At 46.0% G+C, this 115,343-nt stretch carries 97 protein-coding genes, 8 tRNA genes and 1 pseudogene (1 of these 106 running past the window's edge); 25 read left to right on the top strand and 81 right to left on the bottom strand.

Annotation, left to right across the window (positions count from 1 at the left end; all coding sequences use genetic code 11):
- Positions 1-121: the final stretch of a fructosamine kinase family protein gene (locus tag HF864_RS02125; RefSeq protein WP_169461475.1), read on the top strand. Its footprint begins 731 nt before the window's first position; 121 of the gene's 852 nt are visible here — the last part of the coding sequence; its start codon lies off the left edge, out of view; its stop codon occupies positions 119-121.
- A gap of 110 nt (positions 122-231) precedes the next feature.
- On the opposite strand, the gene dtd is transcribed toward HF864_RS02125, so the two are convergent.
- From dtd to HF864_RS02095, 6 genes are all read right to left on the bottom strand, one after another.
- The gene (dtd, locus tag HF864_RS02120; RefSeq protein ID WP_169461474.1) at positions 232-669 is read right to left on the bottom strand and encodes a D-aminoacyl-tRNA deacylase; all 438 of its coding nucleotides are present in this window, start codon (positions 667-669) and stop codon (positions 232-234) included.
- An 11-nt stretch (positions 670-680) separates the two neighbouring features.
- On the bottom strand, positions 681-2,915 hold the full coding sequence (locus HF864_RS02115; protein ID WP_169461473.1) for a bifunctional (p)ppGpp synthetase/guanosine-3',5'-bis(diphosphate) 3'-pyrophosphohydrolase: 2,235 nt from the start codon (positions 2,913-2,915) through the stop codon (positions 681-683).
- Entirely contained in the window at positions 2,899-3,288 is a 390-nt protein-coding gene (locus HF864_RS02110) for a hypothetical protein (RefSeq protein WP_169461472.1), read from the bottom strand. The genes HF864_RS02115 and HF864_RS02110 overlap by 17 nt, the downstream gene beginning before the upstream one ends.
- 220 nt (positions 3,289-3,508) lie before the next feature.
- Positions 3,509-4,255, bottom strand: coding sequence for a 16S rRNA (uracil(1498)-N(3))-methyltransferase (locus HF864_RS02105; protein ID WP_169461471.1), 747 nt, complete (start codon positions 4,253-4,255; stop codon positions 3,509-3,511).
- 9 nt (positions 4,256-4,264) lie between these two features.
- Complete coding sequence (prmA, locus tag HF864_RS02100) at positions 4,265-5,224, bottom strand: 50S ribosomal protein L11 methyltransferase (RefSeq protein ID WP_169461470.1); 960 nt, start codon at positions 5,222-5,224, stop codon at positions 4,265-4,267.
- Positions 5,225-5,286: 62 nt separating this feature from the next.
- The gene (locus HF864_RS02095) at positions 5,287-5,589 is read right to left on the bottom strand and encodes a hypothetical protein (protein WP_169461469.1); all 303 of its coding nucleotides are present in this window, start codon (positions 5,587-5,589) and stop codon (positions 5,287-5,289) included.
- A 241-nt stretch (positions 5,590-5,830) separates the two neighbouring features.
- Here HF864_RS02095 and HF864_RS02090 point away from each other — a divergent pair, with 241 nt between their 5' ends.
- Together HF864_RS02090 and HF864_RS02085 are read left to right on the top strand one after the other, a co-directional pair.
- Entirely contained in the window at positions 5,831-6,010 is a 180-nt protein-coding gene (locus tag HF864_RS02090) for a hypothetical protein (protein WP_169461468.1), read from the top strand.
- Between the two features lie 155 nt (positions 6,011-6,165).
- The gene (locus HF864_RS02085) at positions 6,166-7,125 is read left to right on the top strand and encodes an L-lactate dehydrogenase (protein WP_169461467.1); all 960 of its coding nucleotides are present in this window, start codon (positions 6,166-6,168) and stop codon (positions 7,123-7,125) included.
- Positions 7,126-7,238: 113 nt separating this feature from the next.
- On the opposite strand, the gene spxB is transcribed toward HF864_RS02085, so the two are convergent.
- From spxB to hrcA, 6 genes are all read right to left on the bottom strand, one after another.
- A complete protein-coding gene (gene spxB / locus HF864_RS02080; protein ID WP_169461466.1) occupies positions 7,239-9,137 on the bottom strand; it encodes a pyruvate oxidase in 1,899 nt (632 codons plus the stop codon).
- A gap of 609 nt (positions 9,138-9,746) precedes the next feature.
- Entirely contained in the window at positions 9,747-11,588 is a 1,842-nt protein-coding gene (gene lepA / locus HF864_RS02075; RefSeq protein WP_169461465.1) for a translation elongation factor 4, read from the bottom strand.
- Between the two features lie 145 nt (positions 11,589-11,733).
- Complete coding sequence (gene dnaJ, locus HF864_RS02070; RefSeq protein ID WP_169461464.1) at positions 11,734-12,888, bottom strand: molecular chaperone DnaJ; 1,155 nt, start codon at positions 12,886-12,888, stop codon at positions 11,734-11,736.
- Between the two features lie 128 nt (positions 12,889-13,016).
- The gene (gene dnaK / locus HF864_RS02065) at positions 13,017-14,879 is read right to left on the bottom strand and encodes a molecular chaperone DnaK (RefSeq protein WP_169461463.1); all 1,863 of its coding nucleotides are present in this window, start codon (positions 14,877-14,879) and stop codon (positions 13,017-13,019) included.
- A 36-nt stretch (positions 14,880-14,915) separates the two neighbouring features.
- The gene (gene grpE, locus HF864_RS02060; protein WP_048345174.1) at positions 14,916-15,515 is read right to left on the bottom strand and encodes a nucleotide exchange factor GrpE; all 600 of its coding nucleotides are present in this window, start codon (positions 15,513-15,515) and stop codon (positions 14,916-14,918) included.
- A gap of 10 nt (positions 15,516-15,525) precedes the next feature.
- Positions 15,526-16,575 (bottom strand): heat-inducible transcriptional repressor HrcA, encoded by a 1,050-nt coding sequence (hrcA, locus tag HF864_RS02055; RefSeq protein WP_169461462.1) that lies wholly within the window; start codon positions 16,573-16,575, stop codon positions 15,526-15,528.
- 160 nt (positions 16,576-16,735) lie between these two features.
- On the opposite strand from hrcA, the gene HF864_RS02050 reads away from it, so the two are divergent.
- Positions 16,736-17,104, top strand: a complete 369-nt coding sequence (locus HF864_RS02050; protein WP_169461461.1) for a hypothetical protein — start codon at positions 16,736-16,738, stop codon at positions 17,102-17,104.
- Between the two features lie 143 nt (positions 17,105-17,247).
- Here the strand turns inward: HF864_RS02050 and HF864_RS02045 are convergent, their stop codons facing one another.
- The 3 genes from HF864_RS02045 to HF864_RS02040 form a co-directional block, all read right to left on the bottom strand.
- The gene (locus HF864_RS02045) at positions 17,248-17,907 is read right to left on the bottom strand and encodes a sugar O-acetyltransferase (protein WP_169461460.1); all 660 of its coding nucleotides are present in this window, start codon (positions 17,905-17,907) and stop codon (positions 17,248-17,250) included.
- An 81-nt stretch (positions 17,908-17,988) separates the two neighbouring features.
- Positions 17,989-18,147 carry a DNA/RNA helicase domain-containing protein gene (locus HF864_RS09590; RefSeq protein ID WP_346774602.1) on the bottom strand — a complete coding sequence of 53 codons (159 nt, stop codon included), beginning with the start codon at positions 18,145-18,147 and terminating at the stop codon, positions 17,989-17,991.
- The gene (locus tag HF864_RS02040) at positions 18,144-19,769 is read right to left on the bottom strand and encodes a DUF2075 domain-containing protein (RefSeq protein ID WP_346774601.1); all 1,626 of its coding nucleotides are present in this window, start codon (positions 19,767-19,769) and stop codon (positions 18,144-18,146) included. The genes HF864_RS09590 and HF864_RS02040 overlap by 4 nt, the downstream gene beginning before the upstream one ends.
- Before the next feature lie 330 nt (positions 19,770-20,099).
- On the opposite strand from HF864_RS02040, the gene HF864_RS02035 reads away from it, so the two are divergent.
- Positions 20,100-20,657, top strand: a complete 558-nt coding sequence (locus tag HF864_RS02035; protein WP_169461459.1) for a phosphoribosyltransferase family protein — start codon at positions 20,100-20,102, stop codon at positions 20,655-20,657.
- A 349-nt stretch (positions 20,658-21,006) separates the two neighbouring features.
- On the opposite strand, the gene HF864_RS02030 is transcribed toward HF864_RS02035, so the two are convergent.
- Positions 21,007-21,948 (bottom strand): NAD(P)H-binding protein, encoded by a 942-nt coding sequence (locus tag HF864_RS02030; RefSeq protein WP_169461458.1) that lies wholly within the window; start codon positions 21,946-21,948, stop codon positions 21,007-21,009.
- Positions 21,949-22,155: 207 nt separating this feature from the next.
- Here HF864_RS02030 and HF864_RS02025 point away from each other — a divergent pair, with 207 nt between their 5' ends.
- From HF864_RS02025 to pglZ, 8 genes are all read left to right on the top strand, one after another.
- Positions 22,156-23,742: a hypothetical protein gene (locus tag HF864_RS02025; RefSeq protein WP_169461457.1), complete on the top strand. Its 1,587-nt coding sequence runs from the start codon at positions 22,156-22,158 to the stop codon at positions 23,740-23,742.
- A complete protein-coding gene (locus HF864_RS02020) occupies positions 23,742-25,745 on the top strand; it encodes a hypothetical protein (protein WP_169461456.1) in 2,004 nt (667 codons plus the stop codon). Before HF864_RS02025 ends, HF864_RS02020 begins: the two co-directional genes overlap by 1 nt.
- Positions 25,745-27,424, top strand: coding sequence for a hypothetical protein (locus HF864_RS02015; protein WP_169461455.1), 1,680 nt, complete (start codon positions 25,745-25,747; stop codon positions 27,422-27,424). Before HF864_RS02020 ends, HF864_RS02015 begins: the two co-directional genes overlap by 1 nt.
- Before the next feature lie 113 nt (positions 27,425-27,537).
- Positions 27,538-28,134 (top strand): BrxA family protein, encoded by a 597-nt coding sequence (locus HF864_RS02010; protein ID WP_169461454.1) that lies wholly within the window; start codon positions 27,538-27,540, stop codon positions 28,132-28,134.
- Positions 28,134-28,754: a DUF1788 domain-containing protein gene (locus tag HF864_RS02005; protein WP_048345182.1), complete on the top strand. Its 621-nt coding sequence runs from the start codon at positions 28,134-28,136 to the stop codon at positions 28,752-28,754. The genes HF864_RS02010 and HF864_RS02005 overlap by 1 nt, the downstream gene beginning before the upstream one ends.
- A gap of 12 nt (positions 28,755-28,766) precedes the next feature.
- On the top strand, positions 28,767-32,498 hold the full coding sequence (brxC, locus tag HF864_RS02000; protein WP_169461453.1) for a BREX system P-loop protein BrxC: 3,732 nt from the start codon (positions 28,767-28,769) through the stop codon (positions 32,496-32,498).
- A gap of 12 nt (positions 32,499-32,510) precedes the next feature.
- Positions 32,511-36,140, top strand: coding sequence for a BREX-1 system adenine-specific DNA-methyltransferase PglX (gene pglX / locus HF864_RS01995; RefSeq protein ID WP_169461452.1), 3,630 nt, complete (start codon positions 32,511-32,513; stop codon positions 36,138-36,140).
- Between the two features lie 131 nt (positions 36,141-36,271).
- On the top strand, positions 36,272-38,740 hold the full coding sequence (pglZ, locus tag HF864_RS01990) for a BREX-1 system phosphatase PglZ type A (protein WP_169461451.1): 2,469 nt from the start codon (positions 36,272-36,274) through the stop codon (positions 38,738-38,740).
- Positions 38,741-38,984: 244 nt separating this feature from the next.
- On the opposite strand, the gene HF864_RS01985 is transcribed toward pglZ, so the two are convergent.
- The 31 genes and pseudogenes from HF864_RS01985 to HF864_RS01830 all read right to left on the bottom strand — a co-directional run bounded on the left by HF864_RS01985 (position 38,985) and on the right by HF864_RS01830 (position 73,664).
- Positions 38,985-40,160 (bottom strand): AEC family transporter, encoded by a 1,176-nt coding sequence (locus HF864_RS01985; protein WP_169461450.1) that lies wholly within the window; start codon positions 40,158-40,160, stop codon positions 38,985-38,987.
- A gap of 108 nt (positions 40,161-40,268) precedes the next feature.
- Positions 40,269-41,609 carry a formyl-CoA transferase gene (gene frc, locus HF864_RS01980; RefSeq protein ID WP_169461449.1) on the bottom strand — a complete coding sequence of 447 codons (1,341 nt, stop codon included), beginning with the start codon at positions 41,607-41,609 and terminating at the stop codon, positions 40,269-40,271.
- Between the two features lie 18 nt (positions 41,610-41,627).
- On the bottom strand, positions 41,628-43,325 hold the full coding sequence (gene oxc, locus HF864_RS01975; RefSeq protein WP_169461448.1) for an oxalyl-CoA decarboxylase: 1,698 nt from the start codon (positions 43,323-43,325) through the stop codon (positions 41,628-41,630).
- Between the two features lie 118 nt (positions 43,326-43,443).
- Positions 43,444-44,109, bottom strand: a complete 666-nt coding sequence (locus HF864_RS01970) for an LPXTG cell wall anchor domain-containing protein (RefSeq protein ID WP_169461447.1) — start codon at positions 44,107-44,109, stop codon at positions 43,444-43,446.
- A gap of 79 nt (positions 44,110-44,188) precedes the next feature.
- Positions 44,189-46,033, bottom strand: a pseudogene (locus tag HF864_RS01960) (MucBP domain-containing protein).
- Positions 46,034-46,575: 542 nt separating this feature from the next.
- Positions 46,576-46,938 (bottom strand): GNAT family N-acetyltransferase, encoded by a 363-nt coding sequence (locus HF864_RS01955; RefSeq protein ID WP_169461444.1) that lies wholly within the window; start codon positions 46,936-46,938, stop codon positions 46,576-46,578.
- Positions 46,928-47,122 (bottom strand): hypothetical protein, encoded by a 195-nt coding sequence (locus HF864_RS01950; RefSeq protein WP_205882256.1) that lies wholly within the window; start codon positions 47,120-47,122, stop codon positions 46,928-46,930. The genes HF864_RS01955 and HF864_RS01950 overlap by 11 nt, the downstream gene beginning before the upstream one ends.
- A 111-nt stretch (positions 47,123-47,233) precedes the next feature.
- Positions 47,234-47,614 carry a CRISPR-associated endonuclease Cas1 gene (locus tag HF864_RS01945; protein WP_169461442.1) on the bottom strand — a complete coding sequence of 127 codons (381 nt, stop codon included), beginning with the start codon at positions 47,612-47,614 and terminating at the stop codon, positions 47,234-47,236.
- Positions 47,615-48,040: 426 nt separating this feature from the next.
- On the bottom strand, positions 48,041-49,195 hold the full coding sequence (locus HF864_RS01940; RefSeq protein ID WP_169461441.1) for a 5-methyltetrahydropteroyltriglutamate--homocysteine S-methyltransferase: 1,155 nt from the start codon (positions 49,193-49,195) through the stop codon (positions 48,041-48,043).
- A gap of 415 nt (positions 49,196-49,610) precedes the next feature.
- A complete protein-coding gene (locus HF864_RS01935) occupies positions 49,611-50,471 on the bottom strand; it encodes an NAD(P)-dependent oxidoreductase (RefSeq protein WP_169461440.1) in 861 nt (286 codons plus the stop codon).
- A 136-nt stretch (positions 50,472-50,607) separates the two neighbouring features.
- The gene (gene ribF, locus HF864_RS01930) at positions 50,608-51,582 is read right to left on the bottom strand and encodes a riboflavin biosynthesis protein RibF (protein ID WP_169461439.1); all 975 of its coding nucleotides are present in this window, start codon (positions 51,580-51,582) and stop codon (positions 50,608-50,610) included.
- A 9-nt stretch (positions 51,583-51,591) separates the two neighbouring features.
- The gene (truB, locus tag HF864_RS01925) at positions 51,592-52,485 is read right to left on the bottom strand and encodes a tRNA pseudouridine(55) synthase TruB (RefSeq protein WP_169461438.1); all 894 of its coding nucleotides are present in this window, start codon (positions 52,483-52,485) and stop codon (positions 51,592-51,594) included.
- A 66-nt stretch (positions 52,486-52,551) separates the two neighbouring features.
- Positions 52,552-52,911 carry a 30S ribosome-binding factor RbfA gene (gene rbfA / locus HF864_RS01920; protein WP_169461437.1) on the bottom strand — a complete coding sequence of 120 codons (360 nt, stop codon included), beginning with the start codon at positions 52,909-52,911 and terminating at the stop codon, positions 52,552-52,554.
- A gap of 26 nt (positions 52,912-52,937) precedes the next feature.
- A complete protein-coding gene (gene infB, locus HF864_RS01915) occupies positions 52,938-55,163 on the bottom strand; it encodes a translation initiation factor IF-2 (protein WP_169461436.1) in 2,226 nt (741 codons plus the stop codon).
- Positions 55,164-55,179: 16 nt separating this feature from the next.
- Positions 55,180-55,506 (bottom strand): YlxQ-related RNA-binding protein, encoded by a 327-nt coding sequence (locus HF864_RS01910; protein ID WP_169461435.1) that lies wholly within the window; start codon positions 55,504-55,506, stop codon positions 55,180-55,182.
- On the bottom strand, positions 55,506-55,802 hold the full coding sequence (locus HF864_RS01905) for a YlxR family RNase P modulator (RefSeq protein ID WP_169461434.1): 297 nt from the start codon (positions 55,800-55,802) through the stop codon (positions 55,506-55,508). Before HF864_RS01905 ends, HF864_RS01910 begins: the two co-directional genes overlap by 1 nt.
- A 49-nt stretch (positions 55,803-55,851) precedes the next feature.
- Positions 55,852-57,075 (bottom strand): transcription termination factor NusA, encoded by a 1,224-nt coding sequence (gene nusA, locus HF864_RS01900; protein WP_169461433.1) that lies wholly within the window; start codon positions 57,073-57,075, stop codon positions 55,852-55,854.
- Between the two features lie 15 nt (positions 57,076-57,090).
- Complete coding sequence (gene rimP / locus HF864_RS01895) at positions 57,091-57,588, bottom strand: ribosome maturation factor RimP (protein WP_169461547.1); 498 nt, start codon at positions 57,586-57,588, stop codon at positions 57,091-57,093.
- 159 nt (positions 57,589-57,747) lie between these two features.
- Positions 57,748-62,085, bottom strand: coding sequence for a PolC-type DNA polymerase III (locus tag HF864_RS01890; RefSeq protein WP_169461432.1), 4,338 nt, complete (start codon positions 62,083-62,085; stop codon positions 57,748-57,750).
- A 94-nt stretch (positions 62,086-62,179) separates the two neighbouring features.
- The gene (locus HF864_RS01885; RefSeq protein WP_169461431.1) at positions 62,180-63,922 is read right to left on the bottom strand and encodes a proline--tRNA ligase; all 1,743 of its coding nucleotides are present in this window, start codon (positions 63,920-63,922) and stop codon (positions 62,180-62,182) included.
- A 51-nt stretch (positions 63,923-63,973) separates the two neighbouring features.
- Positions 63,974-65,248, bottom strand: a complete 1,275-nt coding sequence (gene rseP / locus HF864_RS01880) for an RIP metalloprotease RseP (protein ID WP_169461430.1) — start codon at positions 65,246-65,248, stop codon at positions 63,974-63,976.
- 24 nt (positions 65,249-65,272) lie between these two features.
- Positions 65,273-66,061 (bottom strand): phosphatidate cytidylyltransferase, encoded by a 789-nt coding sequence (locus HF864_RS01875; RefSeq protein WP_169461429.1) that lies wholly within the window; start codon positions 66,059-66,061, stop codon positions 65,273-65,275.
- A gap of 16 nt (positions 66,062-66,077) precedes the next feature.
- Positions 66,078-66,842 (bottom strand): isoprenyl transferase, encoded by a 765-nt coding sequence (locus tag HF864_RS01870; protein WP_272216323.1) that lies wholly within the window; start codon positions 66,840-66,842, stop codon positions 66,078-66,080.
- A 200-nt stretch (positions 66,843-67,042) separates the two neighbouring features.
- Positions 67,043-67,606 (bottom strand): ribosome recycling factor, encoded by a 564-nt coding sequence (frr, locus tag HF864_RS01865; RefSeq protein ID WP_169461427.1) that lies wholly within the window; start codon positions 67,604-67,606, stop codon positions 67,043-67,045.
- A gap of 3 nt (positions 67,607-67,609) precedes the next feature.
- Positions 67,610-68,332: a UMP kinase gene (gene pyrH, locus HF864_RS01860; protein ID WP_169461426.1), complete on the bottom strand. Its 723-nt coding sequence runs from the start codon at positions 68,330-68,332 to the stop codon at positions 67,610-67,612.
- A gap of 84 nt (positions 68,333-68,416) precedes the next feature.
- Entirely contained in the window at positions 68,417-69,292 is an 876-nt protein-coding gene (gene tsf / locus HF864_RS01855) for a translation elongation factor Ts (RefSeq protein WP_169461425.1), read from the bottom strand.
- A gap of 105 nt (positions 69,293-69,397) precedes the next feature.
- Positions 69,398-70,189 (bottom strand): 30S ribosomal protein S2, encoded by a 792-nt coding sequence (rpsB, locus tag HF864_RS01850; RefSeq protein WP_169461424.1) that lies wholly within the window; start codon positions 70,187-70,189, stop codon positions 69,398-69,400.
- Positions 70,190-70,355: 166 nt separating this feature from the next.
- Positions 70,356-71,354 (bottom strand): D-2-hydroxyacid dehydrogenase, encoded by a 999-nt coding sequence (locus tag HF864_RS01845; RefSeq protein WP_169461423.1) that lies wholly within the window; start codon positions 71,352-71,354, stop codon positions 70,356-70,358.
- A gap of 200 nt (positions 71,355-71,554) precedes the next feature.
- Complete coding sequence (locus HF864_RS01840) at positions 71,555-72,553, bottom strand: D-2-hydroxyacid dehydrogenase (RefSeq protein WP_169461422.1); 999 nt, start codon at positions 72,551-72,553, stop codon at positions 71,555-71,557.
- 87 nt (positions 72,554-72,640) lie between these two features.
- Entirely contained in the window at positions 72,641-72,922 is a 282-nt protein-coding gene (locus tag HF864_RS01835) for a GIY-YIG nuclease family protein (protein ID WP_169461421.1), read from the bottom strand.
- Positions 72,906-73,664: a tRNA1(Val) (adenine(37)-N6)-methyltransferase gene (locus HF864_RS01830; protein ID WP_169461420.1), complete on the bottom strand. Its 759-nt coding sequence runs from the start codon at positions 73,662-73,664 to the stop codon at positions 72,906-72,908. Before HF864_RS01830 ends, HF864_RS01835 begins: the two co-directional genes overlap by 17 nt.
- Before the next feature lie 117 nt (positions 73,665-73,781).
- Between HF864_RS01830 and HF864_RS01825 the strand changes: the two genes are divergently transcribed.
- Positions 73,782-74,420 carry a 1-acyl-sn-glycerol-3-phosphate acyltransferase gene (locus tag HF864_RS01825; RefSeq protein ID WP_169461419.1) on the top strand — a complete coding sequence of 213 codons (639 nt, stop codon included), beginning with the start codon at positions 73,782-73,784 and terminating at the stop codon, positions 74,418-74,420.
- A 121-nt stretch (positions 74,421-74,541) separates the two neighbouring features.
- Here the strand turns inward: HF864_RS01825 and HF864_RS01820 are convergent, their stop codons facing one another.
- Positions 74,542-74,772, bottom strand: coding sequence for a YneF family protein (locus tag HF864_RS01820; RefSeq protein ID WP_034540131.1), 231 nt, complete (start codon positions 74,770-74,772; stop codon positions 74,542-74,544).
- 78 nt (positions 74,773-74,850) lie between these two features.
- Positions 74,851-75,102 (bottom strand): DUF896 domain-containing protein, encoded by a 252-nt coding sequence (locus tag HF864_RS01815; RefSeq protein ID WP_169461418.1) that lies wholly within the window; start codon positions 75,100-75,102, stop codon positions 74,851-74,853.
- Between the two features lie 166 nt (positions 75,103-75,268).
- Here HF864_RS01815 and lexA point away from each other — a divergent pair, with 166 nt between their 5' ends.
- Positions 75,269-75,895 carry a transcriptional repressor LexA gene (lexA, locus tag HF864_RS01810; RefSeq protein WP_006499147.1) on the top strand — a complete coding sequence of 209 codons (627 nt, stop codon included), beginning with the start codon at positions 75,269-75,271 and terminating at the stop codon, positions 75,893-75,895.
- A gap of 39 nt (positions 75,896-75,934) precedes the next feature.
- On the opposite strand, the gene HF864_RS01805 is transcribed toward lexA, so the two are convergent.
- The 5 genes from HF864_RS01805 to HF864_RS01785 form a co-directional block, all read right to left on the bottom strand.
- Positions 75,935-76,510, bottom strand: a complete 576-nt coding sequence (locus HF864_RS01805; RefSeq protein ID WP_169461417.1) for a pyridoxamine 5'-phosphate oxidase family protein — start codon at positions 76,508-76,510, stop codon at positions 75,935-75,937.
- An 83-nt stretch (positions 76,511-76,593) separates the two neighbouring features.
- A complete protein-coding gene (locus HF864_RS01800; RefSeq protein ID WP_169461416.1) occupies positions 76,594-77,763 on the bottom strand; it encodes a hydroxymethylglutaryl-CoA synthase in 1,170 nt (389 codons plus the stop codon).
- Positions 77,764-77,773: 10 nt separating this feature from the next.
- Positions 77,774-78,490, bottom strand: coding sequence for a phenylalanine--tRNA ligase beta subunit-related protein (locus HF864_RS01795; protein ID WP_169461415.1), 717 nt, complete (start codon positions 78,488-78,490; stop codon positions 77,774-77,776).
- A gap of 49 nt (positions 78,491-78,539) precedes the next feature.
- On the bottom strand, positions 78,540-78,992 hold the full coding sequence (locus tag HF864_RS01790) for a MarR family transcriptional regulator (RefSeq protein ID WP_169461414.1): 453 nt from the start codon (positions 78,990-78,992) through the stop codon (positions 78,540-78,542).
- A 321-nt stretch (positions 78,993-79,313) separates the two neighbouring features.
- Positions 79,314-80,039 carry a ribonuclease H family protein gene (locus HF864_RS01785; protein ID WP_169461413.1) on the bottom strand — a complete coding sequence of 242 codons (726 nt, stop codon included), beginning with the start codon at positions 80,037-80,039 and terminating at the stop codon, positions 79,314-79,316.
- Between the two features lie 377 nt (positions 80,040-80,416).
- On the opposite strand from HF864_RS01785, the gene HF864_RS01780 reads away from it, so the two are divergent.
- Positions 80,417-82,840, top strand: a complete 2,424-nt coding sequence (locus tag HF864_RS01780; RefSeq protein ID WP_205882254.1) for a cation-translocating P-type ATPase — start codon at positions 80,417-80,419, stop codon at positions 82,838-82,840.
- Positions 82,841-82,950: 110 nt separating this feature from the next.
- On the opposite strand, the gene HF864_RS01775 is transcribed toward HF864_RS01780, so the two are convergent.
- Positions 82,951-83,571 carry a histidine phosphatase family protein gene (locus HF864_RS01775; RefSeq protein WP_169461412.1) on the bottom strand — a complete coding sequence of 207 codons (621 nt, stop codon included), beginning with the start codon at positions 83,569-83,571 and terminating at the stop codon, positions 82,951-82,953.
- Between the two features lie 312 nt (positions 83,572-83,883).
- Here HF864_RS01775 and serC point away from each other — a divergent pair, with 312 nt between their 5' ends.
- Both serC and HF864_RS01765 read left to right on the top strand, forming a co-directional pair.
- Positions 83,884-84,966, top strand: coding sequence for a 3-phosphoserine/phosphohydroxythreonine transaminase (serC, locus tag HF864_RS01770; protein WP_169461411.1), 1,083 nt, complete (start codon positions 83,884-83,886; stop codon positions 84,964-84,966).
- Positions 84,967-84,978: 12 nt separating this feature from the next.
- Positions 84,979-86,154, top strand: coding sequence for a phosphoglycerate dehydrogenase (locus HF864_RS01765; RefSeq protein ID WP_169461410.1), 1,176 nt, complete (start codon positions 84,979-84,981; stop codon positions 86,152-86,154).
- Positions 86,155-86,278: 124 nt separating this feature from the next.
- Here the strand turns inward: HF864_RS01765 and HF864_RS01760 are convergent, their stop codons facing one another.
- From HF864_RS01760 to HF864_RS01745, 4 genes are all read right to left on the bottom strand, one after another.
- Positions 86,279-88,051, bottom strand: coding sequence for an oleate hydratase (locus HF864_RS01760; RefSeq protein WP_169461409.1), 1,773 nt, complete (start codon positions 88,049-88,051; stop codon positions 86,279-86,281).
- 273 nt (positions 88,052-88,324) lie between these two features.
- Positions 88,325-88,413: transfer RNA gene (locus HF864_RS01755), tRNA-Ser, on the bottom strand.
- 59 nt (positions 88,414-88,472) lie between these two features.
- Positions 88,473-89,108 carry a phosphatase PAP2 family protein gene (locus HF864_RS01750; protein ID WP_169461408.1) on the bottom strand — a complete coding sequence of 212 codons (636 nt, stop codon included), beginning with the start codon at positions 89,106-89,108 and terminating at the stop codon, positions 88,473-88,475.
- A 222-nt stretch (positions 89,109-89,330) separates the two neighbouring features.
- Positions 89,331-90,509 carry an acetyl-CoA C-acetyltransferase gene (locus HF864_RS01745; protein ID WP_169461407.1) on the bottom strand — a complete coding sequence of 393 codons (1,179 nt, stop codon included), beginning with the start codon at positions 90,507-90,509 and terminating at the stop codon, positions 89,331-89,333.
- A 206-nt stretch (positions 90,510-90,715) separates the two neighbouring features.
- Here HF864_RS01745 and HF864_RS01740 point away from each other — a divergent pair, with 206 nt between their 5' ends.
- Positions 90,716-90,889, top strand: a complete 174-nt coding sequence (locus HF864_RS01740) for a hypothetical protein (protein WP_169461406.1) — start codon at positions 90,716-90,718, stop codon at positions 90,887-90,889.
- A gap of 99 nt (positions 90,890-90,988) precedes the next feature.
- On the opposite strand, the gene HF864_RS01735 is transcribed toward HF864_RS01740, so the two are convergent.
- Positions 90,989-92,818, bottom strand: a complete 1,830-nt coding sequence (locus tag HF864_RS01735) for a cation:proton antiporter (protein WP_169461405.1) — start codon at positions 92,816-92,818, stop codon at positions 90,989-90,991.
- Between the two features lie 94 nt (positions 92,819-92,912).
- Here HF864_RS01735 and HF864_RS01730 point away from each other — a divergent pair, with 94 nt between their 5' ends.
- Entirely contained in the window at positions 92,913-94,325 is a 1,413-nt protein-coding gene (locus HF864_RS01730; RefSeq protein ID WP_169461404.1) for a C69 family dipeptidase, read from the top strand.
- A gap of 220 nt (positions 94,326-94,545) precedes the next feature.
- The gene (locus HF864_RS01725; RefSeq protein WP_169461403.1) at positions 94,546-95,226 is read left to right on the top strand and encodes a DUF554 domain-containing protein; all 681 of its coding nucleotides are present in this window, start codon (positions 94,546-94,548) and stop codon (positions 95,224-95,226) included.
- Between the two features lie 70 nt (positions 95,227-95,296).
- Here the strand turns inward: HF864_RS01725 and HF864_RS09405 are convergent, their stop codons facing one another.
- From HF864_RS09405 to HF864_RS01690, 7 genes are all read right to left on the bottom strand, one after another.
- Entirely contained in the window at positions 95,297-95,818 is a 522-nt protein-coding gene (locus HF864_RS09405) for a hypothetical protein (RefSeq protein ID WP_205882253.1), read from the bottom strand.
- Positions 95,819-95,833: 15 nt separating this feature from the next.
- On the bottom strand, positions 95,834-96,757 hold the full coding sequence (gene wecB / locus HF864_RS01715; protein WP_346774603.1) for a UDP-N-acetylglucosamine 2-epimerase (non-hydrolyzing): 924 nt from the start codon (positions 96,755-96,757) through the stop codon (positions 95,834-95,836).
- A gap of 79 nt (positions 96,758-96,836) precedes the next feature.
- Entirely contained in the window at positions 96,837-97,343 is a 507-nt protein-coding gene (locus tag HF864_RS01710) for a hypothetical protein (protein WP_169461402.1), read from the bottom strand.
- Positions 97,344-97,439: 96 nt separating this feature from the next.
- Positions 97,440-98,348, bottom strand: a complete 909-nt coding sequence (locus HF864_RS01705) for an alpha/beta hydrolase (protein WP_169461401.1) — start codon at positions 98,346-98,348, stop codon at positions 97,440-97,442.
- Positions 98,342-99,655: a PTS transporter subunit EIIC gene (locus HF864_RS01700; RefSeq protein WP_169461400.1), complete on the bottom strand. Its 1,314-nt coding sequence runs from the start codon at positions 99,653-99,655 to the stop codon at positions 98,342-98,344. The genes HF864_RS01705 and HF864_RS01700 overlap by 7 nt, the downstream gene beginning before the upstream one ends.
- 124 nt (positions 99,656-99,779) lie before the next feature.
- Positions 99,780-100,049 carry a 30S ribosomal protein S14 gene (gene rpsN, locus HF864_RS01695; protein ID WP_006499939.1) on the bottom strand — a complete coding sequence of 90 codons (270 nt, stop codon included), beginning with the start codon at positions 100,047-100,049 and terminating at the stop codon, positions 99,780-99,782.
- Positions 100,050-100,237: 188 nt separating this feature from the next.
- Positions 100,238-101,095, bottom strand: a complete 858-nt coding sequence (locus tag HF864_RS01690; RefSeq protein WP_169461399.1) for a metallophosphoesterase family protein — start codon at positions 101,093-101,095, stop codon at positions 100,238-100,240.
- A 188-nt stretch (positions 101,096-101,283) separates the two neighbouring features.
- Between HF864_RS01690 and HF864_RS01685 the strand changes: the two genes are divergently transcribed.
- Together HF864_RS01685 and HF864_RS01680 are read left to right on the top strand one after the other, a co-directional pair.
- Entirely contained in the window at positions 101,284-102,648 is a 1,365-nt protein-coding gene (locus HF864_RS01685) for a DHA2 family efflux MFS transporter permease subunit (protein ID WP_169461398.1), read from the top strand.
- Between the two features lie 30 nt (positions 102,649-102,678).
- The gene (locus HF864_RS01680; RefSeq protein ID WP_169461397.1) at positions 102,679-103,902 is read left to right on the top strand and encodes an MFS transporter; all 1,224 of its coding nucleotides are present in this window, start codon (positions 102,679-102,681) and stop codon (positions 103,900-103,902) included.
- 273 nt (positions 103,903-104,175) lie between these two features.
- Here HF864_RS01680 and HF864_RS01675 read toward each other — a convergent pair whose 3' ends face one another.
- The 6 genes from HF864_RS01675 to HF864_RS01650 form a co-directional block, all read right to left on the bottom strand.
- Positions 104,176-105,762 (bottom strand): PucR family transcriptional regulator ligand-binding domain-containing protein, encoded by a 1,587-nt coding sequence (locus HF864_RS01675; protein ID WP_169461396.1) that lies wholly within the window; start codon positions 105,760-105,762, stop codon positions 104,176-104,178.
- Between the two features lie 143 nt (positions 105,763-105,905).
- Positions 105,906-107,249 (bottom strand): PFL family protein, encoded by a 1,344-nt coding sequence (locus tag HF864_RS01670; RefSeq protein ID WP_169461395.1) that lies wholly within the window; start codon positions 107,247-107,249, stop codon positions 105,906-105,908.
- Between the two features lie 10 nt (positions 107,250-107,259).
- The gene (locus tag HF864_RS01665) at positions 107,260-107,529 is read right to left on the bottom strand and encodes an ACT domain-containing protein (RefSeq protein WP_169461394.1); all 270 of its coding nucleotides are present in this window, start codon (positions 107,527-107,529) and stop codon (positions 107,260-107,262) included.
- Between the two features lie 161 nt (positions 107,530-107,690).
- Positions 107,691-108,500, bottom strand: coding sequence for a hypothetical protein (locus HF864_RS01660; protein ID WP_169461393.1), 810 nt, complete (start codon positions 108,498-108,500; stop codon positions 107,691-107,693).
- 465 nt (positions 108,501-108,965) lie between these two features.
- Positions 108,966-110,246, bottom strand: a complete 1,281-nt coding sequence (locus HF864_RS01655) for a dihydroorotase (RefSeq protein WP_169461392.1) — start codon at positions 110,244-110,246, stop codon at positions 108,966-108,968.
- 1 nt (position 110,247) lies between these two features.
- The gene (locus HF864_RS01650) at positions 110,248-111,198 is read right to left on the bottom strand and encodes an aspartate carbamoyltransferase catalytic subunit (protein ID WP_056968529.1); all 951 of its coding nucleotides are present in this window, start codon (positions 111,196-111,198) and stop codon (positions 110,248-110,250) included.
- A 515-nt stretch (positions 111,199-111,713) separates the two neighbouring features.
- Between HF864_RS01650 and HF864_RS01645 the strand changes: the two genes are divergently transcribed.
- Positions 111,714-112,469: a gamma-glutamyl-gamma-aminobutyrate hydrolase family protein gene (locus HF864_RS01645; protein WP_169461391.1), complete on the top strand. Its 756-nt coding sequence runs from the start codon at positions 111,714-111,716 to the stop codon at positions 112,467-112,469.
- 57 nt (positions 112,470-112,526) lie between these two features.
- On the opposite strand, the gene HF864_RS01640 is transcribed toward HF864_RS01645, so the two are convergent.
- A complete protein-coding gene (locus HF864_RS01640; RefSeq protein WP_169461390.1) occupies positions 112,527-113,867 on the bottom strand; it encodes a glutamate--cysteine ligase in 1,341 nt (446 codons plus the stop codon).
- 204 nt (positions 113,868-114,071) lie between these two features.
- Between HF864_RS01640 and mscL the strand changes: the two genes are divergently transcribed.
- Positions 114,072-114,458 (top strand): large-conductance mechanosensitive channel protein MscL, encoded by a 387-nt coding sequence (gene mscL, locus HF864_RS01635; protein WP_169461389.1) that lies wholly within the window; start codon positions 114,072-114,074, stop codon positions 114,456-114,458.
- A gap of 300 nt (positions 114,459-114,758) precedes the next feature.
- Here the strand turns inward: mscL and HF864_RS01630 are convergent.
- From HF864_RS01630 to HF864_RS01600, 7 genes are all read right to left on the bottom strand, one after another.
- A tRNA-Phe gene (locus HF864_RS01630) sits at positions 114,759-114,831 on the bottom strand.
- Positions 114,832-114,836: 5 nt separating this feature from the next.
- Positions 114,837-114,912: transfer RNA gene (locus HF864_RS01625), tRNA-Asp, on the bottom strand.
- 4 nt (positions 114,913-114,916) lie between these two features.
- Positions 114,917-114,990: transfer RNA gene (locus tag HF864_RS01620), tRNA-Met, on the bottom strand.
- A gap of 15 nt (positions 114,991-115,005) precedes the next feature.
- A tRNA-Glu gene (locus tag HF864_RS01615) sits at positions 115,006-115,077 on the bottom strand.
- A gap of 29 nt (positions 115,078-115,106) precedes the next feature.
- A tRNA-Ile gene (locus HF864_RS01610) sits at positions 115,107-115,180 on the bottom strand.
- 5 nt (positions 115,181-115,185) lie between these two features.
- Positions 115,186-115,259: transfer RNA gene (locus tag HF864_RS01605), tRNA-Met, on the bottom strand.
- Between the two features lie 11 nt (positions 115,260-115,270).
- Positions 115,271-115,343: transfer RNA gene (locus tag HF864_RS01600), tRNA-Pro, on the bottom strand.

Genomic DNA, 115,343 nt, shown 5'->3' with positions numbered 1-115,343 from the left:
ACTAGCAGACGGGGTCAATAAACGGCTGCCTTGGTATCAGTTTTATTATCTGTGCATGCATCTGATTTTGTTTGGTGAAACGTACGGTCCAGCCGTTGACGGAATTTTGGAACGCTACTGAATCACTCGCTTAAAAACGGTGCTGCACTTGCAGGCCGTTTTTTCAATGCCCCTTAAAAATTCATCCCATTTAAAAAAGCGAGTACTGGTCTAACCAGTGCTCGCTTTTGTTTATTTTTCATAAATAATAGTGACTGGGCCGTCGTTTTCCAGTTCCACTTTCATATCAGCGCCAAAACGTCCGGTTTCAACGTGAACGCCCGCTACTCGCAGTTTTTCATTGAAACGGTCATACAACGGCTCGGCAATCTCGGGCTTGGCTGCTTTAGAAAAGCCGGGACGATTACCATGCTTAACATCAGCATACAGCGTGAATTGAGAAATCGATAAAATCTCGCCAGCTACATCGGCCAAGGCACGATTCAACTTGCCATTTTCATCTTCAAAAACCCGCAGATTGACGATCTTATGCACCATCCAGTCCAATTGATCATCATTATCGTCCGGTGCCAGTCCTACCAGCAGCAGATAGCCCTTTTTAATCTGACCAACCGTTTCGCCATCGATGCTAACGGCAGCGTGGTTGACGCGTTGCAATACGACACGCATTTAATCACTCCTTAACGAATTACCCGTTTTACCACATAGACATCCGGAATGTTTTTCAGACTGTCCAAAATCAGCTGCAGATGCTGACTGTTGCGCACGCCAATCGTAGCTGAGATCGTAGCCATCTTGTTGTGGTCCACCTTACCATTAACAGAGGTCAAGAACCGCGTGTTATTGTTGATCGAGCGCAAGACATCGTTTAACAGGCCATTGCGATTATAGCCTTCAACTTCGATATCGGCATTGTAGTTGGTCTTGTCACCTGCTGGGTTGGCCCAATAGACCGAAACCAGCCGCTCGCCGTTCTTTTCAGCGGCCTTGACGTTAGGACAGTCGGCCCGATGTACGGAAACACCACGCCCCTTGGTAATGTAGCCCACGATCTCGTCGCCAGGCACGGGACTGCAGCAATGACTCAAGCGGGTCAAAAGATTGTCGACGCCTTCTACGATCACGCCTTCCGAGCTCTTGGCAAACTTGCGTGGATTATTGGCATTCTTGTTTTCAAACGTCTGATGATCTTCCAAAACAGCCTTTTGTGCAGCCCGCTGCTTATCGTCGGCTTCTTTTTTACGAATATCGGCCGTAAAGCGATTGCGGACCCCGATTGGCGGCACATCACCAAAGCCAACCGCGGCAAACATGTCATCAGCCGTCTTGTAGTGCATCTGGTCGGCAATCTGTTCGTTCTTTTCCGTGGTCATCAGTTTATTTGGATCATAACCGGCTTCACGCAATTGACTGGCAATAATCTGGCGACCAGTCTCAACGTTTTTGTCGTGATCATGGGCCCTAAAGAACTGCCGAATCTTGTTGCGGGCCCGGCGCGTAAAGACCAGATCCAGCCAGTCGCGACTCGGCCCCGCTGAACTTGATGACGTCAAAATATCGACGATATCACCGTTTTTGATTTCATAGTTTAAAGGCACGATCCGACCGTTGACCTTGGCTCCAGTCGTATGGTTGCCGACCTCAGTATGAATCTGGTAGGCCATATCCAATGGACCAGCACCCTTTGGCATTTCAATAACGTCGCCTTTGGGAGTGAACGCATAGACCTTGTCGGCAAACACGTCGCTTTGAATCCCTTGCAAGAATTCATCAGTTCCCTGCGATTCGCTTTGCAGTTCCAAAATTTCCTTGACCACATTGAGCTTTTTGGAATCTTGATTCTGCTTGACGCCGTTGGTCTTGCCTTCCTTGTAGGCCCAGTGCGCGGCAACCCCGTATTCGGCAACTTCGTGCATGTCGTGCGTACGAATCTGAATCTCCAGCAGCCGGCCTTCTGGACCAATCACCGTGGTATGCAGCGACTGGTAGCCGTTTGCTTTTGGCATAGCAATGTAGTCTTTGAAACGCCCTGGCATTGGCTTCCAGTTGGTATGAACCGCGCCCAAGACGGCATAACAGTCCTTGATTGAATCAACGACGACCCGAATCGCCAGCAGATCATAAATTTGATCAAACTGCTTATGCTGAGTCACCATCTTACGGTAGACAGAATAGATGTGCTTTGGCCGCCCATAGATTTCGACGTTTGGCCCCAGCTCCAGGTCGCTGATTGCTTTTTTAACGTCTTCGATTGAACGATTGATATATGCAACCCGCTGATCACGCCGCGAGTTCATCAAATGTACGATGCGGTAATATTGCTGTGGATTTAAGTAGCGCAGCGAAAGATCTTCCAGTTCCCATTTGATCGTACTGATACCCAGACGATCAGCAATTGGGGCGTAGATTTCCAAGGTTTCGTTGGCAATCCGGCGCTGCTTGTCCGGACGCAGATGCTGCAGCGTGCGCATGTTGTGCAGCCGGTCGGCCAATTTGACGATCATCACGCGAATATCCTTGCTCATTGCCAATAAAAGCTTACGGTGCGTTTCGGCCATCTGTTCTTTATTGGACTTGTAGTGAATCTTGGAGATCTTGGTGTCGCCGTCAACGATCATGGCAATCGTCGGTCCAAACAGCTCGCGAATATCCTCCAGCGTTGCGCCGGTATCCTCAACGATATCGTGCATGTAGCCTGCGCATACCGTTTCTGGATCCATGTGCAGCTTGGCCAGGATGCCGGCAACCTGAATCGGGTGAATAATGTAGGCCTCACCCGACTTCCGGTGCTGATCGGCATGGGCTACCGCCGCAAAATGGTAGGCCCGCTCGACCATTTCAACATGCTCTTCATTCATATATGAGGAGACGATTTTTTTAACGTCTTCGTGCGTTAGTTCATTGTTTTTTGACATCCTGCATCAACTTGCTTTCTTTAGATTGATTTTTGGTGGCATCTTGACTCATGGCTTTAGCTAAGTATTCGATGCCTAAATAGACCAGTGCAAAATAGTAAGTATAGCGTGATACCTGAAAGACGCGCACGCCAATCAGGTAAGCGATCGGAAAGACCAGCAGCTGCCAAGGATGATCATACCGGCTGGTAATCCGCCTCCCTGCCCAGATGACGTAGCAGGAATTGATCAAAAGCAACAGCCAGATGATGATCTGAATGCGTGAGATCAAATGCTGCTTTAAAAATAGCGGGTTGATCACCAAAGAAAGCACCAGATCACTGATTAACAGTCGCCGATCGGTCGTTTTCCAAAATTGCTGCAACTTCTCCATTTTAAAAATCCCTCACTCATGCCGAATTGATTGACATTTATTGTAACACAATGCGTGCCGTTGCGCTTGGCGAGCCATTTTGGTTAGGCAAAAACTATTATGATTACCAGCTATGACAACCGATTGACCTCACAACCCGTTTAAGTCCTTTTCACATCGAGTGGATTTAGCCGTATTTTCACAAGTCTTACAGCTGCATCAAGCTGTTGTAAGACTACGTTTAACGTGCCAGCTCCAGTTGATATGAAACGGCAGCCAGCAGATAAAGCGGTGCCGTCTCCGTTCTTAAGATCCTTGGTCCCAGACCAGCCGGAATCACTCCTTGAGCTTGCATCTGTTCGATTTCTGCTTCACTCAGCCCACCTTCTGGACCAAAAATTGCCAGCAGCTTTTGGCCTGGCCGCAGCTGCCGAAGCGTTTGGGCCAGATTAGCCTCTTCGCCTTGCTTGGCAGATTCTTCCCAAGCCACGATCTTAAAGTCAGCAGCTTCATTTTTTAAGACATCGCTAAGCTTGCCGCCATAAACGACCTCAGGCTGGTGATTGCGATGTGACTGTTCAGCGGCAGCATTGGCGATTTTTTGCAGCCGTTCGATTTTTTTAGCCTGCTTTTGTGGATTCCAGCGGCTGATTGAGCGCTGAGCCGCAAAAAAGACAATGCGGTCTGCTCCCATTTCCGTAGCCTTTTGCACGATCAATTCCGGTTTTTCCTTGGTCTTGGGCAGTCCACAAGCCAAGATGACTTCAACCGGCAACTCTGCATCAGTACCCAGATCGGCTTTTAACTCGATCGTAGCCGGATTTAGCTCAACGACTTTGGCCAAATAAACTTTTTGATCATTAAGCGCAACTTCGATTTCGGTATCCACGTCAGCCCGCAAAACATCGATTAAGTGATGCGCAATATCAGCTGGCAAAGTCAATCGCCGATCCTTTGGCAGCGATTCATCGATAAAATAACGTTGCATGTACTCCCCCTATTGTTCATCCGGTGTTGGCTTATGGGCAATGATGCCATACCAGTCCTTGATGCGCATCGTTTCGTCGACTTTAAAGCCGCCATCTTCCAAAGCTTTTTTGACTTCGGCAAACTTGTCGTTGATGATGCCAGAAGTCAGGAAACGACCGCCTGGCTTGAGGTTTTCATAGGCTTGTGGAATCAATGGCAAGATAATCTCAGCTAAGATATTGGCTACGATCAGATCGACATTTTGCTCATGAATACCTTCCAACAGACTGTTGACGCCAATTTCAACGTCTTTAGCGGCGGGATTAAGTGCCAGATTCTTTTTAGCCGAACGCACGGCAACCTCATCAATATCATAGGCCTTAACGTGACCGACCCCCAATAGTTTGGCAGCAATACTAAGCACGCCCGATCCGGTACCAACGTCCAGCATGCTTTCGCCACCACGTACCGTCAGTTCCAAAGCCTGCATCATCAATTGCGTGGTCGGGTGCGTACCGGTACCAAATGCCATCCCCGGATCCAGGATCAACAGCTTTTCATCGGGCCCCGGCTGATAGCTTTCCCATTGTGGTACGACCGTTAACGTCCGCGTAACCCGTACTGGATGATAGTACTTTTCCCAAGCCGTCTTCCAATCTTGATTTTCGATGGCTTCGCTTTTGACTTCTGCCGGCATTGGATCCAGGCCAAAGTCTTTTAATTTCAAAACCCGCTGCTTGATGCCTGGCAAAAGCTCGGGTACAAACACGCTGCTGGGGTAGTACCCCGTAACCGCAGCCCCTTGTTTACGATGCGGAATCGATGCGGGGTCGATGATCTCGTCTCCATAGCGTCCTGGTTTGAGGTTGGCAAAATCAGCGGCATCCTCAATCTGAATGCCAGCTGCCCCCGTATCGGTCAAAATGTAGCTAACCGCGTCAACGGCTTCGGTACTGGTCTCAACCGTTACTGCCGTCCAATCGTTCATCTTTTTTCCTCCTTAATATGGCAAAAAAGCACCCCTGAAAGGCAAGGATGCTTCAGTTGCGCTTATTGATTTTGCGGATCGTCATGCTTGACTGCCTGCTTGGCAATCTTTTTTTGCTCTTTTTCCATGTGCTGCTGCAGATACAAGATCAGATCCGTTTCCGTCTTAAAGATCCGTGGATGATGCTGGTGATGCAGCCGAACGTCGATTTCATTGATCTTTAAGCGTCCCGTCCATGTATGGGAGTATCGAACGATCACTCGGTTATTGAGCTTGTGCCGCCCAAAACGGAAAATATAAACGTGTTCCGGTGTCATCATTGGCCGAATGTATTCACGTTTGTAATCCAGATCATTGTCGCGCATGAATTTTTTGGTTCGATTTAAGATGGCAATCCCTCCCCTACAAAAGATTGGAAACAAATTCCTTATTAGTACTAACCATTTTAGCATATCTGACTCAAAATTGAACGTATGAGCCCGACAAAGTTCAAACATTTAAAGTAAAAGTTTATCATAAGATTGAATAAATACCAAGTTATTTTAGTGCTTTTACCGCCACTAAAATGGTAAAATCAGTCATCAACTATCAAATGGAGGAAAAACGATGGGACTGCTGCTTACGCTGATCGGCTTGTGGATTCTGTGGAAGCTGTTCAAGCTTTCGCTGCATCTGCTGTTTTGGATCGCCATCATTGCCGTTGCCGCTTTCTTTGTCAAGGTGCTGATTCTGCCAGCCGTATTATTGATTAGCGGCATCATTGGCTGGGGTGTTTTGCACGCTTAATGGCAATTTCTCGCCAAAATCAGTCATAAAATGATCAAAAACCCAACTTTTTTATCATTTACTTGGCTTTATTTACGCATTATTAACAAATTTCAAATCAGAATGCTATAATAAACCTTGCAATATGCAATACTACTTTAAGGGAGACTTTACTTATGTCTAAGAATCATCAAAAAGTTGTCCTCGTCGGTGACGGCGCGGTAGGTTCAAGCTACGCATTTGCCATGGCACAACAAGGCCTGGCTGAAGAATTCGCGATCGTCGACATCATCAAGAAGCGTACGGAAGGTGACGCGCTTGACCTTGAAGACGCTACCCCATTCACGGCCCCAAAGGTTATCTACTCTGCTGACTACGACACCTGCAAGGATGCTGACCTGGTAGTTATTACTGCTGGTGCTCCACAAAAGCCAGGTGAGACTCGTCTGCAACTGGTTGACAAGAACCTGAAGATCATCAAGTCCGTTGTTGAACCAATCGTTAAGTCCGGCTTCAACGGTATCTTCCTGGTTGCTGCCAACCCAGTTGACATCCTGACCTACGCCGTTCAAAAGCTGTCTGGCTTCCCACGCAACAAGGTCGTTGGTTCCGGTACTTCTCTGGACTCCGCTCGTCTGCGGGTTGCGCTGGCTAAGAAGTTCGATGTTAGCCCAGTTGACGTTTCTGCCAACATCATGGCTGAACACGGTGACTCCGAATTTGCTGCCTACTCATCTGCTACGATCGGCGGCAAGCCATTGCTGGACCTGGCCAAGGAAAAGGGCGTTTCTGACGATGAACTGCTGAAGATTGAAGACGACGTTCGTAACAAGGCTTACGAAATCATCAACCGCAAAGGCGCTACCTACTACGGTGTTGCTACGGCCCTGACTCGGATTTCCCGCGCTATCCTGCGTGACGAAAATGCCGTTCTGCCAGTTGGTGCCCCTGTTGATGGCGAATACGGTCTGAAGGGTATCTACATTGGTACGCCAGCCGTTGTTAACGCTTCTGGTATCGCTCAAGTTCTGGAAGTTCCTCTGAACGAACGCGAATCCAAGGCCATGGCTGACTCTGCCAAGACCCTGCAAGAAGTTGCCGAAAACGGTATGGCTAAGCTGATGGGCGAAAACTAATTCGTTCTGGTATTGAATGCGAGAAAAGCTGCTGGTTATCCAGCGGCTTTTTTTTGTACTAAAAAAAGCCCGCACAGTGGCGAGCCTAAAATTGGTATCTTGATTGCAAGGCCTTAATGCTGAGAAGCCCCGCTGGTAGCATCCGTGTCCTCGGATGGTTCAGCCGCGTTCTCTGATGCGCCGGTCGTGGTGTCGGCAAGCGGCTGGTTGTCAGCTTCATCTTCCACGCTGGCTGCCGAAGCTCCTGAGAAGGCATCGATTTCTTCACCATGAGCTTCCTTAGCAGCCTTTAAGAAGTAGCTAAATGGCTTGAGTGCTTGTGCCTGATACTTTTCAACGTATTCGTCAACCAGCTTTGGATCTTGAGTCTCTTTGTCTAAGAACATGTGGTTGGTTGAAAGCGGCATTTCATGCGTGAGTTTAACGTCAATTACTACCGGTAGATCGGTTTGTTGCGCCTCAACCATGGCGGCTTTGAATTCAGCCTTGGTGCGAACCGTAAAGGCCATCGCCCCCATCCCCTTGGCAACCGTTGCCCAGTCGGTTTCCGGTAGATCAACGCCTGACAATGGCTGATGCGAGTCATCAAGCTGTTCAGCGACAATGTAGCCCAGGCATTCATTGCTAAAGACCACGTTGACGATGTGCATGTGGTACTTAACCTGGGTCAGGATTTCTTCCATCAGCATCGCAAAGCCGCCATCACCAGAAAGACTGTAGACATCACGATCGGGATAGTTGACCTTAGCTGAGATCGCAGCCGGCAGACCATAGCCCATCGTTGCGTATTGACCAGAAGTACACCACTTTTGATCGTCGTGAATCATCAGCAGACGTTCAAAGTTGATGTTGACGTTGCCGACATCAACTCCAAAGACGGCCTTACTGGAAGCCATTTGATTAATCACATCAAAGATCGGTTCTGGACGAACGGGCATCTCTTCGCTGTCATTAAAGCTGTTTTGCCAGTCCAACCAATTCTGCTTGTCGGCCAGTGCCGCATCATAAAAAGCAGATGGCGCTTTTTCATCTGCAACGTCAGCCAGCGCCGCCAAAGCCGTTTTAGCGTCACACAGCAGCGGTACGTCGATATGATGACGCTTGCCCATCTTCTCTGGATCAGTATCGATTTGAATAACCTTGGCATCCGGATTAAACAGGAAGATACTGAACGGAACGTCGGTACCAACCCAAACGATCAAATCAGTACTAAAACCAATCTCGGCACCAGGTTTCGGCGCAACCCGACCAGCCGAGCCCAGGTAGGCTGGATATTTTTCATCCAAGATACCCTTGGCCAAAACGGATGAAACCAGTGGCATCTTATACTTTTCCGAAACGCGCTTTAATTCTTCGGCTGCATCCTTAGCCCCAATCCCAAAGTAAATCATTGGTGCCTTGGCATCCTTGATCAGCTTGCCGGCCTTTGCCAACAAATCTTGATCAACGACATAATGTGGCTTAACGTGGTTGGCAACGTTAGGAACGAACGTGTCAGGAATCTTGGCCCAGCCAAAGTCTTTTGGAATCGTAACCGTAGCTGGACCATGATGCTTGTAGGCCTGCCGAATCGCTTCATCAATCATGCGGGGCAGACTTTCCGCCGTCATGGCCGTCTTGTTCCAAACCGAAACGTCTTCAAATGCCGGTTCCTCATCCATTGCTTGGAAAAAGTCCAGATTCATACGCGTTGAAGGAACCTGAGCAATGATTGCCAAAACCGGAACATGGTCATGCTTGGCATCGTACAGCCCATTGAGCAGGTGAATGGCACCCGGGCCGGCAGAGCCAAAGCAGACCCCGATCTTACCCGTTAATTTGGCATCAGCGGTTGCTGCCAAAGCTCCCGCCTCTTCATGCCGTACCTGGATGAATTCCAATTCTTTACGTTGGTTGTAGATTGCGTTCATCGTGGAGTCAAACGAACCACCAGGATAACCGTAGATGTGCTTAACGCCCCATTGCCGAATTACTTTTAAGACTGCATCGGAGCCACTGATCATTTTTGCCATCTTAATCTTCCTTCCATCCTTTAAAAATCATCCCGCCTGTACTTAACAGCCGGTCTCAATTGACGTTTTATCTCAGGCCACTCTCTACTTCAGCCCTCATAGGTTATGATAGCGCTTTTATGCATAATTACAAGTGACTTTTAATGAACATTTTTCACAATAAATTATAAATCCCTTGCTATCAGCGTTTATATCAATCAAAATTTTTGTTTTTTCTTTGATAAAAGTTAAATTTAGCGTTTGTTTTTAGCATTTTTAAAGTAATCATTATCAAATTATAAGATGATGTCATGATTTAATAATAGTAATCGTATTTTATTTTTAATTAACAATACATTTAAAATTTAATTGACTATTTATCACAAGCATCGCAATACTTGCTCACTATTTTATAAACGTTTTATGCATACTCCTCTGCATAATTTTGCTGCAAACACTAGCAAAGGAAAAGCCGGCTGCCAATCGCAACCGACTTATTACATCATTGATTCAATATCCATCTAAAGCTGAATTACACCATTGATTTATAAACGCGTGAGAAACTCGTGGGAAAAAGCTAAAAAAATCGGTCTAGTTTTAGCCACGCCTAAAACACAAATGCCGTCATAGCTATTTCTTCTTTTCGTCGATTTCCTCATCCGTCTTCAAAACGGCCATGAAGGCTTCTTGTGGAACCTCAACGCGCCCAACTGCCTTCATCCGCTTCTTACCACGTTTCTGCTTGTCCAAAAGCTTGGCCCGCCGATCAGGATCCCCAGTGTGAATCCGCGCCGTAACGTCCTTGCGGTAAGCCTTGATATTGGTCCGTGCAATGATCTTGGAACCAATGGCGGCTTGAATTGGAATTTCAAAGTTTTGCCGCGGAATAATCTTCTTGAGCTTGGTCGTGATTTCGCGTCCCCGTTCTTCGGCAAAGTCGCGGTGCGCGATGAAGCTTAAGGCATCAACCTTGTCGCCATTAAGCAGAATATCGATCTTAACCAGGTCACTGACGCGGTAGTCATCAATCTCATAATCAAGCGAGGCATAACCATGCGTGGAACTCTTCAGCTTATCAAAGAAGTCAAAGATGATTTCGGACAACGGAATATGATAGATTACATTGACCCGCGTCTCGCTCAGATATTCCATCGTGTCAAACTCGCCCCGCTTGCGTTGGCAAAGCTCCATAACCGGGCCAACATAATCGTTTGGCACCATGATTGACGCTTTAACGTAAGGCTCTTTAATATCCTTGATAGAAGACGTATCCGGCATTTCAGCTGGGTTTTCCACTTCCTTCATCGTGCCGTCATGCAGATCGACATGATAGGTTACGGAAGGCGCCGTGGTAATCAGATCCAGATTGAATTCTCGTTCCAGACGCTCTTGAACGACATCCATATGCAAAAGTCCCAAGAAGCCGCAGCGGAACCCAAAGCCCAACGCTTGTGAGGATTCTGGCTCAAACGTCAAAGCCGCGTCATTAAGCTGCAGTTTTTCCAAGGCATCCCGCAGATCGTTGAACTTGGCGTTGTCGGTTGGATAAAGCCCCGCGTAAACCATTGGCGTCATTTGACGATAGCCGGCTAATGGCTTGTCAGTTGGGTGCTTGGCATCAGTAACCGTATCACCAACCCGCGTATCCTTAATGTCTTTAATGGCCGCGGTAATATAGCCAACGTCCCCCGCCATCAGAAAGTCGCGGGCCAGTGGCTTAGGCGAGTTGATCCCGACTTCAGCGACTTCATATTCAGTACCAGAGTTCATCAGTTTAATGCGGTCGCCCTTCTTGACGGTTCCTTCAAAGACCCGCACGCTCAAGACCACGCCGCGATAGTCATCGTACTTGGAATCAAAAATCAGCGCCTTTAGCGGAGCCATCAGATCACCAGTTGGCGCCGGTACTTCGGCAACGATTTTTTCCAGCACCTTTTCAACGCCCAGACCGGTTTTGGCACTGACGTCACAGGCATCACTGCAGTCCAGACCAATTTCTTCTTCGATCTGCTTTTTCGTTCCCGCAACGTCAGCGGAAGGCAGATCGATTTTATTGATGACTGGCAGGATCTCCAAGTCGTTGTCCAATGCCAGATAAACATTGGCCAACGTCTGCGCTTCAACCCCCTGCGTCGCGTCAACAACCAGAATAGCTCCTTCACAGGCTGCCAAAGAGCGTGAAACCTCATAGGAAAAGTCGACGTGCCCTGGCGTATCGATCAAATGGAAAATATAGTCTTCTCCGTCTTTGGCATGGTAGGTCAGCGCCACGGCATTTAATTTGATGGTAATGCCGCGTTCCCGTTCCAATGGCATGTCATCAAGGATCTGGGCCTTCATTTCCCGCTTAGAGATCGAATCCGTCATTTCCAGGATCCGGTCCGCCAGCGTGGATTTCCCATGGTCAATATGGGCGACAATCGAAAAGTTCCGAATGTGCTTTTGGCGTTCTTTCATTTCTTCAAGATTCATTGATTTTTTGTGCTCACTTTCTGCGTTAAATGTCTATCTACCAGTATATCAAATCCCGTTGGCAACTCAAACTGGGGCGGTGCAAATATCGAAAAAAGAGCAATTCGCCGCGCACTGCAGCGTCTTGCTCTTTAAATCTTTAGGCTTATTTTTCTTCAAAGCGATCCTTGAGCTTATCAAAGAAACCGCCCTTGTAGCCGGCAACATGTTCGCCACTGGCTTCGGCAAAGGCCAGCATGGCTTCTTTTTGCCGCTTGTTAAGATTCTTAGGCGTCTTAACGTGGACCGTCACATGCTCATCGCCGTTGCCATTGCCATTAATGTGCGGTACCCCTTTGCCCCGCAGCCGGAATGAGGTTTCTGATTCCGTACCCGCCGGAATCTTCAAATCAACATCGCCATGCACGGTCTTGACCTTGATCTTGTCACCCAACGCGGCTTGTGCAAACGAGATATCCTGATCAACGTAGATCGTGGAGCCATCCCGCTTAAAGTCACGACTAGGCGTAACTCTAAAGACAATGTACAGATCACCGTATGGACCGCCGTTGGTACCCGCTTCACCTTGGTTTTGCAGGCGCATCTGCTGACCATCATCAATGCCAGCCGGCACCTTGACCTTAAGCTTGTGTTTTTCTTGAACGTGGCCTGAGCCATGGCACTTGTCGCATTGATCTTCCGGCTTGATTTCCTTACCGGTACCATGACAGGTTGGGCAGACGGTCTGGGACTGCATCATCCCCATCATCGTTTGCCGCCGCTGCATCACAACCCCGGAACCGCCACAGGTATGACAAGTCGAAGGTGACTTGCCCGGCTTGGCGCCAGAACCGTGACAGACATCGCATTCGGCTTCTCGATCATACTTAATCGTAGTTTCCTTACCAAAGATGGCATCCATAAAGTCCAGCGTCATATTGTACTGCAGGTCGCGTCCTTGTCTTGGTGCTGAAGGATCACGTCGCGCACGACCGCCACCAAACAGATCACTGAAGATATCGCCAAAGTCGCCAAAGCCACCCTGACTAAAACCGCCCTGACCAAAGCCGCCGAAGCCTTGACCGCCACCAAAGCCGCCTTGAGGGCCAGCGGAGCCAAACTGATCATATTGTGCCCGCTTCTGCTGATCATGCAGCACTTCATAGGCTTCATTGATTTTCTTAAATTTTTCTTCGGCTCCCGGCTCATGGTTAACGTCTGGGTGATACTTAGCCGCCAGCTTCCGATAGGCCCGATTGATTTCGGCGTCTGAAGCATCCTTTTTGACGCCTAAAATGTCGTAATAGTTTTTCTCTGCCATTTAAATCCCTCGCAACGCAATTTTTCTCTCTTACTTTATAGCATAGTCACGATAAATAAGCAAAAGCCAAAGTCCGTTATAGGGGCTTTGGCTTTTTTGCTTATCTAAATCGGCTTCGGCTGACTGGCCTACTTGTTGTCGTCGTCATTGACTTCAGTAAAGTCGCCATCAACGGTCTTGCCGTCGCCCTTGCCGTTATTGTTGTCAGCACCGCCATTGTTGCCGTCAGTACCATTTTGTTGGTTTTGTTGTTGAGCTTGTTGGTAGAGCTTGACTGCCAAGTCTTGGACGATCTTGTTCAGTTCGTCTTTCTTGGTCTTCATTGCATCGAAGTCCTTAGCGTCCTTAGCCTTTTGCAGAGCATCGCGGGCATCCTTGGCCTTCTTGATTTCGTCTTCAGAAACCTTACCGTCAAGTTCCTTGATGGTCTTGTCGGTTTGGAAGATCAGTTGGTCGGATTCGTTCATCAGATCAACTTCTTCCTTCTTCTTCTTGTCGGCTTCCGCGTGTTCTTCAGCATCCTTCTTCATCCGTTCAATTTCTTCATCGGACAGACCAGAACTGGACTTGATCGTAATGTTTTGCTTCTTGTGCGTACCTTGGTCTTCGGCAGAAACGTTAACAATCCCGTTCTTGTCGATGTCAAAAGTAACCTTGATTTGAGGAACCCCACGTGGTGCAGGTGGAATGTCCGTCAGTTGGAAGTTGCCAAGCGTCTTGTTGTCGGCTGCCATTGGACGTTCACCTTGCAGAACGTGAATGTCTACGGCTGGCTGGTTGTCAGCGGCCGTGGAGAAGATCTGACTCTTAGAGGTTGGAATCGTCGTGTTGCGGTCGATCAGCTTGGTCATAACCCCACCCATGGTTTCGATACCCAGGGAAAGTGGCGTAACGTCAAGCAAAACAACGTCCTTAACGTCACCAGTCAGCACACCACCTTGGATGGCGGCACCCAAAGCAACGGCTTCATCAGGGTTGATGGAGTGGTTTGGTTCCTTGCCAGTCAGGTCCTTAACCAGTTCTTGAACGGCTGGGATCCGCGTTGAACCACCGTTTAAGATAACTTCATCAATGTCGCTGAATTCCAGGCCAGCATCGTGCAGCGCGTTCATAACCGGCTGCTTAGTCTTTTCAACCAGGTCGTTGGTCAGTTGGTTGAACTTAGCCCGCGTCAGCGTTTGGTCCAGGTGCACTGGTTGACCATCTTTTTGAGCGATAAATGGCAGGTTGATTTCAGCAGATTGTGAGCTGGAAAGTTCCTTCTTGGCCTTTTCAGCAGCATCCTTCAGCCGTTGCAGAGCCATCTTGTCTTGGGACAGGTCAATGCCTTGGTCTGCCTTAAAGCCATCGATCAGCCAATCCATGATCTTTTGGTCAAAGTCGTCACCACCCAGATGCGTGTCACCAGAAGTGGAAAGAACTTGGAAGACGCCATCGCCCAGTTCCAGGATGGAAACGTCAAACGTCCCACCACCAAGGTCATAAACCAGGATCTTTTCGTCTTTGTCCTTCTTGTCCAGGCCATATGCCAGTGAGGAAGCAGTTGGTTCGTTGATGATCCGCTTAACTTCCAGACCAGCAATCTTACCAGCATCCTTGGTAGCTTGACGCTGAGCATCGTTGAAGTAGGCTGGCACCGTGATAACGGCTTGAGTTACCGTGTCGCCAATGTAGTCTTCTGCATACTTCTTGATGTATTGCAGAATCATGGCAGAAATTTCTTGTGGCGTGTATTTCTTGCCATCAATGTCAACCGTGTAGCCTGGTTCACCCATGTGGCTCTTGATTGACGTAATCGTGTTGGGGTTGGTGATTGCTTGGCGCTTAGCCGTTTCACCAACTTGAACCTCACCATTCTTGAATGATACGACAGAAGGAGTCGTGCGGCCACCTTCTGGGTTGGTGATAATCTTAGGTTCGTTACCTTCCATAACGGCAACGGCGGAATTAGTGGTACCAAGGTCGATACCGATAATCTTATTGCTTGCCATAAAAGTTTTCCCTCTTTTTATATTGGTTTATCTAAGTTATTGTGCAACAACGACCATTGAAGGACGCAGCACGCGATCCTTCATTTCATAGCCAGCTTGCAGAACCTGAACAATGGTGTCAGCTTTTTGATCATCCGAAGCTGGCGCGGTTTGAACCGCCTGATGCTTGGTCGGATCAAAAGGCGTGCCTGGCTCAGCTGGAATCTCAACAATCCCATGGTCCTTGAGCGCCTTTTCCAAATGGTCGTGAACCATTTGAATGCCTTTCTTGAACTCTTGGGCCTGCTTGTCATCCAGTTGAGTTGCCAAAGCCCGCTTCAAGTTGTCCAAAACCGGCAGGATGTCTTTAGCCAGCCCCTGACCATCGTATTTGATCAATTGCGCGCGCTCTTTTTTGAAGTGGTTGTTCATGTTTTGAATTTCCGCTTGCGCGCGCAGATACTGGTCGTCTTTTTCATCGAGCTGCTTTTTCAGATCAGCAATCTGTTGCTTGAGCGCGGCAGTTGGATCTTCCTTGGCAGCTGACTTGGCATCCTTGGCTTCTTCGGCATTCTTAGCCGCTTGGTCAGCCGCAGTCGATTCAGCTGCTTGAGCCGCCTTTTCTTCCTTGGCAGCTGCTGATTTCTTTTCAGCCATCGAACCCCTCCTATAAATCGTAATAATTGTGATAGTAGTCGAGCAGTCGTTTAGCCAGCTCGCGTCTGAACGCGTCAACCAGGCCAATCGTCCGCGAATAAGGCATCCGCGTCGGTCCCAGCACGGCGATAATACCCTTGCCGTATTGGTTGACGTCGTAGGTAGCGGTGATCAGACTGTAGTCGTTGAGCACCTGATTGTTGGCAATCTCACTGCCAATCTTGACATTGACTCCATCATTTGGAGAATCGGAATCAATGATGCTTGACAGATTATCGCTTTGATCGAGCAGTCCATACAATGCCCGCAGCGCCTGAGGATTCTGCCGATCAGAGTAGCCGAGAATGTTGAGCCGCCCGCCGACGAAGTATTTTTCGCGAGCCGCCCGCCCCAATACGCTGTCAAAGATCTGCAGAAAGCCGTCGGGACTGTGCAGATACTGACTAACCTTTAATGGAATGTCAGTCTGCAGATGCTTGACAACCACCGCCAGCGGCAATCCCACCAGCTGATCGTTAATCAAGCGTACCACGGCTTCCAAAGCCTGCGTATCCAGATTCTTAGGCAAAGTAAATGATTGACTCTCTACCTCGCCACTGTCCGTAACCAGAATGGCAATGACTTTTTGATTACCCAGCGGCACCAAACGGAAACCGCTTAAGTGCACGTCTTTTTGTTCTGGCTTCAGGGTAAACGCCGTGTATGACGTCAGCGCTGAAAGGATGTCGGCTGAATGTGAAACAATCTCGTCAATCTTGTGAAAATCGGCCCCCAACGAATTTTGGATTACCATCAGATCACTATCAGTAACGGCTGCTGGATCAAGCAGATGGTCAACGTAATAACGATAGCCCTGCTTGGAAGGAACGCGACCAGAGCTGGAATGCTCTTTTTTCACGAACCCTTCTCGCTCCAAGACTGCCATCTCGTTGCGGATCGTAGCTGAGCTGACCTTAATCGGGAGCTTATCAGCCAAGACCTTGCTACCGACCGGTTGACCAGTCGCCGTGTATTGACGTACAATCGCTTGCAGGATTTGCTTTTGACGCTGTGTTAGCATTGGCATCACTTCCTTTTAGCACTCTAACTGCCTAAGTGCTAAACACAATTTATAATATACCAACCACACGACTAAAAGTCAATAATAGTCAAACTATTTTTCTAGAAAAATGTCAAGATTGGTCAAATTATTTCCAAACATCCATTAAAGGAGTCCAATTATGAACGAAGAAAACCGCTACGTCCAACCTAAAAACGCCAAAGAAGCCATGGAGCTGATTCAAAAACTGTTCAACCAATACCGCAACGCGCCATTGACCGCGGAATTGCTTCAGTATCACAATAATTTGATCATGCGACTGCAGACCGACATCAAGCAGGCAGCCGAAGCAGAAGGCCAGACCGCGCTTTTAAAGGACCTGCATGAAATGACCGAACTGATGCGCCGCTGGACGACGATTCGGCTCAGTGGGCGTCCATTTGCCGGTAAGATGCGTCATTTCCGCTTTGCGCCAGCCAACGGGCAGAAATTTAAGCGCCAGGTGCACAAAATTGGCGGCAGCAGTGCACACCGCGCCAGTCGTCATTAAAAATAGTCGCAAAAGCAGCGGTCGCTTTCCTAATCGGCCGCTGTTTTTATTTTAAGTATGAATCAAGATCAGCTGCCAATAAGCCTTATTTATACGGCAGAGCAAACGCTTTTTAGCAAGCCAAAGCACAGTCAATAAACTTATCAGCCGCGTTCCTTTTCTCGTAGCGAACGCGGTATTTCACCTTGCTGATAAGTCTGCCAGACATCGAGGCGGTCTTTTTCGTCCAGCTGGCGAAGCACGCGCGCGGGCACGCCGGCTACCAAAGAATTGGCTGGTACATCTTTGGTTACCACGGCACCGGCTGCCACAATGCTGCCCGCGCCAATCGTCACCCCGCCAGTAATCGTGGCGTTAGCGCAAATCCAGCAGTTTGGCTCAATCGTGACCGGCTTGACATATTCCAGATCATGATAACCATCGGGATATTGAGCCGCCAAACGCTCCTTAGGCAAAAATGGATGACATGGCGTGGCAATCGTTACCCCACTGCCCAGCCAAACATTGTCACCAAGCGTAACTGGCGCAACGTCTAAAAAAGTACAGTGATAATTAATAAAGCATTCTTTGCCAACGTGGATATTGGTGCCGTATTCGCAATAAAACGGCAAAAACAGTCCCAGCGATTTCCCCTTGGATGAAGGAATCAGCTCTGTTTTTAACCGCTCAACCGTTTGCTGATCCAAAATCGAAGTCTGATTCAGCTGTTGGCACAAAGCCATGCGTTGCAGATGATAGGCATCAAGCTTTGGGTCAGCTGGATTGTACAGCCGCCCGCTAGCCATTTTTTCAAATTCATCCATCGAAGTAAAAATTCCTCTCAAAAATTAATGATTGCGTCTCGTCCCATAAACGGCTGTTCTTCACCAATTGCATAAGCCAGATTATTTTTGTCTCTTGCCCATGGCTGCCCGTTTTAAGGCTGCCTGCAGCTGCGGATCGACGGCGTGCAGATATAGGCCGTGCACGCCCCGCGTCAGCAAAACGTTCAATTCATTGTGCAGCAACTGCTCACCAAATCTTTGCTTAGAGTGATCTTTCATCGTCCGACGCTGAACGGCTTTTTTATTGGCACTGGCGCTCGGATCAAAGATGACCTTGCCATCAGATACTTAACGGACGGCCCGATAACCACGCCAACATGATTTAAATCAAAGCCCTGGACGGTATAAGTTGAGCCAATCTCGTGAATCGTATGCGGCTGTTCGGCCCAGGAAAGGTCGCTGTATTTGACACCATTGATTTTTTTGACGTTGCCTTTCAGCTGCAGATTCCAAGGCATCGACCAATTTCCTTCACTGACGCACCAGTAGCTGCCATCTTTGGGCTTGCTGCTAGAATATTTCCAGTCAAACGTTGCCACCATCCGACTGATGCCATGGCCATGATCCTCAGCGTTAAACCTGGCAATTGCCTGTTCCATTGCGCGTGGATCATCAAAAATCTGCAGATCATAGCTGTCGTCGACTGGAATCGGATAGATGCGGCGCTGATCCACGAAGTCGCGAATCCAGCGAATCGTTTCATCCGAGGCCGCAATCCGCATTTGATTTTTCAGTCGAATTACTTTGTCACCAGCCAGTCGCTTGAGATGCTGCCAATCTTCATTTTCCATGATCTCATCAGCCGTCAGTACCTGCTTGTGATCATAAACCGCCAAGACGACTTTGGCCCGTTTGAGAATATCGAGCAGCTGATTGTTGCCATGGCCGTGATAGCCTTGATTCTGCTGGGTCCACAACAAATGTGCCTCATCGATAAAGGCCACGTCTGCTTGATGATTTTCATCATGGCGATTGATGAAGCGAGATGGCTTGATGACCGTTTCATCGTCACCTATCCCCAGCTTTTTGACGATCTGCTGGTAAACCTTGAGCTGCTGGGGATGATTGACCATCATGACGGCATTGAGATGATCCTGCTTGGCCAACTCATAAAAGATATTGCTCATCAAAACTGTCTTCCCTGCACCAGCCTCGCCAGTCACCAAAACCAACTGGCCGGTCTGATCGGTTGCCAGGGCTTGCTCGACAGTTTTTAAAATCTTGCGTTTGGCCATAGCCTGCTCATCAGTCAGCTTATTGAATGGTGAGGCCTTAAAGATGGCAGATTTTTCCAGAATACGCCGTGGTGGAAACAAGTTATGGTACTTCTTGTTTTCACCCAGCTTATCCCAGATACGGTTAAAAATCGGAATGAACTCATCGCTGGTGTAGTACTTGCGTTGGGCATTTTCGCGGCGGTTGTTCAGCTTGGAAATGACGTCCACGCTGCTCAGATACTGCATCATGCGATTTTCAATATCTAAGGCCAGCGACTTATTGAAATGCTCGTGGCCAATCACAAACATGTGCGCGTTTTTGGCATTGCGCAATTCTTCCCAGTCCTGGCGTGTTTCCGGATCGGCATCCAAATGCTCCAGAGTCCGGCGCTGGATATCGATGGTCTCGCCTACGTAAACCGTATAGTCTTCTTTGTAATTACTCTGCTTACCTTGATTATCAATGATGTAGACCGTTGGATACTCAGTCAAAAGTTCTTGTTCGTGATACTTGCCTGGGTAGCGTTTTTCAATCTCTTCATCCAAATGAGCAGCTGTGTCCCTGCGATAGGCCGTCTCAAATATCAAGGGATCCTTGATATTATCCTTAGTTTTTTTACTCATAATCATCCCCGCTTAATCATGATTGGCCAGCAACGTTTTCATGGCCGTTTTTCTAATTATATTATAGTTGATTTATCGATAATGGCATAAATTCATTAATATGCCGCGTGAGAATGGATTTTAATCTTATCTTGACAATTTTGGTAATTTAATTTAATAATGTTCCTGTATAATAGAAATTACTAATTTAACCAGCGCGATAAAGTTCGGTTTTAAGATGGGTTACCATAAAAGGCACTGTAACTGTCCTAATTGATTCTTTCGTTAGTCTGGTGTCAGGCGAGCTTTTAAAAATCATTTTGCCACTTGGGGATGTAAGGAGGATTTCAAATGCAAAAATATCGAATTACCGTTGGCGACCAAATCCGTGACTTGCCGCTGATTCCAATTAGTGATGACACCGCAATCGCCTCATTCGTGCTGTTGGGCGACGACGCGATGTCTAGAACTGCAGCCGAATTATTGATCAAAAAGCTGCCACACAAGTTTGACTATGTGGTAACCGTTGAAAGCAAGGGTATCACACTGGCGCACGATCTCAGCCTTTTGACCAACCATCCCCGCTCATTCGTGATTCGCAAGTCGGTTAAAAGCTATATGAAAGATCCGCTGACGACTACGGTTGACTCCATTACCACCCAGGGCCAGCAGCAATTGGTTCTGGATGGCGCCGATGCCAAAGAGCTGCAAGGTAAGTCGGTGATCCTGGTTGACGACGTGGTCAGTACCGGGGGCTCATTGCAGTCGGCTGAAAAACTACTGAAACTGGCGGGCTCTCAAATTATTGCCAAGGCGACGATCCTGGCTGAGGGTGATGCTGCTGAACGCGATGATGTGGTATTCTTGGGCAAGTTGCCATTGTTTAATCTAGACGGTACAATTAAATAATTTATCAACGCGGTTTGACATTTCAAGGACTGCCAGTTCGCACAAGTCCTAACGACGGTTTCGACTTTTCAACAGCTACCAACCTAATCTGTATGTCGAATTGACTATTACACACTTTTTGGGATTTTTTAGTGATTTGCGTGTAATCAAATCGCAGAAAATGAAATCGGCACGAAGTTTTTACACACAAAATCGTATTTTTGCTTCAAAAGTGTGTTATGAATTTTCGCTCAGATATTTTATGCAATCAATAATGAATATCGGACAAGCTGAACATTTTAATTCCAAAAAGCAAACGACCCCACGGCATAGTGCTGTGAGGTCGTTTTTGCGTTAACTAAGGATCTGCCTAGTCGTCTTTGGAGTGGCGCTCACCAATCTGATAGTCATCACTGTGGGCAAACATTTCGGCAACCGTGATTGGATCACCGCCAGTCAGTTTCTTAAAGTCATCGGTGAAAGTATCCATCTTGCCTTCGCGAATGGCTTGGCCAAACGTCACCATCCCCTCCGAAGAAAATGGCGCTTCAGATCCCTTCTTGAACTGTCCATCCGTGGTCCGCGGCACACCCATCGCATCAAAGATCTGGTAGTCTTCTTCGTCAGTGACTTCTTTATAGGTAACGTGATTGCCAGTCTGTTCATTACCGATTTTGATAAAGTCGCTGATCGTCATCAATTCGGCACCATTGATGTTGAGAATCTGGTGGTGCCGATCGTCAGCCAGCAGCGCATAAGCCATCGCCTTGGCACAGTCTTTACGCGAAATGTAGGCCATCTTGCCATCGCCCTGGTTGTTCATCAGCACCCCGCCGTTTTTGACGAACGTGAAATAGTTGGTGATCATGGCCTCAGCGTATTGTGAGTTACGCAGGAAAATGTAGTCCAAGCCACTATCTTCAATGTATTTTTCAGTAAAGGCATGGTCGATCTTTTCCTTGCTTGGATTGGTTGGATCCTGAGCATTAACCAAAGAAGTGTAGACAATCTTTTTGACTCCAGCTGCTTTGGCCGCATCTACCACGTTTTGCTGAGCCTGCTGACGTTTTTGCCCAACAAATGGCATTGAGATCAACCCCAAGACATCGGCACCCTTGAATTTGTCAGCCAAACCATCCAAATGGTTGAAATCAGCCTGGCGCGTGTCGACTCCTTTTTCAGCATACTTTGCCAATGCCGCTTCATCATAACCAACAAAGATCAGGTTCTTCGGATCAGTCAAGCGTATGAGATCTTCAGCTGCCTGCGTTCCCAGATTGCCCCCAACACCAGTCAGTAAAACTTTTGTCATTGAAATCGCTTCCTTTCGCTAGTTAATTTATTCTAGCGAGTTTGGAATGAGACTGTCAATTGACTGTGTGCATGACTTTTGGAGTTGATATGGTTATAAACTAACTTGGTGAAGTGACAGGGTTTTCAGTTAACAATTAATCTCAATCGCTTTCACGTGTTAAAATTAAACATGTTATTTACTTAATAATGAAAAGTTGGGGATATTATGAGTTTAAATCATGTCAGTTATTGGGAAAACGGGGACTGGCATCATGTTACTGTCAAAGAGGCATCTGAAAAATCACATTGCCATACCATCAGAGCTAATGAAAAGCGGTTACTGTGCGATCTTTGCAATCACTTTGTTACCCTCAGTGTTGGCAAAGTAAGAGATCCTTATTTCAAACACAGCAAAGGAGACATCGATAAAAACTGTCCTGAACGTTCTAAGCAGGCCTTATTTACACTTCCGACTCATTTTGCTGGACTTAAGATAGTCATTGATAAAGAACAAAAATTCCATTTAGAGTTGGTACTTCCACATGCAGCCAATCCTGGACTATCTAAGTACAAAAATTTGGGTATTTATCATAAACATCACAAAAAAATTCAGAAAATTGCACCAGTCAAAATTGACCCGAATAATTTTTCAACCAAGGTTAATCTGGGAAGCACTGTTGCCAATAAATATACTCTTTATAATGATTTGCCGGATCACTCTGATAAAATTGCCGATTTTGAAACTCTTCAATCAAAGTATCTAATTTTTAGAAGTAGTGATGGCATGCGAGTCAATCTGGGTGGGGAGTTAAATCCCAATAATGAATATATTGTTTTGACGACGAAAAATAGCTTTACCTACCCCGGAATCAATGAAAAACTGCTGGTACATTCAAACGGTTGGAACGTTTTTCAAATTAGCTTTGATACACATTTTGGTCCCAATAAACTTAGGCCCTTTTTGCAAATAAACGATCTCGGTAATGATGCGGGAATTGATTATCGAATCACCAAAAACGTTGCTGATGTTGATTTAATCTGGCCCGAGCATTTCAAAAATGAAGATGGCATCAGCTATTTGGGCGATACGCTTTACCTTTATAAACATGGCCAGGCGTGGCTTGATTATGCTCCAAGAACCAATAAACGTCCAAATCTTGATCAAGACCGGCTCTTACAACTGTTTGAAAATCCACAGCTGTTCACTTTAAAACCTAATGATAATAACGGGATGGTTGTTGCTTATGGTCGAAATACTAACGATATTGCCAACTACAAGCAGTTTATTCCAACCTCTCAAGCCAGTGAACAATCAAAAAATGATCTATCACTCAAGCCATATACAAAGGAGCATCATCATTACATAAAGCCTTTATATAATGCCACCTTAAAACAATATATGGGTAAATTTGAAGTTAGCAGTCAATCGCTTGAGGCTAACAAACCATTCTGCTTACCTAACCTGGTTGCCGGTTCTAGTCTAAAGGTTTTCTATGGTGCTGACTGTGTATTCTCACAAACGGCAAAAATTAGCAAGCCTCAATCTAAACCGTCTCAATCTCAGCCATCAATTATCGATAAGTCATCGGCTAACAATGATCAAAGCAGGCTTAATGATTCAGAGCTGCTCAACCTGCTAAAAAGACAAATCGGTGAAGCAACAACTTTCACTATCGTTTCCAACCGACTTAAAAGATCACTGACAGATTATCCAACTACTTATCAATGGGTATGCAGTCAAGCCCGCCAACAGAACATCACAATTAAAGCTAAAAATATCTTAAATAAAATCGTCAACGGAGAATATTATTAATGAACGAACTAATTGGTACATCACTGTTTTTAATCGACTATTCAGATAAAAATAAATTGACCGCCTACTGCAAGGCAAAATTTGACAAAGCTTCTGGTATCTTGAAGTCAGTCGGCAATTACGATTATCCAGAGATTGATCTAAGCACCAATCCATATATTCAAAACCATTTTAAAAACTACAGCAAGTCTTATATCTTTTGCGATCTTAGACTATATGAACAACATCTCGAACTATCTAAGGGGACCGAAAAACTACCGGTTGTTGTTCAAAAAAGTAGTTTTAGTAGACCTGAAGAGATTATTAAAGCACTTAGAACATCCGGCTTCAATATTGATCATCCTAATTACAATACTTTAGTGTTAACTGCACCGTCGGCCAATGGTCAAGTACAGGGGCTGTATCTTGATATTAAAAACGACCTCTACTTAAAAGATAGTGGTCATAAATATGGTCTTAAATCCAGCAATACGTTTCTTAGGAAATACAACTTTGATACCAGAAAACAACTTCGTAAATACTGCTATGAAGTTGCTGCTCCAAAGAATGCAAATGATCGATTCTTTTTGACCAGTGAAGAGAATCTTGAGATATATTCACCAAATATCTCAAACGTTCCAACCAAAGATGTTTATGGCATCGTTCGTTCCGAAATTTTAGAACGGCTTAAAGATCATACCGCAAAAGCCGGTAAATATTCTCAAAATTTAAAGTTGTTCAAGTCGTTTCTAAATGATCTTAATGAGGATGACTGGACTGCTCAGCTTGCCGAACAGTACCACTATGACATTCAAAAGGTCAATGACGCCTATGAAGACATCTTTGAGAACGCACAAAATCTGGCAACTGGTAATGATGAGGATATGGCTAACCTCAAGTACACAATTAAAAACAATGAGTCAATTCGTCAGGTAGCCATTAACGAAATTGAAGACGACTGGAAAAAGCAAAATGACTCTAAGACAAAACAACTAGAAAAACTAACAAAAGATATCAGCTCACTCAGTACCAAGAAAACTGAGCTTACCAAACAAATTGAGGAGCTGACGGCTAAAAAAGAAAAGCTCGAATCACAACAGCAATTAGCCACGGATGTTGAAGCTAAGGTCCATCAACGAATTGAAGACGCGCGAAAAAATGCTGCTGACTTTATTGCGGAAATGGCCTTTAATCAGGCTATGATGCCAAAAACTAATCCTGTCAGTCACCCCCATCATCTGGCGATCTCACCATTTAATCCCATTAAGTTTAATGTTGACCCACAAACAGCACCTATTGAGACTACCAATGCAAAAGACGTATATAATGCGCTTAAAAACACCTTAGAGCCAATGATCAACAATCATAGCCTTCTCGGCGAACTAACAGCATATCTCTATATACTTCACAATCAAAATCGTCCTCTTTTATTAATTGGTGACGATGCACTTGATATCGCTCAATTAGCTGCATTACTTTTAACGGGTCAACCAGCAACGCAGATTGAATGCACTGGTAGATTCTCAGCAGCTATTCTTCAAGAACTTAAAAATATCAAATCGCCTGCTATTATCTTGAATAACCTAGCGGGGAGCTCTTGGCTGTCACATATTAATTCGCTAGTACACTTACCTAATAAGTGGGTCATCTTGACCGAAAGCTTTATGGATGATTTGAACTTGGCGCCTCGAGGTTTATATAATTTTGCAACACCAATTTTTACTGATATTTTTGGATTGCAGTCATCCCGAGTAGCTATAACCCCAGCAATTGATAAGAGTACTCGTTTTGATATATTTGACTATCCTCATCTTGACAATCTCAAAGGTATCAATCAACCAATGCGAAAGCATATCGAAGAAGAGACTGCCTGGATAACCAAAGCTCTAGACAAACGCGATGTCTACCTGCCACTATTTGGGTATGTCTATGCAAGTGGTAAAAAGCATTTGCTTAATGAGCTGCTGACCAAAGATGATACACCAACTGCCCATTATTTAATGAAATTCCAGGAGCTTGACTGATGGATAAAATAACCCTCCTACAGCAAATCCAAAATGATCTGGACATTAAAGCACTTGATAATGCTAACCGGCAAGATAAGCAATCTAGTCTATATCAAGCGATTATTATCTACAGTGCAGCTGCCCGTCAGATGCTTTTTGTTCTATCTGAAAACCAACATGGAATCAATAAAACTGATTTGATCAATGCAACCGTTGAATTCATCAATCATTTTGAAAGCATCAATAAGGATAAAGGCATTAATAAAAATACCAACAATAAGATCTTTGATGCTACTCCATCAAAGGTTGCTGATTATATCTTTGAAAGATACCTTAATACCGGTTTCTTTTTGAGTGCCAAAAGAAACCAACAACCCCTATATTTTCCTGCATCCGAAAATAAGGCGGTATTTAATAAGCGACTTTTTATTCGTACCTCTTTCTTATCCAATTCACATCCGTCAATGTCGGGAACTGGTTTTTACCGAATTCAAAAACTTGCTAATGTTGACAATGTCAGAACGCTCTTTGGTTTACCAAGCTATACGGTACGTGATTTTTTACCATTAGTTAATCGAAAAAACGATAAATGGATTAAAGCTACTTCACAATTTGATGCTGCTTTGCCAATCATAAATAATCAACAGTCAAAGCAGATCGATATCATCGTTGAAAATAAAGATGGGCTCTTGCATGTCTATCCACAAGACGGTTCCAACCCAATCATCAACAATAATCTTAACTATGCTTGCTGGGCTCTATACTCCACTTTGAACTTAAAAAAGTATGAGCTTAAAAAGAGACCGCATAATAATATCCACAAGTTTCTAAATAATATGGTAATTTTTGAGTTGCCCAAACAGCTTCCATACCAAGAAAAAGAACTTATCAAATTATATTCTTGGCCGATTTCTTTAATAGAAGATGCTACCGAACAACATATTTACATGACTGACTTTGAAATTTACCGCCATTTGCATGATTTAATTTATGGCACCACACAAACAGAAACCAGTCAAGCTGATATTAAGTCTTCTAAATCAGACAAAGCCCGATCAGTTGCCAAATCTGATCAAACCCCATCCAATACAGCAATAAAACAAACTCAAAAATTAAAGCGTCCAACAAGCATCGAAAAAGTTACTTTAAAAAAGGAAAAAGATAAGTTAGATGCAAAATATTCACGCTTTGCACAATCACTTACAAAGCCTAAAAAAGATGCCATTGATACGGTCATTCCACATCTTTGCTCCCTAAGCACTTCTGCTATAGAAAAAATTTTTAAGCAATCAGAATATCGTTTCATAGGATTTGATGTTGGTTACACCGGAGTCAATTCTTCCAAACACTATTGTTTATGCAACACCACCTACACTTGGGGAATTATCGTTGCTAAAGATGAAATTCACCAAAAACACGTAAACATCGAGCATCTTAGTACACATGGCATTCTTTCTTTTGAAAACTATGTGAAAGTTGAAAAGATCGTCAATAAAATGAAAAGCGACCTGATCGAAATCGCCCAAAAAGCCAAAACAACCACGAATTATTGGACGCGCCCCTACACAAATGCAATTCTTACCTATGAAAGGGCTCAGCCAGACCTATATCGATATCTGCAGTCACTAAGAGCAAAAGAATTGCCAGCCCCTGATGAAATTGATAACAAGCTTAAGGAGATATATGCTCATTTTTAATCCTTAATTACCTTTTATTTTGTGAACAAGATAGGTAATGTTCGTGTTTTAGCTTTATAAGTTTTATTTTGCTATAATTCAATAGTTAAGATAATCCAATTAAGGAGTATATCATGGAGCGAAAATACAATGGAGGTATTTCTTCTTACCAACTCTGGACTACAGAACTTAGCCAATTTATTAATCTTTATTTAAATGGCATGAGTATCTCAGACATTAAACAACAAGGACGCGAAGAAAACCTATTTAGACAATCAACTACTTTACAAGCCAAAAGATGTTCGGGAAATCTTGCTGCCCGTGTCAAAGCTTTACCACAACCAATTATTGAATTATTTCCAAGTCTCGACACAAGTAATCAAAAATTAGTGGCACTACTTTCAATCATGCTAATCAGTCGTATTTTGGATGAATTTATTTATGAGGTTTATCGACCTAAAATAATCGTTCGTGATACTAGCTTTCATGATTACGAAGTTGAATCTTTCTTAAATGTAGAACGTATTAATAATCCAGAAGTGGGCGAATGGTCAGTTAATACTATTCAAAGGGTTAAGGGTGCTCTCAAATATCTCGCCAAAAGTGCGGGGCTCTTTGAACAAGATGGTAAGAACCTTGTTACTCGTTTTCCATTACTAGATTCCCGTTTAGTAGCTACCATGAAGGCTACACAACTAGATTATGAATTAGCTGCTTTAGGAGGTAGATAATGGCACAAGTAACTTATAGCTTGGAAGAACGATTTCAACATCTTAAAGATAAGATTCAATCACCTAGTTTTCAGCATAATCAAGGTCTCTCAAATGAGGTGGGCTATTACATCTTTGACTATCCAGTCACTGAGACTTTAAAAATGCGGACATTACTAAAACGATTCCTAGATTCACCTATGGCTGCTCAGCTTAACATCCGCTGTTTTAATGTTTTCGATATTATGATCAAAGAAATCAAAAGCTTTGATTACCTAGTTGCTGAAACTAACGAAACTGATGGAGCTGCTGTAAACGAACTAGAAAAGGTCGAGGAAAGGAATGGTATGGACTACCTGATCGAACAAGTCGGAAATATTATGGAAATCACCAAGGAAGATAATGCAATTGTAAAATACATTCAAAACCGCCTACCTAAGAATGAAAGCATTATCTTTATCACCGGTTTGGGAGAAGTTTATCCCCTGTTACGTACTCATAAAATTTTAAACGCAATGACGCAAGTAATCGATAATTATCCGGTAATCTTCTTTTATCCGGGAAAATACGACAGTTTTAGCTTACAGGCATTTGGTGAAGTTAAAGATCAAAATTACTATCGCGCATTTAGAATTGACTAGGAAAGAAAAACTATGACACAACTAAAAGAAATTTTTGCTAAACAAATCGATCGACCAATTAACGGTGTTATTAAAGTTGGCTCAGAAGATGAACAAGTTAAACAAACTGAACTTTCAGAGTATGTTGTAACTCGTGAGCTGCAAAACGACTTTAAGAAATTTTTCGACGAATACGATAAAAGTATTGGGCATCCTACTGAAGAAATGGGTGTTTGGATCAGTGGGTTCTTCGGTTCTGGTAAATCCCACTTCTTAAAGATTCTCTCTTACTTGCTTGAAAACGATGTTGTTGCTGGTAAAAATGCCATCGATTACTTTTTAGAAGATGGCAAGTTTGACGATGATTCTTTAAAAAATAGCATTTTAAAGGCTACTAGTATTCCAAACGACGTCATTCTTTTTAATATTGATTCAAAGGCTGATAGTAGTATCCAAGATGGCAATACCATTCTAGACGTATTCTTGCGTGTTTTTAACGAAAAGTTAGGCTATTCACCAGTAGCTAGAGTTGCCAATATGGAGCGTGAACTAGACCAAGCTGGTAAGTTTAAAGAATTTCAAAATGTCTTTAAAGAGCTTAATGAAAATACTAGTTGGAAAGATTCTCGTCGTGCTTATATTTTGCTGAGTAGTCGCATCCAGGAAGCACTGGAAAAATGCGGATTTATTAACAATAAAGAGGCGGCCAAACGTTATGTAGACAATGTAACTAGTCCTGCTCCCTTCTCAATTAATGCTGAACAATTTGCTAAATTGATTAAGGACTATCTTGATCAGGCTGGTAAAGATCATCACCTTATATTTTTAGCCGATGAAGTTGGACAATTCATTGGTGATGATGGCAATAAGATGCTTAATTTACAAACCATTGTCGAACAACTAGGCATTCAATGTCAGGGCCGTGCATGGGTTGTCGTAACTTCTCAACAACAAATGAACACGGTGGTTAGCACTTTCAATAAAACACGTGACGACTTTTCTAAAATCCAAGGTCGTTTTAAAACAATGATTACTATGACCAGTGCTAATGCTGGTGAAGTTATTCAAAAACGTTTACTTTCTAAAAAGCCTAATTATCAAGAATTATTGGAAAACCTTTATCAAGAGCAAGGTTTTACCATTGATAATAAAATCAACTTTACAGATAGCATGAATCGAGAAAAATTCGATACACCTGAACGTTTTGCAAATAACTATCCTTTTATTCCTTATCAATTTGAGTTGCTTAAAGACTCTCTAAATATGATCCGAAGTAAAGGTGCTAACGGTAAAAACATGTCTGATGGAGAGCGCTCAATGTTAGCTACATTCCAGGAAGCTGCTATTCGCTACAAAGAATCAAATATAAACGTGTTAATACCTTTTGCTGCCTTTTTCCCCGGAATGCGTCAATTCTTAAGTCATGATCATCAAGTTGTCTTCACTAAAGCTGAAAATGACAATGAAGTTAATCCTAACAATGAAGATTTCGGTTTTAACGAACAAGTCTTAGCAGTTCTCTTCATGGTTAAGTATGTCGAAACCTTTAAGGCTACGCTAGAAAATATCACCACGTTAATGTTGGATAACATCAACGTTGATCTAAATGCTCTTAAGAATAAAGTGGCGGCATCACTTAAACTATTAGTACGTAAAAACTATGTTCAACAGCATGTTGATACTTATGAATTCTTGACTGATTCTGAACAAGAAATTAACGAAGAGATCAACTCTATTGATATTGATGATCGTAGTATTGTTCAAGAAATAGGTAACTATTTACTTAATAGCAATTTAATCGATGCAAAATATCAATATCCCAAGAAGCCTAAACAATATATTTTTGAGTTTAGTGAAACGATTGATGGAAGTGCTCTTAACCAAACAGGAAGACCATTAAATATTCAAATCATTTCGCCATTAGTAATTGATGCCTACGATCCAGCACAATTTAGCTTAACGGCCGCTGGAAATAATACAATTGTCGTCACCCTTAAAAATGATGAACAGTATATTGAAAGTATGCGCCGGCGTCTGCGATTGAAAGAATACCTTAGCAAGGGTAGCACTCAAAGCGACCCAGCCAAGCAAGCTGTCATTATGGTCAAAAGTGCTGAATATCAAGAAATTAGCGAATCTACTAACACTCGAATTGAAAAAGATCTTCAAGATGCTGACATTTACGTCTTAGACAATGTCCTTAGTGGGGGTAGTAACTTTAAGACTCGTTTAGCTGATGCGAAGAAACAATTAATTGACGATCTCTATCGAAACTTAAATTATATTGATACTTTCAAGAGCAATGATGATCTTTTTGATCTTTTAGCAGGTAAAAATCAGGCTGGTATTTTGGACAACGAAGAGAACATTCAAGCCATTAATGCTCTGCTTAAATATGTCGATCTACAGAATAACCAGATTAAGGATATATCACTAGCTAATGTTAATAAACATTTTAAGGACAGTCCTTTTGGTTACGCTGATGCTGATATTGCTTGGCTAGCAGCCAAAGCTTTTACTGACGGTAAATTGCGTCTATTCTATAATAACGAACAATTAACCTTAGAAGAAGCTCGCAAAGATCCGAAAAACTTTTCTAAGTACTTCGTGCAAAGCACCTATACTTCAAAGATCAAATTGAAGCCTGTAAAAGAATTGTCTAAGCGGCAAAAAGAAGATGTTAAAGAGTACTTAGATGAAGTGCTGCAACAACGCATGCTGTCTAACTTTGACGATCCGTCAGAAAAAATTGCCAATGAAGTTAAAAGTAAAACTCAAAAATTCATTAATAAATTGCAATACATGAAGCAACAAAGCTATGCTAATGAATTAGCTTACCCTGGCCATGAATTATTGAGCGATGGCATTAGACTCTTAACGCCAATCTTAAATCAAGACAGCGATACTCTGTTTGAAACCATCTCCAAGAATCTAGATAAATTTGAAGATTGGACTGACGAGTTTGAAGATAAGGGTTTAGCTGATTTCTACGGTGATAACAGTACTTCCTTTAGTCCACAACAAAAAACCTGGAACCGGAGCTATGATTACTATCAACGTTATAAAGCTGCTGAAGCGTTTCTTAGTGATGATACGCTAAAAGAAACTGCTGATAAACTTATTAAAAATTTGAGGAATGATAATGCCAGTTATAGTATTGGTAATTTGAAAACACTCAATACTCAATTCGCTGATGAATATATCAAGATAATTGATAAACTACAAGCTTCAGTTACTGCCATAAGTCAACAAAAACGAACTGATTTATTAAACTTAATAACTAATTCCGCCCTTAGTACTTCTGAAATTAATCACCTTCAGAAGAGTATTATGCAACGTTTTGACGAAATCGATCAAAAAACCAAAGCGTTAAGCAGCAGCCAGGACACTAATGCCTATGCTCAAATGTATGGCTTACAAAAGGACATTAAAGAAACTGATCAAGAATTTCGAAATGCCTTCAACGACGCTAACGAACAATTACGAATTCGTTTAGCAAATTCAAATAGTGACACTGCATCAGCAGATGCTAGTTCTGATGCAAACTCCAGCAATAACGCTTCAACGACGGACGCAAAAACAAAAACTAGTGAACCAGTCCATGTTAAAGCCCGGATTAGCCACACTTATCAAGTAACGCAGCTGTTACAAGATAAGACTTGGAACATTTCTAGTGAAGCCGATCTTGATAAATATCTTGCACAATTACGACGTTCAATTGAACACGAAATGAAGAATTACGACGATTTAAACATCAACTTCTAGTAAAGGAACATTATGGATAAAAGTAAAATTAAAAACTTCGCCATCAATGCACGGCGGGAACTAATCGGTTCGGTTAGCCAACGCTTAGCACAATTAGGGATTACAACTAGCGAGATTAGTCAAGAAATGCCCGCTTCTACACCAGAGCTGAAATACTACACTAAAGAACAAATTGTTAGTAATAACGGGTTAACTGGTCAGCAAATTACTTGGCGTTCTAATATCGTTAATGAATTAAAAACCCGAGGCTATTATGAAGACCAACAAACTGTCCTCGAAGATTTTATCGAAGAAGTTGCCTACACTTGGTTCAACCGAATTATTGCAATTCGCTTCATGGAAGTAAACAACTATCTGCCTACTCGAGTACGAGTGTTGTCCAGTGAAAGTGGCAATAGTGAACCAGATATCATTGATGAAGCCTTGAACTTGCGCGATGACTTAGGCAACTTTACGCCGGAAGAAGATCAGCTAATTGGGGATGCACAGCTATCTCTTGACCCGCGTAAGCTTGACCAAGCCTACGAAATACTTTTTATTAAGCAATGTGATGCTCTAGCGGAAATCTTACCGGGACTCTTCGAGAAAACCAAGGATTACTTAAAACTACTTTTTACACCTAATTACAATCATGGTGTAATTCAAGAACTGGTAACCGAAATTCCCGAAAGCTACTTCGACGTGCAAGATGAAGGGCAAGTGCAGATTATCGGGTGGTTGTACCAGTACTACAACACCGAACCTAAAGATGCAGCATTTAAGAAACGCAACTATTCTACTAGTGATATTCCAGCCGTTACACAATTATTCACTCCGGACTGGATCGTTAAGTACATGGTGGAGAATTCTTTGGGACGGTACTGGATTGACATCTTAAAAGCCCGCGGTGATCAGCGGACTGAAAAGGAGATCGCTCAAGACTTCAATTGGCAATATTACATGCCAAGTTACGAAAAAAATTCACAAATCTCCAAAGAAGAGCTGGCTAACAAAGATGTCCAAGATATTACTTTTATCGATCCAGCCATGGGTTCCGGGCACATTTTGGTCTACGCTTTCGATATTTTAGGCCAAATCTATGAATCAGAAGGGTATTCTAAACGACAAGCCGCCGTTTCCATCCTAAACAACAATTTGTTTGGCCTGGATATCGATACTCGTGCTTATCAATTGTCTTATTTTGCCCTACTAATGAAAGCCAGGGAATACGATCGGCGACTGTTCAGAAGAGATTTAAAGCCGCATATTTACGACATTCCTGTAACGGACCTAAAAGCTGCTGATTTCGATATTGCTATTGAGCAAAGTCAACTTGACCAAAAAAAGGTTAAGCAGGACCTAGCTAGTTTGTTGGCTTTGTTTAAAAACGGTAATGATCTAGGTTCAATCATTCAAACTAATGCCCTAGATCTTGCCTCCTTATCAGAACTTATTAAGTCAGACCGTGACCCATCAGAAAATGAATCACAATATGAACAATTATCGTTTATGGATGATGAGCGTGATAATCAACAAGAATTGGCTTATTTATTAGAAATTGCTCAAGTACTAAACTCAACTTACGATATTGGAGTAACCAACCCGCCTTATATGGGCGGCGGCAAGATGGATCCTGCTTTGAAGAAATATGTACAAAAGCACTATCCTGATAGCAAAGCAGATATGTTTGGCGTCTTTATCGAAGTAATGCTTAATTTAACCAAGAAAACGGGCTACGTGGGGATGATTACGCAACATTCATGGATGTTCTTATCTAACTTTGAAAAATTGCGTAAAAAGCTGCAAGACGTAACTATCGTTAATTTAGCCCATCTTGGAACACGTGCTTTTGAAGAAATTGGCGGGGAAGTTGTTCAGACCGTAAGCTTTATTTTGCAAAAGGGTAAAACCAATGGCTATCAAGGCACCTATGAACGGCTAGTTGATTACAATTCACAGGATACTAAAGAAAAAGCTTATTTGAGCATTGTTAATGGTGAAGATACGAAAGATCTTTACCATGCCAACCAAGCAAACTTCAATAAAATCCCTGGCAGCCTGGTCTCTTATTGGGCAAGTAAGAAAGGTATCAATAACTTTTTAAATAAAAAGTTATTAGACTATGGTAACGCTGTCAATGGTTTTACTACGGGAAACAATAACCTATTCTTACGAATGTGGTTTGAAGTCTCTAATAATAATATATCTTATACAGAACTATCTAGAACAACCGCTATTAATTCAAAAAAGAAGTGGTTCCCTTATAATAAAGGTGGAGTATACCGTAAATGGTATGGTAACAATGATTATGTAATCAATTGGTATAATGATGGTCAAGATATAAGAGAATATGGTCATCTTGTTCCAAGAAGCTTGAAGTATATGTTTAAACAAAGTATTTCTTGGAGTAAAGTTTCTTCTGGTAGTCCATCGTTTAGATCCAAGTTACCAGGAACTATGTTTGATGTTGCCGGACTAAGTTTGTTTTTAGATGACGAATACAATTATAATTATATTCTGGCTCTGTTGAATTCTACAGTTAGTGTATATTTCTTAGGAATTCTATCTCCTACTATAAACTATGAAACAGGTCAAGTTTCTTCAGTACCAGTTATCATCAAGAATGAAGATAATATTTCATCTATATCCCAGCAAAACATCTCTCTCTCAAAATCCGATTGGGACGCTTTCGAAACTTCCTGGGACTTCCAGCGCTCACCGCTTCTTTTTCATGTGGCAGAGCATAACCACAACTGGCTGCTATCTGAAGCTTTCATCACTTGGCAAAACGAAGCACAAGATCGTTTCAACCAGCTCAAGAGTAACGAAGAAGAACTTAACCGCATCTTCATCAACCTCTATGGCTTACAAGATGAACTTACCCCTGAAGAAGAAGATAAAGACGTTTCAGTTCGCTTGGCCGAGCGGGAACGCGATATTAAAGACTTTTTGTCCTACTTCATTGGTTGTGTCTTTGGTCGCTATTCTCTAGATACCGACGGCTTAGTTTATGCTGGTGGCAACTGGGATGCAGATAAATATGTTAGTTTTAAGCCAAATAAGAATAATCTGCTAATGCTAACAGACACACAATACTTTGATGATGAACGTGATGTAATCGTTCGTTTGCGGGAATTCTTAACCAAGACTTTCGGTGCCGACACGGTTAACGATAATTTGAATTTCATCGCTGAGGCGCTTGACGCTAATAAATATGCTAAAGGGACTGATAGTGAAACAATTATCCGTAACTACTTTATTAGTGACTTCTTCAAAGATCATGATAAAAAGTACAGTAAGCGCCCGATCTACTGGGAATTCAATTCCGGTCATAGTAAGGGATTCAAAGCACTGATGTACTTACATCGTTATGATACCGGTGAATTAGCAATGGTACGGCAAAACATGCACACTCTGCAAGCAGCGATGAATAACCGTTTATCAGTCACGCAAAGGTTACTGGACGCTGAAACAGTCTCTAAAAATAAAACTCTAGATCGTCGAATTATTGCTAATGTAAAAAAGCAAATTGACGAAATCGTTAAGTACGATCAAATTTTAGGTTCATTATCAGCAAACCCGGTTGATCTTGACCTTGACGATGGCGTCTTAATTAACCATGCTAAATTACAAAATGGCTATAAATTACTGAGTAAATTATAAAGGATAAGCCTTTAACGAGGGATTCGAAACCCATATATCGTTAAAGGCTTTTTAATTGGTTCAGGTTCTAGCTAATTAGCATCTAAGAGCGCTATAATAATAGTTTAGTAATTAAAATAGAGGAAACGATCATGCCAGAACTTACTAAGCAGAATATCATTGATAAACTAAATCAATACTTTACTCAATATCCTTACGTCTTCTGGTTCGACCCTAAGGATCAGTTTTCAGAAACCATTAGGGAAATTGAACCGCAGCTAAACGGTAAAGTGTATACTGCTCACAAAAACCATCAATTAGAAACTAAACTAGCATTACGTAATGATAAAAATAATCATTACCTAGTTCATGCCATTTATGATCGTCCAAAAATTACTTTGGATCTTTTAGCCGATATGGAACGCTATTCAAAGATCTTTAGTGCAGATGCAACCCAATTAATCGTTGAAGAATTAGGCCTTACGGATGAACAACTTTCCTTTGTTAAAAAATACCGTTCTTACTTTGCGGCCAAAGCACGGCGAAAAGACTTTAAACGTTATTGGGACCGTGATTTTATCTCAAAACCAGAATATGGTATTTTAGCAGCAATTACTAAAACAGAAAAACTAGAAATCAATGAACTGCTAATGAAGGTTTTGTCAGCCGGTTTAGAAGATAATCAATATTTAGATGAATTTAACAAGTACAACGTTCAAGCTGCCTTCTGGCAATTAATTGCTGATAACTTTGGTTACACTCAAGCTAATCCATCTTTATTAGAATTACTGTGCAGCATCGTAGTTACCTATTGTCCAGATGATCACTTACCACATCAATATTATTTGTCTAATCGCATTAACGTTCAAATCTTTATTGATCGCTATGCCGATTCTAATCGTTATGCCGATGACTTTAAGTACTACACTGAGTTTGTTTGGAACAAGTTAGACCTAAAGGATGCTTTTGCCAAAAGCTCCTTAGATGATTTGTCTAAATTACCATTATTTGATGATGTTAACGAACTTGTTTTGGCACGGTTACGAGATAAATTCTCTCAAAACCGTGTAACGGATTATGATATGGTAATGACAACAATCCGATTAATGACCGATCATACCCGTCATAACTATAACGCTATCCAAGAGCCTGAGTATCTCTTTTTAGAACAGGCTGCTTTACTATTTAACATGCAATTAGATACTAAAGATGATTGGCAAGAAGAATTACAAGATTATATTCGACAAGACTATCAGATTGATCAAATCTATCGCTTATGCTTGTTAGATTATAACCGAATTCAAAATACGGATCCTTATAGTGAAATCAAAACACAAGTAGATTACTACTACAGTACGCAACTTGATAGTTCAATCAAACAATGGAATAATTCTTTTGACTTACAAAAAGTTGATCCTAAATTTCGGCAAGAACACTTTTACTTTAATCATGTTCAAAACTCTAATGAACGTATTGTCGTTATATTTTCTGATTCCTTACGTTACGAAGTCGGAAAACAACTACAAGATGAACTTGATCAAAATGACCGCTTAAGTCTAAATATGAATTACGCCTTAACAAGTTTACCTTCAATTACTAGTTTTGGTATGAATTTAGCGTTGCCACATAGTCATAAAGGTATGAGTTATGAAAAAGGCAAAATTAAAGTTGATGGCCAAAGTGTTGCTACAATAAAAGACCGTGAAAACATCCTACAAAGTTATGATATAAATAGTCGCGCCCTACAACTAAAAGACATTTTAGATATGACATCTAAAGAAATTCGTCAGGTAATTGCAGGACAAGACATTATTTATCTTTACCACAACCAAATTGATGTAAAAGGACATGAAACAAAAACCACCAATGAACTAATCGATGGTGTTGAAAAGGCAATTAAGGAAATTACAAGTGCTATTCAAGTTTTGCGTACAAATAATGTCTCACATATCATTGTAACAACAGATCACGGTTTTCTTTATCAAGAGCGTCCTCTTGAAGATACTGACAAGATTAACCTATCTGATCAGAAATATGATGGTAACGCACATACCCGCTATTTAATAACTAAGGATCAATTAACTAATATCAAGGGAATTAAAGAAACAACAATGGGAGTTTCCTTAGCTAACGATGATCCAACACATATTTACTATCCAAGTAGTAAAAGTGTCTTTGTCTCACGTGGGTCATCTAACAGCAATTACGCTCATGGTGGTTCCTCATTACAAGAGATGCTGATTCCGATCCTTGATATCAAAGCACGATCAAATAAATCACAAGCTGTTCCCGCTGAAATAAAACTTGCTATGGCAAACTATAAAATCAATAATTACCAGATGCACCTCACTTTTAATCAAGTTAAAGCAATCAGTAATTTGGTACGACCAGCGAGATATCGTGTCTACTTTACAGATGATAAAGATAATTTAATCTCCAATCAGGTAGTTATTGATGCCGATCGCAAAGGTAGTGCAATTGATCGTGTTATTTCAGTCACTATTACCGTGCAGAAACAAACGTATGATTATAATCGAGACTATTATCTAATTATCGAAAATATAGATGATATGAGTAAAACGACTTATACGTATTCTATGGACCTACTCCAACCAAAATAAAGAGTTTTAGGGACTTAAGCCTTAATCACCAGGCTTCCGCATGCTTGTGGGAGCCTTTTATAATGCAAAAAATCGCACCATTCCTTGGCCTGACTGAGGTACAGAATGGTGCGATCGCTATTTTTGAAAGGTTTCTACTATATATATTTGTTCGAAGTTTTAAGTTAATATCCGTTTAGAAAGTGAGCAATGTTAATTATGTCCAGGAAAGTATGACTGTGAGTAAAGATTCATCTATTGCTGCTTAGAAGTGTGCAGCCAGGATCGGCAACAGCCAGATCCAGAAAATGCAGGTCGCTGCAAATGCCACTGTAGAAATCGCCACTGAACTGGCACCTTCTCTGACATAGATGTTATAGCGACTGGAAATAATGATCCCAGAGAATGCAGGTGGTAAGGCATTTGCTAAGCAAAGCATTGAGATCTTAGTTGGATCGGAGCCCATCCCGCAAAGGTAGGCAACCAAAACAATAATGGCTGGCGTCAAAAGCAAACGATAGAACGTGTTCCAAAGCGATTCCTTGTCGATTGAGAACTTAACCGTTGAAAGTGACAGACCAGCTGCCAATACGGCAACCCCGGAGTTGGCTTTGGCAATCAGATCAAAGCTTGGGGCAAACGAAGCTGGAATCTTGATGCCCAGCAAAACCAGGACGAAAGCCAGCAATGGAGCTGCAGCAACCGGCTTTTTGATGGCGTTGATAATTGCAGACATCGTTGAGTTGCTGGTTTTCTTTTCGCCATTGCCCAAATGATTGTTAGCCTCAGCTCTAACCAGATCGATTTCACGAATAATGCCTTTTTCGCGCAATGCCTTGGCTTCAGCATCGGTAACCGGAATCCCGTCAGCGACGGTAACTTCTTTTTCTTTTACCGGTGCCACCTCATCAGACTTTTGCGGCAGCTTGATCTTAACCTTTTCGCCATCAGTCTTAGAAGCCTTGGCCCGAGCTTCGGCTTGACCTTTATTGATCAGTGCCAGCCCAATTGGAATCGTCACTGCGTTAACTACAATTGAAACGATCCCGATAACCAGGTTAGTATTGGCGTCATTGCCATAAATCGGATCCAAAACCGCAAAACCCAGGAACCCGATCGTTGGTGAACCAGCGATCATTGCACAAATGGCGGCTTCCTGCTTGGTCCGGTGAAACATGATTCTGTCCAAAAAGTAGCTGAGCAAGAACAGGCCCGTAACCCCGAAAAAGGCGATCAAGGTTAAGACGATATCTTTAGCAAACATTTCACGCGTTGCCGAAACAATTGAGATGAATAATGCCGCCGGTAAAGCAATGTTTAGCACCAGCTTGTTTAGCCCTTGTCGTTGGTCATCGTCAAAGAATGAAAACTTACCACACAGATAGCCCAAAATCATGATGACTAAAATTGGGACAATATCATCAATTAATATTTTTTCCATGTCTACCCCTCCAATTCTCTTTTTGGCATGTTGGCATGCCAGGCAATAAAAAGGTGGGATGCGGTCAATGCCGGTCATCCCACCCAAGCCATGGCAAACGCCTTTAGCTTATTTGCCCTTGATTACTTCCCGACGTGGGTTCTTAGGGCCGCGAGCCTTTGAGATGACGCCTTTTTCAACCAAGTCGTTGATTTCATCGGCATCATAGCCTAAAGCAGAGAGTACTTCGACGTTGTTTTCACCCAGGTCTGGTGCCCGCTTGTAGTCCGGCTTGTAGTTGCTTAACGTAAATGGCATCCCAATCGTCTTGAAGTTGCCACGGTTGCCGCCTTGGTCAATCGTAACGATCGTGCCATCTTCGTTTAAGTCAGGGTCATTTTCCAATTCGTGCCAATCAATGACTGGGCCAACTGGAATGCCTGCCTCACCAAGCTTTTGCGTCAATTCATACTTGTCGTACTGCTTGGTGTAGGATTCGATCAGTGGATAAATCTCTTCCTTGTGCAGCTGACGGTGTTCCCAGTCACTGAAGCGTTCGTCGTCAATCCATTCTGGGTGACCCATCGTGTTGGCAATGGCTGCCCAGCTCTTGTTGGAGTCTTGAATAACGATGTAAACGTAGGCATTTGGATCAGTTTCCCAACCCTTAGCCTTGTAAGTCCAGCCAATAACTTGACCACCCTCAGTGTTTTCGGCCCGTGGTACGGCCTTGCCCCACTTGTAGTCAGGGTAGACAGCGTAGTGTGGCAGTGCACCCAGGTTGTCTAACATGATCTGGTCACGCAGCTTGATCCGGCACAGGTTCATAACCGCGTTTTGCATTGACTGGTAAACCAGCGTCCCTTCGCCAGTCCGTTCCCGCTGCATCAAAGCGGCCAGGATACCAATCGTCAGGTGCATCCCTGAGTTGGAGTCGCCTAATGCCGCAGCAGATTGCGTTGGTACGTTGTTTTCGCCCTTATTCCAACCAGTTGCTGAGGCCGCGCCACCAGCTGATTGAGCTACTGGTTCGTAAGCCTTGACGTTGGCAAAACGTGAGCCTTGGTTAAAGCCTTTGAGTGAAGCCATAATCAAACGTGGGTTTAACTTGTGCACGTCCTCCCAGCCAAAGCCGGCCCGGTCAGCAGCCCCTGGCCGAACGTTTTCAACAAAGACGTCGGCCTTTTTCAACAGGTCCGTCATGATCTTTTTGCCTTCTGGCGTCTTGATGTTTAAGGTCAATGACTTCTTGTTGGCGTTAAGCTGCAGGTAGTAAAGGCTCCAGGAATCTTGAATGTCCAACAGTTGATTACGCGTTGGGTCACCAGTGTCGGGACGCTCAACCTTGATTACCTCGGCACCCAGCCAAGCCAACAGCTGCGTACATGAAGGACCAGATTGTACCTGCGTCCAGTCAACGACCTTGATTCCCTTTAATGGTGCATATTCATTTGTCTTTTCTTCAACCATGATTATCTGCTCCTTTCACTACTTCTTCAGATCCAGCTTTGGATTCAGGTTGCCAATGTGGCCAGATTCCTTACCCATGGATGGGTCGATCTGAACATTGATGATGTTTGGTCGTTTGGATGCAACCGCCTGTTCAAAGGCAGCCTTCATCTCTTGATAGCTGCTTACAAAGTAGCTGTCACCGCCAAATGCCTTGGCCATGTATTCATACCGCGCCGTGGCATCCAGCATCGTTGGACCTGGCTGATCGGCAACTTCACGGTCGGTTCCGTTGTAGATCCCACCGTTGTTGACAATAACGACAGTAATTGGCAGGTGGTAGCGACAGATCGTTTCCATTTCCATCCCATCAAAACCAAAGGCACTGTCGCCTTCCAAGGCAACGACTGGCTTGCCGGTCTCAATAGCCGTTGCAATTGCATAGCCCAGACCGACACCCATGACGCCCCACGTCCCAGTGTCCAGACGATGACGTGGCAGCTTCATGTCAATCATATTCCGACCAATGTCCAACGTGTTGGCCCCTTCAGAAACCAGGTAAGTATCTGGGTTCTTCAAGAAGTACTCCTTGATCGGTTCCAGCGTGCCATAGTAGCCAAACTTGGCGTTGGTTTCACCAGCTTCAACGCGCTTAGCAAACTTGGCGGCATTTTCAGCCGTCTTGGCACTGATTTCATCCAGCCATGCCTGTGGCGTTTGGTAGCCAGCCTTTTCAAGTGCCGGTACCAGTTTAGCCAGGATTGAGTTCAGATCGCCTTGCAGCGGTGCGTCAATCTTTTGGTTGGAATCAAATTCAGTTGCCTCGATTTCCAGCTGTACGAATTTAGCGTTCGGATTAAACGTAGGTGCCGCACCATGTGAAAGCATCCAGTTGAGCCGCGCGCCGATCAGAATTACGACATCCGCGCCGCTTAATGAAAGTGAGCGCGCCGCAGCTGCAGAGTGCTTGTCCTCATCAGAGATCAAACCCTTTGCCATTGACATTGGCAAGAATGGAATGTCGGTGTCAGCAACCAGCTTTTGCACCAGTTTTTCGCTTTGCGCGTATGCCGCCCCTTTACCAAGAATGATCAGCGGCTTTTTAGCACCCTTAATTACCTCAACAGCCCGATTGATTGCTTCATCGCTTGGTGCCTGTTTTGGTGCTGGATCGACAACTTCATAAATGCCGGCATCAGAGTCATCGGTGACCTCAATTTGTTGGCCAATCGTGTTGGCTGGCAGATCAAGGTAGACCCCACCAGGACGACCAGATAATGCCGTTCTTACGGCTCTGGCAACTGCCAATCCCATATCCTGCGCCCGATCAACCCGGTAGGCCGCCTTGCAGAAAGGCTTGGCGACGTTGTATTGATCGAGACCTTCATAGTCACCCTGATCCAGGTCAATAATGTGGCGTTCCGAGGATCCTGAAATCATGATCAATGGAAAGCAGTTCTTGGTTGCCTGAGCCAGTGCAGTCAAGCCGTTCAAAAAGCCTGGCGCTGAAACGGTCAGTGCCACCCCGGGTTTTTGCGTCAGATAGCCGGCTGCAGCAGCTGCGTCAACGGCAGCGTCTTCACGCCGAAAGCCGAAGAACTTCATACCACGTAGCTGAGCCAAGCGCGCAAAATCGGTAACTGGAATCCCTACGACCCCATAAATGTTGTTTAAGCCATTTTTTTGCAGAGCGTCGATCAAAAGGTCGGCACCAGTTTTCATTGATTCATTTGCCATAAGCTTTCGCCTTCATTCATTAGATTTTTAAAAACGAGATTATGCAGACTGCACTGAAAAGATGCAAAGACGTCGATTGTTTAAGTTGGACCTTTTATCATTAATGATGCCATTGCCATTACCTGCCTTGATGTATGCCAGAACGTTTGCGATTTGCGTCAAAGCCCAGCCAGCCGCCAATCGTCGCCAGCAACAGTCCCAAAATACCCAACGAGTCATCGCGCCGATTCCCCGTTTGAGGAAGATGCTTGATTGGTGCCGCTTCGTTAGGGGTTGAAGCAGTACTGTTATTAGAGTTGTTAGTTAGTTGGGTAGCAGATGTAGTTTCATTATTGGAAATTACGATGCGATGAGCTTGAACCGCCTGACCGACATGACTGCTGGACGTTTGCTCAATCTGTGAATGGCCCGCTTGATTGCCAGTCGTTTGAAAATTGCCAGCAGCCGATGCCGTACCTTTCCCTTGTTGGTCAGTTGGTTTTTGCGATGGCTTATTATTGGAACCGCTGGAGTGATGATCGGCAGCCGACTTGCGCTTTAGCTTGATCACATAGGTCTTTTCACTGGTATTATCAAAGCTCAGGATCTGGCCATTGGTTGGATCATCAACGAGCTGATAGCCCTGCCGCTCTAAAGCCTTGATCGTGTCAGCCGTGCTGTAATCAGAGCTTGATCCATACTTTCCCGTCAGTACCCTGTCATACTGACTGAGGCTTTGCGGATCAGTAGTGCTGATATCCTCATAGACGACCTTGATCTGTTCGGTGCATGGCTGATAGACCACCTTGACGACTGGATTTTCACCCCGCTTGGCCGCGGCCTCACCAACAACTTGTGGATCGGTTTGGCTGATGTCTTGATAGTTAACGGTGATCTTTTCGGTGTGGCCGTAAACGTAGATGACCGTACCTAAGGCCTTCCTTACTCAGCGTCCCGCTTGGTGCGATACTGCCCTTACCCAGACCAATGTAGGTGTAGCCAGGCAGATTCAGCTGATCCGTTGAGTATGTATTACCGATTACTGGTGCTCCATTGTAATGAACGTCAGCTTGGTGAATCACCTGACCCTTTTCATTAACGTATTTAACGTTGACTGAAGCGACAGGCGAGAACGTGAAGCTGGTCAGTTTAAACTGCTGCAAATTGGTCAGCTCACCGGTCGTAGCTGTCAGATCCAAAGCCATCGCAACGTTTCCGTTACCAGGAATATTTGGAATCTGATAGGACCACTCGACCCATTGCTCACTTTCAGGCGTTTGGGCACTGTCATTAAGATGGCCAGCCGGTTCTTGTAGTCTGATCGTCAAAACATGCGTCTGGCCGTCATACTGCATCTGAAAATTATGGAACTTGTCATCCATTAGACTCGTCGTCAATGGCTTGACCGTGCCATCTTGATTATTAACCCACCAGCGTCAAGCCTCTTTTCCAGTAGTCGTTGTAACCTGTTCATGACTGGTGGTAACGATATCGCCATATGGTACTGCAGTAGTTGGGTCTTGCGACTGTCCATGTTTTTCATCACCATGCCCATTGGTTGGCAGTGGAATCTCATCACCAGGCAGATCGGAAGTCGGCTCATTGTAGTAGTCAAAATAAGAATCCAGCTTAAAACCAACCGCATTGGGCAGCCCAGCAATTCCCAGATTGCCGCCAGGACGCCCTAAGGCAGCAACTGAGCCGGTATGAAAAACAATCCCCATCCCGTCAGCGCCACCAAAGTCACCGAGATTAATCTGACCATTGAGCGTAAAGCTACTGTCCATGTTGATCTTTTCTTTTAAAGAAACGCCCCCGGCTGAGTATTCCTGACCTTTTTTGGTAAAGGTGATCGTAACCGAGCCATCTGGATTCAATTGATATGTCACCGTGCCATGCGCATCAAAATATTGGCTGAAGTTTTTGGCATCAACGGTCACATCTTCAGCCGGCAGTGATGAATCTGCACTATCACTGGCTGCCAGAACCGTTGGAATAACTTTACTTGCCGCGCTGTTTACGTTCTGAACCGAAGCAGCGGTTTTGACTGCTGAATTTGTTGTTTGGGCCGGCTTTTCAGCTGGCATGGCAGCAGCCGCTTGCTTATCGCGCAATCCAGCATCACTGCCAGCTGGTGTGGCACTTGTTTTCATACCTTGGGCTGGTAAAAGCTTGCCTGTTGAGGTCCTTGCTGCAGCAGTTTGTGCAGATTCCAAATTTTTGGCGGGCACAATGTTGGCTGAAGTTGATGTTGACGTCTGAACAGGCACGGCACTGGTGGCAACGGATACCGAATGTTTGACTTGTTCAGGTGAAACCGAATCTGCAGCTGTGGTATTTTCGCTTTTTGATGTTAAAGCTGCGTTTTTGGTTGCTGCCAAATCAGCTGCTTGACTGACTACGGTTGGTGCCTTAACTGCACTTGACGCTGCTGTTTGAGTTCCCGTTGCAGCGCTCGTCGAAGCTGTTAGGCCAGAGTCGGCAGTCGTATTTGAAGCTGAATTTAACAACGTGTTCATTGAAGATCTTAAAGTTAAGGAATTCGTCGAAACAGTCGCCTGAGCATTTGGGATGGTTGCTGTCGCCTTGTTATTTTGATCTTGACTAGTCAGCGTATCTGCCTTGACGGTCATCTCATTGGTCCCACCAAGGAAAAAGCCCACCGCGATTAAAACCGAAACACAACCAAGTTTGGTTTTGCGCAAAGCATACTTAGGCAAAAAATTCATCAGCTGTCTTTGCCGATCATTTAAATTATTTCTCCCCATTTCAATCCCTACCTTGTATCTTTAATTAACAAAAAAGGCATTAAATAGACTTCCAAATTTCAAGTAGCGATTATAGACAGGAGATTTTTAAACGGCAACTAGAAATCGTTTGCGCAGTCAAAATTTCTCGATTTTCGAAAGCCATAAAATTAAAAATAAATGAATATTATTATTTTTATAAATAAAGGTGCCGAAATTATTGGATTTATTGTTCGTATTTTTATTTTGTTTATTTTAACGATTTAATATTCTAAATTTTGTTAAAATCAACAAGAATACCTTAATATGAAAACAATCTCATATTATACGACTAGAACCGGCTAATTTAGTCCCGATTATCCATAAAATTCAAAAACAAAAATTTCAATATTTTGATGATTTTTTATGGGTAATTCACCTACCCAAAGAAAAACAGCCAAACTCACCGAACCGAGTTTGACTGTTATTTTTTTGATATAAAATTGACAGATAATTTATAAATTCACGCTGGCTGATCTGATCTATTAGTTTGCTTGGCCACAAACCTTGGCATACAGATAGCATTCAAAGAAATCCTTGTCAAAATCGAGCTGACGCTGACCAACTCGCTTAAAGCCACGGTAATCATAAAACTGATAGGTACAGTTGCTGTCGGTATACAAATAGATGGTCTTCTTCTTGGCGCGATGCTCAAATTCTGCCAGCAGCTGCGAGCCGATACCTTGGTCCTTTAAAATTGGATCAGCGGCCAAAAACTTGATTTCACCATCAATTGACCCACCTTGCTTTTTATATTCAGTCAGCATTGCTTGATTGGCCTGATCATATTCATTTGCGTCTTTTCCCACAATCAGCTGCATCACCAGCTCAAACAGCTTAACGTACAAGTCGGCTGCCCAAGCTGGTCTTTAATTTAGGCTCGCTCTTGATATCAGCTAGTAAGGCGCCCACGAACCGATTTCCATCATAGGTTGCCAGCAACATACTGGAAGTACTCAGTTCTTGATTCCAAAAGTATTTACCATACAGTTTTTGCATCCAGCACTGCTCAGTATAACGATCAAAGTTCATCCCTTTGATAGCAAATTAAAATATAATCGAGCTGCACATGCTTCATTATTATGCGCATCATGATCTGTAACCGTCTTAGTCATGGATTTTAGAACTTTAGTCGATTCTCTTTCAGCACCAATTTTTTTCAAGGCAGACTGCTTGATTAATAATTTTGGAAATTACGATTTTTCTCCATAATCTTCCCTTAACTTTACTTGATGCCGAAAGCTGACATTTTAACCGTTCGAAACGATTCTGCTGACCATATACTGACTCCAACACAGATAACGGCAGATGACCGCGATCACAAAAAAGTAGCCCAATCTTATTATCCGCACATTTTTCAATCACTTTAGCCGACAAATAACATTGCAAGTTATCAAAAATCAAGATCTCAACATCCTCGAACGACAGATAGTGCTTCTCTTTTGTTTCAAGGTTGGTTAATTTGAATCCATTATGTGTCACTGCCACAAAATATTTGTTTTCTACATAAACAATGCTTTTCATTAAACCATTCCCGCCTATTTCTCGTTCTCCCCCTACCACTTATATTTAAGTTTAGTGCACTTTTTGAAACCGAATTCAATTATTTTTAGACTCCATACTTTAATTTCATTACTATGACAATTAATGGTTACTCTGTCTTTTGAACGCGCCTAACTTCTGCGCAAAAAACTCGCCTGGCAAAAATCTGCCAAGCGAGTTTTTGGATACAGTAATTAATTCAGGAGTTTTCGTAATTGAAGTGTCGGAACTTTGATTTTAATAATGTGTCGCATAACTTTAGTAGTGGGGACGAATCAGTCGTGTTTTAATTTTTGAGGTGCGTTATTTTTAAATTTAAGGAGAGTTGTAAGAGTACTTAGATGGAAATTTAGGATTCTGCTAATTATCTTGCTGCCAACTGATCTCCACTAGCAGTCACGGCTTGCTTTAGGCGCCCCAGACTTCTTCGGCAATGCTCTTGACTAAGGCCAGCTTAGCCCATTGCTGCTCTTCAGTCAGGATATTGCCTTCTTCAGTTGAGGAGAAGCCGCATTGTGGACTCAGACACAGCTTGTCCAGATCATGGTATTGAGCCGCTTCCTGAATACGATCCAAAATCGTTTGCCGCTCTTCCAGTTCACCAGATTTCGAGGTCAGCAGCCCCAGCACCACGTATTTGTCGGCTGGGACCTTGGCTAATGGTTCAAAACCGCCCGCTCGTTCAGAATCGTATTCCAGGTAAAAGGCCGCCACGTCTTCTTTAGCCAGTAGGTAATCGGCAACCGGACCATAACCGCCCTTAGCTGCCCAGGTTGAATGGTAGTTTCCGCGGCAAACATGCGTTGTTACCGTCAGATCAGCCGGCAGATCCGCCAAAGCCGCGTTGTTGAGTTTTAGATACGTTGCCTCCAGCTTTTCGCGATCCGCGCCTTCCTTAGAACGGGTTGCCCAGTAGTCTTCATCAACCAGCAGGCCCCAGGTACAGTCATCCAGCTTAACGTCGCGACAGCCGGCATCATACAGCGCCAAAATCAGGTCATGATAGGCAGCCGCCACGTCTTTGATCAGATCATCTTCGGCATCATAGTATTTTTTAATGGCTGCTACATGCTCATCATCTCGGAAGAGTTCGGAATAAAGCTGTGCTGGCGCCGGAATGCTTTGGCGTGGAATCAGATCCGTACCATCCGTTAAGCTCTTAAGGTACTTGAAGGCTTCCAGATCAGGGTGCGTACCGTTAAAGCGAACCTTACCATTAACCTGCGCGGAATCGGCCCGCGTTTCTTCATCATGGAAACGGTAGCCGTGTGCTGGCTTGGTATGCGCGATGCCTTCAAACCCCCAGAACGTGTCCAGATGCCAGTATGAGCGCCGGAACTCGCCATCGGTAACCGCGTGCAGGCCTGCTTGTGCCTCTTTTTCGACCAATTCCTTGATACACTTGTCTTCAACGGCTTTCAGTTCGTCATGGTCAATTTCGTGGTTGGCGAACTTTTCCCGAGCTGCCTTTAATTCGGCTGGGCGTAAAAAACTGCCCACGATGTCATAGCGGAATGGTGAAGTCGTGCGGTTGGTAAAAGTTAAAGTTTGTGCTTGCGTCATATGTGATAACTTCCTTTCGAAATTCGTTTTTTGACAGGACTTCTCAGGAACAAAAAAGCCCCTGGGAAAAGCACATCCTGCACTTTCTCCCAGGGACGTTGACTGCTTATTCAACGTGTTACCACCCTGATTCAGCTAGACCTCACAATCTAGCCCTTACTGAGTACTCTAAAATTAGAAGACCCGGACGATGATAACGGACGTCACCCCGCAGCCGGCTTACCATTGGCTCGCCCGCTGACTTGCTCCAAGACCATCTTCATCGCGTTTCACGATCCCGGCTCTCACCTAACCCGGTTCTCTTTAAGGGCTGCCCGCGACTACTCATCTCTTCTAAGCAATTTCTAATTTTGTTGTAATCATACTATAACGGCGATGATTGATTGTCAACCATAAATTGAGATTTTTTTGCGGACTAATTCCACCATAATTTGATCAAAGCCTGCGTGCCATCATTGCCCAGCTGCTTTTCATCAACCAGAATTTCATACAGACGCGCGGCTTCCTTAGTCGCTGGCAGCTGCAGTTTCATGCGCGCGGCCTCATCAAGGGCAATTCGCAGATCTTTTAAGAAGTGCTTGGCAAAAAAGCCCGGCGTAAAATCATTTTTCAAGATGCGTGGTGCATAATTGTCCAAACTCCAGTTAGCGGCGGCCCCACCACCAACCGTTTTGATTACTGTTGGCAAATCAAGTCCAGCTGCTTTGGCATAGACCAGCATCTCACACATCCCCGTCATCGTACCGGCAATCATAATCTGGTTGGCCATCTTGGCATGCTGGCCACTACCGGCCGGACCAAACCAGTTGACGTCTTTGCCGATCTGTTTAAACAGCGGCGTCAGATATTCGCAATCGGCCTTTTGACCGCCCACCATAATCGTCAGTGTGCCGTTTTTAGCGCCCAGATCTCCGCCCGAAACTGGAGCATCCAAAATATGCACACCAGCCGGAGCCGCGGCAGAAATTTTTTGATCTAAGGCTGGCCGACTGGTAGTCATGTCAATCAGGTACTGCCCAGGAACTGCCGCGCTCAGCAGACCATCTTTGCCAAAATAGATCTGCTCAACGTCTTTGGGGTAGCCAACAATTGACATCACGACCTCACAGTTCTGCATTGCCAAAGCCGGCGTACCACACCATTTTGCCCCCAGCTCTAAAACTTTTTGCGCATGCGCCTTGGTTCGATTATAGACCTGCACTTCATTGTCGGACTTGAGCAGGTTGGCGATCATTCCGGTTCCCATCACGCCAGTTCCAATAAAGCCAATTTTCATCTTATCACCTCACGATTGATTTGCGTTTATTTTAACATGTTGAAAGGTTGAAATTGGCAGATCTTTTAGCCGCTAAAAAGATTCATGGCTTTAACCAAAAAAACGGTGCCGGCAGAACCCCGGCACCGTTTTTGATTTATTGCAGTATCTGACCAGGCAGGGCCTTGAGATTTTGCAGCGTCAGCTTTGAATGATGCTGATCAAGCCGCATCTGGGCAATCAAGTCATCCACGCTCGCGAACTTGACCTCGCCACGCAGTCGCTTGATCCAGCGTACTTGCACGTTTTCGCCATAAATCATTTGATTGAAGTCGAACAGATAAATTTCCAGCGTTTTTTCATTGTGATCGCCAAACGTAACGTTGCGTCCCACGCTGGCCATGCCATCATACCAACGCTCACCAATTTTCATTTGTACAACGTAGACACCGATTGCCGGCAGCCATTCCAACTCAGGCCAGGCCACGTTAGCCGTGGGAAAGCCCAATGTCCGGCCCCGTGCAAAGCCATGGACGACCACGCCTGAAGTCTGGTAATAGTATCCCAAGAGCTCGTTGACCGATTGCACGTCACCAGTATCGAGCAGCTGACGAATCCGCGTTGAGCCAACCTTATGATTATCCTGCAAAGTCATTTTATCAACGGTAACGACTTCAAAGCGGCCCTTGGCAAAATCCTTTAGATGCGCCATATTGGCCACACTGGCATCTGCTCCATAGGTGTGGTCATAGCCAGCTACGGCAACCTTTGTATGAAAGCCCACCAGATACTGATCAACAAACTTCTGCGGATCCAAAGCGGACAAGGCAGAAGTAAGATTGACCAGATAAACGCGATCGACTCCCAGCTGCTTTAGCAAATCCAATTTGCGCGGCAGTGGCGTTAGATAATGAACGCCGCCAGCTGGATATTGCTGATAGACGATTTCGGGACGGTGATCATAAGTCAAAACAGCCAAGGGAACCCCTTTTTCATCGGCAATTTTGCGCGCTGTTTTGATCACAGCTTGGTGACCACGATGAATGCCATCAAAAAAGCCCATTGCCAAAACGACTGGCCCTTCTGGAATCAGTTCCGGATCATAGGGATGATGGATTTTGATAACTTGCATTGACCCCACCTACTTTGTCGACAGCATCTTGAGCGGCTTGTAAACATGATCTTTCAGTTGGTACAGGGCTTTGACCTCACCTTGATAAGTCAGCGCAACTTCTTGATCTTTAGTATCCAGATCACTTAGCCAACCGCCGTTTTGAACCTTTTTCCATTGTGCATCGGACAATTCTGCGTGGGGATAGCTTTTGAGCGCGTAGTCCATTGGATAGACATAGCGGTTCATGATCTGAGCTTCCATGGCATCTTGAATGTCGGTCAAACTCAAGGTCTGGTCCAACTCAAAGCCACCACTCTTGGTCCGCGTCAGGCTGCTCATTACACCGGGGTAACCCAATTCTTTAGCCAGATCATACGCCAGCGTTCTTACATAGGTTCCTTTACTGCAGTCCACGACAAAGCGGATGCGCTGTTGCTGATTTTTTTCATCGTAGCTGGAAGCCGTCATTTCAAAACGTTCAATGTGTACGTGCCGTTTTGGTCGCTCTACGGTTTCGCCAGCCCGTGCGTATTCATAGAGTTTCTTGCCATTAACCTTGATTGCCGAATACATTGGCGGAATCTGCACGATATCGCCCGTCAGCTCCTGCATGGCTTTCCTGATCGTATCTTCAGCAATTGGCGCCGTAACTGGCTTTTGGGCCACGACTTCGCCATCCAGGTCCTGCGTGGTCGTAGCCTCGCCAACTAAAAGCTCTCCGACGTATTGTTTACCCGATGCCATTAAGAATTCAACGACTTTGGTAGCTTGCCCCACACAGATCGGCAAAACGCCGTCCACGTTTGGATCTAAGGTTCCTGAATGGCCGATTTTTTTGGTATGCAGAATCCGCCGCAAGCGACTGACACAGTCAAAGCTGGTCATCCCGCGTTCTTTGTACAATGGAATAATTCCGTCCAAAATTCTCACCGCTTTCATTTCTAAAATAATAAAAGGGGGCCACAAGCTGGGCTCCCTTTTAATTGATTATCGCTCCTGCTTGTGCAGCTGGTTGATCAATTGGTCGATCCGACTGCCATAAGCAACCGATGGATCACGCTTAAACGTGAGCTCTGGAGTCTTGAAAATGTTCAGACGACTGCCCAGCTCGCTGCGAATCAGCCCCTTAGCCTTGTCCAGACCTTGTTGAGCCTTTTCGCCATCGCTGGCCTTGTTAGACAGCAGGCTGTAATAGATCGTTGCCTGCTGCAGGTCGCCCGTAACGTCAACGCCCGTGATCGTGATATCTTGAACACGTGGATCACGTACGCGCTTTAAGAGGATGTCATCGACTTCACGCTGAATCTGTTCAGCCAGTCGATCCACCCGGTAGCGTTTATTTGGCATAATTGTTCTCCTTTGGCGACTAAAAGCTACTTAACGGGAACTTCCTTCATCTGGTAAGCTTCGATTACGTCGCCTTCCTTGATGTCGTTGTAGTTTTGAATCGTCAGACCACACTCGTAGCCTTGCTTGACTTCTTTAACGTCATCCTTGAAGCGCTTCAGACTGCCCAATTCACCTTCGTAAACGACCACGCCGTCACGAATCAAGCGGACCTTGGAGTCACGAGTAATCTTGCCGTCGATAACCATCCCACCGGCAATCGTACCAATCTTGGAAGCCTTGTAGATCTGGCGAACTTCAACCTGACCAACCGTTTCTTCCTTGTAGACTGGTTCCAGCATCCCCTTCATGGCATCTTCAACTTCTTCGATGGCGTTGTAGATAACCCGGTGCAGCCGAATATCAATGTTGTTGGATTCAGCCATCGACTTGGCCAGTGGCGTAGGGCGCACGTTAAAGCCGATGATAACCGCGTTGGAAGCTTCGGCCAAGGTAACGTCGGATTCAGAAATCGCACCAACGGCCTTGTGAATGATATCAACGCGAACGCCGTCAACCTTGATCTTTTCAAGTGACTGAGCCAGGGCTTCAACGGAACCCTGCACGTCGGCCTTGATGATTACTGGCAGCGTCTTCATCTGACCCTTCTTCATCGTGGCAAACAGGTTGTCCAGCGTTACGTGGCTAGTCTTTTGCCGTTCTTCAACCAAGGCGCGCTTTGCCCGTTCTTCACCGGCAGCCCGAGCCGTCTTTTCATCATCAAAGACAACGAACCGATCTCCGGCTTCTGGCACATCGTTTAAACCAGTAATCTCAACAGGCGTCGATGGCGTAGCTTCCTTGATGCGACGACCGTTTTCGTTGGTCATCGTCCGGACACGGCCAAACGTATTGCCGACGACGATTGGGTCACCGACATGCATCGTACCTTGTTGAACCAGCAACGTGGCTACGGGACCACGACCTTGATCAAGCCGTGCTTCAACTACGGAACCAGCCGCGTTTTGATCAGGGTTGGCCTTCAATTCCATCATTTCGGCCTGCAGCAGGATCATGTCGAGCAGTTCATCGATGTTCTTGCCAAACTTAGCTGAGATGTTGACGAAGATCGTGTCGCCACCCCAGTCTTCAGGAATCAGCTCGTATTGAGCCAATTCTTCGATCACGCGGTTTGGATTGGCACCTGGCTTGTCGACCTTGTTAACGGCAACGATGATTGGCGTGTGGGCAGCCTTGGCGTGGTTGATGGCTTCAACCGTCTGTGGCATAACCCCGTCATCGGCAGCAACGACCAAGACCGTAATATCGGTGATGTTGGCACCACGCGCCCGCATTTCAGTAAAGGCCGCGTGACCTGGCGTATCCAGGAAAGTAATCAGCTTGCCGTTGTAGTCAACTTGGTAGGCACCGATTGCCTGGGTGATCCCACCGGCTTCGGAATCCGTAACGTGGGAGTGACGGATCTTGTCCAACAGCGTCGTCTTACCGTGGTCAACGTGACCCATAACCGTAACGACTGGTGGCCGAGAAACCATGTGTTCCGTGTTTTGGTTTTCTTGATCAAAGAACTTGTCCAGATCGGCAATATCTTCTTGAACCTTTTCCTTGGCTTCGATACCGTAGTCGGCAGCCAACAGTTCAATCGTGTCCTTGTCCAGGGATTGGTTTTGGTTAACCATGACGCCCAGCATAAAGAGCTTCTTGATGATCTCGGCAGCTGGCCGGTGCAAAAGCTTAGCCAGATCCTGTGCGTTCATGCCTTCAGTGTATTCAAGTACTTCTGGCAGTGGACGATCCTTACGCTGCGTAGGTTGTTGCTTTTTAACCTCACGCATCCGCTGGTTCTTGTTATGCTTGTTGTTTTTGTTGCGACGGTTCTTCTTGTTGTTCTTGTTTTTGTTGAAAACGTGAACGCCACGGCCGCTGTCATCATTGCCGCCCCGGTTGTTGTTACCGTTGTTGTTACGGTTGTTGTTGGATGACTTTTGTCCATTTTGGTTTTGTGGACGATTGTTGTTTTCTTGGCGCTTTGGCTGTGCTGTCTTTTCTTGCTTAGGCTTGTTCTGCTTTACGGCAGCTGGCTTGTTGGCATTGCCGCCCTTAGCCATGCTGCGCAGACGGTTGGCTTCTTCTGAGGTCACGGAAGACATATGACTTTTTACCGTGATTCCCTCCTTTTTGGCCATGTCTACCAGGTCCTTGCTTGGCATCTTCAGCTCTTTGGCTAGTTCGTAAATTCGTTCTTTGGCCATCGAATCACGCTCCTTTTTAGTTTGTTGTTTCTTCAGCGTCGTTGACTAGTTCGATTATGCGCTTGGCAAAACCGGCCTGCTCAACGGCAATCACCGTGCGCTTTTGTCCAATGGCCTGGCTTAATTCGGCCTTGGTAAACATGGTGATAAGTGGTATCTGATAATATTGGCACTTGTTGATGAACTGCTTAACCGTGGATTTACCGGCATCGCAAGCCAAAAAGACCACTCTGGCCTGATGAGCACGAATGGACTTTAAGACCAATCCCTCACCAGCCGTAATCTGTCCGGCGCGCCGAGCCAGTCCCAGCATGTTCAGCAGCTGCTGTTTGGAAGTCGTCATTAAACGTGACCAAACAGCTTAATGCGTTCTTGCAGGTGATCAGCATAGTCGATCAGCTGGTCGTAGAACTCATCTTCCAGCTTGACGCCGAATGCCTTATCAAAAGTGCGCTCCTTTTTGGCCCGCGTGGCAATCTTTACATCGGCGGCAATGTAGGCGCCCCGACCGGCTTTTTTACCAGTTGGATCCACGCTGACTTCGTTTTCCTTGTTGCGCACCACGCGAATCAGTTCTCGCTTGGGCATCATTTCACAGGTAACGATGTCTTTGCGCATCGGTACTTTTCTCTTTTTCATTGTTTCACCCCGCTGCTCAATTTAGTTCCATACAGATTCTATTGTAGTCTTATTCGGCGTCGGTTGCATCGTTTTGAGCATCATCGTCAAAATCATCAGTCTGATCATCAACGGATGGTGCTTCACTGGATGGCTTGATGTCAATCTTGTACTTGGTCAGCTGAGCGGCCAGACGAACGTTTTGACCGCGCTTGCCGATTGCCAGGGACAGCTGATCATCTGGTACGTAGACCGTGCAGCCATGGTGAACCTTGACGATCTTGTTGCCTTCGTGATCAACGCTGCCGGTGTCTTCTTCTTCACCGTTGTTGTCATCAAAGTCCAGACGGTCAACCGTAGCTGGCTTCAAAGCATTCTTGATGAAGACGGCTGGATCGGAGCTGTATTCGATGATATCGATGTTTTCGCCACCCAGTTGGTTAACAATGGCTTGAACCCGCGCCCCCCGTGGACCAACGCATGTACCAACCGGATCAATATTAGGGTCCTTGGAAGCCACGGCAACCTTGGAACGATCACCAGCCTCACGTGCACTGCCCTTCCATTCGATGGGGCCGTTTTGTTCCTTTAATTCGGGAACTTCTTTTTCAAACAGACGCTTGAGCATACCTGGATCCGTACGGCTAACCAGCACCAGTGGACCACGGTACTGACGCTTTTGCGTACCATCAGGCTGCTGCATTGGCTTGGCATCGGCTACCTTGTAGATGTAGACCTGAACGCGATCGTGAATGCGGTATTCTTCGTTTGGCATCGTTTGACGCTTGCTCAAGCCGGCTTCAACGCCGTCACCCAAGTCGATGTAGATGAAGCGGTTGTCTTCGCGAGAAACCTCACCTTCAACCAGTTCATTCAGCATCTTGTCGTACTTGTTGATAACACGGTCACGTTCGGCTTCGCGCAGCTTTTGCAAGACGATGTTCTTAGCCGTTTGGGCTGCTAGACGACCAAAGTCATGTGGCGTTACCTCTTGTTGGAACGTGTCACCCAGACTGTAGCCATGACTCTTTTCCCAAGCATCATGCAGGCTGATTTGTTCTTTAGGGTTCTCGACTTCTTCTACAACCGTCTTGTCAGAGAAGACCTTGAACTCACCCGTGTTTTCATCGATCTTGACTTCAACGTTGCTGGCGTTGTAGTTGGTCTTGTAGGCCTTTCCCAAAGCATCCGTCAATGCCTCGATGATGACTTCTTTTTTGATGCCCTTTTCCTTTTCCAGGACGTCCATGGCATCAAGCAGTTCTTGTGCTTGCTTTTGCTTCTTAGTGCTCATTTTGCTGCTCCTTTGTTAAAACTTGATTGCCAAACGTGCCTTGGCAATTTTTTTACGATCCAACGTAATCGTTTTGTGTCGCGTCTTATCCAGATAATCCAGCGTCAAGCTGTCAGGCGTCAGATCCGTCATCGTGCCCTCATAGACCTTGCGTCCGTCCACCGCTTGATACAGCGAGACGTGAATATAGTCGTTCAATGCTCGCTGATAGTCGCTTTCTTTTTTCAAGGGCCGTTCCGCACCCGGTGAGGATACCTCTAAAAAGTATGCCTGGGGAATCGGGTCAGGGTCAACGTTGTCCAAAGCCTCGCTCAGCTGATCACTGACCGTGGCACAGTCTTCCAGCGTAATACCGCCTTCTTTATCGATATAGACTCTTAGATACCAGCTCTGTCCCTCTTTGACAAATTCGATATCATACAGCTCAAAGTTATGCTCAGCCAGGATCGGCTCAACCAGCTTTTCAACCGCGTCAACTACCGTACTGCTCAAATCCGCCACCTCCAATTTCATTGCAATAAAAAGAGCGAGCATTGCTGCTCACTCCCTAACGAGTTATTCACTATTGATAGTATAGCATCTTTGTTCATACTTAGCAACCATAAGCCAAATTTGCCATTTCTACGCTAGCTAAATAATGATCAGCTACCCAGTCAGCTAAAATGCTTAGCGTTAAAACAGACTAAGCTGATTTTCATCCGGCAAGTCGTCTAAGACATGGTTAGCTGTCATAAACTCAATCAAAGTCTGTGAAACTTTACCGCGCTCGGAAAGATCTTCTTTGGAAAGGAACGGTCGCTGGGCCCGGGCGGCTACGATCTGCTTGGCAACGTTGACCCCCAGTCCAGGAATAGCTCGAAACGGTGCAATCAATGAATTGCCATCAATCAGCCAGTCCGTAGCATCGGAACGATTCAGATCAACCATCTCAAAGTTGTAGCCGCGTTCCAGCATTTCATTGGCCAATTCCAAAATCGTCAGCAGACTCTTATCCTTGGCACTGGCTTCATTGCCCTGGTCGTTGATCTGCTGCATGCGCGCCTTGACGGCATCCTTACCATGCGCCATGGCGACTACGTCAAAGTCATCGGCCCGCACCGAGAAATAGGCGGCGTAGTATACCAATGGGAAGTAGACCTTAAAGTAGGCAATCCGCAGCGCCATCAAAACATAAGCTGCCGCGTGCGCCCGCGGGAACATGTATTGGATCTTCAGACAAGAATCCAGATACCATTGCGGCACGCCCGCCTGCAGCATCTTTTCTTGCCATTCTTCTGGAATCCCGCGCCCTTTACGCACGTGCTCCATGACCTGGAATGACGTTTCTGAATCCAGACCATAGTGGATCAAGTCGGTCATGATGTTGTCACGACAACCGATAACGTTGGCAATCGTAGCAGTACCGTTTTTGATCAGTTCTTGAGCGTTGTCCAGCCACACCCCAGTCCCGTGCGAAAGACCAGAGATCTGCAACAGCTGTGAGTAGTTCTTCGGGTGCGTATCGTCCAGCATTCCCCGTACGAAGCGGGTCCCGAATTCTGGCAATCCCAAGGTCCCAGTTTTACTTTGAATCTGTTCTTCAGTAACACCCAAGATGTCGGGACTGGAAAACAGACTCATCACCCCAGGATCATCCATTGGAATCGTCTGTGGATTGACACCAGAAAGGTCTTGCAAAAAACGAATCATGGTTGGATCATCATGACCCAAAATATCCATCTTCAAAATGTTGTCGTGGATTGAATGGAAATCAAAGTGTGTCGTCTCCCAGGCTGCGTTTTGATCATCAGCTGGATACTGCACCGGCGTAAAGTCATAGATGCTCATGTCATCCGGTACGATAATAATTCCGGCTGGGTGCTGACCGGTCGTCCGCTTAACGCCGGTTGCACCTTTGGCCAGACGATCCTCTTCGGCACCACGGAACTGCTGCTCAGTATCGCGTTCAAAGGCCTTGACGTAGCCATAAGCTGTCTTGTCAGCCACCGTACCGATCGTCCCGGCCCGATAAACGTTCTTTTCACCAAAGAGCACCTTCATGTAGTTATGCGCGATCGGCTGGTAGTCGCCAGAAAAGTTCAGATCGATATCGGGAACCTTATTACCCTTAAAGCCAAGGAAAGTCTGGAACGGAATGTCATGACCGTCTTTAATCATCAAAGTCCCACATTTAGGGCAGTCCTTATCTGGCATATCAAAGCCCGAGCTGTACTCACCTTTTGTGTAGAAGTGGCTGTATTGACAGTTGGGACAGCGATAATGCGGCGGAAAGGCGTTAACCTCGGTAATTCCGGCCAGGTTGGCCACGACTGATGATCCAACCGAACCACGCGAGCCAACCAGATAACCGTCTTTATTGGACTTGGCTACCAGGCGCTGGGCAATCAGATAGATAACTGCGTACCCGTTGCCGATGATCGAATTTAATTCCAATTCGACACGATCCTTAACTAGCTTTGGCAATGGATCGCCATACCAGGCATGCGCGGTATCCCAGGTCCGCCTGGCCAATTCTTCATTGGCGCCCTTCATGTTCGGTGTGTGCAGCGAATCTTGCACTGGCCGCATTTCTTCAATTGAGTCGGCCAAGCGATTGGTGTTTTCCACGACAATCTCGTGGGCCTTTTCTTCACCTAAAAAGGCAAACTGCTTGAGCATGTCATCAGTCGTTCTAAATGGTACGTCTGGCCGACGGGTCCGGTTGAGTGGGTTGGCGCCACCTTGTGAGTTGATCAAAATGTGGCGATAGATCTTGTCTTCTGGATTGAGATAGTGTGCATCACCCGTTGCCACCACCGGCTTATCCAGGTCGGCACCCAATTTGACCATATTTTTGATGATGTCTTCCAGATGCGCGGTGTTTGAGATAATCTGCTGTTCAATCAAAGGCGCGTAGTTTGGCTTGGGCTGAACCTCAATAAAGTCATAGTATTGTGCTTTTTGCTTGGCATCCGTGTAGCCTTTTTCCATCATGGCGGTAAAAACTTCGCCTCTTGAGCAGGCCGTCCCAATCAAAAGTCCATCGCGGTAATGATCCAACACGCTGCGCGGAATCCGTGGTACCCGGTAAAAGTACTTAACGTTGGCCAAAGAGACCAGTTTGTAGAGATTCTTTAAGCCATCACGATTCTGAGCAAAGATCGTCGCATGAAACGGTCGCCCATGACGATAAGCGCCATTATCCGACATATGCTTGTTCAAATCATCGACGTACTTGGCATCGTAGCGCTTTTCAGCATCTCTTAAAAAGATGTGCAGCAAGTGTCCCGTTGCCTCGGCATCGTGGTCGGCCCGGTGGTGGTGATCAAGTCCAACCTTAAACTTACGGCTCAAAGTATCCAGCGTAAACCGGTGCATTTCTGGGTGCAAAAAGCGCGCCAATGGCAAAGTATCGATCACCGGAGCTGTAATCCGCGGCAAGCCATCACGCTCATAGCCGGTATTCAAAAAGCCCATATCAAAGCTGACGTTGTGTCCAGCCAGCAGGCAGCCCGCACAAAAGTCTTGGAACATTTGAAAGACTTCGGTTTCCGACTTGGATCCCTTAACGTCTTCGTCAGTAATCTTGGTCAGTTCCTTGGTTTGTTCAGAAAGCGGGAAGCCCGGATCGATAAACTGGTTAAACGAGTCTAACACCTCACCATCACGCATCTTGACGGCCGATAATTGAATCACCTTATCGTAGATCGCTGAAAGCCCCGTTGTTTCCACGTCAAAGATGACATACGTGTTGCCTAAAAGCTCATCGTGGTTTTCGTTGTAGACCAAAGGAATCCCATCGTCAACGACATTGGCTTCCACACCATATAAAATCTTGATCTTGGCATTGCCTTTTTTGTCATGGCTGGCGTTAAACGCCTCGGGGAAAGCCTGCACGCCAGCATGATCGGTTACGGCAATAGCCTTCATCCCCCATTTTTCAGCCTGTTTGATGTAGTCGGAAATTGAGTTGGTGGCATCCATCGTACTCATCGTGGTATGCAGATGTAATTCAACGCGCTTTTCACCTTCCGCGTTGTCTTTTCTGGCAGGATGGCTGACTTGTTGAATCGCATAGGCCATGATCGTCAAATCACGCATGTAAGTGTCTTCTTGAACCGGGCCGCGTGCCTTGATCCATTCGCCTTCCTTGATCGCCGCAAACTTAGCCTCGTCTTCTTTGTTGTTGGAAAATTTCTTGATTGCAAATGATGATGTGTAGTCGGTTACCTCTAAGATCAGCAGCTGGCGACCACTGCGCAGCTCACGGACTTCTTTGGAGAACACGTATCCTTCAACGACCACGTTGCGCTCTTCTTCCGTGATCTCAGCCATCCGCCGAACCGGTTCCTTGGGATTGATCGGCTTGCCAATCACCAACGGACCATCACCCAGGTCAGGCAGCGAATTATCCTGCTGCTTTTTTTCGGCCTTTTGCTGCTGCAGTCGTTCCATGGCCTTTTTTACCAGCTCTTGGTCTTGTTGCTGCTGTTTGGCCTTGAGCTCTTTGATTTTTTGTTCAGAAGCCGACTGATCGACTAAGGGATGAATTCGAAACTGTGGAAAACCGACTTTTTGATAGCCTTCTTCAATCGCACTCAGCAGATTCTTAACGAAAAAGTCCTTGATGGCCTCGTTTTCCAACAGCAGCTGAACGCGATTGCCATCGACTTCGGGGATCGTTTTTGAACAGACCTCGCGTGCCATTGGCGATTCGCCGACTTCGGCATCAACCACGTATGACCAGTAGTCAACAACTGCCTTGCCATCCAATTCATCGGTTGGCGTAACGATCCTGACTTTGGCATTAACGCCGGCCAGCTGGCTAAAGCTCATCTGCAAAGCCGAGATGAACTGCCGGAATAATGCATAAGGCATGACCTTGCGCAATACAATGTCAAATTCCCAGCATTTGGACTTGCGGTGAACGATTACCTGCTTGATCTTGCCATCCTTAAAGGCCGGATCATTTTTATCCATCTTTAGTTGATCCAACAGATGCTCAAACAGCTCGTGTCGTGATAACTTCACTCCAATGCTCCTCTCTCATTCATTAAAAAAAGCGGCTAAAAGCAGAATCTATTCTACCTTCAAACCACTTTTTGTAAAGTCTGTCGCTCAAAATTTATTCAGCGGCGGTTTCAGTATTTGGCATCAATTGCTTGAGCAAAATGCCAACCGTGTTTTCGACTTCTTCTTGCTTGATTTCGATCGTTTCGCCAGTCTTACGGATCTTGACTTCAACGATGCCTTCGCTGGCCTTCTTGCCGACCGTGATCCGCAGCGGCAGACCAATCAGATCGGCATCGGCAAACTTGACGCCGGCCCGTTCCTTACGATCGTCGAGCAGCACTTCATAGCCAGCTGCTTCCAAAGTTTTGGTGATGCTTTCGGCCATCTGCATCTGTTCATCGTTTTTGGCATTGACTGGGATCACATGCACGTCAAATGGTGCGATGCTGTCTGGCCAGGCCAAACCGTGTTCATCGGCCGTTTGTTCAGCAACTGCTGACAGCAGCCGGGAAACCCCGATCCCGTAGCAGCCCATTACCATGTCGGTTTGACGACCATTTTGATCCAGCACTTGAGCACCAAGAATTTTGGAGTAGTGCGTCCCCAGCTTGAAGATGTGACCCAATTCGATCCCACGCGTAAACTTGATTGGCTGACCGTCTGGTGCGATTTCGCCTTCTTGAACGTTACGGAAATCGCCAAACTCATCAACACGGAAGTCGCGATCGAGGTTGGCATTGACGTAGTGGAAGCCGTCTTCATTAGCACCGCAAGCCATGTTGACCAATACCTTGACGTAGTTGTCGGCTAAGATCTTCACTTCTTCACCAACACCAACTGGCCCCAGTGAACCAGGGTGAGCACCCAAGTACTTTTCAGCATCTTCTTCAGTGGCCAGACTGAGTTCTTCACAGTCCAACGCGTTTTCGACTTTGGTTTCGTTAACCTCGTCATTGCCGCGCATCAATACAAGCACTGGTACCGTTTCTTCTTCATCCATCTTAGCCATGTACAGCATGGACTTGATGATCTGGCTGCTTTCCATTCCCAGGCTTTCAGCCGCCTCGTCAACACTGTGAGCACCTGGCGTTGGCTGCTTGATAAGTTCAGCCGGCGCATCGGTCTGTTGAACGCCAGCAAACTTGCTCGTCGCCTTTTCCAGGTTGGCTGCGTAGGTACCATCCGTGTAAGCAATCGTGTCTTCACCCACTTCAGCTGGCGCGGAGAATTCTTGTGAGTTCTTGCCGCCCATCGTACCAGAGTCGGCTAAGATTACCTTGTAGTCCAGCCCAATGCGATCAAAGATGTTGCGATAAGCCTGTGCCTGCAGATTGTAGGCTTCATCCAGACCGGCTTGATCAGCTGAAAATGAATAGCCGTCCAGCATCTCAAATTCCTTGCCCCGTAAGATACCATAGCGTGGCCGATCTTCATCACGGAATTTGTCTTGCAATTGGTAAACAACCAATGGCAGCTTCTTGTATGATTGGACACTGTCACGCAGAATGCTGGTAACCGTTTCTTCATGCGTAGGTCCCAGGATAAATTCACGATCGCGGCGGTCCTTGAGCTTAAACAGGTTATCCCCATAGCTTTCGTAACGACCGGACTTTTTCCACAGGTCGGCTGGCAAAAGTGCTGGCATCATCATTTCAACCGCACCGGCTTTGTCCATTTCTTCGCGAATGATGTTTTCCACCTTGCGAATCACGCGGTAGGCCATTGGCAGATATGCCCAGACCCCGGCCGAGACTTGATAGATGTAGCCGGCGCGCACCATCATCTTATGGCTGAGCGCTTCAGCATCAGCTGGTGCTTCTTTTTTGGTAGGAATCAAAATCTTTGATTGCTTCATAATTTAAAAAAATACTCCTTTGAACGGCTTCATGAAACGGAGCCAGAAATTTTAATGAATAAAGTAGCGTTGAATATCGTTCCAAGTAACCAGAATCATCAACAGCATCAAGAAGGCAAAGCCAATGATCGTAACGATGCCTTCTGCTTTTTCGGGAATCGGCCGTCTGATAATCGCCTCGATGATGTTTAATAACAGCTTACCACCATCTAATGCAGGAATCGGCAGTAAATTGACGATCCCCAGGTTAATCGATAACAAGGCCAAGAAGTTGAGCACCCCGTTAATCCCAAGTGCCGTAGCCTGTGACGTGCCGGCATAAATGGCAACCGGCCCGCCCAAGTCATTAAGGCTAAAGCCATGCGTAAACATGTGCCCCAACACACTGAAAATCAGAGTACCGGCCTGAACGAACCGTTGCCAGCCAAACGTGATCCGCGACTTGGCATCGGTCTTTTGCTCTTCAACAATACCGACTTGACCAACCGTCTCATTGCCCTGCTTGACTTTTTTAGGCGTCATCGTCGTGGTATACGTATGACCATTGCGCTGGTATTCAACGGTCAGCTTTTTGCCCGGATTGCCCGAGATTCTAGTTGCCAAAGCCGTCCAGTTCTTGGTTCGGTGACCATTGATCTCAGTAATCCGATCGCCTGCCTTCAAGCCTGCTTTGGCTGCTACGGAATCAGTCTGCACCTGACCAAGCCGATTGCTGTTGGTTGGAATGCCGCTGAGCGTAAAGCCCAAAATGATAAAGACAACCAATGAAAGCAAAAAGTTGTTAAATGGTCCGGCAAAGTTGGTCAGCATCCGATTGCCCAGGCTGGCCGAACGGAACTGAACATCTTTGGGAGCAATTTGAACGACGGTGCCATCATTTTCGATAATCGTGGCATCATGATCGACACTATAGGTCTTAACCGTACTTTCATCACCATTGACGTAGCCTTTGATCCACAAGCCTTCGTTTAGGTCATGATCGATCAGCTGCAGCGGAATCCCTTGAAACAGTGTGTTTTTGTCACTTGTATTGATGCTGGTGACTTTTTGCTGGTCGTTAAGCTGAATGGAAACCGGCGTTCCGGGACGCAGCGACTCCTCATCTTCTTCATCGGCACCTGCCAGTCGAACGTACCCGCCCAATGGCAGAATTCGGATCGTATAAGTCGTGCCATTTTTGCGATGCCACCAGATCTTGGGACCCATGCCAATCGAAAATTCACGAACCAGAATGCCGGCCCGCTTGGCAAAATAGTAGTGACCATATTCGTGAACCAAAACCAGCAGCCCAAAGACAATAATAAAGGTAATAATCGTTAATATCACAGAATCGCCTACCTTTCGGCCAGCTTAGATAATCCCCAGCAGGTACAGGGCCGGCATGACCAGCAGCATGCTGTCAAACCGGTCCAAAATACCACCATGGCCAGGCAGGATCTTACCGGAGTCCTTAACGCCGTAGAATCGCTTGAGTGCTGATTCAACCAGATCACCAAACTGACCCAAAATCGAAAGCAGCAGCGTCAAGAAGACCATCAAGCCCCAGTTATGGTAGCCAACCGGGAAGAAGTAAAGATAAACAGCCAAGACGACTGTTGCCAAAAGCGTACCGCAGATCGAGCCTTCCCAGGTTTTGTTCGGGCTGACGCGCGGAGCCAGCTTGTGCTTGCCCAGCTTACGACCAAACAGATAAGCTCCACTATCAGTCAGCCAAACGATCAGCATGGCATACAAAAGCGTCGTAAAGCCAACGGCCCGTGCTGCCAAGAAGTTGTTAAAGCCAATGCCGACATACAGCATTCCCAATGCCAAGACCCCAGCATCGTCAAAGCTGAAGCGCTGCTTATGCACAACCGTATGCAGCAGCAGCAACAGCACCATTACGTACATGGCAAACAGCCGCGTAATGTGACTCGGCAAAAAGTCCAGCCAACTGTTTGGCAAGACCATGACTGCCACGCCAATGTAGCTGACGATGGCTGGAAAAGACGTCAAAAACATCTTTTTCATGCTGAGGATTTCGCCGATTGCAATCATCCCTAAGACGACTGCCGCAATCGTTAATGGCCAGCCGCCATAGACAATCAGTGGAATAAAGATTGCCAAGGCAACGACCGCCGTAATAATCCGTGTTTTCACTAATCTTCACCCGTTTCTATTTATTTACCAAACCGCCAAAACGACGGTGCCGCCCTTGAAATTCAATCAGGCATCGTTTAAGCGTCTCGCCATCAAAGTCTGGCCAGTGTTCTGGCACGAACAGCAACTCACTGTAGGCAATCTGCCAAAGCATAAAGTTTGAGATTCGCTCTTCGCCGCTGGTCCGAATCAAAAGATCAGGATCTGCATATTCGCCCAGCTGAGCTGACATCAGATGGCTGCTGATCGTGTCTTCAGTGATGGAAGCAGGATCAAGTTCGCCGGCTGCCGCCTGTTGAGCAATTGACTGCACGGCCCGCTTGATTTCATCACGCGCCCCATAGTTAAGCGCGAAGTTTAGAATCATACCATCGCAGTCTTTAGTATCAGCCATGGCATCATAAACGGCCTTTTGCGTTTTTTCAGGCAGTCTGGTGATATCGCCCATAACCGTTACCTTGACGTTGTGCTTAACCAGATCTGGCACAAACGTACTAAAGAAGCGAATCGGCAAGTCCATCAGGTAGCTGACTTCGCTTTCTGGCCGTTTCCAGTTTTCCGTTGAAAAAGCGTAAAGCGAGAGTACTTTTACGCCAAGGTCGCTGGCAGCAATCGTGACTTTCTTCACCGTCTGCATACCCTGTTTGTGACCCGCCACGCGAGGCAGGTGTCGCGCCTGCGCCCAGCGGCCATTGCCATCCATGATAATGGCAACATGAGCTGGGATGCGGGACATATCCAATTGCGGCTCATCTGCCGCCTGGTGATTCTTGTTAAACAAGAACAACCCTCCATTTCCGCATTGTTTTTTAATTGCAACACTTTTCATTTTACCAGAAATCTAGGCCTGGCTCTACATTTGTCGCCAACTATGCATAATATTAAGCTAGATTTTAGTATGGCTGGCACGGTCCTCAGTAAAAAATAAAAAGAAACCAACGCCACGCACGTTGATTTCTCTTTTGAGTTAGAATATAGAACTTAGCCTTCCAGCAGTTCTTTTTCTTTTTCGTCGGCAATCTTTTCCAGGTTCTTGATTCCTTCATCGGTTTCTTTTTGAACCTTGTCTTCCAGCTTGTGGAATTCATCATCGTTAAAGTCGCCGTTCTTGTTGCCCTTCTTCAGGTCATCCATGGCTTCCCGCCGTACGTTGCGGACCGCAACCTTGGCCTTTTCCAGTTCAGCCTTAACCTGCTTAACCAGTTCCTTACGCCGTTCTTCAGTCAGTTGTGGGATCACCAGCCGAATTGCGGAACCATCGTTTTGAGGCGTCAAGCCCAGGTTAGAAGCGTAGATAGCCTTTTCAATCTCACCCAGCAGACTTTCGTCATATGGTGAGATCAGCAGTTGCCGTGCCTCTGGAATCGTAATCGAGGCTACTTGGTTCAAAGGCGTTGGCACGCCATAGTATTCAACCTTAACCGAGTTTAACAGACTAGCGTTGGCACGACCAGCCCGAATGTCAGCCAAAGACCGGCGCAGTGCGTCACCGGACTTATTCATCTTTTCTTTAGCTTCTGCTAGGATTTGTTTACCATCAGCCATTATTTATTCCCCCTCAATCGTCGTCCCAATCTCTTCGCCTTTAACGACACGGACAATGTTGCCAGGCGTGTTCAGATTGAAGACTACTAATGGAATGTGATTGTCCATTGACAGCGAGCTGGCAGTGGAGTCCATCACTTGCAGGTGTTTGTCTAAAATGTCCATGTGCGTCAGATGATCGAACTTAATGGCATCCTTGACCTTGTTTGGATCAGCAGAGTAGACGCCATCGACCCCGTTTTTGGCCATCAGAATGGCATCAGCGTCCATTTCAGCAGCCCGCAAAGCAGCCGTCGTGTCGGTAGAGAAGTATGGTGAACCCGTACCGGCAGAGAAGATAACAACGCGGCCCTTTTCGAGGTGGCGAATAGCCTTGCGACGAATGTATGGTTCAGCAATCTGGCGCATTTCGATGGCCGTTTGAACCCGCGTTGGCACGCCAACTGATTCCAAGGCATCCTGCAACGACAGACCGTTCATGATCGTACCCAGCATCCCAATATAGTCAGCCTGGGCACGTTCCATCCCCATCTGTTCGCCGGTAATACCGCGCCACATGTTACCACCACCGCAGACGATGCAGACTTGAACGCCCAAATCGCAGACCTGCTTGATTTCTTCAGCGATCTTCTTGATTACCGGTGGATTGATGCCGAAGCCTTTTTCACCAGCCAAAGCCTCACCACTAAGCTTCAAGACGATCCGGTTGTATTTTACTTTAGACATTTGAAATTCCTTCCTGCTATGCACGATTTTGCAAAAAAAGCGCACCGATGTCATCGACCAGTGCGCATTTCGTCAATTAACGAATTACTTCAGTTGTTCCTTGACTTCAGCAGCCAGGTCGCTTTGCTTCTTTTCGATACCTTCACCGACTTCGTAGCGAATGAAGCTCTTCAGCTTGCCACCCTTGGATTCAACGTATTCAGCAACCGTTACGTCTGGGTCCTTGACAAAGTCTTGGTCTGCCAGGCAGATTTGGGACAGGAACTTGTTAAGACGACCTTCAACGATCTTGTCAACGATCTTTTCAGGCTTACCTTCGTTCAGCGTTTCTTCCTTGAAGACTTCGCGTTCGTGAGCCAGGCGATCAGCTGGAACATCTTCACGAGTCATGAATTCTGGGTTAACGGCAGCAACGTGCATAGCAACGTCCTTAGCCGTTTCTTCGTCAGCACCTTCCAGAACGACCAGTGCAGCAATTCGGCCACCTTGGTGCAGGTAAACACCAAAGTTGTCGCCGTCTTCCTTGTTAACGAAGGCAAAGCGGCGCAGAGAAACCTTTTCACCAGTCTTTTGCGTCGTGGAGATCAGGTCATCATTCAGCGTACCGTTGGCCGTCTTGGAAGCCAGGGCAGCGTCCAGGTCAGCTGGCTTGTTTTCCAGCAGTACCTTGGTAACGTCAGCCAGTGATTCCTTGAATGGGTCAGAAGCAGCCACGAAGTCCGTTTCTGAGTTCAATTCAACGATAACGGCCGTGTTGCCGTCAACGGCGATGTTGGTCAGACCTTCAGCAGCGATCCGGTCGCTCTTCTTGGCAGCCTTGGCAATCCCCTTTTCACGCAGCCAGTCCATTGCCTTATCCATGTCACCATCGCTGGCAACCAGGGCCTTTTTGGCATCCATGATACCGGCACCGGACTTCTTCCGCAGTTCCATTACTTGCTTAGCTTTGATTTCAGCCATAAGTACGTCTCTCCTTAAAATTAGATGTTTTAATAAAAAAGGCTGTTTTGCGCTTAGGCCAAAATGGTCCAAACTGCAAAACAGCCCAAGCGTTAACTAATTTGGTTAGTTGTTGCCTTCAACGCTGTTCTTCAGATTTTGCAGATCGTCTGAAGAAACTTCCTTTGGTTCGTCAGCAGCTTCAACGGCTACTTCAGCTTGCTTGGCATCGTCTTGGCCTTGCTTGCCTTCGATGACAGCATCTGCCATCTTAGCCGTGATCAGACGAACGGCACGAATAGCATCATCGTTGGATGGGATGATAACATCAACATCGTCAGGGTCAGTGTTGGTGTCAACCATGGCAACGATTGGAATGTGCAGCTTTTGAGCTTCCTTAACAGCGATTTGTTCCTTGTGTGGGTCCACAATGTACAAAACGTCTGGGATGCGTGGCATGTCTTCGATACCGCCAAGGAAACGTTCCAGCTTTTCGCGTTGCTTAGTCAGCACGGAAACTTCCTTCTTTGGCAGTACGTCGAACGTACCGTCTTCGCTCATCTTCTTCAATTCCTTCAGGCGAGCAATCCGGGATTGGATCGTCTTCCAGTTGGTCAGGGTACCACCCAGCCAACGGTGGTTGACGTAGTATTGACCTGCACGCACAGCTTCTTCTTCGATTGAGTCTTGTGCTTGCTTCTTCGTACCAACGAACAGAACAACGCCGCCCTTAGCAGCAACGTCCTTCATGTAGTCGTAGGCCGTGTCGATCATCTTGACCGTCTTTTGCAGATCGATAATGTAGATGCCGTTGCGTTCCGTAAAGATGAATGGCTTCATCTTAGGGTTCCAGCGACGAGTTTGGTGACCAAAGTGGACACCGGCTTCAAGCAATTGCTTCATGCTAACAACAGACATGAATCATACCTCCAAATAGTTTTTTCCTCCCTGCCGTTCAACTGTCAGGGGCACCGATTGGCACTTCCTCTAACATCCCGCCAGGTGTGAATTGGGCATTTAGCACCGACTGATAGTATACAAAAAAAGGCCTGTTGTCGCAAGCCTTTTTTCTTCAGTATTTTAATTAGTCGAATTTAACCAGCTTGTCGGAGGTGCCGGTTTCGATCAGATCCTTGTTGGCTGACAGACTGTACTTAACCATGTTTTGTACCGCCACGTTGGTGTAAAAGGCCGTATGTGGCGAGATCAGGACGTTTTCACGCGAGTTGAGGTTCCAGAATTCTGGGTAGGTCATGTTCTTGCCCGTCATGTCGTGGTTGAAGACTTTGGTTTCATCTTCCAAAACGTCCAAGGCAGCCCCGGCAACCTTGCCAGAATCAAGCGCATCAATCAGTGCCTGTTCATCGATCAGCGGACCACGTGAAGCATTGACGATAAAGACGCCATCACGCATCTTATCAAAGGCTTCTTGGTTCAGCATGTGCTCAGTCGATGGGAACAATGGAATATGCAGCGTTACAACCGTTGCCTTGGCATACAATTCATCCAAGGTATCGACGTAGAGGCCTTCTTTTTCCAGTTCAGGATTGTGGTAGACGTCATAGGCAATTACCTTGGCGCCAAAGCCCTTGTAAATGTCGATGGCAACGCGGCCAATGTGCCCCGTACCGATCACGCCGACCGTCTGCTGGTTCAGTTCTTGAGAAATCTGTGGTGCCCAGCGGAAGTCATTGCGTTCAAACTTATGGAAGTATTCCTTGGTCCGCCGCAACAGATTCATCAATTGCGTAACGGAAAATTCAGCGATGGCGGCTGGTGAATATACTGGCACGTTGGTAACCTTAAACCCATACTTCTTAACCGTAGCTGGGTTCATGTTGTCAACTCCAACATTACGCAGTGAAACATTATGAATGCCATAAGCGTCCAGCTTTTCAAAAACCGCATCGGTATATGGCTTTTGCTGGTAGACAACTACCCCGTCAAATCCTTTTGCCATTGCGACCGTTTCTTCATCCAGCAGCTTGTCGGTAATTTCAACTTCAACTTCTGGGTTTTCTTGTTCCCATTCCTTAACGAAAGGTTTTTCATCTTCACGAATACCATAAGCTAAGATCTTCATTGATTTCATACCTCCGATTGGCTTAGTTGTTTTTCATCGTTGTTTCCAGTATAACCCAAAAGTTCATAATTTAACAATTTTAGCTATTTTTGTTTATGAAAGCTCTTTAAAAGAAACCAACATGGCGCGAAAACGCTTCTAAAAATCTAGCTTTGCTGCTCAAAAAAACACGATGTCCGCAAAACATCGTGTCAGAATTACTATCCTAGTTTAACCATTTTGTCGCTGGCGCCCGTCAAGATCAGTTCACGACTGGCATCCAGACTCTGTTCGACCATATTGCGCACGGCTTCATCCGTATAGAATGCCGTATGCGGTGTAATCAAAACGTTCTCGCGTGATTCAAGATTATCAAACGCTGGATAATTGGACGGCTGGTTGGCCATATTCTTGTTAAAGATCTTGGTCTCATCCTCTAAAACATCCAAGGCCGCCCCGCCAACCTGGCCGCTATCGAGTGCTTCAATCAGATCCTGCTCATCGATTAAAGAACCGCGCGACATATTAATGATCAAAACACCCTTTTGCATTTTGGCAAAAGAATCCCGGTTGAGCATGTGGTAAGTTGATTTGACAGCTGGCACATGCAATGAAATTACCGTAGATTCTTTGTACAGCTCATCCAAAGAATCAGTAAATACGCCAGCCTTAACCAGATCTGGCTTGGGACGGTGATTGTAGACCATGACGCGCGCGCCAAACCCTCGACAGATATGCGCCATCACGCGGCCGATGTGCCCAGCCCCGACAATGCCAACCGTCTGTTGGTTGAGCTCGCTGGCAATGTTTGGCGCCCAGCGATAGTCGCGTTTGGCAAACTTATTCTGAAATTCCTTAGTTCGCCGCAACAGGTTCAGCAGCTGCGTGACGCCAAATTCGGCAATCGCCGCTGGGGAATAAACTGGTACGTTGGTAATCTTAAAACCATATTTAACTGCCGCCTTAGTGTCAACGTTATCGATACCAACGTTGCGCAATGAAAGGTTGTGAATATTCATTTCATGCAGTCGCTTTAAAAGATCAGCCGAGTAGTTTTTCTGTTGGTAGGCAACTACGCCATCGCAGCCCTTGGCCAATTCAGCTGATTCAACATCTAGCAGCTTGTCGGTCCAGACCAGTTCCACATCTGGATTGGCCCATTGCCAGTTTTTAACATAGGGGCGTTCGTCTTCACGAATTCCGTACGCAATAATCTTCATATCTCAAATTCCTCCACTACATAAACAAATCTTTATCTCCAAAAATCGATTATACAGACAGATTTGCTTGAATGGAAGATTTTTTAATCAGATTTTAATATTATGGGCACGCAGGTAGGCAATTTTCTTAGCGCGCGGCTGATGCTTAAAGTGCCATTCCGCACTCAGCGCGTCATGCTGATTATCAAATTCTTCGTAATACAAAAGCTTGAGCGGGCGGCGTTTCTGTGGTCGGGTATACTTGGCTCCCTTGCCGGATTGATGCATTGCCAAACGCCGCCAGACATCTGTGGAGTAGCCGCCATACAGTGTGTGGTCTGCGCAATAGAGCACGTAAAAATAATAATGCCGCTCAGACGTTTTGACCATTAAGCATCGCCTGCACTTCCGGTCCATACTCACCATCTTCACCCGCTACGATCAATGGCGGCATAATGCGCGTCCCATTTGGCTTACCGTCTTTAATCGCCTCGATCAGCACCATATTGGCTTCCATCCCCGGTTTGGGATAGATAAACTTGATTCTTTTCGGCGCCAACCGATGGGCCGTCATCGTAGCTAGGATTTCCGGCAGCCGATCTGGCCGATGTACCAGATAGCCGCGCCCATTCATTTTCAAAAGGCCGCTCATGCGATCACAGACCATTGCCAGATCAATCGTTAATTCATGCCGGGCAATTGCCAGATAGTGATTAGGATTTTTCTGACTCGCTGGCGCGTTCTTAAAATACGGCGGGTTGCAGACAACCACATCCGCATGATCTTTAGCCACGTACTGGTAAACATTGGCAACATCGTCATTGACCACATCATAACGGGCCGTCAGATCATTTAAGGCCACTGATCGCTGAGCCATATCAGCCAGCCGTTCCTGCAGCTCGATCTCATAAAAATGCCCGCCTAGCTTATGATGCAAAAACAGACCGATCGCGCCATTCCCAGCACACAGATCCACGATTTTGGTTTTTTGACGCCGATTTGGCCGCACAAAATCAGCCAGCAGCACGGCATCTAATGAAAAAGCAAAAACTTCACTGGATTGAATGATTTGTACTCCTTGCGCGCTGAGCTGATCAATGCGCTCGTTTGGTTTAAGCTGAACGGTTGTCATATTTTCCCTCACTTGGTTGCTAATAATTTGCTGTAGCGTATATGTTTGCTTGCATGTTTGAGTATGGTTCGTCATACTAAATATATAAAATTACTTTAAAAATTGGGAGTTGTTTAAATGCTCTATGATTTCTTGGTTCATCTGGTCAATCCGCTGTTAACGCTGTTTAATGGTCGGCCTCAGATTGAACATAAAGATCGCCTTCCTGAGGGCAACTACATTATCGTCGCACCGCACCGTACCTGGATGGACCCGGTTCTATTGGCTCTGGCCGTTTATCCTAAAAAATTTACGTTCATGGCCAAAGAAGAGCTATTCAAAGGACGCTTTGCCAGCTGGTTTCTGCGCAAGCTGGGCGCCTTTCCCGTCAACCGCAAAAATCCCGGCCCCTCTGCCATCAAAACTCCGGTCAGGCTGCTGAAAAACAGTGATCGCTCAACTATCATCTTCCCGACTGGCTCGCGCTATTCCAGCAAGATCAAAGGCGGCGCGCTGATCATTGCCAAAATGGCCAACGTGCCGCTGGTGCCCGCCGTCTACCAAGGGCCATTGAAGCTAAGCGGCATCTTTAAACGGCAAAAGCGCAAGATCAGTTTTGGCAAGCCAATCTATATTGACCGCAAGCTACGCCTAACCGATGAGAATCAACAGGAATTGGAACGCCAGATGCAGACGGCATTTGATCAGCTGGACGACGAGCTTGATCCCAATTACCACTACTATATGCCAGAAAAGCCCAAAAACGATGACTTTTAATCAAGCTTAAAGTCCTGACCTTAGCCTGGCAGCTGGCCACCCATAATCGGTCAGACTGGTCAGGATTGGCACCAATACTAATCAAAAAGGATCGATGCAGTGCACCGGTCCTTTTTGATTGCTATTTGCCTGCTTTACGCGCTTGAGCCTTCATCGCTTGCATCATTTGGTGCAGTTTGCGATCTGAAGGTTTTTGGCCCATCTGCATCATCATCGTCCGCAGCATATCTTCAGAAATCGGCGGATTGTTACGCAGGTAGTTTTCCATGTATTTCCGAGCACCAAAGAAGCCAACTAAAAGGCCAACCAGCAGTGCCAGGATGATCAACATGATACTAAGCCCAGTACTCATGGATTTTTCCCCCTTATTTTAGATAACGATACTAATGTTACACGATATCGGCGTCAAATAAAAGGCGCATTCGATGAATTAGTCATCACGCAGCCCTTTTTTACGTTGAATCTGCCGAACTTTTTCCGGAGTGACCTCTTTGCCATCCTTATCAAAGATCCGCATCATTTCAATATTTGAGCGAAAAGCTTCCCGGAAATTCTTCAGATATTGATCACGCAGCTGTTTGCGTTCAGCTTTTTCGGCCGCGGTCAGTCCTTCTGTTTTGTTTTTATGCGCCAGCTCATTGATTCGTTTGAGCAGCTTTTCTTGTGCTTTTGAATCAGCCATAATTTTCTTCCCCTCTGCCTGAAACAGTGATTTTTACGTTACTTAGTGTAGCGAACACCGCATTATTTAGCAAGCAATCCGCGTCGTTAAGTTCCAACGAACGTATGTTTGAAAAAATTTTGCGAGTATGATATAATTACTCAAAATCTAAAAATGAGGTGGCAACATGGTAAAAACAGCAGCCAGCAAGCAAATGGCCGTTCTCAGCTATATTCATCAACAGGTCGCCACTCACGGCTATCCGCCAACCGTTCGCGAAATCTGTAAAGCTGTTGGTCTCTCATCTACATCTACCGTTCACGGGCATATCAATCGGCTTATCAAGAAGGGCTATCTGCAAAAAGACCCTTCCAAGCCACGAGCTTTAGAGATTACGCCCGCCGGCATGGACGTCTTAGGAATCGCACCAAAGCAGGAAAAGATTCCATTATTAGGGATCGTTGCTGCCGGTGAGCCGATTCTCGCAGTCGAAGATGCAACTGATTATTTCCCAATCCCGCCTTCGATTCCGGACCACAACGACCTGTTCATGCTGCAGATCCAAGGCAATTCAATGGTCAACATGGGAATCTTAAACGGCGATAAAGTCATTGTTCGGAAGCAGGATACCGCTAAAAACGGCGACATCGTCATTGCCATGAATGATGACAACGAGGCTACCTGCAAGCGTTTCTTCAAGGAAAACGGTCATTATCGCCTACAGCCGGAAAACGACACGATGGCACCGATCATCCTGGACCGGGTAACTATTTTAGGCAAAGTCGTCGGGCTTTTCCGCGACAGCATCTACTAAAAAAGAGATGGGGCAATTCCCACCTCTTTTTTTGTTTTGCTAATCCATCGGCTCTTTTGCATCAGCTTTTTGACTGCTGGAACTGACCGCATCGGGAACGTCTACTTGATGCCCAAACTCCTTTAAGATCTGTTGGTCGTTTTCATTAGGATTTTTCACCTTGCAGGCAACCTCATCCAGATCAACGCGCCAGACATGAACCTGCTTTACCATGTCCTCCGTTAGCGGATGCGGCATTCGTGCCACGTAATGGTGCATCATTACAGTCAGTGCGTGTACTTTGTCTTCAGCTGCCGCCAATTCTTTAACCGTTCCCTTGCCAATTACGCTATGGAAACTGGCACTGAAAAGGCAGTCCCGCGCTGCCGGAAGCAGCTGATAGTCACTGCACATCTCTACGCCAACATGCGGATCAGCCTTCATTAAGCGCGCCCGCTTGCCTGCGTCATTGCCATGAAAGTAAAGGCAAAAATGCTGTTGCTCATCCAGCTCAAAGCCGAAGTGAACCGGCACGATATAGACCGAATCACCGTCCTGTACGCCGAGTTGGGCAACATTACAATGCGTCATCACCCATTCAACCGTATTGGGGTCAAAATAAATATCATCTCTCATCAAAGCCGCCTCTTTTATAATCATTTTTTAATAAATCGTAAACAGGCTAAGCTTAAATTGCAATCTCAATCAGCTTAAAAACTTTACAGCTGATGCTTGTCCACGTATTGACGTTGATGATTTTTTTGGCCGGCTAAGACGAAACGAGCCGGATCCGCGCTGATGTCGTATTCAACGTCTTCCTTATTCATTCCCAGCTGGTCATTAAACTGCTGCTCATAGGCTGCGATCGAAATCAGCTGGCGTTCACTGAGGTCGCCTGCAACGTTGCTTAGTCGTTCTTGATATCCCGGCTGCAGAATTCCGCTGTAAAACTCGCCTTCCGCGCCCGATCCATAGCTGAACAGGCCAATGCGCTGACCAGGCTTTAGCTCAGAATCATTTTGCAAAAGCGACATCAGACCTAGATAAAGCGACCCGGTATAGAGATTGCCGACCCGGCGGCTGTAGTTTTGGCTGGCCAATAGTGCCTTGCGCAGACGCCAGGCCGTTTGGTCATCACGTTCGCCCAAAACGGCCTCCAAGGCTTTCTTACCCATTTTGGTAAATGGCAGATGAAAAGCAATTGCCGCGAAATCATCCAGCTTGCGATCCGTTAACTTCTCGTAGCGATTCAGCGTGTGCTTGAAAAAATCAATATAGACGTTGGTCGAATACTTGCCATCGACCATCGCCTCGGTAGCATAAAGCGGCCGCCAAAAATCCATCACGTCTTGCGAATAGGCAACGCTGGTTCGTTCAATCGCTAAGATCCGTGGGGCAGCCGTAATCAGCATGGCAACCGCTCCAGCGCCCTGCGTTACCTCGCCAGCAGTCTTTAAGCCATAACGCGCTACATCAGCTGCAATTACCAAAACCGCTTTTTCTGGTTCCAGCGCGACCTGACCTCTGGCAAACTGAATCGCTGCCGTTGCAGAATAACAAGCCTCCTTGACTTCCACAGTCCGGACATAGTCATCCAGATTCAACAGTCGCTTGACATAGATCGCACTGGCCTTGGAGTTATCGATTCCCGATTCTGTAGCAACGATAACCGTGGTGATTCGTTCACGATCATCTTCATCCAACAGCTTATCAGCCGCGGCAGCTCCCAGCGTCACGATATCCTGGGTGGGGGGCAAAACCGCCTGCTCGCTTTGGCCAATCCCAATCAGATATTTGTTGGGATCAACACCGCGTACCCTCGCCAATTCCGCCAGATCAATATATTCTGACGTTGTCGCAAACGCCATTTTATCAATTCCAATCTTCATCCGTGCTCACCTAGTCGACATCGGCAATTGGATTCTCTTTAGTTAGGTAGTGCGGTTCGCTTGGGGTCTGACCAAAGTAGTGTTCAATCAATTGCTTGAGCTCGTCCATGGCCTCATGTGTCCGCTGAATCTGCTCTTCATTAATGGCTTCCATAACGATGACCACGTTTTTAGAATCGCTGGTCAGCATCGTGCGTTGGGCATCACGCCAGTTCAGACTGCGGCAGACGGCACCGGCATCGTCATAATAGAGGATCTCGCCTTCCCGGGCTGGATCATCCTTGTCAGCACCGACCGGCTGAAAGCTTTCTCCACCCTTGGCCTTGCCTAGATGCATATCGCCGGCAATCTTATCACGGTCTTCAATGCCAACGGGAACGCCATAACGCAGCGAGATGCTGTTGTAGACGTCAACCAGCGGTTCAATTGGTTCAAAGACATGTCCCTGGCTGGCCCGCTTCAGCAGCGCCTCAACTGAAGCCCGAGCACCTTTACGCTTAGGAAACTTGGCATAGGCTTCGCGCCACTGAGCAACGACTGGATTGTCACGGAAGGTTTCTTCTTTGGTGAACTTAGCTGATTCAGCAGTTGCCCGTTTTAATAATTCAGCCCGTTCTGCCTTGTTCTCATCCGTATCATGATTGTCAATTCCATCAACGTACATAATTGCAATCTCTGCATCTGGAAAAACATCCCAAAAACTTTCATCGACTACGACTCGCTTCATAATAAAACTCCTTTATCCATTTAATATGTCTTTATTATATCTAATATCATCAATAATTTCTTTGACCGCCTGCTTTAACAAAATCCCAGTCTTTTTCCAGATTTTGGCGCATCCGCTGCAGATAGTCATGAGCCTGCTTAGCTTCCTGGGGCGAAAAGCCTTGTAAAGCGACCTCATTTGAATGTTCATTTTCACGAATAATAAACGGGTATAGTTCCGCTCCTTTTTTCGTTACATACATTCGCTTGATCCGATGATTGGCCGGATCAGAACGCCGCACGATTAAGCCGTTTTTTTCCAATTTGGCAACCGCTCTGGCAATCGTCGTCTTATCCATCAAAATTAATTTGGCCAAATCCCGCGCAATAATGCCAGGATGCTCATAGATTCGAACCAAATATACGAACTGTCCCCGTGCCAGCTCTATTTTTTTAAATTCCGCGTTGGCCATGGCATCCAAGGCTCGCGATGCCATTCCCATCTCGCGTAATACATCAATCACCGTCCCGCCACCTTTCATGATCAATATTATATCGATTGTCGGTTGTAATTGCAACTTTAAACTGAAATGTGAAAAATATTCACGTTTTTTCTTATAAAATTTCAATTTAGGGGTTTTCATTTTCGACACGATATAGTAATATAATTAACCGTAAGGAGTGCCGACATTCACTTCTTTCTTGACTACCAGCTATTTGGTGCGGTTCTGTTTCTTTAAACTGCGGGGAATCGTTATCTGATAGCTTTTTTATTTATACATAATTAAAAAACTCGTTTGATTCGCGGTCCGCGAAATCAAGCGAGTTTTCTATTTTATTGATGTCTAGTCCTTGAAATCATTCATCGTTTTATTCAGTAGCCGGTCGACCGTAACATTACCGTGACTGTTGGCATGTCCCTTGGTCCACTTAAAGCGCAGCTGTTTGAATTTAGGCAGCAGCACGCTCACCTCGGCCCAAAGCTCTTGATTGGCAACCGGCTTGCCGCCAGTAGTCTTCCAGCCGCGTCGTGCCCAACCATATAACCGCCCTTTTTTGATCGGATTTAAAACGTATTCCGAGTCAAGAATGCCTTCAATCGGTTCGTTTTGCAGATTTAGCTCAAGCAGGCGCTGCAGACACTTTAAAAGTCCCATAACCTCCATGCGATTGTTGGTCGCACCAAGCTCACCAGCCGTATCAGTGATTTTTAAGCCATCCTCAAACCGAATCAGATAGGCCCAAGCTGCCCGATCGTCTTCATGAACATGATCGCCTCTTCGATTGCCATGATTGCGCGACCCACCATCCGTATAAAAAACAATTTTTGGAATAAAACGTGGCCCCTGCTTTTCGCCAAACAGATCCAGGCTGGTCTGCGTGGCATGCTTAACGGCCCGCGGCTTGCTTTTTTCCGGCTGCTGCAGCCATGCCAAAGCCTCTTCTCTGGTCATAAAGCCCTTGAAGCGCGCGTTGGCAAAGCCAGCAACCTGCTTTTGACATTCAGGCCAGCTGGTGTAGATGCCGGGCTTTTTGCCACGGCGCACGGCATAAAACTTTTTTGAAGCCAAATCAATTCCCCCTGCTATTGTTCTAATGAAACGCCAGAAATCGCGTCCTGCGTCTTATCCGATGTCTGGCTGTCGGCAAGCTGCTCATCTTTTGCAAACGATTAGCATGAAGCGAGACTGCCGATACGCTATCAATTATTTTACCATCTACGATCACATGTTCAAAATCATGGGTTTCGCCAAGCCCACAGATTCGCTCAACGTCTTCGATAATCTGTAAGACTTTCAGGCATTGAGATTGCACATCCCAAATTGCATAATATGGCGAATAATTGAATCCCGCGCAAAATCGTTCCTAATTTATCTTAAAGGTAACCGTTCCAAATCACAAAGAATGCTAAAATAAAATTAAAAATAAAGCAGAAAGGGATGATTGGATGCGCAGACATCATCAACAATCAGCAACCGCTAAAGATGAGCAGATTGAGCACTTCAACGCCGCACCTGATACTGGCCTGAGCAAGGATCAGGTGGCGCATCGCACCCAGGCCGGCTTGACCAACACCGCCATCAATACGACCTTCAAAACCACGCGGCAGATCATCTACAGCAACACGTTTACCTTTTTTAATTTAATTTTCGTTGTTTTGGCAGTCTTGCTGGTGCTGGTTCGTTCATACAAGGACATGACTTTCCTACCTGTTATCGTTGCCAACACCGTTATTGGCATTATCCAAGAATTGCGGTCCAAAAAAGTGCTGGAAAAACTGACAGTGCTAAATGCAGCCAAGGCGACGGCGATTCGTGATGGCAAACCGATTCAGCTGCCAACTGATCAGCTGGTGCTGGATGATATCATCGAGTTGAAAACCGGTCAGCAGATTCCAGCCGATGCGCAGCTTTTAACCGGTTCGCTCAACGTCAATGAGTCGCTGCTGACTGGGGAAGCTGATGAGATCACCAAACATCCCGGCGACAATCTGATGTCAGGCAGCTTTGTCGTTTCCGGTTCGGCACGGGTTCGCTTGACGCATGTCGGTGCTGATTCATATGCCGCCAAGCTGACGGCTAAAGCACAGAAAATGGATACTACCGAAGAATCAGCCATGATCAAATCGCTCAATCGGCTGATCAAATTCGTCGGCATCATTATTATTCCAATTGGTGCCGCGCTATTTTATGAATCATACGTGCATAATGGCAACCCGCTTAAACAAAGCATCGTTTCCATGGAAGCAGCCTTGATCGGCATGATTCCTGAAGGGCTCTACCTTTTGGCAACCGTCGCGCTGGCTTTGAGTGCCATGCGCTTGGCACAGCAGCGGGTTTTGCTGCACAGTATGAAAAGCATTGAGACACTGGCCCGCGTTACGGTGTTGTGCGTTGATAAAACCGGGACGATCACCGAAAATCAAATGCAAGTTCAGCGTTTCTTTACTGCCCAGCAGGCTCCGATTGACGACCATCAGCTGCGCAGCCTGATCAGTGATTTTTGCGCGGCCATGCCTGGCGACAACTCAACGATGAAAGCCATGAAAGAATACTTTACGCAAGGCAGCGGCCGCCAAGCTGATCAGATCGTGCCGTTCAGTTCAGCCTGGAAGTACTCGGGCGTGGGCTTTGGCAATGAAAGCTACGTCTTAGGCGCCCCAGAAATGGTACTAAGAGACAGTGTCGCCATGTTTAGCAATGAATTTGAGCCATATGCCAAGCAAGGCTATCGGGTCCTGGTATTTGGGCAGTATCAAGGTCAGTTGAGCAAAGCTAGTCTTAGCGCTCCAGTTATCCCACTAGGATTCGTTTTGCTGAGAAATCCCGTCCGCAAGACTGCCCCCGCCACCTTCCGCTATTTTGCCGAACAAGGCGTCAAGATCAAGGTTATCTCGGGTGATGATCCATTAACGGTTGCCAGCGTAGCCAAACAGGCGCAGATTGAAGGCGCGCAAAACTGCGTAAGCGCGGCTGCCTTAACTGATCGCGAATACGAAAGTGCCTTACAGCGCTATACGGTTTTTGGCCGAGTGACGCCAGATCAAAAGCAAAAGTTCGTCACTGCGCTGCAAAAACAAGGTGAAGTCGTTGCCATGACCGGCGATGGCGTCAATGACATTTTAGCCATGAAACGAGCGGATACCAGTATTGCCATGGCTTCAGGCAATGAGGCCACCATGAATGCCGCTCAGATGGTGCTGCTTGATTCTGACTTTGCCAAAATGCCGCAGGTCGTCGCGCAAGGACGGCAGGTTGTCAATAACATCGAACGATCAGCCAGTCTGTTTTTGGTCAAGAACATCTTCTCACTGCTCTTGTCCATCTTTACGCTGATCTTTGCATTCAACTACCCGCTCGATCCTTCCCACATCACGCTGATCAGTCTGTTTACGATTGGGACGCCTTCATTCCTGCTGGCCCTGGAAACCAATCATCAGCGCATTCATGGCAAATTTTTGCCCAACGTTTTGCGTCGCGCCCTGCCTGGTGGGATCACTGATATGTTTACCGTTGGCGTCATTGTGGTTTGCGGAGCCTTGTTTGGCCTCAGCCGCCAAGACATCTCAACGGCCTCAACCATGATTCTGGCCGCGGTCGGCTTTATGGTGCTCTACCAGATCTGTCATCCACTTAACAAATTCCGCAGCATCATCTTTTATGGCTGCATCATGGGTCTTTTAGTCTGTGCGTCGCTGTTTGGCAGTCTGTTTGGCATTGACCACGTTTCGGCAGTTGCCCTGGGATTTGCCTTCGTACTTTCTTTGACCGGCGATTCCAGTCTGACCCACCTGACGCGCTGGACGGATCTGGTTTACGAGCACTTTTTCGCCAACCTTGGTCAAAAGCCTAAACATGCCATGCAAAAGTGAACTAGCAGCGTTTCCAACAGTTCAGTCAACCATCTTGACGGCTGCGCTTAAAAGTCAGCAAACAATTAAAGACGGATCCCGCATTCCGCGTGATCCGCCTTTTTGATAACTTAGAATCCTTGTGTGGAACGGTTGTAATAGATCAGATGCTGCTCAAGCGTGGTGGGTTCAACAATCAGTTTAGTAACGCTGCAGTTTTCTGGCTCCAGAATCGTCAAGCCTGGCGCATGCGTGGCACTGGCTGCAAACGAACGGACCGTAAAGCCATGCGTAACGACTACGACCCGCTCGTTGGGATGCTGAGCCGTAACGTCTTTAATAAAGTCCTGGACCCGTTTTTCAACATGTGTAAACGTCTCGCCATGGGCAACGGCAGCATATTCAGGACGTACATCCTTGACAAACGTCGAAAACAATTCTGGATATTGATTCATCAGATCAGCATTCGGTTGACCATCCCAGTCCCCATAAGAAATCTCAAGTAAACGCCTGTCTTCGATGACCGGCAGCTGCGCCTCCTCATTTAAAATCGCCGCGGTCTGCTTGGTGCGTTCCAAAGGCGAAACATAAAGCGCGTCAAAATCGCGCAAATCAAAATTCTGGGCCAAAAGCTGCGCCTGCGCCCGTCCCTCATCAGTGAGATAGGTCTGCGGCGTATTAATGGTTCCCTGCTTAAGCCCGGCCGCATTGGCAAAGGTGCGACCATGGCGAATGATATAAAATTCGGTCATATTCTTTTCCTTTCGACTTTAGTTTTTGGTCATTATACCAGAATCAAATTTATTATTGACGTTTTTTTGCAATCAGATTATAATTTTGTTAACGATAAATAATAATTTGATGAGGAGGGAACTGAACATGCTGTTAAACAATTTTGATTTTGCATTGATGGTTTCCTCATCATGGTCTTCCCGCGTTTAGAAGGCCGCATTTTGAGTTGGCCTTCGCGATAAGTGAGGTCAATTCAAATCCGAGACTGAATTTGGATGGCACTCACTTAATCAAGTGGGTGCTTTTTTATTTTAAGATTTGGAGGAATGACAATGACTGTCTATAATTTTGCGGCTGGTCCGGCTGTGCTGCCAAAAGAAGTTCTTAAAAAAGTTCAAGCTGAATTGTTAAATTTCAATGATTCTGGCATGAGCATTCTGGAAATCTCGCACCGTTCTCAGCTGTTTGTCGATGTTTATGAGGATGCCAAGGCGCGCATCTACAAATTGATGAATCTGGATGATCATGAATATGACGTCTTATTCATGCAGGGCGGCGGCACCACGCAGTTTACGGCCGTACCATTAAACCTTACCTATCAACATCATCGCGCCGCTTATATCGACACTGGTCACTGGTCTGAACGCGCCGTTGAAGAAGCACGCTTGCTCAAAGGCGTGGAAGCCGATATTCTAGCCTCCTCTAAAGGCCAGCACTACACCACCCTGCCAAAAGTACCAGCCATTCCACAAGATACCTATGACTACGTACACATTACGACCAACAACACCATCATGGGTACGGCTTGGCAAGAACTGCCGGAAACTAACGGTACGCCGCTGGTTGGCGACCTTTCTTCCAACTTCTTAGGTCAAGACTATCCGTTTGAAAAATTCGATCTGATGTATGCCGGTGCGCAAAAAAATCTGGCTCCTGCTGGCGTCACGATCGTAATCTTGAAAAAGTCGCTGCTGGGTCATGTCAAGGGGCTGCCAAGCATGCTCGACTACACCAAGCAGGCCGCTAAAAAGTCCGCGCTCAACACGCCGCCCGTCTTCCAAATCTATGTTGCCGGGCTGGTTTTGAAATGGATCGATGAACAAGGTGGTCTTAAGGCCATGGACGCTCGCAACCGCAAGAAGGCCCAATTGCTGTACGACTGCCTGGATAACTCCAAGCTGTTTAAAAACAATGTCGATCCTCGCTATCGTTCGCTCATGAACGTGCCATTCGTAACTGGCGACGCGCAACTGGATGCTAAATTCGTCAAAGAGGCCCAGGAACACGGTCTATTGAATCTAAAAGGTCACCGACTCGTTGGCGGCATGCGGGCAAGTATCTATAACGCCATGCCATATGATGGTGTCGTTGCTTTGTGTGACTTTATACAGCAATTCGAAAAAGAAAATCGCTAGGAGGAATCTTTCATGTACCAGATCAAAACCTATAACGCTATTGCTCAAGCCGGACTTGATGAATTTACGGCTGATTACCAGATCAATAATCCCGAGGCTCAACCGGATGCCTATATGATTCGCAGCGTGGATCTGCATGATCATGAATTTCCCAAGAGTCTGAAAGTTATCGCGCGCTGCGGGGCCGGCTTTAACAATATCCCATTAGACAAAGCTCTTGAAAACGGCACGGTCGTCTTCAACACGCCTGGCGGCAATTCCAATGCCGTTAAGGAACTGGTCGTCGCCTCGATGATCATGGCTAGCCGGAACATCATCGCTGCCATTCAATGGAGTGCCAATGCCAAGCCTGGTGCCGATATTACGCTGCGAACCGAAAAGCAGAAGACCAGCTTCAACGGCACTGAGCTTTTAGGCAAGCGCATCGCCGTTATTGGCATGGGCCACGTTGGCTCGCTGGTTGCCAACGCCGCCGTTGATCTGGGCATGGACGTCATCGGCTATGACCCTTATCTTTCCGTTGAATCGGCTTGGCAGCTGGAAAGTCAGGTCAAACGCGCACAGACAATTGCCGATGCTATCAAAGGCGCCGATTTCGTAACGGTTCACGTTCCTAAAAATGAAGAAACCACTGGACTGATCGGCACGGAAGAATTAAAGCATTTCAAGCACGGCGCCGTTTTGCTCAACTACTCGCGACTGGGAATCGTTGACAATGCCGCTGCCGTCAAGGCCCTGGCTGATGGCACGCTGAAAAAGTACTACACTGACTTCAGCGAGGCTCAGATTCTGAACAATCCCGATATCGTCATCATGCCGCATATCGGCGGCTCAACGGTCGAAGCTGAGGTCAAGTGTGCACAGATCGCGGCTCATGAAATCATGACCTATCTGGAAACCGGCAACATCAAAAACTCGGTCAACCTGCCAGATGTGGCTGCCCCCTTTGCCAGTCCTGATCGTTTCACGCTGATTCACAAAAACATCCCGAACATGCTGGGGCAGATTTCGACGTTTATGGCCGATGAAGGCATCAACATTGAAAACCTGGTCAACCGTTCGCGCGGCAATTATGCCTATACGATGCTAGACGTTTCGAACCTCACGCCGGCAACCGCGCAAAAAGTGATTGACCGTTTAAGCCAAGTCGATGCCATCACCCGCGTCCGCTTGATTCATCACGACTAGTCCGCCCAATCAGCAGCCATAAGTTTAACCACTTATCTTAATTTATTTGCTCAATATCAAAAGACCACCCGCAAATTGGCGCTGGTGGTCTTTTTACATAATCTGATCTTTTAAATTGTTTTAATTATTCAAGCAGATGCTGCTCTTTGAGAATTTCTTCGATCCAAGTTCCCTTTAGCTTGCGCAACGCGGTCTTGGCAGCCAGCTTTGGTACCGGCAGATCCATCTCCGGCAATGTCTTCTTGTCACTCAAGTAGTACAGAGCCCGCAGTTCTTGGCGGATGTCAAAGACAGAATCAAAGACTTCAGGAACGCCGCGATCAACGTTAAAGAGCGTGTAGACAGCTTCCATCGCGGTCCGAACCGAGTATTCCGTGGTAAAGACCGTGTCGCGAGTTGGTGATTCGGCAAAGTTGCCCAAGAAGGCCAGATTTTGCGATCCCTTTGGCACAACTGCCGGCCGATCGCCCTTTTTACGCAGCTGGAAGTAACTGGTAACGTAAGGCATGTAGACAGGTACGGTATTGACGTCGTTTTCGGCATAGCCTTCAATGTCGTCAACTGGAACGCCCAGGTGGTAGAGCAATTCTTCAGTAATCTCCTTGCCTGAGCAGTCCACGATCCGTTTCTTGATGTAGTTGCCTTCCGTGTCGGAATAAAGCGCATAGATCCAGACAACCGTTTCATCCGGCTTTTGGTCCTTAAAGTGCGGCTGTCTGTGAATCGTAAAGCTCAGCATCCAGTTCGAGTCGGTAACCGTGATGATCCCACCGGTGTTGACCTTGCCATCATAAAGACTGCGCTTGGTCAGCCGTTCAAAGTATGGCGCCAGCTTGCGATTCTTGAGCGTTGCCGTAGCTGAGATGAACCAGGCACGGTCAGGAACGTTCTTACAAAAGACGTCAGGGTGACCAAAATCGGCATCCTGATAGGAAAGATTCTCCCACAGCTTCCAACTTGGTCCTAAGCTGTGCGTGATCGGTGCCGGCGTGTTCTGATCGCCATAGGTTGAACTCTCAGTAATTGAGCCATTGGTAACAAAGACATAATCGTTGTCGGTCAAGACGATTTCTTCATCCTTGCCATCCTTAGTCAGCAGAATCTTTTTGGCAATCTTCTTGTCATTGCTGGTATCAACCAAGACATTGTTGACCACAGTGTCGTATTGAATGTCGACATTATGAGCCTGCAGATATGCCAAGACTGGCTTAGTCATTGACTCATACTGGTTGTATTTGTTGAATTTCAAGGCGCTCAGCGTTGGCAGCCCATCGATATGGTGAATATAGCGCATGCAGTAGCGCCGCATTTCAATCAAGGAGTGCCACTTTTCAAAGGCAAACATAGTAGACCAGTACAGCCAGAAATTGGTGTCAAAGAACTCATCTGGGAACCAGTCGCCAATCGTCTTGCCCTCTAACTCATCTTCTGAAGTCAAAACCAGCTTAACGATATATTTTGAAAACTTCTCGACGCCATACTTGCCATCACTAGGTACCCGATCGCCGCGATTATGAATCAGACGGCAGTTTGATGAATTGGGATCATCCTTGTCCAACCAGTAGTATTCATCCAGATAAGAGGCGCCTGGGATTTCCAGGGAAGGAATTGAGCGATACATGTCCCAAAGGCATTCAAAGTGGTTTTCCATTTCTCGACCGCCCCGAATGACATACCCAACGCCAGGACGCTTCTCGCCATCAAGTGAGCCCCCCGCAACCGGCAGCTCTTCTAAGATGTGAATGTTTTCGCCAGGCATCTGAGCATCACGAATCATGAAGACGGCCGCTGCCAAGCCGGCCAGCCCCCCACCAATAATATAGGCGTGTTTTTGTTCGATTCCCTCAGGCTTGCGAGGACGTGCAAATGCTTCATAATTACCGTTGGAATAATACATAAAAACCCCTCCAGTGTAAAATAATCCTTGCGAAAGCGATAACATCAGTTCATACGTTTAGTATAGCGCTTACATAATATAGCGACAAGTTCAGATTACCGATCTGTTTATTAATGAACCAGATTAACTAAAATGTACAGAAATCGTCCAGCAAAACATTTCGAAGCTGCATTAGGTGTCCCAACTTTTCAATTTCTAATAATTACTAAAAACCCCAAAACCTATCATTTCAAGGCTTTGGGGTTTCTAGTTAGTTATAGATGTCTCTGAAAAAGGAGAGTACAGGATTTGAACCTGCGCGCCCGCTCAACACGGGTTCGCCGGATTTCGAGTCCGGTGCATTACCACTCTGCCAACTCTCCATAATTCAACGCTAATTAGTATAGCGAATTTTTACAGATTTGACAAGAGTGATAAGTAATTATTTTTGAATTTCAGCCAGCCAATTCATAAAGCGCTCTTTTTGCGAGTTGGCAATCAGCCACCAGCAAAGCGCCAGCAACAAACCAGCCCAGACGTCACTAGCGTAGTGAACGTGTAGATAAACGCGTGAGTACATAATCAAAAAGATCCAGCTAGCTCCAATGATACCAAGCAGTATCTTGACCCATCTAGATTTAAGCCGTGGCCATACCAATGCGAGCAGCGTTAAAACAAAGATTGCCGTGGCAAAGGTATGACCGCTAGGAAAACTATAGCCGCCAATCTTTTCTAACTGATGCGCCGGCCGCGGCCGCATCACACTGCTCTTAAATGCAATCACCAACAAATAGCCCACAAACTGCATGGCACCATACCACATGCTGTCGCCTAGGCGCTTTTTCCACCATAAAATCAGCATCATTATCAGCGTTACCGGTCCTAGAAACTGTGGCGAGCCGAATGCGGTGATCAAAAGCATGACGCGAGTTTTCATAGCAGTGATTGGCATCGTTAAAGCAAAGCCAGCCTGGTCCATGGTTTTGATCTGGGAATCATGACGCAAAACGGCAAACATGAAAGCCAGAAAAAACAAACCACAGACAACGCCAAAATCAATCCAACGCGACTTTTTCATAATCAAAATCCTCTCAAAACTATGCATCTAAATTAGTATTTTACTATTTTTCCATTCCTTTACCAATGTTTATTCTCGACCAGTCATTACTTCAGATTGCTTCTTTTGAGCCAAGCTGCTCAGACACGCCGGCAACGCTAATTTAACAGCCAATCATTGATCTTAAAAACATCCTGACTCGTCAAAAAAGCTTTGGCTGTTCTAAGATCAGTCTTTTCTATTCTATGCCTTTTCAATCAGACAGGCCACGCCCATGCCGCCACCGATGCACAGGCTGGCAATCCCAGTCCGCGCATCGAGATCCTGCATTTCATGAATCAGCGTCACCAGAATTCGAGCTCCGGAACAGCCCACCGGATGCCCCAGTGCCAACGCACCGCCACGGGGGTTGACACGCTGTTCGTCCAGCTTGAGCCGCCGCAGACAGGCAACTGATTGTGAGGCAAAGGCTTCGTTGATTTCATACAGGTCAATATCATCACGGCTGATACCATTGTCCTTAAACAATTTTTCAATTGCGTAGGCTGGCCCTAATCCCATATAGGCCGGGTCAATACCAACCAGGGTCGCAGCTTGCCACTCGGCTAAAGGCTGCAGTCCATATTGTTTTACTGCCGATTCAGAAGCCAGCATCACGGCTGCTGCCCCATCGTTAAGTCCCGAGGCATTCCCCGCCGTAACCGTTCCTTGACTGGTAAATGACGGCTTTAGCTTTTGCAGCGCTTCAAGTGAGGTATCCGCGCGCGGGGCCTCATCTTCTTTAACAATCACCGTGCCTTTGCGGGTTGGAACCTCGACTGGGACAATTTCACGATCAAACGCATGACTGGCTTGTGCCGCAACTGCTTTTTGATGACTGCGCAAGGCAAATTCATCTTGCGCTTGACGACTGATTTGATCAAGCTCAGCAACGTTTTCAGCGGTAATTCCCATTGGATAGTTGTTTTCAACGTCAATCAAGGCATCTTTTTGTAAAGCATCGATTAGTTGTCCATCCCCAAATCGATAGCCGCCACGAGCCTGATTTAAGATATAAGGCGCCCGCGACATGCTTTCCATCCCACCGGCAATCACAATCCGCGCTTGATTTGATTGAATCAGACTGGCTGCCAGATTAACACTTGACAATCCAGAGCCGCAGACGTCATTAATCGTAATTGCGGGCGTGGCATAGTCCAACCCGGCTTTAACTGCGGCTTGACGAGCTGGATTCTGGCCAGCGCCAGCTTGAATTACGTTGCCCATTAAAACTTGATCAATCGCCTCTTTGGTCACGCCGCTGTCTTTGACGACGGCTTCGATTGCAACTGCGCCAAGCTCCACGGCAGAAACGGCCGCTAAAGACTTGCCAAATTTACCAATTGGCGTTCGCCGGGCAGCAACAATATATGTTTTTTCCATTAAGCTTCCCCCACAATATGAAATCTTGCAAACGTAACCTAGTTTATCGATTTTCGTTGTCCAGTGCAATTAATTGCCCCATTAATTAATGACCACCTTTTGCGCTGCGGTTTATCAATCGTAAATCGTCAAAAAGATGATTAATGATTGTCAATACCTGCTGAATATATGGTAAAGTTTTTACGAATATACGTGAGGTGATTAATATGTTTTGGATAATTGCAACCGGCTGTGTGCTGCTGGCCGTTTTAATGCCGATCTACTGGAAACGCCATCCAGAAATCAAGACCACGCCTAAGGGACTGCTGATCTTTAAATTGGCTGCCTGGGGCCTGGCTGCTATCATGATTGTCTGCGCGCTTTTATTTGAGCAAAAATAATCAAACTGACATCCCGTTATCGGCAGCTTTCAGTAATATGAAAACAGTGCCATTGCAAGCTTAATCATCAGCCTGCCGTGGCACTGTTTTGGTTTTATCTTAGTTGCGTTTGCGCAGTTCGGCCCGAATATTGGCAACATCGCTGGCTTTACCGGTAAAAATCAAATGGTCGCCAGGTTCGATCACCGTCGTCCCCCTTGGAATCAGCCACTGACTGCCACGACGAATCCGGCTGACCGTTATCTTGTCAATAAACGGCAGTGCCTGCAGCTGCTGGCCGGTATAGCGACGATTGCGAACCACGACTTCATAAAGGCCGGCTTCGGTACTGTTAAGCATCGTCATGATTGATGGCGATTCAATCAGCGCTCTTAAAACGCTCGTTTGGACGTTATAGACGTTAAAGATCTCAACGCCCAGTTTTTGCAGTTTGTTGCGCTGATCCTCATCCAGATTGCGCTGATTCTGACCGGCAATCACGCGGCTGACATGGTGTGCCTTAGCCAGTTTGGCCAGCCGGAAGTTTTTGGCATCGTCCAGATAGTCAATCGCCATGATGTCACAGTCAAAAAGCTTTTCTTTTTCCAGCGCTGCTTCACTTAGTTCCGGCAAATAGGTCAGGTTCTTGACTTCACTGTCGTAGGTCTTGTAGTTATCTTTACTGTCAGTTACCATGCGCACCTCATACCAGTTGCGTGACAGCTGTTGAGCCACTGGAACACTGAAAACGTTGGTCCCCAAAAAGACAACGCGCTGCTTGACTTTGTCTTCTGGAGCCAGTCGATAAACCGAGTTGAAAACGATTGGCGCAATAATGCAGACGATTACAGCCGCCAGCACAAAAGCATCTGACTGGGTACTGGTGATGGCATGCAGATTACGGGCAACTTGCAGCGTTGGTAAAACCAGCGTAATTGTCGTTACCAGCAAAAAACCGCCCGCAAAGGCATTACGACCATTAAAACGTTGTCTGAACACCAACATTGGGGTCAACTTTGCCAAGACAAAGCAGATTACCAGTACCGGAATCAGCGCCAGAGCATGCGGATTGACCAGCAGCGTACGCAGATTCAATTTAACACCGGTCATCAAAAAGAAGATCGGAATAAAGAAGCCATAGCCGATTGACGTCAGCTTATCTTGCGTCGTCTCGCTTGGTTCCAGCAGCTTCATAACCATCCCGGCTAAAAAGGCTCCCAGGATATTTTCGGCCCCCACCGTTTCGGCCAGCGTTACCAGCGTAAAGATCAAGAAAAAGGCCAAACGAATATCCAGCTGCGTAGTCGCTTTGGTTACTTTGTTAAACCAGATAAAGGGCTGCTTGAACCGATTCAAGAGTACGATGGCTGCCAAAAACAGCAAAACGATCATCCACAATCGCCCAGCATTGCCACCATTGATCGAGGCATAGACCGTTAACGAAAGCATCGGAATTACCTCACCCAAAACCGCTGTTAGTAAAATTGTCTGTCCCATGGGGCGGCTGAGAATCTCTTTTTCTTTCAGCGTTGCAATTACTACACCTAGCGCCACTGTTGAAAAGATAATCGTCGCCAGCAAAACGTCGCTGAACATCCCTGTCATCTTAAGGATCATTGCCAGTACAAACGCCGTCAGCATGATACCGGCAAACGATTCAATCGCCAAATTAACCGGTGACTGATGATCTCTTTTAACCCCCGGTTGTTTTTTGAACAGACTGAAATTAATTTCCATCCCGGACAAAAACATCAAGACAATCACACCCAGACTCGATAAAAAAGTCAGGTCACGGGTCTGCACCACTAGGTTAAGGCCGCTCTTGCCCAAAATAATCCCAACGATGATTTCGGCAACTGCAGTTGGTACGCTGGCAACCTTAAAGCGTGCCATCAATATTGGAATCAGCAAGGCTGAAAACATAATAATAAACATTGAAAGCTGTTCCATTATTTAATTTCCTCCACTTTTTGTTTAATTTTATTGATTACTTGGTTTAAAATAAATACATAAAGTTACAAAATCAAAATAAGGGGACCTGAATATGTCACAAAAACTCTCGGCATGTACCAGTATCTTGATTGGTAAAAAAGCCAGCCGCGATGGTTCGATCATGATCGGCCGCAATGAAGATGCCAAGGCAGCCTGGCCAAAGCGTCTGGTCGTCCATGCTCGTGGCGAGATGCCATCACAATTCATTTCCAAGGACACCAAGCTTGAGCTTACACTGCCCAAAATCAGCGCCCGCTATACGGCTACCCCAGAATGGACCGATAAATATGGCCTGTTTGAAGAAGCCGGTATCAATGAATACGGCGTAGCGATGAGTGCAACTGAAAGTGCCTATTCCAACGACCTGGTTTTAGGATACGATCCACTCGTTAAAGAAGGTTTGAACGAAGAAGCTATGGTTACCGTTGTTTTGCCATACGTCAAGACTGCGCGTGAAGGGGTTCAGCGTTTGGGTCAACTGGTGGCCAAATACGGCACCGGTGAAACCAATGGTATTTTGTTTGCCGATGATGACGAGGCTTGGTATCTGGAAACCGGGGCTGGTCACTACTGGGTTGCTCAGCGCATTCCCGATGACTGCTATGCCGTAGTTGCCAACCAACTGGCAATTCAAGAAATCGACTTTAACGACCCAGACAACTTTATGTACCATCCCGGTATTCAGGAATTCGTTGAAAAGAATCATCTGAATCCACACCCTGGCACCTTCAACTTCCGTCAGATCTTTGGTACGGCTGACCGCTCTGATGCCGTCTACAGCGAACCGCGCGTCTGGTATGGGCACCAAATGTTCAGTCCCAAAGCTGCTCAAAACGAACAGCCAGAAGACACCGAGCTGCCGTTTTTGATGAAGCCCGAACGTCAGCTTTCAATCTTTGATGCTCAGGCCTACCTTGGCTCACATTATGAGGGTACGCCATTTGATCCAATCGGTACTGGTTCTGAAGAAGAAAAGCACCGCTACCGTCCAATCAGTCTGGCCAAGACTCAAGAAGCCCACATTCTGCAGACGTCGCGGGCCTCTAAGAACAGCATTCACTGGATTGCCATGGGGGTTGCCAATGAATCAACGTTTGTGCCGTTCTTTAGCAACATCAATGACACGCCAGCTCCGTATAAGCGTGGCAAGCTGCCAGCTCAGCTCAATTCAGCATACTGGATCTTTAAGCATGCCAGCGTCTTGGTTGACAGTCATCTGCATGATTTTCTACCAATGCTCAGAGACGTGCAAAAAGACTGCAATGCCAAGGCAATTGCGATGATTCAAGCAACTGACGAAAAAGCAGCCAGTCTGGCAGGTGCCAAATTGACCAATTATTTGACGCGGCAGTCTGAAAACTTTGCTACCGACGTTTTGAATGCCTATCGTCAATTAAGTCTTGAATTGATCACCAAGATGACCGATTACTGTCCTTTGAATTTTAACACAGATGAAAATCTATAATCACTAATTCACTTAATCAATTGGTCAACCGCGATCTGCTCGCCGGTTGACCTTTTTTAATGTTTGAATGACGGCCAGATTACCAAGCTGGGACAATTCGCCCGGGTATAGCAATTACTTTTTTATCAAGTCTAAATAGGCTAAAATAATTAAGTATGTTTAAAGGTGCTTTGCTGAATCCGTTTGGCTCGGCGCAACAATTTAAAGTGAGGTTTTTAACATGATCGGAATCTGGGCCAATGTTGGTGCAGTAGTCGTTGGGACGGCAATCGGCTGTTTTTTCAAGCAGTTTCTGCAAGAAAAGTATATCGAGACCCTCTGGATTGCCCTGGGTTTTGCAGCTTTAGGCGTGGGACTGCAGTCGGTGATCAGCAATATGCCAAAGAGTCATTATCCTGTTTTGTTCATCATCAGTCTGGCAGTAGGCATTCCTTTAGGGACATACTGGCAATTAGATGACCGCTCTAACCACTGGCTCAGCACGCGCTTTACCTCCAAGCTTGGTGAAGGCGTGGCCACGGCAAGTTTTTTGGACTGCATTGGTGCTTTGGGAATCCTGGGGCCTGTCGTTGCCGCAACCAATGGCAATCAGACCATGCTTTATACCAACGCCATGCTGACGCTAGTGTGCGGTATTATTTTTGGGACCGGCTTTGGCTGGGGCATGCTTTTGGAAACGCCAATTATATTGATTTGGTTCGGTGGTATCTATTTGATCGCTAAATTTTTATCTGCCAGTTTCTTTTCGAATGCTTTTGTTGTGGAAGAATCGATCGTCGGCGGCTTTTTGATTGCGGCATCTGGTTTTTCACTCTTAAAGATCAAAGAGTTTAAAACCTTGGATATGTTGCCGTCCTTATTAGGCCCCTTGTTGTTCTTTTTATTTAAAAATATTTTGTAAAACATAAATAACGCTGTATTAAGCTTTCATCGAGCTTGACACAGCGTTATTTGTTATTTTTGATAGTTGTTTAGCAGAATGAGAACCAGCCACAATGTGCGTAGTGAACGCGAGTTGCCCGGTACATTGAAAATACTGGGTAGCAGCTGTAGCGGTAGTTGTAGCAGCTAAAGTAGTGAACTCGAACGACAACAATTACAACCACATTGGTACAGGTTAGCGCGGTTGATGCCGTTGGTGCAGTAGGAGCCGTTGGCGCGGTTGGTGCAGTAGCAGCAGTGGCTGCCGTAGCCACCGTCGCTGCCCGCGTACCGTCTCCTGGAATGCCAGGAATCCCAGGTTTGCCAGGAACGCCAGGCTTGCCGGGAATAATCGTCCAGCCATCGCCTGAAACCGAGCCGCCTTGAGCCTTAGTTGCCGTCTTAGCAGTTGATGCGGTCGTCCCTTTTTGTGCGGTCTGGCCAACTGAAGCCGTTGAGCTGACCGCAGCCGGTGTCAGCGTGTCGGCAACCGCCTTACCGATACCGGTTTGCGATAAAATTAAAATGGCGGCTGGAACAACTGCATATTTGCAAAGCTTTGAGATCTTCATTACTTTCTTCCTTTCTTAATTCAGTTCCTGACGCAAAACGTTCACGATTCGCTCGGCAGCATGGCCGTCACCATAAGGATTTTGAGCTTTGGCCATCTGATCATAGCGTGCCGGATCATTCAAAAATGCATTAAGCCATTTTGAAATCTCTTTGGCATCCGTACCGACCAATTTGAGCGTACCGGCTGCAACGCCTTCTGGACGTTCAGTAGTATCACGCAAAACCAAGACCGGCTTCCCCAGAGAAGGTGCTTCTTCTTGAATGCCGCCGGAATCCGTCATGATCAGCCAGCTGCGAGCCGCTAAATTGTGAAAGTCGATAACGTTCAAAGGTGCAATCAGATGAACGCGATTATTATCATCAAACGCTTGATGAGCTGCCTTTTGAACATTGGGACTTAAATGAACCGGAAAAACAACTTCAACTTCAGGGTGGCTTAAAACAAAATCATTGATGGCATCAAAAGCTTCCTGCATCGGGGCTCCTTGATTCTCACGACGATGCATCGTTAAAAGAATCAACTTAGCATCCGGCTGAATCTGATCAAGAATCGGCATTTGCCATTGATCTTTGATGGTGTGAGCCAGCACGTCAATGGCGGTAGTGCCCGTTATGTATATCTGCTGGTCATTATGATGCTCTTTCAGCAGATTTTGCCGGCTCCGTTCGGTTGGTGCAAAATACCACTGTGCAATGGTATCAGTCAGCTGACGATTGATCTCTTCAGGAAAAGGATCATATTTTTCCCAGGTTCGCAGCCCTGCCTCAACGTGGCCAACCGGAATCTGTTGATAAAAAGCCGCCAAGCTGGCAGCCAATGTCGTGGTCGTATCACCATGAACCAAAACGGCATCCGGCTTGATCTTTTGGAACAGCTGCTCCATTTGCGACAAGGCGCTAACCGTAATTTTGCTTAAATAAGTCCTTAAACCACGAATCTTTAAACAGAAAATAAAAAAAGCACCTGGAAAATCCAGATGCTTAATTAAATATTTCGTTTAGTATAATAAGTGTTTCTTAATTCTTAGTGTCACGGCAGAGTACTGATCGTCTGCTTTTTGCATGCAATGAAGTCAATTGCAATGAGCTGCTGGTTGTCTGCGCAATCGCGGACTGATCCGACTGGACGGTCCATGTTCGATCGGCACTGCGAACATAGCTTTCTCCTGATGGCATGTCTTCTAGATCCATCTGTAAGCGATGGTGGCGAACCACATAATGGGATCCATTTTGCTCAAAGGCTGCTTGATAGGCATTACGATGGTTCAATATCTTGAGCAGCTGTTTTCGATTATCGACTCTGATGTACTCGCCACGATAACGACCAGTGCCAAAAACGACGTACCGATAGTCATCCGGTGTGCTGGTCAGTTTTTCTTGATCCGCCGCCGTTTGATATCGATAGACGCGGTTGACCAATGGATGAAACTGCAAAAAGCGATAGTGGCAATACCCCCAAAATGACATTACCAAAACCACCAGCAGCAACGTTACGATTTCGACAAAATGCTTTTGCCTTTGCATTTTTATCCCCCTGTTTAAAAAGTGCCCGACTTAATGCAAGCCGTCTGCACGTATATCTACGATAACCTTTGGCAAAGCAAATTTGCAAATATTATTTTACTGATTTTGTAATGACGAGTCGTGACTGGTCTTTTTAGCTTTCGGATTGATTGCGTTTTGCTGATCACTATCCAAAAGATATTCCTCAATCAGGCGAATGATCTGGCGATTTTGTGGTAAAGACGAGTGCTGAGCCTTACTGCCGGTCACCGTCATTTCAGTATAGTGCTTAACCTGCTTTTGATAAATATAGCGACCAGCCCGCACACTGCCCAGTTTTACGATCCCATCTTCAGTATAGGTATCGGCACCCGAAACCGAGTAGACATCCAGACTTGATGGCAGCTTGTTTTTATGCTTCAAAAAATAAGTATACATCTGCGTTGGATTCTTAGTTGAGCTTTCATTAAGGTTAAATGGCGATCCCACCGTCATCAAGCGTTTGATCTTTACGTAGTCGGAATACTGTGAATAGTATTTTTCCAGCCACAGTGTCCAAATCAGGCCGCCGTTGGAATGGCCAAATGCTTTAAAGTTATTGAACTTATATTGATCAATCAGTTCGCTAAAGGCCGCATCAAACATCTTGGCCTGCTTTTTGATGTTGTCATAGCCATCATGATTGTTTTGAAAACCAACCACGATGATTGGTTCATTGTCACCTTGGCTGATCTTACCCGTATAGGTGATCTTACCATCGTTATAGACCTCCATTTTCAACAGGCTATGCTTATGACTGGTGTCTTTATTGAGCAGCGTGACCATCTGATCAAAACGATTCTTGGTCGCTGAGCTGCCAGGAATCATAATAATGGGCGACATCCGAGCCTTGCTGCGCTGTGCCAGGTAGTGGTTGGTATCTTTCATCCAAAAATAAGCCGGAAACGCCAGCATGATCAGCAGGATTGTGACGACTGCCAATAAGCGTACGCTGCGGCGGCGCTCCTTATCATTGATAATCAGCATGATGCCACCGCCTTTTCTCGCTGAGTTTTTAATTCTACACCCAAGGCCAAACGTACGAACGGAATATATACCCAGACGTCAAAGACTAAGAGAACCAATGAAAACAGCAGAATCTCCCAATCACCATTGGAACCGATAAACGCCGCTAATGGACCTGGTGTCCCCATTGGCAATGGATATGGCGTTGCCGGAATTAAATGCAGTAAGATTGCCAAAGCTCCCAGCAACAGGTTGGCAATTGGCAGCAATAGATATGGCAGCAAAAAGATTGGATTCAAGATTACCGGCAGACCAATCATCAAGCCATAGCTGCTGTTAAACAAAACCGGCACTAGATTCCAACGGGCCAATCGCTGCACCTCGGGCTGATGACCAACGATGATCAAGGCAATTACCAGCGCCAGCATTACGCCATCACCGCCAAAGTTGGCAAATGAACTGTAGAGCGTGGATGCCAGATACTTATAAGGAACGTTCCAACCCGAACCGTGCTGCAATGCATAGTTTAGATTAGCTGCAGCAGCTCCGGTAAGTCCCTGCGCTGCCGTATTAATGCTTGGTCCGCCGATACCAAACCAGCTCAGCAAAAGCGAGACGATGATCAATGGAATCGCTACCCACAGTGACTGGTTGCCCTGACCAAAGTTTTCCAGCCAGGTATAGACCAGGTTCAGCCAGGTACTTAGCGTCATCCAATTAAACAAGGCTCCCACGATGGCACCAATCGTCAGACAGAAAAACAATGGCTTCAGCGCATTCAAGACCCGCTGCTGCATTTTTTCAAGCGTTTCAATCGTCTGTTCGCCTGGTTCACCGCTCTTACCCAGCCAGCGATAAACCTGACCCACGCCATAGCCGACAATCAAGGCAAATAAAACACTGCGGACACTCAAGAGATTCCAGTCAAACGAGATTATGCTATCATTAGTGGCACGAACATAGCGAAAAGCCACCAACAGCATGGTTACAAACCCAGTCATCCCGGCCATCGGTGCATCACAATGATAAAGCTTGGCAGTATAGCGGGCCGCGGCATAGGCTGCCATAACGCCAAACATTCCAAACGTCACCTTAACCAGTCCATATGTAAAAGCGGTCACACCATTCCAAAGCCAGTCCGGCATCAGGTCACCTAGATTGGCAATGTTATAAAAAAAACTGTCCGTTGCAAAAAATGCTTTTTTCAGCATAACTGCCAGTACCCCAACATACGCAATTGGAAACAACAGCATCAACGTCTGCCGCGTAATTTTGATAAATGAGCGCTGATTAAATCGGACCACCCATTTGATTAATCTATTTGGCATTTGCTTCACTTCACTTCTTAAGGATTATCTGAGTTTAGTATACTGCTACCGTTGTTTTAAAACATGTTCTAACCAAAAAAGATCCATGGTCGAGTGATCTCAAACCATGGATCTTTAATTTTGGCTACCAGCTGGCTTTTTTGACACCTGGCAGCTGACCTTTATGAGCCAGTTCACGGAAATTCAGTCGTGACAAGCCAAACTTACGCATGTAGGCATGGGGCCGACCATCCAGACGATCACGATGATGCAGACGAACCGGTGCTGAGTTGCGTGGCAGCTTTGACAAACCGATATAGTCGCCAGCTGCCTTCAGTTCGGCACGCTTGGCTGCATACTTTTCAACCAGCGCTTCTTGATGCTTAAGCTTGGCAATCTTGGATTTCTTTGCCATTTTCTTCCCTCCAATTGATCATAAATTTTGTTTTAGAAAATAAGATTTTTACATTTGCATAGTCATTCGTTTGCTATTATGCCAAGCTGAATTATTAAACGCAAATTTTTCGCCTTACTTTTTGTAATTAAATTCAGATCAATCGTATTTTTGATTCAAGCATTGTTACCCCAAGCTATCGGTATCTATTAGAAGCGCTGCTTGTTAACGCGATCGGCATAGGCTTGATATTCAGCCAGATAGTCCCATTTATGATTGATCTGATCCAGCAATTCCTGGTCATGCGTATTAACACGGCCAGTTTCTAAAGTCCGCTTATAAAGTTCCAGATAAGGAATGTCAGCTTCAACGGCCAACTCATATTCGGATTCGCGATCATAAGCCACATGCCGATAGTCCAGCTCAGCAATCCCATCATCGTCAACTTCCAAAATCAAATAATGGGCACGCGTGTCATGCTGCAGCGGCCACCAGCCATTAAACGGCTCACCAACCGATCCAGGATTTAGGATCAAGCGTTCGTCACTGGCATAGCGCATCAAGCTGTGGTGCACGTGAGCATAAATGGCAACGTCTTGATTGTTAAAGCCGTCAAACAGCTTATCAAAATGTTCAACGGGATTGGTTGGAAACAACGCCTGCCCCATATTGAGAGTTGGCAGATTATGCGAGATGCCAAACATCAGCTTGCCCGCCTGCTTTTGAACGTGCAGTGGCCAGCTGGCAATTTCGTCAATTACACCAGCAGATACGTGCTCGCCAACGTATTGTGCCAACCGGGCAAAATAGATGCGTGATGGTTTTTCCAGATCCATTTGTCCTCTCACGCCCTTAACCGTCAGATCATCCCAGTTGCCACGCACCATCACGGTTGGCTGCATCTGTTTGATCAAGCGCCAGATCTCCATTACGCCTGGACCAGGCATCAATAGATCACCAATGAACCAATATTCATCAACATTATGACGCAGGCTGTCAGCATACATTGCCTGCAAGGCGTGCAAATTGCCGTGCACGTCGGAAAAGACCGCGATTCGGTTGCTCATGATGTCACCTCGTTATTTATTCACAAAATCAATCATATCAAAACTCACCGGCTGCTGCCCAATAAAAATTGAAAAACCGACTTTCTGGGCTTGTTTTGTAGGGCGCTTACAATGCTAGACTAGATAAGTATGAATTTATATTCTTTGTCTACTTTATAATGCTTTATTTTTAGGAAAGGAAGTCTTTTATGTCCGCAAGCACTGTCGATGCGCGCACTCGTCGCAGCGTTACGATCATTCTTCTGGTCGCCAGCTTCATTAGTCTGGCCAGCCAAACAATGATGGTTACCGCGCTGCCGGTTATCAAAAATGATCTGCACGTTTCATTAAATGCCGTTCAATGGCTCACAACCGGCTATACGCTTTTGATCGGGGTTATTACGCCACTGTCATCCAATATTTATGAACGCTTCACCAACCGAGGCGTCTTCTTGTCAACGGTTGGTACTTTCATTATCGGAACGCTGCTTGGCTGTTTTGCCAATAACTTTTGGTTGCTGCTGTTGGCACGGTTGGTTCAGGCTTGTGCCGGTGGGATCTTGATGACGTTTCAGATGACGACGATGATCACCATCTATCCCCCCGAAAAACGCGGCTCCGTCTTGGGCATGTCAGGCCTGGTTATCGCTTCTGGACCGGCTTTGGGGCCTTCATTGTCCGGGTTGATTTTGGAATACTTCTCATGGCGCTACATTTTCATCTTTGTACTGCCTTTGATGCTTTTGGTCTGGATAGGTGCCTTCTTTAAGATGCCTAATTTTTCCAAGCCACGACCAATCAAGATCGATCTGGTATCGGTTTTGATCTCTTTAATCGGCTCATCACTGATTCTGGGCAGTCTGACGGTCTTTGAGATCAATCTGCTGGCTGGTTTGGCCATGCTGATTGTTGGTTTGATCATTATGTGGTACTTTGTCAAGCGCCAGCTGCACATGGCCGATCCGATGCTAAAGGTTCAAATCGTTCGTTACCCATCATTTCGGATGATGACGGCTGTCAGCTGCTGTGCGTTCATGATTTTGCTGGGAACCGAGCAGCTGTTGCCAATCTTTACACAAAATGTTATGCATGTTGGCAGCTTTAAGTCCGGATTGATTCTGCTGCCAGGCGCGCTTTGCAATGCGCTGGTGGCACCAATTGCCGGTCGGCTGTACGATCAATATGGACCAAAATGGCTGATTACGACTGGTGGTATCCTGACGCTTTTGGCTTCGATTCCGCTGGTCAACGTCAATGCTCACATGCCAATCTGGGTACTGACGGTTGCCTATATGACCCGTTTGATCGGTAACGCCTTTTTGTTTAACCCGGCTCTTTCTGAAGCCTTTTCACAATTGGCTCCTAATGAAAACAGTCACGGAACCGCACTTAACAACACATTGCGGCAAGCTTGCGGGGCTGCTTCGGTTACGCTTTTGGTCGTTATCTCAGGACTGCCGGCTTCTTTGACAACCGGAGTACGAGCTGCTATGTGGGTAACCGTTGGCCTGGCTATTTTGATGCTGGTAATCTTTTATCGTTATCTGGGTTGGAAAAAGCGCCAACAAGGATAATCCGTCTTAAATCTAATTGGGGGTGATTTTTTGCAAGACTCAGATATCGGTACTCATCACGAGCTGCCCAGCAAATGGCATCAGACTTTTTATACGCTGTGGTTTGGCTGTTTTATTACCGGAATGGGATATTCGATGACCATGCCGTTTATCTCGCTTTTTATTGATGAACTGGGCCATTTTTCGCGCTTTCAGCTTAATATCTATTCTGGCTTGGCTTTTGCGGCAACCTTTATTTCCCAGGCAATTGTCTCACCATACTGGGGCAGTCTGGCTGATCGCAAGGGCCGTAAATTAATGTGCATGCGAGCATCTGGCGTAATGGCCTGTACGATTTTTTTGACGGGGCTTTCGGTCAACGTCTGGATGATTATTGGTCTGCGTTTTTTACAAGGTGCCTTTTCTGGCTACATTAACAATTCGATTGCACTGATGGCTGGCGAGACGCCACACAGCAAATCCGGCTGGGTCATGTCAGCGATGACAACCGCCGGCGTAACCGGTAATCTGATCGGACCGCTGTTGGGTGGTACTCTGTCAGGTGCCTGGGGATATCGCGTCCCATTTTTTATTACTGGCGGATTGATGCTGGGCGTTTTTATCGCCACCTCGCTGCTGGTCAAAGAAAAGTTTACCCCAATCAAAAAGGAAAACATGAAACCGATGCGGGAATTGCTGGGCCAGATCGACAACGTCCAATTAATTGTGGTCATGTTCATAACTACCATGCTGGTACAATCATCAGTCATGTCAATCAACCCTATCGTCTCACTTTACGTTAGGGAAATGATGCATGATTCTGGCAACATTGCATTTGTTGCAGGGATCGTCGCCGCCACGCCTGGTCTGGGCAATCTGGTAGCGGCTTCTAAGGTTGGTCATACCATGGATCGCATTGGGCCTAAGATAGTCTTGATGACTGGTCTGATCGCTGCTGCTTTATTGTTTATTCCGATGACTTTGACCAATTCACCATGGATGCTGGCATTTTGGCGCTTTTTGCTTGGTTTTGCCAATGCAGCTCTAATGCCGGCGGCGCAGACAATTCTAACGCTAGAAGTACCAACAGAGGCTTTTGGTCGCGTCTTTAGCTATAATCAATCCTTCCAAGCTGCTGGGTCAGTGCTGGGGGCCTTGCTTGGCTCCACGATCTCTGGGCTTTTCAGTTATTCGGCCGTCTTTGCCATTACCGGCTGCACACTGCTTTTGGATTTCTTATTAGTCTATCTGACACAGCATCGCAAAATTAACTAAAAACTGAAAATCGCATCGGGCTGCTCCTCCGATGCGATTTTTTGATTTCGGTTGACTTTTTCTATTAATTAAAATAAAAGAGTAGCCAGAAAGCCTTTATATCAAGGTCTTCTCTGGCCACTCTCGGAATTAGGAAAATTTGAAGTGTGCCAGCGCTTGCCGACGCTGACAACTGATTAGAAATCCTTCGCTGATAGATTTCTAATCTATACATAACATTATACGGATAAAACCACCGCTTATCATTAGGCACCACAACCAAAATTTTCCATTTTACTTGTTTGATTCGTTTAATTCATCGGCGTCTTCATTGCCGCGCAACAGCCGGTGAACCCCCAATGCTTGATAGAGTTCAAATGATTCTGGCATTACGCCGGGAACAAAGCCAAATCGGTTACTGATCTTGTTGAGACGATACTTGATCGTATTCCGGTGAACATAGAGCAAGTTACCGGCCTGCTCGATATTTTGCGGTGTATCGAGCAAAAAGGTCAGCAAGGTCTCGACCAGGTTATGCTGCATGGCATCCAGCCGCTTTTGCCAACGAATAACCTCGGTGCCTTCTTCCTGCAGTTCTCTTTGACATCCCCTGGCAAACTCAAGGTCAGCTTGATTGAAAAACGACCGGTGCGGCAGGATCGTCTGCGCTGCCGACATGTATTGACTGACCAATTGATACAGTCTTTGAATACCGCCAAAGCCATCCACCATCGTTGCCGAAACAACGACGCATTGAGCAGCCAATTGCTGATCGTCTTTTTTAAATCCACTCTCCCAGCTCTGCCATTCTTGATAGGATGGCGATTTTTCCAGCAAAACGATCAATTGATCATTGTACCAGTCACTAATCATGTGGCCAGCAATCCGTAACGTTAACTGATCGACCCATTTTTTCAGCTTGGACTTGTTGACATTGTTTGGACAGCTGACCACCAGCGCTGCCTGCGTGTCTTTCAGATCGAAGCGGTACTGACGCCCCAATTGAGCTGCTCGTACGACCTGACCTTGAATAATTGCCCGAATCAAATTTTCATCATCTTGGCTTTGATTGCCCCAAAGATTCAAAGCCGTCTGTAAGGTTTCGGCAACGCGCTCACAGGTCAGGTTGGTTACCGTTTGTCGGCTGATGATCAGCACCGTGTATGGACTGTTTGGTAACTGCCAGTGCGTGATCTTCATACCATCAGTCGTCGTCACCGGCAGCTCACCATTAATATTGATCTGTTCGATTACGTTTAAGAGGTTTTCCCAATTAACGGCTGTGCCTTTAGGCCAGGTCTCACGATACAGAATCCCGCCTTGATTATCAATAATTGCTAGTGATGCATCAATTTCTGCGGCCAGCAGCTTTAAAACCTCACCAACGCTGCGCCGATATTCGGGCATTGCCGAAACTCGGCCGATGATTGTTGGCGCAAAACTGGGATGACGCATGCGATCTTGAAAAATCGCAAACATAATCTCCGAGATCACGGCACTGTAAGACAGATTCTTTTGTGTTTCCTGAGCAAAAATTATCAAGAAATTCAGCTGATCAGCTGTTTCCTTGATCTTAGGCGGCAGTGTAGGTACCTTGTCACCGACATAGTAGACAACCACGCCAACACAGCCGTTTTTAGCCAGCTGTTCGATCTGACGACAATCAGTCACTACATCATAGTTATGATCGATCGAGGTCAAAAGCAGCTGCTCATTAGCCGAATTTTCCGGCTGATAGAGTTCTCGTTGGGCAACCGACGTCGCTGTAAAGTCGATTACCGATACTGTTGAAACCACTCGATCCAGCCCTGCTTCACCTGCGACGACATGCGATCGCGACATGGTTGGCAGTTTCAATAGGTCGCGAACCCGGACACTCATATTTCCCACTTCCAATTCAAGATTAAAAAAATATTAGAATAATGATAACATACTCTAAATAAAACCGCAATTTCTCATTTAATAATAAAAAAAAGACCGTGATTTGTCAATTTAAACAGGCAAACACGATCTATATCGTATCATTAATTCTTAAAACTATGAACTGGTGCCGGAATCGTACCACCGCGACTGATCATGGCTGCCGAAGAGGCATGGCTGACATCCATAATTGGTGCATAGCCAAGCAAGCCACCAAACTCAACCGTGTCACCAACTTTTTTACCAGGAACCGGAATCACCCGTACTGCCGTTGTCTTGGCGTTGATCATCCCAATCGCCGCCTCATCGGCAATCATACCACTGATGGTTGAGGCCTCAATGTCACCAGGTACGGCAATCATGTCCAGCCCAACCGAGCAGACTGCCGTCATGGCTTCCAGCTTGGAAACGTTCAAATAGCCGGCATTAACGGCCTTGATCATCCCAGCATCCTCCGAAACCGGAATAAAGGCACCAGAAAGCCCACCAACGTGACTGCAGGCCATGATACCACCTTTTTTAACCGCATCGTTAAGCATGGCAAGTGCCGCCGTAGTACCATGCGCACCAACACTTGACAGCCCGATTTCTTCAAGAATCTCGGCAATGGAGTCGCCAATTGCCGCTGTTGGAGCCAACGAAAGGTCAACAATTCCAAACTTGGCACCCAAACGCTTGGCTGCCGTGGTACCGACCAGCTGGCCCATCCGCGTAACCTTAAAGGCTGTCTTTTTGATGGTTTCGGCTACAACGTCCATTGACTCGCCCTTGACTTTTTCCAGCGCTGCCTTAACGACACCAGGACCCGAGACGCCACAGTTGATAACCACATCAGACTCGCCGACACCATGAAAGCCCCCAGCCATAAATGGATTGTCCTCAACCGCGTTGCAGAAGATTACCATTTTGGCATTGTTCATGTAGTCCAGCTCAGATGCTTTTTTGACGACTTCGCCCATTTCCTTGACGGCATCCATATTGATCCCCGTCCGCGTTGAACCAACGTTGACTGAGGCACATACCAGATCAGTCTGCGTTAAGGCTTCCGGCAGTGATTGAATCAGAGTCTTGTCGCCATTTTGGTAGCCTTTTTGCACCAGTGCCGAATAGCCCCCAATAAAGTCAACACCGACCGTCTTGGCTGCTTTATCCAGTGCCAGTGCATACTTAACGTAGTCATGATCATGAGAAGCCGCCGCAATCAATGAAATTGGCGTAACCGTGATCCGCTTATTGGCAACCGGAATCCCAAACTCGGTTTCAATCTCTTCACCAACGCGTACCAGATCCTTGGCCTTGGTTGTAATCTTATCGTAGATTTTTTGGCAGGCCCGATCACTATCGCTATCGATACAGTCAAGCAGAGAAATCCCCATCGTAATCGTTCGCAGGTCCAGCTTTTCTTCTGAGACCATGCGAATCGTTTCCATAATCTTTTCGGTTTCCAAGGCAATCCTCCTATAGCTGGTGCATGGCGTCGTACATTTCTTGATTGCGAATGTTGATATCGACTCCCAGCTTGGTACCCAATGCATCCAACTCTTGAGTCAGCTTTTCAAAATCGGCAGTGGCATCGTCAACGTCAACCATCATCATCATCGTAAAGTAGCCATCCATAATCGTTTGCGAAACGTCAACAATATTAATGCCACTTTCTGCCAGATAGCTGCTGACACCGGCAATAATCCCGGTTTTGTCCTTACCAATCGTAGTTAAAATTGCGCGCATGGTCTTCCTCCTAAATAAATGCTTAGAAATTGATTATAATCATCTTAACACACTTAACGAACTATTTTAATAAAACAATTAATATCAACTGCTTATTTTAGCTATTTTTTAAGTAATTGGATCGACATGACCAATAAAGCGGATAAAATACGAACTTCACATTAGATTTGATGATTTTTGATAAACTCACGAAACTCACGACCAAACCGCAGTTTGAAGCGAGCCAAAAGCTGTGAATCCTGTTTCATTGTTGAGATCATCGGACTGTCAGGGTCGTCTGCATCCAAGGGTGCCATGATCCCGGTCGTCAGCGGCCAAAACAAGGCAATCTCGTCGGGCAGCTGTGAATCATCGGGATGTGCTGTAACGTACTGATCCAAAAAATGCGCAATCTGCTGCGTCTGTTCCATAAATTCATACATTGCCGATTCCATGGCCTGCTGGGCAGCGGTTCGCTGATAGATCACCGCATTGCGCTCCCAGTCGTATAAGCCGGTTTGGGTAATCTCACTAAAAAGTGCCGCCAGCCCACTTAAAAAGTCGGCATCCTCATCAATGGCAACCTTCATTCCCAAAATCTCAGCATATGACAGCTCGGATACGCCCAGCGTTTTTTCTTCAGCAGTCGGATCATAGATTTCAACTTCCCAGTGCGTGCCAAACTGAGAAGCTTGGTCTTGATAGCTGACCAAAAGAAGCTCATCGCCAGGCTCTGGATTTTGCTCGGTTAGCCCAGCAATTACGCATCTGGCCATAAAAATACCGATCAGTGTCGCACTGGATGGCAATGGCAATTCAGTCAACTCCGCCAGCTCTTTTTGCAGATCCAACAGTTCGGTTTGATGCTGGCGAATCATTGCCGCGCGCTGATCTGCCGTTAAAAATTCGTTTCCCCATTTTTGTCCCAGCTCATACAAGCAGACATCGCTGTTTAAGGTGCGAATGATGTCTTGCCACGTTATTGTTTTCAATGCGCTCACCATTTTCTTTTCCTAATTCTTCGTGGTACCTTATTTTAACACGTCTGAATTTCGCGAACAAATGTTTGATAAATAAAAAAGTCAGACCGTAATAATCGATCTGACTTAAATTTGAAAAGTCAACCACCATCGGCTAAAGTCGATGGCTTGTGAGCAGACACCCCGATATTGAGTGCCTGAACCACAATTTGCATAGATACGGACGATTTACTCAAACAGCCACAGTTGCTTGAGCAGTGATCATCTAATTACCAATGCCTTTTACATTCCCAGGTTGCCATAGGCAATGATATATCAATAGTTGTTAGATAGTCAGTCTTATAATGCTGTAATACTCACTTTGGTTCTCAGCGAGGCAGTTACTAAGTCAATTGCTATCTACAAGTATTCTATCATAGCAGGCCTATCCATCCCATGACTAAAGTCACGGGATTTCCGGCTAGGCATAATTAAATATTAGTTCTTACGCTGATATACAACCTCACCATCAACCAGCGTCAGGTCCGCCGTGCCATAGACCTTTTGGCCGGTAAATGGGTTGTTGACGCCCTTGGAAAGGTAGTCAGCCTCATTAAGCGTCCGTTGCGTATCCAGGTCAAAGATCGCAATATCAGCTGGCTTACCCGGTTCCAGATGACCGGCTTCTTTAAGACCAAAAATATCAGCCGGCTTGGTACTCATCCAGTTCAGCAATTGTTCCAACGTGCAGAGGCCGCCTTTGACAAACTTGGTGTACATCATTGGAAATGCCGTCTCACTGCCGGTAATACCGTTGGCTGCACCGCGCATGTCATCTTTAGGCTTTTCATCTTTGGAGTGTGGCGCATGGTCAGTGGCGATCATGTCAACCGTACCATCCAGCAGCCCCTCAATCAATGCCTGCCGGTCGTCTTCATGACGCAGTGGCGGATTCATCTTGTAATATGAGTTGTTGGCTGGAATATCTTGGTCAGCCAACAGCAAATGATGCGGCGAGGCCTCGCAGGTTACGTTGACGCCTTGAGACTTGGCGAAGCGCACCATTGCGATGCTTTCTTTAGTTGAGATATGGCAGATATGGTAGTGAACCCCGGTTGCGTTGGCCAAAACCAAATCCCGCGCGACCTGAGCTGATTCAGAAACGCTTGGTGCACCAGGCAAGCCCAATTCTTCGGCCCGCTTGCCGGCAGTCATAATCCCGCCAAATAGTAATGAATCGTCTTCCACGTGGGCTGCCAAGATCATATCTTCTTTGGCAATCCCTTCCATAGCTTGATACATCGTGCCTGCCGTCTGTACACCGCTGCCATCGTTGCTAAAGGCATAGGCACCGGCTTGCTTGAGAGCATGAAAATCTACCAGTTCCTCACTGGTGCGGCCATGCGTAATTGCACCATATTGGAAAATGTGAACGACGCCTTCTTTTTGATTCAAAGAAGTCTGTGCCTGCATGCGTTCTGGCGTGTCAGGTACCGGATCAACGTTTGGCATGGCACCGACCGTGGTAAAACCGCCATGAGCCGCTGCCTTGCTGCCGGCTTCAATCGTTTCCTTATAGGTTTGACCCGGTTCTCTGAAATGTACGTGAACGTCGACCAGTCCTGGTGCTACTAATTTGTTTGTTGCGTCAATCGTTTCATCAGCTGCCGGCAGATCGTTGCCAATTGCTTGAATCTTGTCATCAGCAATCCGGACATCCGTTTTAACCAATTGGCCGTTTACAAAAGCCGTACCGCCTTTAATCAGTTTTGTCGTCATCTTATTCTAAACCACCCAACTTGCGACCGCGCAATACTGCTTCAATCATTGCCATCCGCATGAAGACCCCGTTTTGCATCTGACGGAAGAAGACCGACTTAGGCGCCTCAACCAGTTCACTGGCCAGTTCAACGTCTCGGTTGATTGGACCTGGGTGCATAATGATGGCATTATCTTTCATCTTGTTGTAGCGATCTTGGTTCATACCGTACTTTTCGTGGTAGGCTTCCTTGCTGAAGTCTTTTTCGTGAGCATCATCGTTGGAGAGACGTTCATGCTGAACCCGCAGCAGCATGATGGCATCCATTTCGCCAACCAGCTCATCAACCGGCTTGTATTGACCATATTGCGTAAAGTCTTCGTTGAACCAGTATTCTGGACCAGAGAAGTAGACCTCGGCTCCCAGCTTGTTAAGCAGCTGTGCATTGCTACGGGCAACGCGAGAGTGGCTGATGTCACCAATGATGGCGATCTTCAAGCCCTTGAACGTACCAAACTGTTCATGAATCGTCATAACGTCCAGCAGACATTGTGATGGGTGCTGACCGGAACCATCCCCGGCGTTGACGATGCCGATGTTGGTCTGTTCGCCTTCTTTGGTGTTGATCAAAGGTTCGTAGTAATTATTTTCGCTGTGACGAATTACGGCCAAATCAATGCCCAGTGCCGTCATTGTCAGCATCGTGTCATACAGCGTCTCACCCTTTTTAACTGAAGAGTGTGTAGGATCAAATGGGATCTCCGTCAATCCCAGCTTGCGTTCTGCTACGGCAAAGCTGGTGTGCGTACGCGTGGAGTTTTCAAAGAAGCCGTTAACAACATAGACTGGCTTGTTTAGTTGTGGTACGGCACCACCACGCTTAAAGTATTCGGCACGAGCAATCAAAGCGTTGACTTCATCGGCTGACAGATTCTCAACACTGACAAAGTTTTCTAAGCGGACAAGGTTCATAGGTTCTAACATTTTGACAAAATCCTTCCTTAAATTCACGAGTAACCGTTTGGACGCTCACTGTCGTCCTTTAAATGGCGGATTAAGAATCCTCCTTTGTGAATTTGCCCTTAAAAAAACGCCACCCTCCATTTGAGGGCAGCGTTCAACGAAAACAGCATTCACCATGCCGCAATTTAATTCGTTTCCTTGCTAGCCTCTCTGGACTAAACTTAAAGGACATTCATTCATCGCAAATAAAGATACTCGCTGTTTCCTGCTTTGTCAATTGTATTTTTTGGGTAAATCGTTATGAAAAATCATTTTTTAAGCTGTTTTTATGTTTATAAATGCCTTAATAGCAGTGTTTGTACTGTTTTTTTAAAAAATTGCCGATTGCCATTAATTGTCAATCAGCAGCTCATTAATCACTTTATCATCTTTTTTTAATATTTCTCAGCATAAAACTGTACTTTCGCCAATCAAATATGATAAATTTTTTCTAATAAGATTTTTGCAAATGGGGGATTTTTTCGATGAAACCAAAAATTGCGATTCCAGCCGCAACCTTAACAGAAGCTACCAACGTAATCAATGAGCGCAATGCTCCATTTGCGCCACGGCCGATTATTGAGGCGGTCGTTAAATCAGGCGGCGTTCCAGTAATTTTTCCAAGCGTTCAGCCCGATTTAGCACCTGAATATCTGGATATCTTTGATGGCGTCGTATTTGCCGGTGGCGCCGATGTTGATCCAACCTTTTATGGTCAGGAACCACACATGAATCTGGGAATGACTTACCGCAAGCGTGATTTGTTTGAGATCGCCCTGCTCAAAGGTGCGGTTCAATCCGGCAAGGCCATTTTGGGTATCTGCCGTGGTATGCAGCTGATCAACATTGGTTTGGGCGGAACAGTATATCAAGACCTTTCCGAAAACCCGGATGCGCATTTAAAGCACAGCCAAGACGCACCGGGCAACTTACCTTCACACCATATTGACGTTGATATGGACAGCCATCTCTATAAACTGATCGGCAAGCATCCCTACATCAACTCACGGCACCATCAAGCCATTGATCGGATTGCACCTTCGCTTGAAGTAGCCGCCCGTGCCCAGGATCAAGTCATCGAGGCCCTGGAATCAAAGGACAGCGATCAGATTCTGGCCGTACAGTGGCATCCCGAAAACATGTACAAGCACTACCGCGAGTCCCAGGCTATCTTTGGTGACTTTATCCATCGTTCTGCCAAGGTTGCAGCGCAACGTCATCATCTCAACAATCAAAAATAGTCAGCTAATTTAAAAACAGCACTACCAAAATTTAGGCAGTGCTGTTTTATTATTTGCTTATTTATCCAACTGACGCTTCAGTTCATCGGCATCAGGAATATGATCACCGGCAAAGCCCTGGAATGGATGCAAAGACTCCATGGCTGCTTCTTGATAACGACGCGCTCGGCGTAATGCATAGTTTTCCAAAGAGCCATTTTCAACATAATTCATCAGTTTGGCACTTGGCGTGGTCTTTGGATTGATGATGCGATCCTCCAAGTCCTCTAAGATCTCAGAAAACTCCGGTCCCAGCTGAATCTGGTTGGCATAGCGCTCCAAGCTCTTGATCATCGCCAGGGCCTTGTTTTGATAATGACATGGCTCAGTCGGCAGTTCTTTAGCCACCACGTCGTTCATCTCATCAGCGTTGTCCAAAACCCGATTGACCTCTTCTGGCTGCAGGGCTGGATGCATGATAAAGTAGCTGGCTAGCAGGCGAATAAAGCGTAGCGTGTCCGTTCTAACGCCTACTGAGCTGCTTGGGTCCAGATCAAGCATCCGCAATTCAATGTACTCAACGCCGGTTTTAGGCAGTTCTTTTAGATTTTGATTGCCCTTAAACCGCACACTGCCATGAAATTCATAATCAGAGGTCAAAATTCCCTGCTTAACCCCATCTTCAATCCGGTCAACATAGCTTTGTACATCGGTATAGTCACCCTTGAACTTGGTACCAAAGCCATATGAACTTTGGCGAATACTGCGAACCGGATGATCAAATCCCTGCCCTTTTTCAAAATAATTGGCCTCGGCAATCGGGCTGGCACCAAACAGGTAAGTAATAAACCAGCGATAGCGAACGAATCCTTGGGCTAACACCGCATACAGATAGTTGCGAACTGCCTTTTCATCTTTAAATTTATCAGGAAAACCGTCCTTAACCAAATCAATAATATGCTGATCAATGCTTAGATTAATGTGTACTCCACACGGCGTCCCTTCTGAATAGCTATGACGCTTGGTCCACTCTTTCAAATACGCCTCTTTTTTGGGACCCATCTTTGCCAAACGCAGCTGCGACTTATCAGCTGGCAGTTTAGGCGGCATTGACAGCGGCCAGAGCAGTTCTCCAGGAGCCAGTGCCGCACGCAAGGCATTATTAATTTTATAAAGGTAGTGCATTGCATCCAAAGAGTGGCTGGCAGCCGGCGTTACCATTTCAGGCATCGTTTCCAAATAATCATTGGTCAGCCAAGGGTTGGTCTTTTCATCGCCAATCGCGGCCGGGTATGGTTCTTGACTGACATTGCCGGTTTCATCCACTCGCTGCATCTCAACTTCCAATCCCATTGTAAAATCAGAAGTCTTAGCAACGGCCTCATTATTAAAAATGAGTTCACCAATTTGACTGAACATAATTAGAATTCCTCTCTTAAATTAAAAATTTCTAATATTATACAATCGATCTTCTTATTTTTACAAGCGATAATTGGTCACTTAATTAAGTTTAACAGCCATAATAACTTTAATCAAAAAGAACTTGCTTAAATTAATGTTTGTTCCGCCTGTCAATTTATCCTATAATTTTAATGTTGCTCTGAAAGAACAGGAGATGATTAAATGAAAAAAACGTTGCAAGAATTTAAAGATTTCATTTCACGCGGTAATGTTATGGATATGGCCATCGGGGTAATCATTGGTTCAGCTTTTACTGCCATCGTGAATTCCCTGGTTAAAAATCTGATTAACCCTTTAATCGGAATCTTTTTAGGCAAGATCGATCTTTCCAACCTTGTCTTTAGTTTTGGGGAAGCACATTTCCGTTATGGGGCTTTTTTAAATGCAGTTATTAATTTCTTGATTATTGCTTTTGTAGTTTTCTTAATCGTGAAGTTGGTGAATAAGTTAATGCTTCGCCATAAAGAAGAACCCACTGCTCCTGAGCCAAGTGCTGAGGAAAAATACCTAGCCGAAATCGTTGAACTTTTAAAAGACCAGCAAAAATAATCCACCAGCTAAAAACACGCTGTCCTAACCTCGATATGGCTAGGGCAGCGTGTTTTTTCTTAATTAATATGTCGCCAAAGCTGCTGATGATTTCCCAAAAATACTTAATAGCGATTTGGGGGTATAAATCTTTCAACATCCTATTCGCATTTGACAATCTCATAAGCAGTTTCGGAATACCAATAATTCGATTACTGATTATGTAGTTTATGCTTGAGTCGTTCAATTCAACTTTTCCTAAATCAAAAAATCGTTCAGCCCCATTATCATAACGTGGCTGAACGATAATAAAATGGCTAGTGGCGCGGGACGGAATCGAACCGCCGACACACGGAGCTTCAATCCGTTGCTCTACCAACTGAGCTACCGAGCCATTTACGGTCCGTACGAGACTCGAACTCGTGATCTCATCCGTGACAGGGATGCGTCCTAACCAAAACTAGACCAACGGACCAAAATTGCGGGGGCTGGATTTGAACCAACGACCTCCGGGTTATGAGCCCGACGAGCTACCAGGCTGCTCTACCCCGCGATAATTAAAATAAAGTGACCCATGCGGGATTCGAACCCACGATACCAGCGTGAAAGGCTGGTGTCTTAACCGCTTGACTAATGGGTCATTATCATAAAAGAAACTTTTGCAAGTTATGGGTCTAAGTGGACTCGAACCACCGACCTCACGCTTATCAGGCGTGCGCTCTAACCAACTGAGCTATAGACCCATTTATCGCGGCAGGGGGGATCGAACCCTCGACCTCCCGGGTATGAACCGGACGCTCTAGCCAGCTGAGCTACACCGCGATAATCTTAAATCGGGAAAACAGGATTCGAACCTGCGACCCCCTGGTCCCAAACCAGGTGCTCTACCAAGCTGAGCTATTTCCC

Origin of the sequence: Lactobacillus sp. MRS-253-APC-2B, from assembly GCF_012843675.1 — a bacterium.
Taxonomy (GTDB): Bacteria; Bacillota; Bacilli; order Lactobacillales; family Lactobacillaceae; genus Limosilactobacillus; species Limosilactobacillus pulli.
The sequence above is the reverse complement of the archived record's forward strand: the minus strand, read 5'-3'. Positions and strand labels throughout refer to the sequence as shown.

Coding starts and splice junctions, on each gene's coding strand:
- dtd (WP_169461474.1), bottom strand. CDS start 669: ATGCGTGTCGTATTGCAACGCGTCAACCACGCTGCCGTTAGCATCGAT.
- HF864_RS02115 (WP_169461473.1), bottom strand. CDS start 2,915: ATGTCAAAAAACAATGAACTAACGCACGAAGACGTTAAAAAAATCGTC.
- HF864_RS02110 (WP_169461472.1), bottom strand. CDS start 3,288: ATGGAGAAGTTGCAGCAATTTTGGAAAACGACCGATCGGCGACTGTTA.
- HF864_RS02105 (WP_169461471.1), bottom strand. CDS start 4,255: ATGCAACGTTATTTTATCGATGAATCGCTGCCAAAGGATCGGCGATTG.
- prmA (WP_169461470.1), bottom strand. CDS start 5,224: ATGAACGATTGGACGGCAGTAACGGTTGAGACCAGTACCGAAGCCGTT.
- HF864_RS02095 (WP_169461469.1), bottom strand. CDS start 5,589: ATGCGCGACAATGATCTGGATTACAAACGTGAATACATTCGGCCAATG.
- HF864_RS02090 (WP_169461468.1), top strand. CDS start 5,831: ATGGGACTGCTGCTTACGCTGATCGGCTTGTGGATTCTGTGGAAGCTG.
- HF864_RS02085 (WP_169461467.1), top strand. CDS start 6,166: ATGTCTAAGAATCATCAAAAAGTTGTCCTCGTCGGTGACGGCGCGGTA.
- spxB (WP_169461466.1), bottom strand. CDS start 9,137: ATGGCAAAAATGATCAGTGGCTCCGATGCAGTCTTAAAAGTAATTCGG.
- lepA (WP_169461465.1), bottom strand. CDS start 11,588: ATGAATCTTGAAGAAATGAAAGAACGCCAAAAGCACATTCGGAACTTT.
- dnaJ (WP_169461464.1), bottom strand. CDS start 12,888: ATGGCAGAGAAAAACTATTACGACATTTTAGGCGTCAAAAAGGATGCT.
- dnaK (WP_169461463.1), bottom strand. CDS start 14,879: ATGGCAAGCAATAAGATTATCGGTATCGACCTTGGTACCACTAATTCC.
- grpE (WP_048345174.1), bottom strand. CDS start 15,515: ATGGCTGAAAAGAAATCAGCAGCTGCCAAGGAAGAAAAGGCGGCTCAA.
- hrcA (WP_169461462.1), bottom strand. CDS start 16,575: ATGCTAACACAGCGTCAAAAGCAAATCCTGCAAGCGATTGTACGTCAA.
- HF864_RS02050 (WP_169461461.1), top strand. CDS start 16,736: ATGAACGAAGAAAACCGCTACGTCCAACCTAAAAACGCCAAAGAAGCC.
- HF864_RS02045 (WP_169461460.1), bottom strand. CDS start 17,907: ATGGATGAATTTGAAAAAATGGCTAGCGGGCGGCTGTACAATCCAGCT.
- HF864_RS09590 (WP_346774602.1), bottom strand. CDS start 18,147: ATGAAAGATCACTCTAAGCAAAGATTTGGTGAGCAGTTGCTGCACAAT.
- HF864_RS02040 (WP_346774601.1), bottom strand. CDS start 19,769: ATGAGTAAAAAAACTAAGGATAATATCAAGGATCCCTTGATATTTGAG.
- HF864_RS02035 (WP_169461459.1), top strand. CDS start 20,100: ATGCAAAAATATCGAATTACCGTTGGCGACCAAATCCGTGACTTGCCG.
- HF864_RS02030 (WP_169461458.1), bottom strand. CDS start 21,948: ATGACAAAAGTTTTACTGACTGGTGTTGGGGGCAATCTGGGAACGCAG.
- HF864_RS02025 (WP_169461457.1), top strand. CDS start 22,156: ATGAGTTTAAATCATGTCAGTTATTGGGAAAACGGGGACTGGCATCAT.
- HF864_RS02020 (WP_169461456.1), top strand. CDS start 23,742: ATGAACGAACTAATTGGTACATCACTGTTTTTAATCGACTATTCAGAT.
- HF864_RS02015 (WP_169461455.1), top strand. CDS start 25,745: ATGGATAAAATAACCCTCCTACAGCAAATCCAAAATGATCTGGACATT.
- HF864_RS02010 (WP_169461454.1), top strand. CDS start 27,538: ATGGAGCGAAAATACAATGGAGGTATTTCTTCTTACCAACTCTGGACT.
- HF864_RS02005 (WP_048345182.1), top strand. CDS start 28,134: ATGGCACAAGTAACTTATAGCTTGGAAGAACGATTTCAACATCTTAAA.
- brxC (WP_169461453.1), top strand. CDS start 28,767: ATGACACAACTAAAAGAAATTTTTGCTAAACAAATCGATCGACCAATT.
- pglX (WP_169461452.1), top strand. CDS start 32,511: ATGGATAAAAGTAAAATTAAAAACTTCGCCATCAATGCACGGCGGGAA.
- pglZ (WP_169461451.1), top strand. CDS start 36,272: ATGCCAGAACTTACTAAGCAGAATATCATTGATAAACTAAATCAATAC.
- HF864_RS01985 (WP_169461450.1), bottom strand. CDS start 40,160: ATGGAAAAAATATTAATTGATGATATTGTCCCAATTTTAGTCATCATG.
- frc (WP_169461449.1), bottom strand. CDS start 41,609: ATGGTTGAAGAAAAGACAAATGAATATGCACCATTAAAGGGAATCAAG.
- oxc (WP_169461448.1), bottom strand. CDS start 43,325: ATGGCAAATGAATCAATGAAAACTGGTGCCGACCTTTTGATCGACGCT.
- HF864_RS01950 (WP_205882256.1), bottom strand. CDS start 47,122: ATGAACTTTGATCGTTATACTGAGCAGTGCTGGATGCAAAAACTGTAT.
- HF864_RS01945 (WP_169461442.1), bottom strand. CDS start 47,614: ATGAAAAGCATTGTTTATGTAGAAAACAAATATTTTGTGGCAGTGACA.
- HF864_RS01940 (WP_169461441.1), bottom strand. CDS start 49,195: ATGACGCAAGCACAAACTTTAACTTTTACCAACCGCACGACTTCACCA.
- HF864_RS01935 (WP_169461440.1), bottom strand. CDS start 50,471: ATGAAAATTGGCTTTATTGGAACTGGCGTGATGGGAACCGGAATGATC.
- ribF (WP_169461439.1), bottom strand. CDS start 51,582: ATGCAAGTTATCAAAATCCATCATCCCTATGATCCGGAACTGATTCCA.
- rbfA (WP_169461437.1), bottom strand. CDS start 52,911: ATGCCAAATAAACGCTACCGGGTGGATCGACTGGCTGAACAGATTCAG.
- infB (WP_169461436.1), bottom strand. CDS start 55,163: ATGGCCAAAGAACGAATTTACGAACTAGCCAAAGAGCTGAAGATGCCA.
- HF864_RS01910 (WP_169461435.1), bottom strand. CDS start 55,506: ATGACGACTTCCAAACAGCAGCTGCTGAACATGCTGGGACTGGCTCGG.
- HF864_RS01905 (WP_169461434.1), bottom strand. CDS start 55,802: ATGAAAAAGAGAAAAGTACCGATGCGCAAAGACATCGTTACCTGTGAA.
- nusA (WP_169461433.1), bottom strand. CDS start 57,075: ATGAGCACTAAGAAGCAAAAGCAAGCACAAGAACTGCTTGATGCCATG.
- rimP (WP_169461547.1), bottom strand. CDS start 57,588: ATGAAATTGGAGGTGGCGGATTTGAGCAGTACGGTAGTTGACGCGGTT.
- HF864_RS01885 (WP_169461431.1), bottom strand. CDS start 63,922: ATGAAGCAATCAAAGATTTTGATTCCTACCAAAAAAGAAGCACCAGCT.
- frr (WP_169461427.1), bottom strand. CDS start 67,606: ATGGCTGATGGTAAACAAATCCTAGCAGAAGCTAAAGAAAAGATGAAT.
- pyrH (WP_169461426.1), bottom strand. CDS start 68,332: ATGTCTAAAGTAAAATACAACCGGATCGTCTTGAAGCTTAGTGGTGAG.
- tsf (WP_169461425.1), bottom strand. CDS start 69,292: ATGGCTGAAATCAAAGCTAAGCAAGTAATGGAACTGCGGAAGAAGTCC.
- rpsB (WP_169461424.1), bottom strand. CDS start 70,189: ATGTCTGTTGTTAGCATGAAGCAATTGCTTGAAGCCGGTGTCCACTTT.
- HF864_RS01845 (WP_169461423.1), bottom strand. CDS start 71,354: ATGAAGATCTTAGCTTATGGTATTCGTGAAGATGAAAAACCTTTCGTT.
- HF864_RS01840 (WP_169461422.1), bottom strand. CDS start 72,553: ATGAAGATTATTGCGTACGGAATTCGTGAAGACGAACGCCCCTATGTT.
- HF864_RS01835 (WP_169461421.1), bottom strand. CDS start 72,922: ATGGTCAAAACGTCTGAGCGGCATTATTATTTTTACGTGCTCTATTGC.
- HF864_RS01830 (WP_169461420.1), bottom strand. CDS start 73,664: ATGACAACCGTTCAGCTTAAACCAAACGAGCGCATTGATCAGCTCAGC.
- HF864_RS01825 (WP_169461419.1), top strand. CDS start 73,782: ATGCTCTATGATTTCTTGGTTCATCTGGTCAATCCGCTGTTAACGCTG.
- HF864_RS01820 (WP_034540131.1), bottom strand. CDS start 74,772: ATGAGTACTGGGCTTAGTATCATGTTGATCATCCTGGCACTGCTGGTT.
- HF864_RS01815 (WP_169461418.1), bottom strand. CDS start 75,102: ATGGCTGATTCAAAAGCACAAGAAAAGCTGCTCAAACGAATCAATGAG.
- lexA (WP_006499147.1), top strand. CDS start 75,269: ATGGTAAAAACAGCAGCCAGCAAGCAAATGGCCGTTCTCAGCTATATT.
- HF864_RS01805 (WP_169461417.1), bottom strand. CDS start 76,510: ATGAGAGATGATATTTATTTTGACCCCAATACGGTTGAATGGGTGATG.
- HF864_RS01800 (WP_169461416.1), bottom strand. CDS start 77,763: ATGAAGATTGGAATTGATAAAATGGCGTTTGCGACAACGTCAGAATAT.
- HF864_RS01795 (WP_169461415.1), bottom strand. CDS start 78,490: ATGAAGCGAGTCGTAGTCGATGAAAGTTTTTGGGATGTTTTTCCAGAT.
- HF864_RS01780 (WP_205882254.1), top strand. CDS start 80,417: ATGCGCAGACATCATCAACAATCAGCAACCGCTAAAGATGAGCAGATT.
- HF864_RS01775 (WP_169461412.1), bottom strand. CDS start 83,571: ATGACCGAATTTTATATCATTCGCCATGGTCGCACCTTTGCCAATGCG.
- serC (WP_169461411.1), top strand. CDS start 83,884: ATGACTGTCTATAATTTTGCGGCTGGTCCGGCTGTGCTGCCAAAAGAA.
- HF864_RS01765 (WP_169461410.1), top strand. CDS start 84,979: ATGTACCAGATCAAAACCTATAACGCTATTGCTCAAGCCGGACTTGAT.
- HF864_RS01760 (WP_169461409.1), bottom strand. CDS start 88,051: ATGTATTATTCCAACGGTAATTATGAAGCATTTGCACGTCCTCGCAAG.
- HF864_RS01750 (WP_169461408.1), bottom strand. CDS start 89,108: ATGAAAAAGTCGCGTTGGATTGATTTTGGCGTTGTCTGTGGTTTGTTT.
- HF864_RS01745 (WP_169461407.1), bottom strand. CDS start 90,509: ATGGAAAAAACATATATTGTTGCTGCCCGGCGAACGCCAATTGGTAAA.
- HF864_RS01740 (WP_169461406.1), top strand. CDS start 90,716: ATGTTTTGGATAATTGCAACCGGCTGTGTGCTGCTGGCCGTTTTAATG.
- HF864_RS01735 (WP_169461405.1), bottom strand. CDS start 92,818: ATGGAACAGCTTTCAATGTTTATTATTATGTTTTCAGCCTTGCTGATT.
- HF864_RS01730 (WP_169461404.1), top strand. CDS start 92,913: ATGTCACAAAAACTCTCGGCATGTACCAGTATCTTGATTGGTAAAAAA.
- HF864_RS01725 (WP_169461403.1), top strand. CDS start 94,546: ATGATCGGAATCTGGGCCAATGTTGGTGCAGTAGTCGTTGGGACGGCA.
- HF864_RS09405 (WP_205882253.1), bottom strand. CDS start 95,818: ATGAAGATCTCAAAGCTTTGCAAATATGCAGTTGTTCCAGCCGCCATT.
- HF864_RS01710 (WP_169461402.1), bottom strand. CDS start 97,343: ATGCAAAGGCAAAAGCATTTTGTCGAAATCGTAACGTTGCTGCTGGTG.
- HF864_RS01705 (WP_169461401.1), bottom strand. CDS start 98,348: ATGCTGATTATCAATGATAAGGAGCGCCGCCGCAGCGTACGCTTATTG.
- HF864_RS01700 (WP_169461400.1), bottom strand. CDS start 99,655: ATGCCAAATAGATTAATCAAATGGGTGGTCCGATTTAATCAGCGCTCA.
- rpsN (WP_006499939.1), bottom strand. CDS start 100,049: ATGGCAAAGAAATCCAAGATTGCCAAGCTTAAGCATCAAGAAGCGCTG.
- HF864_RS01690 (WP_169461399.1), bottom strand. CDS start 101,095: ATGAGCAACCGAATCGCGGTCTTTTCCGACGTGCACGGCAATTTGCAC.
- HF864_RS01685 (WP_169461398.1), top strand. CDS start 101,284: ATGTCCGCAAGCACTGTCGATGCGCGCACTCGTCGCAGCGTTACGATC.
- HF864_RS01675 (WP_169461396.1), bottom strand. CDS start 105,762: ATGAGTGTCCGGGTTCGCGACCTATTGAAACTGCCAACCATGTCGCGA.
- HF864_RS01665 (WP_169461394.1), bottom strand. CDS start 107,529: ATGCGCGCAATTTTAACTACGATTGGTAAGGACAAAACCGGGATTATT.
- HF864_RS01655 (WP_169461392.1), bottom strand. CDS start 110,246: ATGACGACAAAACTGATTAAAGGCGGTACGGCTTTTGTAAACGGCCAA.
- HF864_RS01650 (WP_056968529.1), bottom strand. CDS start 111,198: ATGAACCTTGTCCGCTTAGAAAACTTTGTCAGTGTTGAGAATCTGTCA.
- HF864_RS01645 (WP_169461391.1), top strand. CDS start 111,714: ATGAAACCAAAAATTGCGATTCCAGCCGCAACCTTAACAGAAGCTACC.
- HF864_RS01640 (WP_169461390.1), bottom strand. CDS start 113,867: ATGTTCAGTCAAATTGGTGAACTCATTTTTAATAATGAGGCCGTTGCT.
- mscL (WP_169461389.1), top strand. CDS start 114,072: ATGAAAAAAACGTTGCAAGAATTTAAAGATTTCATTTCACGCGGTAAT.